Source organism: Ureibacillus chungkukjangi (assembly GCF_044795995.1).
GTDB lineage: Bacteria > Bacillota > Bacilli > Bacillales_A > Planococcaceae > Ureibacillus > Ureibacillus chungkukjangi.
Genome location: NZ_CP085009.1, coordinates 2,552,198 through 2,667,540, shown reverse-complemented (window position 1 = coordinate 2,667,540; position 115,343 = coordinate 2,552,198). Strand labels below are relative to the sequence as shown.

The 115,343-nt window shown below is 35.5% G+C and carries 108 protein-coding genes, 1 tRNA gene and 1 riboswitch (2 of these 110 running past the window's edge); of the genes, 83 read left to right on the top strand and 26 right to left on the bottom strand.

Annotated features, from left to right (window positions below; genetic code table 11):
• Positions 1-593 carry the 3' portion of a phenylalanine--tRNA ligase subunit alpha gene (gene pheS / locus LG296_RS13210; RefSeq protein WP_107934171.1) on the top strand. It extends 445 nt beyond the left edge of the window, so the window shows 593 of its 1,038 coding nt (coding positions 446-1,038); its start codon lies beyond the left edge, outside the window; the stop codon is at positions 591-593.
• A 12-nt stretch (positions 594-605) separates the two neighbouring features.
• Positions 606-3,011 carry a phenylalanine--tRNA ligase subunit beta gene (gene pheT / locus LG296_RS13205; protein WP_107934169.1) on the top strand — a complete coding sequence of 802 codons (2,406 nt, stop codon included), beginning with the start codon at positions 606-608 and terminating at the stop codon, positions 3,009-3,011.
• Between the two features lie 38 nt (positions 3,012-3,049).
• Here the strand turns inward: pheT and LG296_RS13200 are convergent, their stop codons facing one another.
• Positions 3,050-3,535 (bottom strand): nucleoside-diphosphate sugar epimerase, encoded by a 486-nt coding sequence (locus LG296_RS13200; protein WP_146223184.1) that lies wholly within the window; start codon positions 3,533-3,535, stop codon positions 3,050-3,052.
• Between the two features lie 93 nt (positions 3,536-3,628).
• Here LG296_RS13200 and LG296_RS13195 point away from each other — a divergent pair, with 93 nt between their 5' ends.
• Together LG296_RS13195 and LG296_RS13190 are read left to right on the top strand one after the other, a co-directional pair.
• Complete coding sequence (locus tag LG296_RS13195; RefSeq protein ID WP_235867538.1) at positions 3,629-4,207, top strand: hydrolase; 579 nt, start codon at positions 3,629-3,631, stop codon at positions 4,205-4,207.
• A gap of 130 nt (positions 4,208-4,337) precedes the next feature.
• Positions 4,338-5,771 (top strand): sodium:solute symporter, encoded by a 1,434-nt coding sequence (locus tag LG296_RS13190; protein WP_404427049.1) that lies wholly within the window; start codon positions 4,338-4,340, stop codon positions 5,769-5,771.
• A 55-nt stretch (positions 5,772-5,826) separates the two neighbouring features.
• Here the strand turns inward: LG296_RS13190 and rnhC are convergent, their stop codons facing one another.
• Positions 5,827-6,783: a ribonuclease HIII gene (gene rnhC / locus LG296_RS13185; RefSeq protein ID WP_404427048.1), complete on the bottom strand. Its 957-nt coding sequence runs from the start codon at positions 6,781-6,783 to the stop codon at positions 5,827-5,829.
• Positions 6,784-7,228: 445 nt separating this feature from the next.
• On the opposite strand from rnhC, the gene zapA reads away from it, so the two are divergent.
• The 13 genes from zapA to LG296_RS13120 all read left to right on the top strand — a co-directional run bounded on the left by zapA (position 7,229) and on the right by LG296_RS13120 (position 22,775).
• Positions 7,229-7,489, top strand: coding sequence for a cell division protein ZapA (gene zapA / locus LG296_RS13180; RefSeq protein WP_036198739.1), 261 nt, complete (start codon positions 7,229-7,231; stop codon positions 7,487-7,489).
• 5 nt (positions 7,490-7,494) lie between these two features.
• On the top strand, positions 7,495-8,037 hold the full coding sequence (locus LG296_RS13175; protein WP_107934159.1) for a CvpA family protein: 543 nt from the start codon (positions 7,495-7,497) through the stop codon (positions 8,035-8,037).
• Between the two features lie 158 nt (positions 8,038-8,195).
• Entirely contained in the window at positions 8,196-9,905 is a 1,710-nt protein-coding gene (polX, locus tag LG296_RS13170) for a DNA polymerase/3'-5' exonuclease PolX (RefSeq protein ID WP_107934157.1), read from the top strand.
• Between the two features lie 40 nt (positions 9,906-9,945).
• Positions 9,946-12,312 (top strand): endonuclease MutS2, encoded by a 2,367-nt coding sequence (locus LG296_RS13165; protein ID WP_107934155.1) that lies wholly within the window; start codon positions 9,946-9,948, stop codon positions 12,310-12,312.
• A gap of 110 nt (positions 12,313-12,422) precedes the next feature.
• Entirely contained in the window at positions 12,423-12,836 is a 414-nt protein-coding gene (locus tag LG296_RS13160; protein ID WP_107934153.1) for a DUF350 domain-containing protein, read from the top strand.
• A gap of 579 nt (positions 12,837-13,415) precedes the next feature.
• Positions 13,416-15,110, top strand: coding sequence for a long-chain-fatty-acid--CoA ligase (locus LG296_RS13155; protein WP_107934151.1), 1,695 nt, complete (start codon positions 13,416-13,418; stop codon positions 15,108-15,110).
• Between the two features lie 177 nt (positions 15,111-15,287).
• A complete protein-coding gene (locus tag LG296_RS13150) occupies positions 15,288-15,869 on the top strand; it encodes a TetR/AcrR family transcriptional regulator (protein ID WP_107934149.1) in 582 nt (193 codons plus the stop codon).
• 173 nt (positions 15,870-16,042) lie between these two features.
• Entirely contained in the window at positions 16,043-16,816 is a 774-nt protein-coding gene (locus LG296_RS13145; RefSeq protein WP_107934147.1) for an enoyl-CoA hydratase, read from the top strand.
• 78 nt (positions 16,817-16,894) lie between these two features.
• On the top strand, positions 16,895-17,668 hold the full coding sequence (locus LG296_RS13140; RefSeq protein WP_107934145.1) for an electron transfer flavoprotein subunit beta/FixA family protein: 774 nt from the start codon (positions 16,895-16,897) through the stop codon (positions 17,666-17,668).
• Between the two features lie 30 nt (positions 17,669-17,698).
• Positions 17,699-18,676: an electron transfer flavoprotein subunit alpha/FixB family protein gene (locus LG296_RS13135; protein ID WP_107934143.1), complete on the top strand. Its 978-nt coding sequence runs from the start codon at positions 17,699-17,701 to the stop codon at positions 18,674-18,676.
• 197 nt (positions 18,677-18,873) lie between these two features.
• Entirely contained in the window at positions 18,874-19,227 is a 354-nt protein-coding gene (gene trxA / locus LG296_RS13130; protein ID WP_268968839.1) for a thioredoxin, read from the top strand.
• Positions 19,228-19,390: 163 nt separating this feature from the next.
• Positions 19,391-21,181: an excinuclease ABC subunit UvrC gene (gene uvrC, locus LG296_RS13125; protein ID WP_107934141.1), complete on the top strand. Its 1,791-nt coding sequence runs from the start codon at positions 19,391-19,393 to the stop codon at positions 21,179-21,181.
• A 28-nt stretch (positions 21,182-21,209) separates the two neighbouring features.
• Positions 21,210-21,395, top strand: a riboswitch (Lysine riboswitch).
• Between the two features lie 156 nt (positions 21,396-21,551).
• Entirely contained in the window at positions 21,552-22,775 is a 1,224-nt protein-coding gene (locus LG296_RS13120; RefSeq protein ID WP_404427047.1) for an aspartate kinase, read from the top strand.
• 119 nt (positions 22,776-22,894) lie between these two features.
• On the opposite strand, the gene LG296_RS13115 is transcribed toward LG296_RS13120, so the two are convergent.
• A complete protein-coding gene (locus tag LG296_RS13115; RefSeq protein WP_107934137.1) occupies positions 22,895-23,311 on the bottom strand; it encodes a YslB family protein in 417 nt (138 codons plus the stop codon).
• A gap of 272 nt (positions 23,312-23,583) precedes the next feature.
• On the opposite strand from LG296_RS13115, the gene LG296_RS13110 reads away from it, so the two are divergent.
• The 16 genes from LG296_RS13110 (at position 23,584) to ltrA (ending at position 41,020) form a co-directional block, all read left to right on the top strand.
• Positions 23,584-24,198: a succinate dehydrogenase cytochrome b558 subunit gene (locus tag LG296_RS13110; protein ID WP_107934135.1), complete on the top strand. Its 615-nt coding sequence runs from the start codon at positions 23,584-23,586 to the stop codon at positions 24,196-24,198.
• Between the two features lie 58 nt (positions 24,199-24,256).
• On the top strand, positions 24,257-26,002 hold the full coding sequence (gene sdhA, locus LG296_RS13105) for a succinate dehydrogenase flavoprotein subunit (RefSeq protein ID WP_107934133.1): 1,746 nt from the start codon (positions 24,257-24,259) through the stop codon (positions 26,000-26,002).
• Between the two features lie 21 nt (positions 26,003-26,023).
• Positions 26,024-26,803 (top strand): succinate dehydrogenase iron-sulfur subunit, encoded by a 780-nt coding sequence (sdhB, locus tag LG296_RS13100; RefSeq protein ID WP_107934131.1) that lies wholly within the window; start codon positions 26,024-26,026, stop codon positions 26,801-26,803.
• A gap of 406 nt (positions 26,804-27,209) precedes the next feature.
• Positions 27,210-27,653: a thioesterase family protein gene (locus tag LG296_RS13095; protein ID WP_107934129.1), complete on the top strand. Its 444-nt coding sequence runs from the start codon at positions 27,210-27,212 to the stop codon at positions 27,651-27,653.
• 72 nt (positions 27,654-27,725) lie between these two features.
• Positions 27,726-27,947, top strand: coding sequence for a LuxR C-terminal-related transcriptional regulator (locus tag LG296_RS13090; RefSeq protein ID WP_036198757.1), 222 nt, complete (start codon positions 27,726-27,728; stop codon positions 27,945-27,947).
• A gap of 145 nt (positions 27,948-28,092) precedes the next feature.
• The gene (locus tag LG296_RS13085) at positions 28,093-28,536 is read left to right on the top strand and encodes a MarR family transcriptional regulator (RefSeq protein WP_107934127.1); all 444 of its coding nucleotides are present in this window, start codon (positions 28,093-28,095) and stop codon (positions 28,534-28,536) included.
• A gap of 16 nt (positions 28,537-28,552) precedes the next feature.
• The gene (gene racE / locus LG296_RS13080) at positions 28,553-29,347 is read left to right on the top strand and encodes a glutamate racemase (RefSeq protein ID WP_107934125.1); all 795 of its coding nucleotides are present in this window, start codon (positions 28,553-28,555) and stop codon (positions 29,345-29,347) included.
• 227 nt (positions 29,348-29,574) lie between these two features.
• A complete protein-coding gene (gene rph, locus LG296_RS13075) occupies positions 29,575-30,333 on the top strand; it encodes a ribonuclease PH (RefSeq protein ID WP_404427046.1) in 759 nt (252 codons plus the stop codon).
• Positions 30,333-30,926 carry an XTP/dITP diphosphatase gene (locus tag LG296_RS13070; protein WP_404427045.1) on the top strand — a complete coding sequence of 198 codons (594 nt, stop codon included), beginning with the start codon at positions 30,333-30,335 and terminating at the stop codon, positions 30,924-30,926. The genes rph and LG296_RS13070 overlap by 1 nt, the downstream gene beginning before the upstream one ends.
• 289 nt (positions 30,927-31,215) lie before the next feature.
• Entirely contained in the window at positions 31,216-31,722 is a 507-nt protein-coding gene (locus LG296_RS13065; protein ID WP_404427044.1) for a metallophosphoesterase, read from the top strand.
• A gap of 123 nt (positions 31,723-31,845) precedes the next feature.
• Positions 31,846-31,919 (top strand) — tRNA-Arg (locus LG296_RS13060).
• A 178-nt stretch (positions 31,920-32,097) separates the two neighbouring features.
• Positions 32,098-33,066, top strand: a complete 969-nt coding sequence (locus LG296_RS13055) for a tyrosine-type recombinase/integrase (RefSeq protein WP_404427043.1) — start codon at positions 32,098-32,100, stop codon at positions 33,064-33,066.
• Positions 33,067-33,400: 334 nt separating this feature from the next.
• On the top strand, positions 33,401-36,415 hold the full coding sequence (locus tag LG296_RS13050; protein ID WP_404427042.1) for a hypothetical protein: 3,015 nt from the start codon (positions 33,401-33,403) through the stop codon (positions 36,413-36,415).
• A gap of 181 nt (positions 36,416-36,596) precedes the next feature.
• Positions 36,597-37,955, top strand: a complete 1,359-nt coding sequence (locus LG296_RS13045; protein WP_251397857.1) for an IS1182 family transposase — start codon at positions 36,597-36,599, stop codon at positions 37,953-37,955.
• An 881-nt stretch (positions 37,956-38,836) separates the two neighbouring features.
• Positions 38,837-39,271, top strand: a complete 435-nt coding sequence (locus tag LG296_RS13040) for a hypothetical protein (RefSeq protein ID WP_404427041.1) — start codon at positions 38,837-38,839, stop codon at positions 39,269-39,271.
• A gap of 657 nt (positions 39,272-39,928) precedes the next feature.
• The gene (gene ltrA / locus LG296_RS13035) at positions 39,929-41,020 is read left to right on the top strand and encodes a group II intron reverse transcriptase/maturase (protein WP_404427040.1); all 1,092 of its coding nucleotides are present in this window, start codon (positions 39,929-39,931) and stop codon (positions 41,018-41,020) included.
• Here the strand turns inward: ltrA and LG296_RS13030 are convergent.
• Positions 40,981-42,104, bottom strand: a protein-coding gene (locus tag LG296_RS13030) for an IS3 family transposase (protein WP_404426987.1) whose coding sequence is annotated in 2 segments (ribosomal slippage) — positions 40,981-41,858 and positions 41,858-42,104 — 1,125 coding nt in all. Because the reading frame shifts where the segments join, the coding sequence is not laid out codon by codon here. The genes ltrA and LG296_RS13030 overlap by 40 nt on opposite strands.
• Before the next feature lie 24 nt (positions 42,105-42,128).
• On the opposite strand from LG296_RS13030, the gene LG296_RS13025 reads away from it, so the two are divergent.
• Entirely contained in the window at positions 42,129-42,437 is a 309-nt protein-coding gene (locus tag LG296_RS13025) for a hypothetical protein (RefSeq protein WP_404427039.1), read from the top strand.
• Positions 42,438-42,741: 304 nt separating this feature from the next.
• Here LG296_RS13025 and LG296_RS13020 read toward each other — a convergent pair whose 3' ends face one another.
• Complete coding sequence (locus LG296_RS13020) at positions 42,742-43,374, bottom strand: recombinase family protein (RefSeq protein WP_404427038.1); 633 nt, start codon at positions 43,372-43,374, stop codon at positions 42,742-42,744.
• 301 nt (positions 43,375-43,675) lie between these two features.
• Between LG296_RS13020 and LG296_RS13015 the strand changes: the two genes are divergently transcribed.
• A complete protein-coding gene (locus LG296_RS13015) occupies positions 43,676-44,038 on the top strand; it encodes a hypothetical protein (RefSeq protein ID WP_404427037.1) in 363 nt (120 codons plus the stop codon).
• A gap of 261 nt (positions 44,039-44,299) precedes the next feature.
• Positions 44,300-46,453 carry an ATP-dependent helicase gene (locus LG296_RS13010; protein WP_404427036.1) on the top strand — a complete coding sequence of 718 codons (2,154 nt, stop codon included), beginning with the start codon at positions 44,300-44,302 and terminating at the stop codon, positions 46,451-46,453.
• A gap of 215 nt (positions 46,454-46,668) precedes the next feature.
• Here the strand turns inward: LG296_RS13010 and LG296_RS13005 are convergent, their stop codons facing one another.
• Complete coding sequence (locus tag LG296_RS13005) at positions 46,669-48,369, bottom strand: DUF262 domain-containing protein (protein WP_404427035.1); 1,701 nt, start codon at positions 48,367-48,369, stop codon at positions 46,669-46,671.
• 172 nt (positions 48,370-48,541) lie between these two features.
• Positions 48,542-49,528 carry a restriction endonuclease gene (locus LG296_RS13000; RefSeq protein WP_404427034.1) on the bottom strand — a complete coding sequence of 329 codons (987 nt, stop codon included), beginning with the start codon at positions 49,526-49,528 and terminating at the stop codon, positions 48,542-48,544.
• A 420-nt stretch (positions 49,529-49,948) separates the two neighbouring features.
• Between LG296_RS13000 and LG296_RS12995 the strand changes: the two genes are divergently transcribed.
• Positions 49,949-51,808, top strand: a complete 1,860-nt coding sequence (locus LG296_RS12995; RefSeq protein ID WP_404427033.1) for an AIPR family protein — start codon at positions 49,949-49,951, stop codon at positions 51,806-51,808.
• Between the two features lie 687 nt (positions 51,809-52,495).
• On the top strand, positions 52,496-52,921 hold the full coding sequence (locus LG296_RS12990; RefSeq protein WP_404427032.1) for a hypothetical protein: 426 nt from the start codon (positions 52,496-52,498) through the stop codon (positions 52,919-52,921).
• 84 nt (positions 52,922-53,005) lie between these two features.
• On the opposite strand, the gene LG296_RS12985 is transcribed toward LG296_RS12990, so the two are convergent.
• From LG296_RS12985 to LG296_RS12970, 4 genes are all read right to left on the bottom strand, one after another.
• Positions 53,006-53,398, bottom strand: a complete 393-nt coding sequence (locus tag LG296_RS12985; protein WP_404427031.1) for a hypothetical protein — start codon at positions 53,396-53,398, stop codon at positions 53,006-53,008.
• 184 nt (positions 53,399-53,582) lie between these two features.
• A complete protein-coding gene (locus LG296_RS12980) occupies positions 53,583-53,981 on the bottom strand; it encodes a cobalamin biosynthesis protein CobN (protein ID WP_404427030.1) in 399 nt (132 codons plus the stop codon).
• A gap of 303 nt (positions 53,982-54,284) precedes the next feature.
• On the bottom strand, positions 54,285-54,773 hold the full coding sequence (locus LG296_RS12975; RefSeq protein WP_107934116.1) for a pyridoxamine 5'-phosphate oxidase family protein: 489 nt from the start codon (positions 54,771-54,773) through the stop codon (positions 54,285-54,287).
• 458 nt (positions 54,774-55,231) lie between these two features.
• Positions 55,232-55,969, bottom strand: a complete 738-nt coding sequence (locus LG296_RS12970) for a sulfite exporter TauE/SafE family protein (RefSeq protein ID WP_404427029.1) — start codon at positions 55,967-55,969, stop codon at positions 55,232-55,234.
• A gap of 294 nt (positions 55,970-56,263) precedes the next feature.
• Between LG296_RS12970 and LG296_RS12965 the strand changes: the two genes are divergently transcribed.
• Positions 56,264-56,443 carry a hypothetical protein gene (locus LG296_RS12965; protein ID WP_404427028.1) on the top strand — a complete coding sequence of 60 codons (180 nt, stop codon included), beginning with the start codon at positions 56,264-56,266 and terminating at the stop codon, positions 56,441-56,443.
• Positions 56,444-57,224: 781 nt separating this feature from the next.
• On the opposite strand, the gene LG296_RS12960 is transcribed toward LG296_RS12965, so the two are convergent.
• Positions 57,225-57,365, bottom strand: coding sequence for a YrzI family small protein (locus LG296_RS12960; RefSeq protein WP_107934112.1), 141 nt, complete (start codon positions 57,363-57,365; stop codon positions 57,225-57,227).
• 836 nt (positions 57,366-58,201) lie between these two features.
• Here LG296_RS12960 and LG296_RS12955 point away from each other — a divergent pair.
• Together LG296_RS12955 and glsA are read left to right on the top strand one after the other, a co-directional pair.
• Positions 58,202-59,047 (top strand): GyrI-like domain-containing protein, encoded by an 846-nt coding sequence (locus LG296_RS12955; protein WP_404427027.1) that lies wholly within the window; start codon positions 58,202-58,204, stop codon positions 59,045-59,047.
• A 762-nt stretch (positions 59,048-59,809) separates the two neighbouring features.
• Positions 59,810-60,739, top strand: coding sequence for a glutaminase A (gene glsA / locus LG296_RS12950; RefSeq protein ID WP_235867536.1), 930 nt, complete (start codon positions 59,810-59,812; stop codon positions 60,737-60,739).
• A gap of 205 nt (positions 60,740-60,944) precedes the next feature.
• Here glsA and LG296_RS12945 read toward each other — a convergent pair whose 3' ends face one another.
• Positions 60,945-61,472, bottom strand: a complete 528-nt coding sequence (locus tag LG296_RS12945; protein WP_107934109.1) for a DUF6241 domain-containing protein — start codon at positions 61,470-61,472, stop codon at positions 60,945-60,947.
• Positions 61,473-61,636: 164 nt separating this feature from the next.
• On the bottom strand, positions 61,637-62,149 hold the full coding sequence (locus LG296_RS12940; protein ID WP_107934107.1) for a DUF2179 domain-containing protein: 513 nt from the start codon (positions 62,147-62,149) through the stop codon (positions 61,637-61,639).
• Positions 62,150-62,911: 762 nt separating this feature from the next.
• Here LG296_RS12940 and LG296_RS12935 point away from each other — a divergent pair.
• The 5 genes from LG296_RS12935 (at position 62,912) to LG296_RS12915 (ending at position 68,303) form a co-directional block, all read left to right on the top strand.
• Positions 62,912-64,498: a hypothetical protein gene (locus tag LG296_RS12935; protein ID WP_404427026.1), complete on the top strand. Its 1,587-nt coding sequence runs from the start codon at positions 62,912-62,914 to the stop codon at positions 64,496-64,498.
• Positions 64,499-64,762: 264 nt separating this feature from the next.
• Entirely contained in the window at positions 64,763-65,026 is a 264-nt protein-coding gene (locus LG296_RS12930) for a hypothetical protein (protein ID WP_404427025.1), read from the top strand.
• Positions 65,027-65,470: 444 nt separating this feature from the next.
• Positions 65,471-66,289 (top strand): carbonic anhydrase, encoded by an 819-nt coding sequence (locus LG296_RS12925; RefSeq protein WP_404427024.1) that lies wholly within the window; start codon positions 65,471-65,473, stop codon positions 66,287-66,289.
• Between the two features lie 65 nt (positions 66,290-66,354).
• Entirely contained in the window at positions 66,355-66,801 is a 447-nt protein-coding gene (locus LG296_RS12920) for an NUDIX hydrolase (protein WP_251401664.1), read from the top strand.
• 536 nt (positions 66,802-67,337) lie between these two features.
• Positions 67,338-68,303 (top strand): zinc-binding alcohol dehydrogenase family protein, encoded by a 966-nt coding sequence (locus tag LG296_RS12915; RefSeq protein WP_404427023.1) that lies wholly within the window; start codon positions 67,338-67,340, stop codon positions 68,301-68,303.
• Between the two features lie 131 nt (positions 68,304-68,434).
• On the opposite strand, the gene LG296_RS12910 is transcribed toward LG296_RS12915, so the two are convergent.
• Together LG296_RS12910 and LG296_RS12905 are read right to left on the bottom strand one after the other, a co-directional pair.
• Positions 68,435-69,964, bottom strand: coding sequence for a Na+/H+ antiporter NhaC family protein (locus tag LG296_RS12910; protein WP_404427022.1), 1,530 nt, complete (start codon positions 69,962-69,964; stop codon positions 68,435-68,437).
• Positions 69,965-70,165: 201 nt separating this feature from the next.
• A complete protein-coding gene (locus tag LG296_RS12905) occupies positions 70,166-71,026 on the bottom strand; it encodes a fumarylacetoacetate hydrolase family protein (RefSeq protein ID WP_251401668.1) in 861 nt (286 codons plus the stop codon).
• 269 nt (positions 71,027-71,295) lie between these two features.
• Between LG296_RS12905 and LG296_RS12900 the strand changes: the two genes are divergently transcribed.
• The 6 genes from LG296_RS12900 (at position 71,296) to LG296_RS12875 (ending at position 76,808) form a co-directional block, all read left to right on the top strand.
• On the top strand, positions 71,296-71,973 hold the full coding sequence (locus tag LG296_RS12900; protein ID WP_107934091.1) for an RraA family protein: 678 nt from the start codon (positions 71,296-71,298) through the stop codon (positions 71,971-71,973).
• 127 nt (positions 71,974-72,100) lie between these two features.
• Positions 72,101-72,613 (top strand): GNAT family N-acetyltransferase, encoded by a 513-nt coding sequence (locus LG296_RS12895; protein WP_251401671.1) that lies wholly within the window; start codon positions 72,101-72,103, stop codon positions 72,611-72,613.
• Positions 72,614-72,906: 293 nt separating this feature from the next.
• Positions 72,907-73,473, top strand: coding sequence for a glycerol-3-phosphate acyltransferase (locus LG296_RS12890; RefSeq protein WP_251401674.1), 567 nt, complete (start codon positions 72,907-72,909; stop codon positions 73,471-73,473).
• A gap of 54 nt (positions 73,474-73,527) precedes the next feature.
• Positions 73,528-75,087 carry an aminotransferase class V-fold PLP-dependent enzyme gene (locus LG296_RS12885; RefSeq protein WP_404427021.1) on the top strand — a complete coding sequence of 520 codons (1,560 nt, stop codon included), beginning with the start codon at positions 73,528-73,530 and terminating at the stop codon, positions 75,085-75,087.
• 168 nt (positions 75,088-75,255) lie between these two features.
• Entirely contained in the window at positions 75,256-76,017 is a 762-nt protein-coding gene (locus LG296_RS12880) for a GNAT family N-acetyltransferase (RefSeq protein WP_251401687.1), read from the top strand.
• A gap of 11 nt (positions 76,018-76,028) precedes the next feature.
• Positions 76,029-76,808: a class I SAM-dependent methyltransferase gene (locus tag LG296_RS12875; protein ID WP_404427020.1), complete on the top strand. Its 780-nt coding sequence runs from the start codon at positions 76,029-76,031 to the stop codon at positions 76,806-76,808.
• A 33-nt stretch (positions 76,809-76,841) separates the two neighbouring features.
• On the opposite strand, the gene LG296_RS12870 is transcribed toward LG296_RS12875, so the two are convergent.
• Positions 76,842-77,285, bottom strand: a complete 444-nt coding sequence (locus tag LG296_RS12870; protein ID WP_404427019.1) for a hypothetical protein — start codon at positions 77,283-77,285, stop codon at positions 76,842-76,844.
• Positions 77,286-77,419: 134 nt separating this feature from the next.
• On the opposite strand from LG296_RS12870, the gene LG296_RS12865 reads away from it, so the two are divergent.
• From LG296_RS12865 to LG296_RS12845, 5 genes are all read left to right on the top strand, one after another.
• Complete coding sequence (locus LG296_RS12865) at positions 77,420-77,797, top strand: VOC family protein (RefSeq protein WP_251401696.1); 378 nt, start codon at positions 77,420-77,422, stop codon at positions 77,795-77,797.
• 194 nt (positions 77,798-77,991) lie between these two features.
• The gene (locus LG296_RS12860) at positions 77,992-78,483 is read left to right on the top strand and encodes a DUF2975 domain-containing protein (protein WP_107934079.1); all 492 of its coding nucleotides are present in this window, start codon (positions 77,992-77,994) and stop codon (positions 78,481-78,483) included.
• Between the two features lie 10 nt (positions 78,484-78,493).
• Positions 78,494-78,715: a helix-turn-helix transcriptional regulator gene (locus tag LG296_RS12855; RefSeq protein WP_107934077.1), complete on the top strand. Its 222-nt coding sequence runs from the start codon at positions 78,494-78,496 to the stop codon at positions 78,713-78,715.
• Positions 78,716-78,721: 6 nt separating this feature from the next.
• Entirely contained in the window at positions 78,722-79,336 is a 615-nt protein-coding gene (locus LG296_RS12850) for a hypothetical protein (RefSeq protein WP_235867534.1), read from the top strand.
• A 102-nt stretch (positions 79,337-79,438) separates the two neighbouring features.
• Entirely contained in the window at positions 79,439-80,335 is an 897-nt protein-coding gene (locus tag LG296_RS12845; RefSeq protein WP_404427018.1) for an NAD(P)/FAD-dependent oxidoreductase, read from the top strand.
• 90 nt (positions 80,336-80,425) lie between these two features.
• Here the strand turns inward: LG296_RS12845 and LG296_RS12840 are convergent, their stop codons facing one another.
• Positions 80,426-80,758 (bottom strand): hypothetical protein, encoded by a 333-nt coding sequence (locus LG296_RS12840; RefSeq protein WP_404427017.1) that lies wholly within the window; start codon positions 80,756-80,758, stop codon positions 80,426-80,428.
• A 174-nt stretch (positions 80,759-80,932) separates the two neighbouring features.
• On the opposite strand from LG296_RS12840, the gene LG296_RS12835 reads away from it, so the two are divergent.
• The 9 genes from LG296_RS12835 (at position 80,933) to LG296_RS12795 (ending at position 92,000) form a co-directional block, all read left to right on the top strand.
• Positions 80,933-82,990, top strand: a complete 2,058-nt coding sequence (locus LG296_RS12835) for a hypothetical protein (protein WP_404427016.1) — start codon at positions 80,933-80,935, stop codon at positions 82,988-82,990.
• 214 nt (positions 82,991-83,204) lie between these two features.
• Complete coding sequence (locus LG296_RS12830) at positions 83,205-84,167, top strand: alpha/beta hydrolase (RefSeq protein ID WP_404427015.1); 963 nt, start codon at positions 83,205-83,207, stop codon at positions 84,165-84,167.
• Between the two features lie 19 nt (positions 84,168-84,186).
• Entirely contained in the window at positions 84,187-84,741 is a 555-nt protein-coding gene (locus tag LG296_RS12825) for a dihydrofolate reductase family protein (RefSeq protein WP_404427014.1), read from the top strand.
• 446 nt (positions 84,742-85,187) lie between these two features.
• Complete coding sequence (locus tag LG296_RS12820; protein ID WP_251401299.1) at positions 85,188-86,372, top strand: NupC/NupG family nucleoside CNT transporter; 1,185 nt, start codon at positions 85,188-85,190, stop codon at positions 86,370-86,372.
• Positions 86,373-86,610: 238 nt separating this feature from the next.
• On the top strand, positions 86,611-87,393 hold the full coding sequence (locus LG296_RS12815) for an ABC transporter ATP-binding protein (RefSeq protein WP_404427013.1): 783 nt from the start codon (positions 86,611-86,613) through the stop codon (positions 87,391-87,393).
• A gap of 4 nt (positions 87,394-87,397) precedes the next feature.
• Positions 87,398-88,201, top strand: coding sequence for an ABC transporter permease (locus tag LG296_RS12810; RefSeq protein WP_251401306.1), 804 nt, complete (start codon positions 87,398-87,400; stop codon positions 88,199-88,201).
• Entirely contained in the window at positions 88,202-89,080 is an 879-nt protein-coding gene (locus tag LG296_RS12805; protein ID WP_251401320.1) for an ABC transporter permease, read from the top strand.
• Between the two features lie 84 nt (positions 89,081-89,164).
• On the top strand, positions 89,165-90,208 hold the full coding sequence (locus LG296_RS12800; protein WP_251401321.1) for an ABC transporter substrate-binding protein: 1,044 nt from the start codon (positions 89,165-89,167) through the stop codon (positions 90,206-90,208).
• 337 nt (positions 90,209-90,545) lie between these two features.
• Entirely contained in the window at positions 90,546-92,000 is a 1,455-nt protein-coding gene (locus tag LG296_RS12795) for a sensor domain-containing diguanylate cyclase (RefSeq protein ID WP_404427012.1), read from the top strand.
• 82 nt (positions 92,001-92,082) lie between these two features.
• Here the strand turns inward: LG296_RS12795 and LG296_RS12790 are convergent, their stop codons facing one another.
• The 5 genes from LG296_RS12790 to LG296_RS12770 form a co-directional block, all read right to left on the bottom strand.
• The gene (locus LG296_RS12790; RefSeq protein WP_251401324.1) at positions 92,083-93,105 is read right to left on the bottom strand and encodes a low specificity L-threonine aldolase; all 1,023 of its coding nucleotides are present in this window, start codon (positions 93,103-93,105) and stop codon (positions 92,083-92,085) included.
• A 174-nt stretch (positions 93,106-93,279) separates the two neighbouring features.
• A complete protein-coding gene (locus LG296_RS12785; RefSeq protein ID WP_251401325.1) occupies positions 93,280-93,552 on the bottom strand; it encodes a Parvovirus coat protein VP1-like protein in 273 nt (90 codons plus the stop codon).
• Positions 93,553-93,726: 174 nt separating this feature from the next.
• A complete protein-coding gene (locus tag LG296_RS12780; protein ID WP_251401326.1) occupies positions 93,727-93,999 on the bottom strand; it encodes a hypothetical protein in 273 nt (90 codons plus the stop codon).
• Positions 94,000-94,049: 50 nt separating this feature from the next.
• The gene (locus tag LG296_RS12775) at positions 94,050-95,405 is read right to left on the bottom strand and encodes a hypothetical protein (RefSeq protein ID WP_404427011.1); all 1,356 of its coding nucleotides are present in this window, start codon (positions 95,403-95,405) and stop codon (positions 94,050-94,052) included.
• A 393-nt stretch (positions 95,406-95,798) separates the two neighbouring features.
• Complete coding sequence (locus LG296_RS12770; RefSeq protein ID WP_107934653.1) at positions 95,799-95,972, bottom strand: asparagine synthase; 174 nt, start codon at positions 95,970-95,972, stop codon at positions 95,799-95,801.
• A 265-nt stretch (positions 95,973-96,237) separates the two neighbouring features.
• Between LG296_RS12770 and LG296_RS12765 the strand changes: the two genes are divergently transcribed.
• From LG296_RS12765 to LG296_RS12695, 15 genes are all read left to right on the top strand, one after another.
• A complete protein-coding gene (locus LG296_RS12765) occupies positions 96,238-97,293 on the top strand; it encodes a P1 family peptidase (protein ID WP_251401331.1) in 1,056 nt (351 codons plus the stop codon).
• Between the two features lie 280 nt (positions 97,294-97,573).
• The gene (locus tag LG296_RS12760) at positions 97,574-98,317 is read left to right on the top strand and encodes a M15 family metallopeptidase (RefSeq protein ID WP_404427010.1); all 744 of its coding nucleotides are present in this window, start codon (positions 97,574-97,576) and stop codon (positions 98,315-98,317) included.
• Positions 98,314-99,108 (top strand): M55 family metallopeptidase, encoded by a 795-nt coding sequence (locus tag LG296_RS12755; protein WP_404427009.1) that lies wholly within the window; start codon positions 98,314-98,316, stop codon positions 99,106-99,108. The genes LG296_RS12760 and LG296_RS12755 overlap by 4 nt, the downstream gene beginning before the upstream one ends.
• A 278-nt stretch (positions 99,109-99,386) precedes the next feature.
• Positions 99,387-101,222, top strand: coding sequence for a peptide ABC transporter substrate-binding protein (locus tag LG296_RS12750; RefSeq protein ID WP_107934650.1), 1,836 nt, complete (start codon positions 99,387-99,389; stop codon positions 101,220-101,222).
• Positions 101,223-101,312: 90 nt separating this feature from the next.
• Entirely contained in the window at positions 101,313-102,257 is a 945-nt protein-coding gene (locus tag LG296_RS12745) for an ABC transporter permease (protein ID WP_107934649.1), read from the top strand.
• On the top strand, positions 102,257-103,231 hold the full coding sequence (locus LG296_RS12740; RefSeq protein WP_107934648.1) for an ABC transporter permease: 975 nt from the start codon (positions 102,257-102,259) through the stop codon (positions 103,229-103,231). Before LG296_RS12745 ends, LG296_RS12740 begins: the two co-directional genes overlap by 1 nt.
• A gap of 13 nt (positions 103,232-103,244) precedes the next feature.
• Entirely contained in the window at positions 103,245-104,303 is a 1,059-nt protein-coding gene (locus LG296_RS12735) for an ABC transporter ATP-binding protein (protein ID WP_404427008.1), read from the top strand.
• Positions 104,296-105,237: an oligopeptide/dipeptide ABC transporter ATP-binding protein gene (locus tag LG296_RS12730; RefSeq protein ID WP_404427007.1), complete on the top strand. Its 942-nt coding sequence runs from the start codon at positions 104,296-104,298 to the stop codon at positions 105,235-105,237. Before LG296_RS12735 ends, LG296_RS12730 begins: the two co-directional genes overlap by 8 nt.
• A gap of 4 nt (positions 105,238-105,241) precedes the next feature.
• Positions 105,242-106,174, top strand: coding sequence for an LD-carboxypeptidase (locus tag LG296_RS12725; protein ID WP_404427006.1), 933 nt, complete (start codon positions 105,242-105,244; stop codon positions 106,172-106,174).
• A gap of 7 nt (positions 106,175-106,181) precedes the next feature.
• Positions 106,182-106,958 carry a serine hydrolase gene (locus LG296_RS12720; protein ID WP_404427005.1) on the top strand — a complete coding sequence of 259 codons (777 nt, stop codon included), beginning with the start codon at positions 106,182-106,184 and terminating at the stop codon, positions 106,956-106,958.
• A gap of 7 nt (positions 106,959-106,965) precedes the next feature.
• The gene (locus tag LG296_RS12715; protein WP_404427004.1) at positions 106,966-107,787 is read left to right on the top strand and encodes a C40 family peptidase; all 822 of its coding nucleotides are present in this window, start codon (positions 106,966-106,968) and stop codon (positions 107,785-107,787) included.
• A 92-nt stretch (positions 107,788-107,879) separates the two neighbouring features.
• Positions 107,880-108,737 (top strand): hypothetical protein, encoded by an 858-nt coding sequence (locus LG296_RS12710; protein WP_107934643.1) that lies wholly within the window; start codon positions 107,880-107,882, stop codon positions 108,735-108,737.
• A gap of 96 nt (positions 108,738-108,833) precedes the next feature.
• Positions 108,834-109,256, top strand: a complete 423-nt coding sequence (locus tag LG296_RS12705; RefSeq protein WP_235867531.1) for a universal stress protein — start codon at positions 108,834-108,836, stop codon at positions 109,254-109,256.
• A 644-nt stretch (positions 109,257-109,900) separates the two neighbouring features.
• Positions 109,901-111,187: an OFA family MFS transporter gene (locus LG296_RS12700; protein ID WP_251401351.1), complete on the top strand. Its 1,287-nt coding sequence runs from the start codon at positions 109,901-109,903 to the stop codon at positions 111,185-111,187.
• A gap of 309 nt (positions 111,188-111,496) precedes the next feature.
• Positions 111,497-112,138: a hemolysin III family protein gene (locus tag LG296_RS12695; protein ID WP_107934641.1), complete on the top strand. Its 642-nt coding sequence runs from the start codon at positions 111,497-111,499 to the stop codon at positions 112,136-112,138.
• A gap of 40 nt (positions 112,139-112,178) precedes the next feature.
• Here LG296_RS12695 and LG296_RS12690 read toward each other — a convergent pair whose 3' ends face one another.
• From LG296_RS12690 to LG296_RS12680, 3 genes are all read right to left on the bottom strand, one after another.
• Positions 112,179-112,667 (bottom strand): hypothetical protein, encoded by a 489-nt coding sequence (locus LG296_RS12690; protein ID WP_107934640.1) that lies wholly within the window; start codon positions 112,665-112,667, stop codon positions 112,179-112,181.
• 128 nt (positions 112,668-112,795) lie between these two features.
• Complete coding sequence (locus LG296_RS12685; protein ID WP_251401357.1) at positions 112,796-113,542, bottom strand: glucose 1-dehydrogenase; 747 nt, start codon at positions 113,540-113,542, stop codon at positions 112,796-112,798.
• 117 nt (positions 113,543-113,659) lie between these two features.
• Positions 113,660-114,172, bottom strand: a complete 513-nt coding sequence (locus LG296_RS12680; protein WP_107934638.1) for a DUF3231 family protein — start codon at positions 114,170-114,172, stop codon at positions 113,660-113,662.
• Positions 114,173-114,391: 219 nt separating this feature from the next.
• Here LG296_RS12680 and LG296_RS12675 point away from each other — a divergent pair, with 219 nt between their 5' ends.
• On the top strand, positions 114,392-114,709 hold the full coding sequence (locus LG296_RS12675) for a PadR family transcriptional regulator (RefSeq protein ID WP_107934637.1): 318 nt from the start codon (positions 114,392-114,394) through the stop codon (positions 114,707-114,709).
• Positions 114,710-115,343: the 5' portion of a DUF4097 family beta strand repeat-containing protein gene (locus LG296_RS12670; protein WP_404427003.1), read on the top strand. It continues 416 nt past the right edge of the window; 634 of the gene's 1,050 nt are visible here — the first part of the coding sequence; its start codon is at positions 114,710-114,712; the stop codon falls past the right edge of the window.

Genomic DNA, 115,343 nt, shown 5'->3' with positions numbered 1-115,343 from the left:
GTCACCCTGCTCGTGATATGCAGGATACATTCTATATCACAGAAGAAACACTTTTACGTACACACACTTCTCCAGTTCAGGCTCGTACAATGGAGAAGAAAAAAGGTGAGCCGATTCGCATTATTTGCCCTGGTAAAGTATTCCGCCGTGATAATGACGATGCAACTCATTCACACCAATTCATGCAAATTGAAGGTCTAGTAATTGGCGAAAATATTCGCATGAGTGATTTAAAAGGAACACTGGATGCTTTAGCTAAGAAAATGTTTGGTGATGATCGTGAAATACGTTTACGTCCAAGTTTCTTCCCATTCACAGAGCCTTCTGTAGAGATGGATATTTCTTGCTTTAAGTGTGGAGGGAAAGGCTGTAACGTATGTAAGCATACTGGCTGGATTGAGATTTTAGGTGCAGGTATGGTACATCCAAATGTATTAGAAATGGCTGGCTATGACTCGAAAAAGGTTTCAGGCTTTGCATTTGGTATTGGTGCAGAACGTATCGCAATGTTGAAGTACGGAGTAGATGATATTCGTCATTTCTATACAAATGATAGTCGTTTCTTATCACAATTCCATAGAACAGAAGGGTAAGGGGGTACAACTATGTTAGTTTCGTTAAATTGGTTAAAACAATATGTTGATATAGATGGTATTGCAGCAGAAGAATTAGCTGAAAAAATTACGCGCTCAGGTATTGAAGTGGACGCCGTAATCGATCGTGCTAAAGGCATGACAAATGTTGTGGTAGGGTATGTCGTTTCAAAAGAAAAACATCCCGATGCAGATAAGTTAAATGTGTGCCAGGTAGAAGTTGGTGAAGGGGATATCCGCCAAATTATTTGTGGGGCTCCGAATGTCGATGCAGGTCAAAAAGTTATCGTAGCCTTACCCGGCGCACGTCTTCCAGGTGGCGTTAAGATTAAAAAAGCAAAAATGCGCGGGCAAGAATCAAACGGTATGATTTGTGCACTGCAAGAGCTAGGTGTAGAAGGCCGCGTTGTACCAAAAGCATATGCAGATGGGATTTACGTTTTACCAGAAGATGCAGTACCAGGCAGTGATGCACTAGAGTTAATCGGTCTTCGTGATACTGTATTGGAGCTTGGACTAACACCAAACCGTTCTGATGCATTATCTATGCTTGGTGTAGCTTATGAAGTAGCTGCAATTTTATCTCAAGAAGTGAAATTACCTGAAATCTCATATCATACGGTTTCGGAAAAAGCTGAAGATTACATTAAAGTTCGCGTGGAAGCGAAAGAAAATCCTTTATATGCAGCGAAGGTTGTTAAAAATGTAAAAATCGCCGAATCACCACTTTGGCTACAGCATTATTTAATGGCTGCGGGTGTTCGCCCACATAATAACGTAGTTGATATTACGAACTATATTTTAATGGAGTATGGTCAGCCTCTTCACGCTTTCGACTACGATTCATTGAAATCAAATGAAATCCTTGTTCGCTTAGCAAATGAAGGTGAAAAAATTGTCACTTTAGATGAGCAAGAACGTACTTTAAAAGCACATAACCTAGTTATTACAAATGGTGAAGTACCTGTAGCAATTGCCGGTGTGATGGGTGGAGCAAACTCTGAAGTAACGAGTGAAACAACAACAGTAGTTATTGAAGCAGCTTACTTTGAAGGCTACTCTGTTCGCCGTACTTCTAAAGAATTAGGCTTGCGTTCTGATTCTTCTGCTCGCTTTGAAAAAGGGGTAGATCCAAACCGAGTACTTTTAGCTGGAGAACGCGCTGCACAGCTTTTAGCAGAAATTGCTGGTGGAGAGGTTCTAGAAGGCACTGTTTTAGTTGATGACCTAGACAAATCACCTGCACGTGTTGTTGTTTCTCCAGACTTTATCAACAATCGTCTAGGTATGAAAATTTCTTTAGAAGATATGCTATCTATTTTAAATCGACTGCAATTTGATGTAGAAGCGGCAAATGGTTTATTGATCATCGATGCACCTACTCGTCGTCAGGATATTAAAATCGAAGAAGATATCGTGGAAGAAATTGCTCGTTTGTATGGTTATGATGAAATCCCGATGACTTTACCAGAAGGTAATGATCAAATTGGCGGTTTAACACCATACCAAGCAAAACGCAGAGTTGCACGAAATGTTATGGAGGGGGCTGGTCTATACCAGGCAGTTACTTATTCATTAACATCTGATGAGCTTGCTCAAAAATTCGCACTTAAAGCAGAAGATACAACTAGATTATTAATGCCTATGAGTGAAGAACGTTCAACATTGCGTCAAAGCTTGATCCCACATTTAGTAGATGCAGCAAGCTATAACGTAGCTCGTAAAGCAGATTCAGTTGCATTATATGAAATTGGTTCTGTGTTCCTTGGAAAAACTGCAGAAGAACTTCCATATGAAGAAGAGCATCTTGCATTAGTGGTTTCGGGGAAATGGGTTGATAATGCATGGCAAGGCGAAAAGCTAGCGGTTGATTTCTTTGTAGCAAAAGGAATCGTTGAGAGCTTATTCGAAAAACTTGGCTTAACAGAACGCCTATCTTTCGAAAAGACGGCGGTAGATGGATTACACCCTGGTCAAACAGCCGCTATCCTGCTTGATGGAGAAAAAGTAGGGATTATCGGTGGTTTACATCCTGCTGAGCGTAAAAAGTACGATTTAAAAGATACATTTGTAGCGGAAATTAACTTAAATGCGATTCTTACAGCAGAGGTTAAGGAATTAGTTTACACATCTGTTCCACGCTTCCCAGCTATGACACGTGACATTGCTTTAGAGCTCGAGCGTTCAAAGCCAGCTGGTGAAATTATCGAGATTATCCGTAATGCTGGAACAAAATTATTAAAAGAAGTAAAGGTATTTGATGTGTATGAAGGAGATAAAATGGAAGCTGGTAAAAAATCCGTTGCCTTCTCATTAACATACTTTGACCCAGAACGTACATTAACTGATGATGAAGTGGTGAGTGCACACAATAAAGTGTTAAAAGCTTTAACTGAGGCTGGAGCAGAGCTTCGATAAGCTCGTTCATAAAAAAAAAGGAAGAGTTGCGCGGGAATTTACTCCGCCAACTCTTCTTTTTTCGTGTCAGGCTTTATGAGCCCAATGATAGCAGCAATGACCCCAACAATAGCATGAATCAATGCAAAGGTATAAAAATTAAAATAAATCGTATATGTATATTCGTTTAACTTTGGAAGAGTGAGGGTGCCTCCAGTGTTAACCCCGTCCAATGTAACTAAAATATCATTTTTATAATCCATTGTTAAATATACCAGGACAGCAAGCATTAAAAATCCGACAACAATTGATAGCGCCTTCATCAGGCGATCAGCAGTGCTTCTTGTCAAAGTTAGAATGTACCTAAAGGTTATAAAGATACTAAGCAATAAAAACGGCAGTACAAAAATAATGCCAATAAAGCCTAAGCTTCCATTGCTCAAAGTCTCCTCGGGTTGGATGGTAAAGAAATGACCTATTATTAAAAAGCCAAGGAGTGAAAGGCCTAGACTTATTAGCCAGCTTAAACGAATCAAAAATATCATCCTCTCTAATCAATACTATACATGTCCTTCCATTTTGTTTCAAATTAGTTTAGGAGGGTTAGAGAATTTAATATCTAAATCGAATCATATATAATGAATAAAGTAGAAATATTGAACAAAGGGGATATGGAGATGCTTACAAAAGAAGAGACGGTTTTAGTTTTAATTGATATTCAAGGAAGATTGGCAGAAATTGTTCATGATAGCGAGTTTGTAATTTCTAATATAGCGAAGGTAACTGAAGGAGTACAAATATTAGGATGTCCTGTATTATGGCTGGAACAATATCCAAAGGGACTTGGACCAACTGTCGACAAAATTGCACAGGCGTTACCAAACCAAAAGCCGATTGAAAAAATAACGTTCAGTGCTTATGATACACCTGAATTTGTTGAACAGCTTGAAGCAACAAATCGCAAAAAAGTTTTGCTTGCGGGAATCGAGACACATATTTGTGTCTATCAAACTGCCGCCCACCTTATACAGAATGGCTATGAAGTTGAAGTGTTAGCAGATTGTATATCCTCCCGTACGGCAAAAAGCCATGAAATTGGCCTTCAAAAAATGCTGCAGCTTGGTGTGAAGGTAACAACTGTTGAAATGGCACTATTTGAAATGCTCCAAATCGCAAAAGGGGACCAATTTAAAGCAATTAGTAAGCTAGTAAAATAAAATAAAATAATATAGATTTAGTTTAGCCATACACAGCTTGTATTTCCAACGAGTGGTGTATGGTTTTTAATTTCTACATGATGGGTAGAGAGCATAGGTATGAAATAACTACGAGAAAAGGGGGAAAGAAATGCTCGCAACTTGGACCTGGATTGTGACGGTTGTTTTAAGTCTATTTTTCATCGGAATGTCTTTGAGATTTAGAAAAAAGTCAAAAGAGAGCTTTTTGCAATTTGCCATTGCTGGTGGAACACTGCCATTTTTCTTACTTCTATTTACCGATCTTGCGACAATTATGGGGGTAGGTAATTTTATCGGTCACTCCTCGAAAGGCTTTGAAACTGGGATTGCCAATATTCCATTCATTATTGGGGAGCAAGGGGCAAAAATACTCTTTGCATTATTATTTGCAGGGTTTGCTGCTAAGTTTACCTATAAAAGTATTGCGGAATTATTAAATGATTTGATATTAAGAGACAAGGTATCGAGAGCGATTGTAGGAGTATTAACCTCAGCTATTATGATTGCCTGGATTGGTGGGCAAGCAAAAGGAATGGGGCAGCTTTTCTCTGTCTTTACTGGGGCAGACCCATTGCCATTAATCTTTTTCTTTACAGCGGTTTTTATTATTTATACAACAATTGGTGGGATGCTTTCTGTTGTATGGACTGATTTTATTCAGGGAGTTTTATTGTTAGGGATAGCCATATGGTTTTATATTAAAGTTTACGCAAAGATTGATTTTAGTTATTCGAATCTGAAAATAATGCTAGCTGAAGTGAATGCTAGTCATTTAACGCAAATTGACATTTCTGGGTGGGAGATTGTAACGCTCTTTGTAACCGGTTGTTTTGGAGTATTGGCAGCTCAAATGTACTGGCAACGTTGTTTTGCAGCGGAAAATCCCAAAGCTGCTAGTCGGGCGATGTTATATAGTGGAATCGGTGCTATTATCTTTACGATTTTAGCCTCTGTTTCAGGAATGATAGTAAAAGCATTAAACCCTGATGTGGAATCTGCAAATGCTGTTTCGTGGTTAATCTTAAATGAAATGACTCAATTTACCGCACTTGTTTTCTTCATTTTAATCTTCTTAGCCGCCATTTCGAGTGCCTCTTCATTATTGCATTCTGCAGCCATCGTCATTGTGAATGATCTAGTGATTCCTTTTTCCAGGGAAATAAAAGATGCGAAGCTAATCGTCCTCTCCAAATGGGTCGTTGTTTTGGTTGGCGTATTTTCAACACTAGCGGCAAATTATTCAGAATCCATTATTAGTCTATTCTCCTTTGCCTATACACTAACAGGTGGTGGGGTAGTACCAGTATTGATTGTTGGGCTTCTATGGAAAAAGCGAAAGTTTGAAAAATTTGAAATGGGGTCACAAAATAGCCGAGTATCTGTTTGGGGTGGTCGAATCGGTTTACTTTCAGGAGCTATTGCGTCTGTGTTATTTGGAATCCTGTGGGGAGTACTAATTTCCGTACTATTAACGATTATAGTTTCATTTATTCTTCCAAATAAAACAGATTTAAATAGAACACTAGAAGTTGAAAATGCATAGTAGTATAAGAATGAAAAGAGAAACGCTACTAATTATTGAAGCGTTTCTCTTTCTTCTATTTACTTTTATTCACTAACTTCCGAGCTTTTTCAGTATTTGCAAAATGCCATTTAGAGATTGATTTCAAGGTTTCCTCGCCATGCTTTAGCCAAATACGTGCTGCCATTTCATCTACTTTACCACTGGCACCTTTTTGTAAGTTCATGCCAACAGTTTTAGATAACTTGTCCATTTCCTTTAAGAATGCATAGCGAGCTAGAATGGATGCTGCAGCAACTGCTACATGAAGCTGCTCAGCCTTTGTTGAAAATAACACATTTTCCCGAACTATCGCTTTTTCATTTTTAATATGATTGTAATAAATATTTCGCTCAGCAAATTGGTCAATCAAAATATACTCGGGTGTTTCGGGCTCTATTTTTGTTAAGACATGCTTTAATGCTTGGTTATGAAGCATTGCTTTGATTTTTCCTTGGGAATAGCCTTTAGCTTGTATTGCATTATACTTATCATTTCTTAATGTTAAAATGCTGTGAGGACAAACAGCCATAACATCAGGAGCAATTTTGAGCATAATTTGGTCAGTCAACATTTTAGAGTCCTTTACACCAAGCTCATAAATCAGCTCAATTTTTTCCTTAGGTACATAAACAGCGGCTACTGTAATCGGGCCGAAATAATCCCCTGTACCAGTCTCATCCGATCCTAGCACTGAGAGAGTAGCGAATTTTTCTGGAAGTATATCGCCCTTCGTTTTAATGATTTTATTTGAATCGGTAGCTGTTGATGAATTTGAAGAGGTTTCTTTTACTTCACCCCAACGGCTCGCTTCTCTTGTAGCACCACTACCCTGGAACATTACTTTTCCAGATTTATAGACAGTAATTGCTGTATCTGGAAGCTTAGCAGCAAAAATAACACCTGGAGCTTTTCGTTCGACAGCTGAGGAAGCATAATAGGATTTCACCTTATTTTGTTGGTCGGTTGAAAGCAATAACACAATATTTGACATTTAATTCGTTCCTTTCATCCTTAAGGTACTTATAAAAAACAATAGAATTCGATTTAAGCTATTCGAATACCATATTTAAAATTACCATATTTTATAATCCATAGTATCATTATAACGAGTTTACTTTGAAGACAATAGAATAACCCCTAAATAGGGACATATGTCTATTTATGAGTCTTAAATGAGGGTGAATAGCTGCGTTAATAAACATTTATTTACAAAGCTAAAGACTAGGTACGTGACCAAAAGTCTTGATAGTATTGGTTTTGTAACCTTAATGTAGTTGTGCTGTATAAACTAAAGATGGTATGATATGTATTATAAATTTTATTAATGTATTCTAATGAAGCAGAAATTACTCAAATCTATAAGTTTCAATTGATTTGAGAGTTGGATGGTAGTTTTTAAGGATTACACTGTTTTGCTAAGTTTTAGGAGGTATTGCATGGCTGACCAAGAAAAAAATCGAATATCAGTAGAAATTTATGGTCATTCCTATAAAATGGTTGGGACCGAGTCTACTGGACATATGAGATTAGTTGCTTCTATAGTAGATGATAAAATGCGAGAAATACGTGTACATAATCCTTCATTAGATAGTTCCAAGCTTGCCGTTTTAACAGCTGTCAATACCGTACATGAATTACTAAAATTAAAAGAACAAGTTGAAAAGCTTGAAGAAGAATTGAAAAAATTAAAGGGTTGAAGTGAATGCTAGATATTATATTACTTATTATATTTGCTGCTAGTATACTAATAGGACTTAAACGTGGCTTTATTGTTCAGGCCATTCATCTTGTCAGCTATTTTGTTGCACTTTTTGTAGCGTTTGTCTACTATAAGCCGCTTGCGGAAAAGTTTGTTTTATGGATTCCATATCCAGGAGTTACAGATGATTTATCTATGATGCTTGTTCTTGATCAGTTAAATGTTGACCAAACATTTTACCGTATTATAGCCTTTGCTGTAATTTTCTTTGCAGTAAAAATTGCTTTACAAATTCTTGGCTCCATTTTTGATTTTTTAACGTATTTACCAATTTTAAATTCAGTCAACCGACTATTAGGTGCTGTCCTCTGTTTTGTGGAATTCTATTTGATAGTATTTATTGGCATGTATGTGTTAGCATTGCTTCCAATAGGATCCCTACAAAATTTAATGGATGGTTCCATCATTGCAAAGCTCATGTTAGAGCATACTCCATTCTTTACAGACATGGTTCAAGACTGGTGGTATATCTATAAAGAGCACTAGACATATGAGCTAAGATTATCGTCAGTCGTAGATAATCGATATGAAGGAAATGTCCCAAAAGCGACTTTTTGGGGCATTTCCTTTTTCCACGAACAAAGGAAAGTGCGCCTTTGATAAATTATTTTTGAACAATCCAGATTTCTTATAGGGGGTAAATCATGAATAAAAAAATTGTCATTAAAACACTAGAGAAAATTGCCTTATTACTAGAGCTTCAAGGTGAAAATCCGTTTAAAGTCTCGGCTTTTCGTAAAGCAGCCAATGCCCTTGAATTAGACGAACGTAGTTTAAATGAAATAGAAGATATTACAAAGCTTAAAGGGATTGGAAAAGGAACGGCAACCGTTATTCATGAGCTGATTGAAACGGGTAGCTCTACTCAACTAAAAGAGCTAGAGGAAGCCGTACCAAAGGGGTTAATTCCATTATTAAAGCTGCCTGGTTTAGGCGGTAAGAAATTAGCAAAGCTTTATAGTGAGCTAGGTGTAGATAGTGCAGAAAGCTTAAAGGAAGCCTGTGAATCCCAAAAAATTCAAAAGCTAGCAGGTTTCGGACCAAAATCAGAAGAGAAAATTTTAAAAGAGCTTGAGCATTTCGGAGAACGTAGCGAGAAGTTACCTATTTGGTACCTGCAAGAAATTGTAGCAGAAATTAATGAATTATTGAATTCGATAGAAGAAATTCAAAAGTTTTCTGTGGCAGGAAGCTTCCGCCGAGTTAGTGAAATGAGTAAGGATGTAGATTTTATTGTGGCAACAGAACAGCCTGAGCTTGTTAAGGATCGATTACTTAAGGACCTTACCGTGAAGGAAGTTGTTGCAGCAGGAGATACAAAGGTGTCAGTTATTTTGGAGGCAGAAGATCCTGTAAGTGTAGATTTCCGTTTAGTTACGCTAAAAGAATACGCAACAGCTCTTCATCACTTTACTGGCTCAAAGGATCATAATGTTCGTATGCGACAATTGGCGAAGGAGCAGGGGAAGAAAATAAGTGAATATGGGGTCGAACAACCAGATGGTTCCATCATGACCTTTGACTCTGAAGAAGCATTCTTTGCCCATTTTGATCTACCATTTATTCCACCGACTGTACGTGAGTCAGGGAAGGAATTAGAGCGTTTAGACGAAATAAATGGTCTTGTTACCTTAGAGCAAATTGTTTCGGATTTGCATATGCATACGACTTGGTCTGATGGAGCTCATACAGTAAGAGAAATGGGAGAAGCGTTAATCAAGCGCGGCTATACACATGGAGTAATTACGGACCATTCACAATATTTAAAAGTGGCAAATGGACTTACACCTGAAAGATTAGCTAAACAACGTCTTGAAATATATGATTTTAATGAAGCGCATCCAGAGTTTCGACTGTTTGCTGGAACAGAGATGGATATTTTGCCCGATGGTTCGTTAGACTTTGAGGACGAGGTTTTAAAAGGTCTAGATTTTGTTATTGCATCGATTCACTCAAGCTTTTCACAATCGCAAGAGATAATTATGGAAAGACTTAAAACAGCCATGCAAAATCCATATGTGCACATGATAGCACATCCAACCGGTCGAATTATTGGACAGCGTGAAGGTTATAATCCAGATATACCACAATTGATTCAATGGGCAGCAGAATCAGGAAAAATCCTCGAACTGAATGCTAGCCCGTACCGACTAGATCTTCGTATCGAGCATTTAGTGATGGCGATGGAGCTTAATGTTCCGATTGCCATTAATACAGATGCCCATGCTATCGAGCAGCTAGATGTAATGGAAATCGGCACAAAATATGCTCAAAAAGCATGGCTGAAAAAAGATTTAATCGTTAATACATGGTCATTAGAGCAATTTGAAGCCTTTATCATGAAAAATAAATAATTGAATTGTACGAATTATAAGAGCTAGGAGGTGTTCGGGAGTGATTGCTGAACGCGCATTAAGGACATTAGAATACGACAAAGTACGAGAACAGGTTGCAAAATACTGTACCTCTTCATTAGGACAAAGTGCAATCGGGCAACTAATTCCTGAAACTGATTTTAAAACAGTGGTGGAGCTGTTAGAAGAAATGGATGAGGGTCTTTCCATTTTGCGTGTAAAAGGAAATGTACCAATGGGTGGTATTTTCGATGTACGCCCTCAATCGAAGCGTGCACAGATTGGTGGCATGTTGAGCTCGATGGAGTTAATGGAGATTGCCAGTACCATTCGTGCAAGTAGAATCCTTCGAAATTTCATCGAGGATATTGAACAGGAAGACACAATTACAATTCCTCATTTTGTTGAAAGAAAAGAGCAAATGCCTATTTTAACGGCATTACAGCATGAAATCAATGATTGTATTGATGATAATGGAGCAGTATTAGACTCTGCAAGTACCACATTGCGTTCAATACGACAATCTCTTCGTGCAGAGGAGGCGAAGGTAAGGCAAAAATTAGAAAGCTTTACTCGTGGTTCTAATGCCACAAAAATGCTTTCTGATGCAATCGTAACTATTCGTAATGAACGATTTGTTATTCCTGTTAAGCAAGAATACCGAGGTCATTACGGTGGGATTGTCCATGACCAATCCTCATCAGGACAAACATTATTCATAGAGCCAGAATCAGTTGTACAAGCAAATAATGAAATACAGCGTTTAAAGGTGAAGGAAAAAGCTGAAATCGAACGAATCTTATTGGAGTTATCGGTGAGAGTGCAGGAGGTTGCCCACGATTTATTTGTCCTTGTTCAAATTTTAGGTGACATCGATGTCATCCTGGCAAAAGGTAAATATGGTCAAGCTAACAAATGCACAAAGCCAAAAATGAATGAAGAAGGCTATATCCGTTTAGTTCGAGCGAGACATCCACTAATTTCAATTGAAGAAGCAGTTCCAAACACAATAGAATTAGGGCAAGATGTCACAGCAATCGTAATTACTGGTCCAAATACTGGTGGTAAAACTGTAACCTTAAAAACGGTGGGTCTATGTACGTTAATGGCACAAGCAGGGTTACCAGTACCAGCGTTAGACGGTTCTGAGCTAGCAGTGTTTAATCAATTATTTGCAGATATCGGGGACGAGCAATCTATCGAGCAATCGTTATCGACCTTCTCTTCTCATATGGTCAATATTGTTGATATATTAGGTAAATTTGATGCTCGTTCGCTTGTTTTATTTGATGAATTAGGAGCAGGTACAGATCCTCAAGAGGGAGCAGCACTAGCAATCTCTATTCTAGATGAAGTAGTTGGGCGTGGGGCACGAGTAATGGCAACTACTCACTATCCCGAACTAAAAGCATATGGCTATAATCGTCCAGGAGTGGTCAATGCAAGTGTGGAATTTGATATCGAGACATTGAGCCCAACCTATCGTTTACTAATTGGTGTGCCAGGTCGCTCAAATGCCTTTGAAATTTCAAAACGTCTTGGCTTAAAGGAATCAATAATTCAGCAAGCACGTAGCTTCACAGGCTCTGACCGCCATGAAGTCGAATCTATGATAGCCTCATTAGAGGAAAGTCGACGTCGTTCTGAACGTGAAGCAGACGAAGCTCATGCATTATTAGAAGAAGCTCAGCAATTACATGAGCAGCTAGAGGAACGATTAAGAACCTATGACGAGAAAAAGGAAGCTTTAGAGAAAAAAGCAAAAGAAAAAGCGCGTAAAATTGTGGATGAAGCGAAGGAAGAATCTGAAAAGGTAATAGCGGAGCTCCGTGAAATGCGAGCAAATGCAAGCAAGGTTGTAAAAGAGCATGAGTTAATTGAAGCAAAGAAAAAATTAGATGCCGCAGCGCCGCAGGAAAATCAGGTACTTAAAAAACAAGCGCAAATTCGAGAACGAGCTCAAAACTTAAAGCTTGGGGACGAGGTAAAAGCCCTGAGCTACGGTCAAAAAGGAACGCTAGTAGAAAAAGTATCAGATACTGAATGGGTCGTTCAAATCGGTATTCTGAAAATGAAGCTTGAAGAATCAGATTTACAGTATTTAAAGCCTGAAAAAGAAAAGCAGACAGTTGTCATGACAAATGTGAAAAATCGCGGTGGTCATGTTAAACTAGAATTAGATTTACGCGGTGAACGATATGAAGAAGCGATATTAAGAACCGAAAAATATATCGATGATGCACTTTTAGCAAACTATCCCCGTGTTTCAATCATTCATGGTAAAGGAACGGGTGCACTAAGACAAGGGATCCAAAGCTTTTTAAAGGGTCATAAGCGTGTGAAGTCATTCCGATACGGTGAGGCTGGAGAAGGTGGGTTTGGTGTAACTGTAGTGGAGTTAAAATAAAACAGTACAGATGAATCCTGAGAAAATGAATTTTACCCGAGTATACTCGGGTAAAATCTCAAAAGAAATTTGCTATTCACATTAGATAGGTGAAAAAGGAGTTGACTTTATTGCTAGATTCGAAGTTTTGGCAACATCCTTTAGTCGAAACAGCCGGTTACTTTAGTGTAGTGGTGCTTTGTTTAATCGTTTCGATGGTAATATTCGAGCTTGTAACAAAGTATAAAAACTGGGAAGAGATAAAGAAGGGGAATGTTGCTGTAGCCCTTGCAACAGGCGGTAAAATTCTAGGTATATGTAATATTTTCAGATACTCTATTGAACGACACTCTACTTTGCTAGAAATGATTGGGTGGGGCTTATTTGGATTTACTTTGTTAATCTTTGCTTACCTATTATTTGAATTTTTAACACCTCGTTTTAAAGTAGACGAAGAAATTGAAAACGAAAATCGTTCAGTCGGTTTTATTTCCTTCACAATTTCACTCGGACTCTCCTTTGTAATCGGTGCAAGTATATTGTAGGAGCATAGATATGGAAAAATTAGCGAAAGTATTAATCGTAGTTTGTATATTATTTGTACTCGTAGGAATCTATTATTTAACAACTCTATAAGATTTTTTTGAAAGGCAAGTAGATGCTCGAGGTCTACTTGTCTTTTTTATTAGTTTGGCTGTGAGTGGATAAAGCAAGGGAAGTGGGATACTGGTATTTGTCAATGAGCATTGGGGTTCGCGATAAAAGGGGGGCTATTGTAGTGAAAATAAGCGGAGATTTTTCGGTTATTTGAAAAAATAGAGCTCGTTTTGAGGAGAATAAGTGAAATAAGACATAACCTAGTCGAACACTATCCTAATTAGCCCCTTAAAAGGAAAACTATGACATCACCTTCTACCTCAACCGTAAATCTGTTCCCCCTCCTACTTAAGAATCAACAAATTATATGGGAAATATGAATCTATTAAATATTGCACATAAATAGAATAAAATAGAATTTTCTAGCTAAAAATCGAAAGTTTTATAAAAATAGTTTGAAAGACCTTTCCTTTTGCATTATAATAATTGTAAGAATATTTAAAACATTGAACGAAGGGGAGTTGTTAATGACTGACAAGGTTTGGCTTTCCCAGTACCCTCAAGAAATACCACACAGCATGACTTACGAGAATGTTCCAGTCCAAAGCTTTTTAACTAGGGCGTATGAGAATTATCCTAGTAAGGTTGCGATACATTTCATGGGGAAAGATGTAACGTACAAGGAACTCTATGAATCTTCATTAAAATTTGCGAACTATTTGAGGCGTTTAGGTGTTGAAAAGGGCGATCGAGTGGCTATTATGCTGCCGAACTGTCCGCAATCTGTTATTGCCTACTATGGTACCTTATATGCTGGTGGTATCGTCGTTCAAACAAATCCACTTTATACTGAACGTGAGCTTCAATATCAAATGACCGATGCAGGCGTAAAAGTTATTTTAGCTATGGATATTCTATATCCACGCATTACAAAAGTATTAAAGGACACAAAAATTGAAAACGTTATCATTACAGGAATAAAGGATTATTTACCCTTCCCTAAAAACCTTGTGTATCCATTTATCCAGAAAAAACAATATGGATTTAGTGTAAAGGTAGAGCATAAGGGACTAACGCATTTATTTACTGAAATTTTGCGTACTAGCGAGCAAACACCTATTCAGCTAGAGGAGTTCGATATCGCAGAGGAAATCGCACTTTTACAATATACAGGAGGCACAACTGGATCTCCAAAGGGTGTAATGCTGACGCATAAAAATTTAATTGCTAATACCAAAATGTGTGATGCATGGATGTACCAATGTAAAGATGGAGAGGAAATCCTTTTAGGTGTATTGCCATTTTTCCATGTATATGGAATGACAACGGTACTGCTTTTATCAGTTATGCAAGGGTTTAAAATGGTTTTACTGCCTAAATTTGATGTAGTGCAGGTTCTGAAAACGATTGAAAAACAGAAGCCTACACTTTTCCCAGGGGCACCGACAATGTACATTGGGTTGTTAAATCATCCTGATATAGGGAACTATGATTTGTCATCTATTAAAGCGTGTTTAAGTGGTTCCTCGCCTTTACCAGTGGATGTACAGCAAAAATTCGAAGCAGTTACAGGTGGGAAATTAGTTGAGGGATATGGGCTAACAGAGACATCTCCAGTAACACATGCTAATTTTATTTGGGAAAATCGTATTACTGGTTCAATCGGTGTACCTTGGCCAGATACGGAGGCTGCTATTATCAAATCGTCAGAGGGAGAGCTTTTACCGCCAGGTGAGGTAGGAGAAATTGCTGTGAAGGGTCCACAAGTTATGAAAGGCTACTGGAATCGTCCAGAGGAGACGGCTATGACATTTGTGGATGGTTGGTTTTTAACAGGTGATTTAGGCTATATGGACGATAAAGGCTATTTTTATGTAGTTGATCGCAAGAAGGATATGATTATTGCTGGAGGCTTTAATATTTACCCAAGGGAAGTCGAGGAAGTGCTTTATGAGCATGAAGCAATTTTGGAATGTGTAGTTGCAGGTATACCTGATCCGTATCGCGGAGAAACTGTTAAGGCTTATGTTGTGGTACGTGAAGGAAAAACAGTGACAGAAGAAGAATTAAACAAATACTGTCGTGAAAACCTGGCATCCTACAAAGTGCCACGTCATTACGAGTTCCGCAAAGAATTGCCGAAGACCGCAGTAGGGAAAATTTTAAGGCGTACATTAATTGAAGAAGAAAAACAAAAAAATGCTGAGTTACAAGCAAAATAATTTAGTACAATGATTGACAGAATCTTTATTAAATTATAATATGAAAATATGAATGAATCATCATTCATATTTTCGTATTTTTTTTAGGCAAAATTATTTTGTCTAGTCGAAAATACAGGTGAAGGCTTATTGAGACTCGAAAAACAATAAGCCAAGTTTTTAACGGTGGTGAACAGCATGAAACGAGATAAACCCAAATATAAACAAATAATCGATGCTGCTGTAATTGCAATTGCAGAAAACGGCTATCATCAAGCGCAAATTTCTAAAATTGCAAAGCAAGCAGGTGTTGCAGACGGAACAATCTACTTATATTTCAAAAATAAAGAAGATATTTTGATTTCTGTCTTTCAAGAAAAAATGGGTGTCTTCGTAGAATCTCTACAAGAAATCATTAAAAACGGTGAGTCATCTACTGACAAATTATCACAAATGATTGATAACCATTTTAATGTTTTAGCAAATGATCGCCACCTTGCAACAGTGACGCAATTAGAGTTAAGGCAGTCAAATAAAGATCTCAGGTTGAAGATTAACTCCATTTTAAAAGAGTATTTGAAGCTGCTTGACGAGATTCTAATCGAGGGTATGTTTAAAGGAGAGTTTAATTCTACTATGGATGTAAGAATTGCTCGACAAATGGTATTTGGAACAATTGATGAAACGATCACAAGCTGGGTCATGAATGAGTTCAGATACGATTTAATAGAGACGGCGCCGAAAGTAAGGCATATGCTGTTAAATGGTTTAAAAGGTTAACAAAGCTTCAAACTTCATATATTTAGGCTGAAGCTTTGTCGAAGCCTTGCGCTTCTTGAATAGATTCTATGAGGCAATATCCTTTCAGGTACGAGAATTTAAAATTCTCATATCTGAATAAGACTTATCACTAGGGGTTAACGATAAGTAAGTTTTTTAAAGGGAGTGGGAGAATGGAATTTCTAAGTTGGAAAGTTGAAGAAGGGGTAGCAATTGTAACAATTCAACGACCTCCTGCAAACGCATTATCACGTGGCTTAATCTTAGAAGTAGATGAGATGTTAAGTACAGTCGAAAATGATGATGCAATTCGTGTGATAGTTCTTCACGGCGAAGGGCGCTTCTTCTCTGCTGGTGCTGATATTAAAGAATTTACCGAGGTTTCATCAGGTGAAGAATTCTCTAAATTAGCGTCTAGTGGTCAAAAAGTTTTTGAACGATTAGAAACGTTCTCTAAACCAGTGATTGCTGCGATTCATGGAGCTGCTTTAGGTGGTGGCTTAGAGCTTGCGATGGCCTGTCATATTCGTTATGTTTCAGAGGATGCGAAGTTAGGCTTACCTGAGCTTCAGCTAGGACTGATTCCTGGTTTTGCAGGAACACAAAGATTACCTCGTTATGTAGGGGTAGCAAAAGCAGCAGAAATGCTCTTTACAAGCGAACCAATTTCAGGAGCAGAAGCAGTTCAAGCAGGTCTTGCAACTCGTGCATTCCCGGCTGAGGAGCTTCTAGCAAAATCCTTGGAGATTGCTAAAAAGATAGCTTTAAAGAGTCCAGTTACTTTAAAAGCAACTATTGATATGCTGCAGTTCGGTAAGCATCCAGCCTATTATGACGGAGTTAAGGCAGAAGCAGATAGCTTTGGTACTGTTTTTGAATCTCAGGATGCAAAAGAGGGTATTCAAGCATTCCTTGAAAAACGTATGCCTACCTTTACAGGGAAGTAATTTGTTAGTTTCATAGCAAAGCAAAATAAATCATAGATTGTACAAGCAATCTGATAATCGCATTGGGAGGTTAGTAATATGAACATTTTTGTATTAGTTAAACGTACATTTGACACTGAGGAAAAAATTGTTATTGCAAATGGCAAGATTCAAGAAGATGGTGCTGAATTTATCATTAATCCTTATGATGAGTATGCAATTGAAGAAGCGATTCAAGTGCGTGATGCCAAAGGCGGTAAAGTAACAGTAGTAACAATCGGTGGGGAAGATGCTGAGAAGCAGCTAAGAACAGCTCTAGCAATGGGTGCTGACGAAGCAGTACTTATCAATACAGAAGATGATTTAGATGAATTAGATCAATATTCTGCAGCTATTATTCTAGCAGAATATTTAAAAGATAAAGAGGTAGATTTAATTTTAGCTGGTAATGTTGCAATTGATGGCGGTACTGGTCAAGTTGGTCCACGTGTTGCAGACTTACTAGGTATTAACTATGTAACAACAATTACTGATTTAGAGATTGATGGTACAAATGTGAAGATTGTTCGTGATATCGAAGGGGATTCTGAGGTTATCGAAACTTCTTTACCGTTATTAGTGACAGCTCAACAAGGGTTAAACGAACCACGCTATCCATCTCTTCCAGGGATTATGAAAGCGAAGAAGAAACCGCTTGCAGAGCTTGAACTAGATGATTTAGATCTTGATGAGGACGATGTAGAAGTGAAAATCGAGATTGTGGATATTTTCTTACCACCTCAAAAAGCAGCTGGTCGTGTATTAGAAGGAGAGCTTTCACAACAAGTGAAGGAACTAGTTAACTTACTTCATTCAGAGGCAAAAGTAGTCTAAAGAAAAAAGACGGTAACGGAGGGATTTCAAATGGCAAACAAAGTATTAGTATTAGGCGAAGTTCGTGATGGTGTTTTACGTAATGTTTCATTTGAAGCAGTAGCTGCAGCAAAGCAAATTGCTGATGGTGGCGAGGTTGTAGGTGTATTACTTGGTGATAGTGTCACGCAGCTAGCAAACGAGTTAATTACTTATGGTGCAGATCGAGTGGTAACTGTAGAGCATCCACATTTAAAAGCATATACATCAGATGGCTATAGCCAAGCATTCTTAGCGGTTTATGAGCAAGAAAAACCAGAGGGTGTTGTATTTGGTCATACATCTTTAGGGAAAGACTTATCTCCTAAATTAGCTTCAAAATTAAAATCTGGTCTAATTTCAGATGTTACAGAAATTGAAGGCTCAGGAGAAGATGCAGTTTTCGTTCGTCCGATTTATTCTGGTAAAGCATTTGAAAAAGTAAAAATTAAAGACGGTGTAATATTTGTGACGATTCGTCCGAACAACATTAAGCCTTTAGATAAAAATGCAAGCCTAACTGGTGATGTGGCTTCTATCTCAGTGGATGTACAAAATTTACGTACAATCATTAAAGATGTAGTTCGTAAAGCAACTACTGGTGTAGATTTATCGGAAGCGAAAGTTGTTGTAGCTGGTGGGCGTGGTGTGAAATCTTCTGAAGGATTCGAGCCTTTAAAAGAACTTGCCAACCTACTTGGTGGTGCTGTAGGTGCTTCACGTGGAGCATGTGATGCTGATTACTGTGATTATTCACTACAAATCGGACAAACAGGTAAAGTTGTAACACCTGACCTATATATTGCAGCAGGAATTTCTGGAGCAATCCAGCATTTAGCTGGTATGTCGAATTCTAAAGTAATCGTTGCGATTAACAAGGATCCAGAAGCAAATATCTTCAAAGTAGCTGACTATGGAATTGTTGGCGATTTATTTGAAGTAATTCCAATGCTTATTGAAGAGTTTAAAGCGTTAAAAGTAAATTCTTAATGGATAGATACCTTGAAACCTTGCCAAAATATTGGTGAGGTTTTTTGGTATTCAAATATATCCGACCTTGCAAGAACTGAATTTCCCCATAATAATTTCAAACTCCTTCTATTTTTTTCGTTAAGATTATAAAAGAATTGTAAATTTTATGGGTCATTTTCAGTTCACTTTACTATCTCAAAAATTTCTATCGTGATATACTACATTCAGATGTTAGATTTAAGGAGGCTATTAAAATGGCAATTGTACATGTAACAGATCAAAACTTTTCGGAAGAAATCGCTTCAGGCGTTGTATTAGTAGATTTTTGGGCTACTTGGTGCGGACCATGTAAAATGATCGCTCCAGTATTAGAAGAAATCGATTCTGAAATTGGTGACCAAGTTAAAATCGCGAAATTAGATGTAGACAACAACCAAGCAACTGCTGCTGAATATCAAGTAATGTCAATTCCAACATTATTATTATTCAAAGACGGCGAACTTAAAGCAAAAACAGTTGGTTTCCAGCCGAAAGAAGCTTTAATCGAATTCATTAACGAAAACCAATAATAGAGTATCCCAAAAGCTTACATGCTTTTGGGATGTTTTTTGTTTAGGAGCCTGTTAAATGTGGATAATGCAAAATCAAAATCGTCACATTGGACAGTAAACAATCGCGTAAACCTCTTTAAATCCGATATAATAGAGAAAATAGCTCGTAAGGGTGAGATAGATGAATGATACAATTCAAAATAAATTAGCCATATTACCAGATGAACCGGGCTGTTACTTAATGAAAGATCGTCAGGGCACGATTATTTATGTAGGTAAGGCAAAGGTGCTTAAAAACCGAGTACGCTCTTACTTCAATGGAACACATGATGGCAAAACACAACGATTAGTAAGTGAAATTGAAGACTTTGAATATATAGTTACATCAAGTGACCTAGAGGCGTTAATTTTAGAGCTGAATTTAATCAAGCTGCATGACCCGAAATACAACATTATGCTGACGGATGATAAGACCTACCCATATATCAAAATTACGAATGAAAAATATCCGCGCATATTAACAACACGAAAAGTGAAAAAAGATAAGGCGAAGTATTTCGGTCCTTATCCTAATGCTGGTGCAGCAAATGAAACACGCAAGCTCCTGGATCGGTTATATCCATTAAGAAAGTGTGCACGGCTTCCAGATCGTGTTTGCTTATACTACCATCTCGGTCAGTGTTTAGCTCCCTGTGTAAAAGACATTGAGCCAAAGATTTACGATGAAATGATTGAGGAAATCTCCAGGTTTTTAAATGGCGGATTCGAGGATGTAAAAGTAGATATTGAAAAGAAGATGCTTGAAGCAGCAGAGAATTTAGAATTTGAGCGGGCAAAAGAGTTTAGAGATCAAATTACCCATATTGAGACAGTGATGCAAAAACAGAAAATGGTAACAGGAGATCTATCGAACCGTGATGTGTTTGGTTACGCTGTTGAAAAAGGTTGGATGTGTGTTCAGGTATTCTTTGTCAGACAAGGAAAGTTAATCGAACGTGATGTATCGATTTTCCCGATTTATAGAGATTCTGAAGAGGAGTTTCTTACATTTGTCGGACGATTTTATGATATTCCAGAGCACATCAAGCCTAAGGAAATTTTCATTCCTTCTCAGATTGACAAAGCCCTTCTGGAAAAGTATCTCGACGTAAAGGTAATAATTCCTAAACGTGGCTCAAAAAAGGAACTTGTCGACTTGGCCATGAAAAATGCTCAAATTGGTATCCGCGAAAAATTCCAGCTGATTGAACGTCAAGAGGAACGTACCGTTGGAGCATGTGAAGCTCTGGGAGATGCTATGGAAATCAGCCCACCCCTTCGTATTGAAGCATTCGATAACAGTCATATGCATGGGACAGATGCTGTTTCAGCCATGGTCGTTTTTGTAGATGGGAAGCCTGCGAAGAAAGAATATCGAAAATATAAATTGCGTGAAACGGCGAAGCATGATGATTATGGCGCCATGCAAGAGGTTATTAGACGCAGATATACACGAGTTCTTAAAGAAGACTTGCCATTACCTGATCTAATCATTATCGATGGTGGGAAAGGTCAGATGGAGGTCGCACGAGAGGTTATTGAGGATGAATTAGGTTTATTCATACCTATAGCAGGACTTGCAAAGGACAATAAGCATAATACGTCCCAGCTATTATATGGTGACCCTCCAGTGCCAATCGAGATGAAAAGAACAAGCGATGGCTTTTATTTACTGCAAAGAATTCAAGATGAGGTCCATCGTTTCGCTATTACATTTTTACGTCAGCAGCATCAAACCCATGCGATTCAGTCTGTATTAGACGAAATTGAAGGAGTAGGACCAAAACGGAAGCAACAGCTTCTAAAGCATTTTGGCTCTATTAAGAAAATTAAAGAGTCATCTGTAGAAGAGCTGATGAAGGCACAAATTCCAAGTGCAACAGCAACAGCCATCTATAATCACTTCCACAAAGATTCGTTGTCAACAGAATAATTGTATGATAATGTTAATTTAATAGTTATAACAAGATAGAGGTGCAAGCTGCATTAGTAGACTTTCTGGAGGATGGGCAAATCCGTTGATAGAAGTTGAAAGGGTCCCTTGCCGAAGTGATAAATCCATTGCCTAGATTTATTTGCTGGTTTTGCATTGAAGAAATGCAAGATTGTCAGAATCAAATACAGGGTTCTGGAGGGCTATCTCTGAACGTTCCGTAACGATAGGTTTGTGCTGAGACAGTTTTTCACGCTTTGTGGAAGACTGTCTTTTTTGTATTCTAAAGCGGGTAATAGTGAAATGAATTATCTGAATAGAAAAACTATTGACCTTGAAGAAAAATGCCTTTGAAAAGGAGAGTGGTTTTATGCCAAGCATTGTAGTGAAAATTGATAGTACTTCTCTTGCAACACCAGAGAAAATTGAACAAATTGCAGATAGTTTAATAGAACAAAAAAACGCTGGCAACCAAATCGTTGCAGTTGTTCCAGCACTAGAAACTTTAGAGGATAGACTGCTACCATATTCCCAAATCTTATCGGACAATCCTTCTGATAGAGAGCTCCATGCACTCAATGCTTTAAATAGCCAGGTGGCAATTAGTTTACTAGCAATTTCCTTAGAAAAGAAGGGTGCAAAAGCGAAATCTCTAAATGGATGGCAAGCCGGGATTGAAGTAACTGAGTCCAATCAAAACGTTTTGATAGATGGTATCCAACATGAGTATATACTAGAACACTTAAACAACGATGAAATTGTAGTTGTTGCGGGTTCGCAAGGAATTAATCGAAATCGTGATATTCTATCGATGGGTGAGGGAGGAACAGAAACAACAGCTGTCGCTATCGGAGCAGCAATTGATGCAGAACAAGTCGAAATCTTAACGGTTCAAGATGGAATTTACACTGCTGATTCTGCAGTGGTTAACCAAGCAAGAAAGCTAAAGCAAATCACTTATGATGAGTTGCTAGAGCTTGCAAATCTTGGCTCCTATTCAATTCACCCCCGTGCAGTGGAGCTTGCGAAAATAGTTGAAATGCCATTACTTGTACGCTCAAGTACAGGAAACCAAGAAGGTACATTGATAAAGGGAGAGATTGACATGGAGAAAAATTTAATTGTTCGTGGGGTAGCATATGAAGCAGATATAATTCGCTTAACAGTCGGTTATGATTCATATGAACAATCGTCTCTTTCTGATATCTTTACTACACTTGCAGAACATAAAATTGATGTGGATATCATTGTGCAGGCTGTAATTGATGGGGTGAAGCCAACTGTTTCTTTTTCAATTGCAAAAGAAGACTTTGCAGAGGCTTTAAAAGTATTGGAAAAGAACAAGCCTGTGCTAGGATTTAGCTTTGCCGACTTTGAGGTAGGATTAGCCAAGGTTTCAATCGTTGGTGCGGGAATGGTTTCGAATCCGGGTGTAGCTGCTCGAATGTTTGACCGATTATGTAAAGAGAAAATCCTAGTTAAAATGGTTAGTACTTCGGAAATTAAAGTTTCTGTTGTCGTACCACAGGATGAAATGGTAAGAGCTGCAAATGTATTACACGATGAGTTTAATCTAGAAGAAGCGCTAGTATAGTGACGATGTAAAAAGCCAATTCTTGTGAGAACTCATTTTACAAGAATTGGCTTTTATATTTATATAGAAGAAGTATTTATTAATAATGGGTAGAAGTTGAAAAATTAGCAATTTTTCCCTTACTGTATTTTCTCTTTTGGGTCCCATTTTACCGTAAAGGTGATTTGGTGTTGTTTTTCATCTTTTTCGTCATAGCACTCAGTTAAGTAGCCATTTATGGATTGGATTTGTTGGGCGATAAATCCCGCTTCAATCCTAAAAGAGCGTTCTGTAATTTTTAATAAATCGACATCATTTGAAAGTTGAAAAATATAGCCATCCTTTTCTTCCTCTGTTAAAGTTAAAATGCCCCAGCCTGCATCTTGGAAAAACGAGATGATGAGCTGGATATCCATACAGGGGAATTTTCTTGCTAAGTCCTTACCAGCCCAGTAAAGTACATCTTTTTCATGTTTTCCTAAGATTGTTGGGAGTAAGTAGTCCCGCAAAATATCATATCCAAATACTGGGATAGTTTTGTTCTCCATTGATGTCATTTTAAAAATACCTCTTTCTTATTTTTCTTGTTTAAGCTTAAATTAACAAAAAATTTTAGATAACTAGAAAGTTTCCACCTAAATTAGAATAATTATTCTTTAAAAGGAAGTATAAAAAATCGGAAGCTACCTTGACGCTTGTACTACTTGAGAGTACAATGGACATGTCATAATATTGTACCATTATGAAATACACAGTCAATGAAGGATCCTTTACAAAATGGTGACGATATTGTCATGCGTATTTAAAAGTACTGAGGGGGGTAATAGTCTTGTCAAAAAATCATGAGTTTTACTGGAGACGCTTACATTCACTGCTAGGTGTAATTCCTGTAGGTCTGTTCTTAGTGTTCCACTTATCACTGAACTTTACTGCTACTGGTGGTGAAGACACTTACAATAATTCAGTTGGAATGATGGATTTAGTTCCACATTGGCTATTGTTAATTGTTGAATGGATTGTAATTTACATACCGATTTTATTCCACGGATTATATGGTCTGTATATTGCATTCACTGCTACACCAAACGTAAAACGCTTTGGTACATTCCGTAACTGGATGTTCGTATTACAACGTTTTACAGGAGTATTCCTTGTAATTTTCATTGCTTGGCACATTTTCCAAACACGTATTCAAAAAGCACTTGGTGCAGAAGTTGAATTCGATATGATGGCAGAAATTGTTAGCAATCCAGCAATGTTAGCATTCTATATTGTAGGTATCTTATCTGCAACATTCCACTTAGCAAACGGTTTATGGTCATTCCTAGTGAGCTGGGGTATTACACAATCAGCAAGCGCACAAAAAGTTGCAACTTACGTAACAATGATCTTCTTCGTTCTATTAAGTATCGTTGGTATTGCTGCAATCCTAGCATTCGTATAATTACATTACTAGTATATCCAAACAGGTTATAGCAAATTAAGAGGAGTGAAGAGTAATCATGGCGAAAAGCAAAATCATCGTCGTAGGTGGCGGTTTAGCCGGTTTAATGGCTACGATGAAAGCTGCCGAAGAAGGCGCTGAAGTTGAATTATTCTCATTAGTTCCCGTAAAACGTTCACACTCTGTATGTGCACAGGGCGGAATTAATGGAGCTGTAAATACAAAAGGTGAAGGGGATTCTCCATGGATCCACTTTGATGATACTGTTTATGGTGGAGATTTCTTAGCAAACCAACCACCTGTAAAAGCAATGTGTGATGCTGCCCCTGGTATCATCCACTTATTCGACCGTATGGGTGTTATGTTCAACCGTACACCAGAAGGTCTTATTGACTTCCGTCGTTTCGGCGGTACATTAATGCACCGTACTGCATTCTCTGGTGCAACTACTGGTCAACAATTACTTTATGCATTGGACGAGCAGGTTCGTCGTTATGAAGTAGATGGCTTAGTTACGAAATACGAGCACTGGGAATTCCTTGGAGCTGTTCTTGATGATGAAGGACATTGCCGCGGTATCGTAGCTCAAGATATGAAAACTGAAGAAATCCAATCATTCCGCTCTGACGCTGTAATTATGGCAACAGGTGGTCCTGGTATCATCTTTGGTAAATCTACAAACTCAATTATTAACACTGGTTCTGCAGCATCAATTGTTTACCAACAAGGTGCAACTTATGCAAACGGTGAAATGATCCAAATTCACCCAACAGCGATTCCTGGAGACGACAAAAACCGTCTAATGTCAGAATCTGCACGTGGTGAAGGTGGTCGTATTTGGACTTACAAAGACGGTAAGCCTTGGTACTTCTTAGAAGAAAAATACCCAGCTTACGGTAACTTAGTACCTCGTGATATCGCGACACGTGAAATCTTCGACGTATGTGTAAACCAAAAATTAGGTGTTAACGGAGAAAACGTTGTATACCTAGATCTTTCTCACAAAGATCCACATGAGTTAGATGTAAAACTTGGTGGTATCATCGAAATCTACGAAAAATTCGTAGGGGATGACCCACGTAAATTACCAATGAAAATCTTCCCAGCAGTTCACTACTCAATGGGTGGTTTATGGGTAGATTACGATCAAATGACTGAAATTCCAGGCCTATTTGCTGCTGGTGAATGTGATTATTCACAACATGGTGCAAACCGTCTTGGAGCAAACTCATTACTTTCAGCGATTTATGGTGGTAGCGTAGCTGGACCAAACGCTGTGAAATATGTTAAAGGCTTAAAGAAACGTGCGGAAGATCTTCCACAATCTATCTTCGATGCTCGCATCCAGGAAGAACAAGAAAAATGGGATGCAATCATTAACTTGAACGGAACTGAAAACGCATACTTAATTCACAAAGAACTGGGTGAATTAATGACTGATAACGTAACAGTAGTACGTTACAATGATCGTCTTGAAGCAACTTACAACAAACTTACAGAATTACTACAACGTTGGGAAAACATCAACATCAACGACACGCAAAAATGGAGTAACCAAGGTGCCCACTTTACTCGTCAGTTGAAAAACATGTTATACCTTGCTCGTGTAATTACTAAAGGCGCACTTTTACGTAACGAATCTCGTGGAGCGCACTACAAGCCAGACTTCCCAGAACGTGATGATGAGAACTTCTTAAAAACAACAATGGCGAAGTTCAATCCACAAACTGGTGAACCTGAAATTTCTTATGCAGAAGTAGATGTTTCCCTAATTCCGCCACGTAAACGTGACTATTCTTCATAAACTTAAGGGAGGTCATTAATCATGACAACACCAGTAGAAACTGGAAGAACTGTTAAAATGGAAATCCTTCGTCAAGATACTGAAGGTGGCGCAACTCGTTGGGAAAAATTCGAAGTGCCTTATCGTCCTGGTATGAACGTGATCTCTGCCTTAATGGCAATTCAACAAAACCCTGTTACTTCTGACGGGAAAAATACGTCACCAGTAACTTGGGATATGAACTGTCTTGAAGAGGTATGTGGAGCTTGTTCTATGGTTATTAATGGTCGTCCACGTCAATCGTGTTCTACTCTAATTGACCAATTAGAGCAACCTATTCGTTTAGAGCCTATGAAAACTTTCCCTGTAGTACGTGACTTACAAGTTGACCGTAGCCGTATGTTCAACGCACTTAAAAAAGTTAAAGCTTGGGTGCCAATCGACGGAAGCTATGATTTAGGTGAAGGTCCTCGTATGCCGGAACGTAAACGTCAATGGGCTTACGAATTATCAAAATGTATGACTTGTGGTGTTTGTATGGAAGCATGTCCAAACGTATCTGAAGGTGCGTCATTTATCGGACCAGCTCCATTATCACAAGTACGTTTATTTAATACTCACCCAACAGGTGCTATGAATAAAGATGAACGTCTTGCAGAAATTATGGGAGATGGTGGCCTTGCAAACTGCGGTAACTCACAAAACTGTGTAGCTGCATGTCCAAAAGGTATTCCATTAACAACATCAATTGCAGCACTTAACCGTGAAACAACTGTACAAATGTTCCGTAACTTCTTCGGTTCAGACCATATGGTTGACTAATATATTATTAGTTTAATTAACAAGTATTAGTTTCTTCCTATATAAGAAAAGGGTATCTAAGTCATATTTGTGACTTTTAGATACCCTTTTTACGTTGTGCTGCATATGATAGGGCGATATAAAAATCTTCAGACCCTTAAAACACTTCTTCTAAAATGATTCCTATTCGCAAGATAAAGCATAAATGGATAGCTTAACGATTTTGTTTGTGAACCCTATACCAATTTTTGAGGATATCATTTCCATTACAGACTAAATTAGTAAGACAATCTCCTTTATCCAACCTTGTTATATTTGCTATAATTAAATGAACCACTATTCATTTTCGTTGTTTTGTTAGTGAACAATACTGCGAAGTCACTTTGAATAAGGGGAATAGGGAGAAAAAGGGGAAGGGGTTTTTAGTATGAAGGCAAGTTATATTACTGATCTGCAAAAATGGCAGGAGGAGTTTAAGTTTTTCGTAGAGGTTACAGTCCGATTTTCAGAAACCGATATGTATGGTCATTTGAACAATACGATACCTTTTGCATACTTTGAATATGCACGTATTGAATATTTAAAACAGCTTGGTTTCATGGATTGGTCCTCAACAGAGATGACGAAAATTCCAGTTGTAGCAGATTTGCAGTGTGATTATTTAAAACAAGTTTATTTTGATGAAACTCTACGAATCTATGTAAAGGCAGCACGAATTGGTAACTCTTCCATCGACATTCATTATCTAGCGAGAAACGAAAAAGACGAACCTTGTTTTATCGGCAGAGGCACGATTGTTCAAATCGACAAGTCTTCAGGTAAAGCCATTCCATGGGATGAAAAAGAAAAATTAATATTACAGGAGAAATAGTGAAAATGCCCTCACAGCCTTTCAACTCTTGACATACTTTACATAGAAGAGGAGATAGGAGGGTGTTGCCTTATGAATAGCCCGCAGCATCGTTCACTTTTGACGAAACGAGAACGGGAAATTTTCCAGTTACTTATCTTAGATTATTCAACTAAGGACATTTCGCAGAAGTTGGGCATTAGCGAGAAAACGGTGCGTAATCATATTTCAAACACGATTCAAAAGCTGGGCGTATCCAGTAGATCACAAGCATTAATAGAATTGCTGAGGCTAGAAGAATTATCATTACACTAATTGGATGCTTGCTATTTCGTCTAAAACACTTCAAAATAGAGTTAGATATTAATGTCTAGCATATAAATTTTGTTCCGAGTAGTATACACGGACTTCAAAGTCGCTATAGACTGAATTGATTCTTGAGGAGTGTGACTGCACTATTATGAGGAAGGACGAAATGCACAGCCAAGAAACTGTAGCGTTTTTAGAAAAAGAACTTCGGTTTATTTCACATTTGATTAAACAAAAGGGTAGAGAAATTTTAAGTAATTATACGATAACACCTCCCCAATTCATAGCGCTTCAATGGTTACATGAAAAAGGCGATATGACAATTGGTGAATTATCGAATAAAATGTATTTGGCTTTTAGTACGACAACTGATTTAGTTGATCGTATGGAAAAAAATGAATTAGTAGTGCGTATTCGTGACGAGCAAGACCGCCGAGTTGTACACATTCATTTACTTCAAGAGGGCGCAAGAATAATCGAAGAAGTAATCGAAAAAAGACAGAATTACTTACACGATGTGTTATTAGAATTTGATGAGGATGAAGTAAATAACCTATCAAAACTACTGCACAAACTACATCAACAAATGCAATAGGATAGAGGCGGTTTTAGTGAATGCCCCGATAGGCGTTATTGATTCTGGCGTTGGCGGCTTAACGGTTGCAAAACAAATGATGAAGTTATTACCAAATGAAACAATTTACTATATTGGTGATACAGCAAGATGTCCATATGGACCGCGTAACAGACGCGAAGTTTTACATTTTACATGGCAAATGGCTAAAGCATTAGAAAAAATGAATATCAAAATGCTCGTCGTCGCATGTAATACAGCAACAGCTGTAGCGTTAGAGAGCCTGCAGAAGCATCTGTCAATTCCGGTTGTCGGTGTTATTAATGCAGGTGCACGCGCTGCAGAGAAAAAAACAAAACGTAATGAGATTGTCGTACTTGCAACTGAAGGCACTATAAAAAGTGGAGCATATGAAAATGCTCTACTTTCTTTAAGTACGAAAGCGAAAATAATTCCTCTTGCGTGTCCAACATTTGTACCACTTGTAGAAAGTGGCGAATATGAGGGACAGTTTGCATTCGACTTAGTAGCAAAAGGGTTAAAGCCGCTAGCCGACAAAAAGTTTGATACAGTTATATTAGGATGTACCCACTATCCAATCATCCAGCACTATATCGAAAAAGTTGTAGGACCACATGTAGCAGTCCTTTCATCAGCAGAGGAAACGGCTAAAGAAGTAAAAGACCTACTAGAATATAACCAGAAGCTTTCAACTTCAAAAGATAAGCCGCACCATGTATTCTATACAACAGGCTCAGTACCAATTTTTCAATTAATTGCTAACAATTGGTTGGAATCCGAAAAACTAGATATCCGACGAATAAAATTGTAACCTCATTCATTGGTAATATCTCTTTTACAATTCAAATTTGATATGCAAACTAAACATAACTCGAAAGCAGGATCCCCTGCTTTCGAGTTTTTTTGTGAATTGTGTGAGAATTGTTTGTGTACCTGGTCCCTAGAATATTCAGAATTGTTCGAGGACCAGGTACACGACTCGAAAAGAGTGATAAATTATGGTAAGATGGGTAGCGCGAAACAACTAGGAGGATATATATGACAAGACATGATGGACGAGCGGTCGAACAACTAAGACCAGTAAAAATAGAAACGAATTATTTAATGCATCCAGAAGGCTCTGTACTGATTCAAGTGGGAGATACGAAGGTCATTTGTACAGCTACAGTAGATGATCGCGTACCGGGCTTCTTACGCGGCCAAGGTAAAGGGTGGATTACCGCTGAATATTCTATGCTGCCAAGAGCAACAGCAGAACGTACACAACGCGATGCCTCTCGTGGAAAAATTAACGGTCGTACAATGGAAATTCAACGCCTAATCGGTCGTGCATTACGTGCAATTGTCGATTTAGAAGCACTAGGCGAAAAAACAATTTGGATTGATTGTGATGTCATCCAGGCTGATGGGGGCACACGTACTGCTTCAATCACAGGAGCATTCGTTGCATTAACTCAAGCACTAGCGAAAATTCACGAGAATAAACCATTTGCAAAATTCCCTATTGTCGATTACTTAGCTGCAACAAGTGTAGGCTTTGTCAATGAAATCGGTGCTGTATTAGACTTGAATTACATTGAAGATTCTGCAGCTGCAGTTGACATGAATCTTGTAATGACGGGAAGTGGCCGTTTCGTTGAAATCCAAGGAACGGGTGAAGAAGCAACTTTTTCACGCAGTGAACTAAACGAATTATTGGACTTAGGCGAAAATGGAATCCGTGAATTAATCGAGATTCAAAAAACTGCACTTGGTGAAGCAGCCGCTTTAGTAAGGGATGCAAAGGAGGAAGCGTAATGAAACAAGTCGTTATCGCTACGAAAAATAAAGGTAAAGCAAAGGATTTCGAGGCACTATTTTCTCCACTAGGCTACGAAGTCATAACTATGTTCGATGTGGCACCTGACATGGAAATTGAGGAGACAGGCAAGACCTTTGAAGAGAATGCCATTCTAAAGGCTGAAACCCTTTCTCGTGCCCTTAACAAACTTGTCATAGCAGATGATAGTGGACTAGCTGTAGACGCCCTAGGAGGCGAACCAGGCGTGTATTCTGCTCGATATGCTGGCGACCATGATGATGAAGCAAACATCGTAAAAGTTTTAGAGAAATTGGATGGTGTACCTGAAGCAGAACGAACTGCACGCTTTTGCTGCGCTTTAGCCATCGCTGGCCCAGAAATCGAGACTCATACGGTGTTCGGTACATGTGAAGGAGTGATTCTAGAGGGAAAACGCGGCACAAATGGATTTGGCTATGATCCAATCTTCTATGTTCCACAGCTAAACCGTGCAATGGCCGAGCTAACACCAGAAGAAAAAGGCGCAATCTCGCACCGTGGTAACGCAATTCGCAAGCTTGGCGAAGAGCTGACTAATTTGATGAAGTAGGTTTGTTGTTGGTGTACTAGTGGGATGTTGGGGAAGCGGTTTTATCGAAATGTCCGGTAAAGCTGGGATTGTGTCCGGTTACTTTAGAAAAGTGTCTGGTAAATTTGAGAAAGTGTCCGGTAAATCGTGAACTGTCCAATAAATCTAGAAAAGTGCCCAATAAACCACGTAAAGTGTCCAATAAAATCAAATTTGTGTCCAATAAAATTTATTTTAATCAGTCCAGAAGCTTTGGAAAATCTAATTTTCCGAAGTAACTGGACTCCTTTAAAATTTGGAGGTGCAGTGAATGAAGCTATTAGTGATGAGTGATACCCATGGAGATGCAGAGGTAATAAAACGTGTTCGTGAATCGATTGAATATCTTGACGCCATTATCCATTGTGGTGACAGTGAGCTTGCCTTTGACCATCCTTATTTAGATGGTGTGTGCAAAGTACGCGGAAATTGTGACGTTGATGATCGATTTCCGGAAGAAGAGTTATTTGAAGTGGAAGGAAAGAAAATATTTGTTGCACATGGCCATTTGCTAAATGTAAAATCGACAATCATGAATTTACTTTATCGCTCAAAAGAATTACAGGCGAATGTCAGCTTTTTCGGCCATTCACATGTATTGGGAGCAGAGCTAGTGGACAACATACTATTTGTGAATCCAGGCAGTCTCCTGAAACCCCGTGTACTTGCTGAAAAAAGCTATGCATTAGTGGAATGGGTCAATCATAAATGGATTGTTACAGCATATACTGATAAAGGTGAAGTAATTTTTACAAATGCTTATGAATTAACCGAGTAATTCTATAAACGGAAAAATTTATAAGGAAATCAAATATTTTTTATAAATACCGTTGACTTTTAAATTTTTAATGGCTATAATAATAATTGTCTTTCAGGTTATTAACTAACTTGATTGTCAAATGTCTCAGTAGCTCAGCCGGATAGAGCATACGCCTTCTAAGCGTACGGTCGGGGGTTCGAATCCCTCCTGGGACGTCATATTAATGCTTAGAGAACTCTTGTGTATCAAGGGTTCTCTTTTGTTTTATCAAGAGGTAAGCGACGGTCGGGGATTCGGTCTAGGGTAAAAATCACCTATTTTTCTCCCTTGTTTTAAATTACAACTAATTCTGTATCTTGTCTTCCATTATTTAAGCTATTGGAGGATTTTTCTATGACGAAAAAATTAGGATTATTTGATATTGAAATTGATACGAAATTTTTAAAAAAAACGCAAGTAGGTGATACTGTTCCTACTTCCCGCGCAATTACAGATGCTTTAGAAATCATTTCAAAACAGATGCATTCAAGTGGTTACAGAGAACGAACGATAAACGACTACAATAAGATTGTGAATGATTTTCAAAAGACTATGGATGTTGTTTATTTACAAGAACTAAACGTAGATACTATTTACAATTGGTTACAACAAATGAATGTTTCAAATCAAACGAAATTAACCCGCCTAAAAGCATTAAAATCCTTTTTAGGAAAATGTTTTAACAATGGATGGTACGATAAGAAATTTTGGATGACAGTTCAAATAAAAGTAGATAAGTACGTAAAAAAGGGAGCAAAAGAAAGTGATATTGAATTATTACTTTCATTACTCGATTTAAAAACATTTATCGGCTTACGAGATGCAACCGCAATTTTAACAATGTATAAAACTGGCATACGTATTAATACATTGGGAAAATTACAAGAAAAACATATTGATTTCCATGAAAAGTCATTAAAGCTAGATGGATCAATAATGAAAAATCATAAATTTTTAAAATTACCGATTGATGACCAGTTGTTACAATTATTAAGAGTGTTGATTCATTACAATAATAAAATACGTGAACATTATAAGGAACAAAATGATAATGTATTTATTTCATTTAAAGGAACAACATTAAATACAAAATCACCTAACAATGCAATCTCAAAGCAACTAACCAAGTATAGTAAAAATTACGGTTTACAAAATATAAGCCCACATGCTATTAGAAGAGCGTATGCAAAGAATTTATTGAAGAAGGGAGCGAGTGTAGCACTAATATCAAAAGCACTAGGACATAGCGATTTAGCAGTTACAACGCAGTACCTCGATTTGGATGTTGAAGAAGTGGCAAAAGATTTAAGGGATTACTTATAAAAAAATAAATCAAAACATTATTTAGCTATTACTAAGAAAAAAAGAAGTATATAAAAATGAAAATGGATGGCTTTTTGAAGCGAGATAATCTCGCTTTTTTTTTGTATAAAAATCAAAAGAGAAAAATCTATAAGCAATATTTAGTTATTAGTAAACTTCTTATTTTGACCTTCCATGTTGAACTTTATTCATTTACCATGCATAAAGAAATAAAAAAATGACAATCTAACTGAGTAGTAAGTAAGAAACATAATTTTTGAAAAAAAGTACATAGGTGTCAATTAAGTTTTTATAGTAAACCATGTACTTTTTATCATAGCGTGGAGGTCAAAACATGGTTAAATCGATAAAGCAATATGAAAACAATTCAACATGGATAAACAATATAATCAAATTTATTAGAAGCATTCATGATGATAAAACCTGTGAAATTAGGTTTATTGATTTGTATGGTAATGGTTCATACAGCATTATTTTAAGTGGAGAAAACATATATTTTGACTCTAGAATTAATGGCAAAAAGTCATTCAAAGCTAAATTGACACCCGAAAACTTAAATGAAGAACTAAATTTTGGCTTCTGTTGGGCAAATGGTGGTACTGTTGCATTTACTGTGAATTCACCTAATTTTGATGAAATGCTTAATTGTTCTAGCAGTGATAAGAATGTAATAGACGGGGGTAATATAAATGCGCAGTTTATTGATATAGACGCACCTAAAGAAGTGAGAAAAAATGAGCTTGAATTAAAAAGATGGAAAAAAGGTGTGAAAGAAAAAATATTAAATTTTGCACATAGACCATCAATTGTAGTTGATACGAAAAATGGATACCATGTGTATTGGCTTTTAAATGAAGGAAAACATTCTTTGTTTAGACAGATTCAATTGCAACTAATTCAATATTTCAATGGTGATGAAAATTGCATAAATGAATCACGAGTAATGAGAATGCCATTTTTTATGCATATGAAAAATCCTAAAAAACCTTATCCAGTAACAACAAAGATTTTCCAGCCACAATACAAATATTCTCAAGAAGAATTGATGAATGTATTACCGAAGCTTGAGGAAAAAGTAGTTAAAAGGGTTTTGCAAAAAACAGAAAAACTAGCAACCGAATCAATATCTCCAGAAAGATTAAATTCTGTTTTGCAATTGATATTAGATAAGGTTGATTATGTAAAGGTATACGATGAGAAGGTAACTTTGCATTGTTGTTTACCAGACCATCTCGATAAGAATCCTAGTGCTTGGATTGATACTGAATACATGTGGTTTCATTGTTCCGGTTGTGGGAATCACTTACCAGTTCGTAACCTTGCTCTTGAATTAGGTTGGAAAGATGTTGTGGAATCTCTAGATAAATATGATATAGATATTGAATCAGAAATAAATAGTATCAAGGATCATTGTGTTAATGTAAAAGACATTGAACATCTTACATTAAATACAGATGAAAAAATAATGATGAATAATATTGTAAAAATCATTATTGAAAAATTTCACTCTTTTGATCAACAGATAAATGAGAAACATAAACAGTATGTCTATGATATTGTTCAATTAATGTATAAAGCTAACAACGAAAAGCCATATTTGATTCCTTTGGATATGGGCGGTGGAAAATCACTTATTATCAAAGTTTTCCTAATTGAAATGTTGAAAATTAAGCCATATGGTGCAGTAGTTACTTTGGAAAGAAGCAAGGACGTAAAACAATTGGTTGAAGAAATAAATGAAGGTGTATGTAGACAAGTAGCATATCCGATGTATGGATTTCATGAAAAGGAGTGCTTACAAAATGTATTAGATGGAACAAAACATGAAACATGCCCTGCTCGTAAAACATTCAAATGCCCGTATTTAAGTAATTGTAGGTATTGGATACAATCAGAAAAGCAAATTGAATATCCTGTTCTTGTTATTACTTCTCAAAGATTATTGCAGGAAGCACCTAAATTTGATGAGTATAATTTTTTCAGTGAACAAGGGGAGAAAAGAAGTAGAGAACTATTGATAATAGATGAGAAGCCGAAGCTGGTATATGTAAAAGAAGTAGAATTTAATACTTTCAAAAGACAGAAGAATGCAATATTGAATGCGCTCTATTGGAAAGCTGCTTCTGATGGTAGCATGGCTCCAATTAATGAATTTAGAAAAGTTGTGAAGCAAATTGCACCATTATTTAATGTCAGTAGCATAGGGAGAAAAATAATAAAGCCAATTCAAAATGATTTTGGTTTTTCGAAAGAGTTTTGGAATAAATTCTTTAGAACTTATGATTATAAACAAAAAGCATTTGAATTCCCTAAATTTATTGAAAGTCTAATGAGAAATGGAGGTAATAGGGAAGAACTTAACAATGGCAAAGTTACAATTACTACAAGTAATTATAACCTTTACTCCTGTTTTAATAACTATAAAACAATAATATTTGATGGTACTGCTGATGTTGACCTAGAATACCAACATGAGAATTTTCATTTTTTGTCGTTTGAATCATTGAGAACATATGAGAATCTTACATTTTATCAATGTAATCTTGTAAGCAGTTCAAAAACAAGCATGAAAAGTGAAAGTAAACTAGAGGCATTTTGTGAAGAGGTAATTAAAATTGCTGATGAAAACCCATCGGACAAAATTTATTTACCTGTATTTAAGGAGAATAAACCGTTCGTTGAAGATTATCTCGAAAAATATATTTATAGCGGAAAAATTATGATAGCTCATTATGGCTCAACAAAGGGAAGCAATAGTTATAAGAATTGCAGTATCGTAATTTTGGGCGGTATTCTTCATAAAGGAGAAACCTATTATATTGGAAAAGCACAAGTGTTAATGGAATTAAAGGGAGATTCATTAGCTGAAACAACATGCTCTAATTTTGAAAATGTAAGAAGGTTTAATGACACTAGATTAGAAATAATTAAACTAATGGATATGCTGGTTGACTATTCACAAGAAATCAAACGTAGCAGTCAACGTGATAATACGAAAAATGTTGAAGGGAAAATATATATTTTCCATAGGGATAAAATATTAATGGAATTGTTAAAGAGAAAATTTCCGAGTAGTAAAGTTGTTGAGTGGCTTCCAGCAAATCTTATTAATAATTCGGTTTTTGGTAAGGGCAATAATAAAAATGTTAAAGCTATTTGCAAATATATTGAAAATAGTAATAAGGATGAAATATATTTTGAAGAAATTTTAAAAGCAACGAGAATGACAAAACAGCAATTTTCAAACACATTGAAAAATAAAAATGTAAAAGCATTTTTAAAAGCTAACAACTACGAAATAAGAAGAGAAGGAAGAAAGAAGAAGATAGTAAGATCTGCTGGCTCTTAACATTTTTTAAGGCATGGGTAAAAATAGAATATATCAGTACATAGTATCTTATTAATAATTTTATAAGAAACTATGTACTGTTCAGACTGTAGACAAACTCGAAATTTCGAGTTTGCCTACAGTCTTTTTTCTTTTAAAATAGTATTAAAAGCTTTTGAAATATAGGTTGAGGTGAATGGATATGATGTCGAAAAATCAAATAAATGAACGTGATCAAATTGAGATGATTACAATTGAACAACTTGTACCACGGGATCATCTTGTCAGAAAGCTTGAATCAGCCATTGATTTTTCTTTCATCTATCCACTAGTAGAACCACTTTATTCAACACTAGGTCGTCCTAGTGTTGACCCAGTAGTATTAATTAAAATGACATTTGTGCAATATGTATTTGGGATTCGTTCAATGCGTCAAACAATAAAAGAAATTGAAACGAATATGGCATATCGATGGTTTTTAGGGTTTGGTTTTCATTCTGAAGTACCTCACTTTTCTACCTTCGGTAAAAACTATGAACGTCGTTTCAAAGATACCGATATCTTTGAACAGATTTTCTATCGTATTCTTAAAGAAATCGCAGATAAGGGATTACTTAGTGCTGATCATGTTTTCATCGATTCAACTCATGTTAAAGCGAGTGCAAATAAACGTAAATTCGAAAAGAAGATTGTCCGTAAAGAGACTCGTGCATATGAAGCTAAACTTCAAGAAGAATTGAATCAAGATCGTATCGATCACGGGAAGAAGCCATTTCCACCTGATAAATTTGAAAAAGAAGAAGTGAAGAAAATTAAGCAAAGTACGACAGATCCTGAAAGTGGATACTATGTAAAAGATGAAAGAACGAAACAGTTTGCTTATTCATTTCATGCTGCAGCTGATCGGTATGGATTTATACTTGGATCGATTGTGACACCTGGGAATGTTCATGATAGTCATATGCTTCAGCCGCTTGTTGAAAAGATTATGGAAAAAGTGAAGAAGCCACTTGCTGTTGCTGCCGATGCTGCTTATAAAACTCCTGCGATAACTAAATTCTTATTTGACCAAGAGATTCAACCTGCACTCCCTTATACACGTCCGAAAACGAAGGATGGATTTTTACGGAAACACGATTATGTATATGACGAGTACTATGATTGCTACCTTTGTCCGGAAGGGCAAGTTCTTAAATATTCGACTACCACTAAAGAAGGTAAACGCCAATACAAATCGAACCCTTCTCAATGTGCAACCTGTCCTTTGCTTACTCAATGTACGAATAGTAAAGATCACCGAAAAATCATCGAGCGTCATATTTGGGCAGAACATGTAGAGGAAGCGGATCATCTTCGTCATCATAACGAGATCAAACAAATATATTCGAGACGTAAAGAGACGATTGAACGTGTCTTTGCGGATGCGAAAGAAAAGCATGGTATGCGCTGGACAACCCTACGAGGGATTAAAAAATTGTCCATGCAGGCGATGCTTACTTTTGCTGCCATGAACCTAAAGAAGCTTGCCAATTGGACATGGCAAGCTCCAGAAATGGTCTAAATTATAATACTCGAAGAGTACTTTTGACTAAAATCAGACTATAAAATACCCGAAAGAATCACAAAAAGACAAAAGGCCTTCAGAATGTGACCATTCTGAAGGCCTTTTGTCGACAATCTGATCAGTACATAGTATCTTATTAATAATTTTATAAGAAACTATGTACTGTTTTTATTTAAGATAAAATAAATAGTGTTCTAAAAAGATAGTAAAAGTATTGAAATTGAAAATAAAAGTCAAATAACCTTACAACAAGTTCTTCCGAAGATTTTGATTGGAGTTCAAAAGAAAGTTCAGGCTTTTGTAAGTTTTTGGGATTTTGACAATAATAAAATAATAATCAAATGGTACGTAATACTTACATTGTAATAATTACCATAGTTTTACTAGTAAGGGTTATTCAGTTATTTAATTGTTACCACTACTGGAAACGTATTCTTGATAATTAAATAATGACGAAATATTAAATTTGGTCGTTTATCATATTATTAACAGTATTTATCATTAAAATATGTTAATTTAATTTTCAAAGGAGGGTTTCAATTGCTTGAACAATATACTTTGTACGCAATAATGAAAAATGGTAGTCGATACATATTAAGATTTGATGATTATTAGTTAAAGGTTTTGTTAGGCTTTACTAATAGTAATATTGATCAAGAAATTATAAAAATAATGGATATACTAACATATTTAAAGTAACAAATGGAGAGTGTGATTATTTATTAATAAAATCAAAAATATTTAGACGTATAGAAACAAAGATATTTTCTAAATTGTAATAGTTTTGCAATACTGTTACAATTTCCCTAAGAAAATTAAAAATACATATTTAATATACAACTTTGCTAAGAGAGTATTTTATTTGGGGGAGAAACAATATGAATGGTAAATCCACACCTTCTAAAGTAGATGTAGTAAAAGTAGACTCAAAAGACATTAAGGTATTAGGAACTAAGGGCAGTTCAAATTCAGTAGGGCAAGAAAGTGCAGTTAACATGGTTGTCGAAGGTGTTAAAGCTTTTACACCAATTGTAACAGAGGGATTTAAGAAAAAAATAGAACTAGACCAAGAAACCCAAAGACTAATAAGAGATGATAAAAGAAAAATTTTGAATGATAGAGCTGAATTGTTAATAAAAAGAATAGAAAAAGAGGAAGAAAAACCTGATTATAATAAAGAGAGAATTAATGGATGGCGTGAAGAACTTGAAGAAATAATGAGAAAACAAGATATTATGGGTGAAAAAAGTGAAGGTTTTTTAAAAGGAACGGTGTCTCCTATTTTGAAATTTATTAATTCTAAGCTTAAATAAAAGAAAAAAATGAGTAAGATAATGGAAAAAGTGGAATAGAAATCAAAAAGCAAAATCCTTAAAAATAGTACTGATGTGAAGATGTGAAACCTAATACTTAAACAAATGGAGACTTTAGTTGAAGGTTTGAACCATCGTTTGATGGTTCTTTTTTCGTGTGTGCCAGGCATGGCAACTATCTAGGTGGTGAAAGTCCACTGTGGGGGTACACATCGACCAACCACTAAGGAAGCGCAAGGTACTTATCGTGAGGTAAGGGCTGGAGGAAGCGTGGAATAAAATCTTGGCTCGACGAACAGAAATCTGATACTAAGGCTCTATAAAGGGATAAGGCTCCACGACAAGTCAAAGTCCAAAAGATGTGCGTAGCTTTGTAGGGTAAATCAGGCGAGTAAAAGAGGAAAGATAGTTGTCTTACCCTGGGAGGTCTTGCGGATGTACCAAAAGTACAGTCGAAAAAGGTTAGTCGCAAGAAGTCAGCAGATGCCATAGTAATGACCTTTGGTCATGAAGGGCAGAACAATTTATAGTGTTTCAACACCACAAATGCGTAAGTGACGGACTCCGAATGTGTTAATGGTGAAAGTATGAGCGTATCTCAAATGATAACCAAAATGGAGATATTACTTACTACGTGAGAGGAAAGGAGAAACGAGTGTGCAACTATTAGAAAAGATTCTAAGCAATCGAAATATGAATGAAGCCTATCTACGTGTCTTTAGAAATAAAGGTGCAAGTGGTGTCGATGGAATAACGGTCGATGAACTTAAACAATATCTGAAAGAGAACAAGGATGAGCTATGTCAGCGCATCAGAACTAGAAAATACCAACCACAAGCTGCCTTAAGAGTGGAGATTCCAAAAGAAAATGGTAAGATGCGCAAACTGGGAATACCAACAGTAGTGGATAGGGTCGTTCAACAGGCAATTCATCAAGTACTCAGTCCGATATTCGAAAAAGAGTTTAGTGAATTCAGTTACGGTTTCAGACCAAATAGAAGTTGTGAGATGGCAATTATAAAAAGCCTCGAATTTCTGAATGATGGATACAATTGGATAGTGGACATTGACCTTGAAAGATTTTTCGACACAGTCAACCATGATAAACTAATGCGAATTATATCCAATACAATCGATGATGGAGATGTCATTTCTTTAATAAGAAAATACTTGGTCAGTGGGGTTATGGTAAAGGGTAAATATGAAGAAACACCGGTTGGAACTCCGCAAGGAGGAAACCTCAGCCCACTGTTAAGTAACATAATGTTGAATGAACTGGATAAGGAACTAGAAAGTAGAGGTCTTCAATTCGTAAGATATGCGGATGACGCTCTTATCTTCGTGAAGAGCGAGAAATCTGCAAATAGAGTTATGGAATCAGTCGTGAAGTTTATAGAAAAGAAATTAGGATTGATAGTCAATGCAGAAAAGAGTAAAATCGCTCGTCCAAAAGATTTGAAATTCTTGGGGTTTGGTTATTACTACGATTCAAAAGACAAGAAGTATCAAGTTCGACCACATCCAATGTCAGTACAGAAATTTAAAAGGAAACTTCGGCAATTAACAAAGCGAAACTGGAGCATACCGTTAGACTACAGAATAATGAAACTAAAACAAGTAATATTCGGTTGGGTAAATTACTTTAGAACTGCAAAAATGAAAACGGCTATGCGAGAAATTTGGAATGTCAACACTAAACTGGACAATCTTTATAAGGACCTGTTCTTGAATTCCACTGGCGATAAATAACCTAGTGTTCCGTGAATTCGAATGTTATTGAACCAATGAACATAATCATTAAGTTCAAGAGCGAGCTGTTCAAGAGAAGCGAAGTGTGCTCCGTTTGCGAATTCGGTTTTAAATACTTTGAACATCGCTTCGGCCACGGCGTTATCATAGGGACAACCCTTCATACTTAATGATCTTTGAATCCCAAATGTTTCTAGTGCCTCTGAAATTAGTTTGTTATCAAACTCTTTTCCACGGTCTGTATGGAACATCTTGATGTTATGTAAATTCCCTTTAATGCTGGCTAATGCTTGATACACAAGGGCTGCTGTCTTATTAGGACCGGCACTGTGACCAATAATTTCACGGTTGAAAAGGTCGACAAATAAGCATACATAGTGCCATTTTTTCTCAACACGGACGTATGTTAAATCACTTACAACTACAGCTAATTGCTCTTCTTGTTTAAACTGACGATGTAACTCATTTTTGATGGGTGCTTCATTACAGGTTTGTTTATACGGCTTGTATTGTGCCACGGTATACTTTGATACCAGTCCTAATTGTTTCATGATTCGACCGATTCGACGTCTAGAAACTACCATCTTCTGCTTCTTTAATTCTACTTTTAGTTTACGAGTACCATAGTTACTACGGCTTTCTTTAAAGAGTCGTTCAATCTCGTTGGAAAGTTCTACTTCCTCTGTGTTATGTGCTTCTTTTTCACTCAAATTGGCATGATAATAGTATGTGCTTTTGGCGATGTTGAGGACGTTACACATTGCTGATATTGAATATTTGTGAGCGTTATTTCGAATCACATCTATTTTCGTCCCATGATCAGCGCTGCTTGCTTTAAAATGTCATTCTCCATCATTAAACGTTGATTTTCTTTACGTAATTTTATTAACTCATTTTCTTCATCAGTACGGTTCTCTTTCGCAGTGAAGGCCCCAGTTTCTTGATGGTTTTTAATCCAGCGATCTAATGCAGATGGCGTGATTTCATATTCTCTACAGATATCTGCACGAGACTTTCCATTTTCATAAAGCTTGACTAATTGAAGTTTAAATTCTGGTGTAAAAGTTCGACGTTGACGTGACATAGTAGCACGCTCCCTTAGGTTAGTATGTTAAGTCTACTAGCCCTTATAGTATCTGTCCAACTTAGTGTAGCCGATTCAATTGATATGAAACTACGCTCAAGAATAAGGGTAATTATTTGGAAGCAATGGAAGTTACCGAGAAAGCAGATTAGGTCTCTAATCCAATTAGGGATACCCGAAGAAGAAGCCAAAGGCTTAACATACTGTAGGAAAGGTTATCGATTTATCGGATTATCGAAAGTTGTTCATAGAGCTATCTCTAATAAAAGACTAGAACAGAGGGGAATACCCTCTGCTCTTGAACATTACTTAAAAGTACACACTGTAATATAAATTGAAACGCCGTATACGAGATCCGTACGTACGGTGTTGTGAGAGGGGCGAGAACTTATTCTCCCTCTACTCGATTTCGCTATTTATTAAGTTGCTTATATATACATATGTATTGTAATTGTTATAAAAGAAAATTACTAATAGGTTTCTGTTAAATACCCCCCAAACCTTCCTTGATAAGTATCATGAAGCATTAAAATAAATCTGTATAAACCTATCACTCGACCCTCACTCGATCCTCACTCGATCATTACGAGCCACTCTATGTTTTCAAACGTGAAAAAAAGCACCTGTTTCCAAATGCTTAAAATGTTTCCTCATATTCTTTTACAATCTTATAAAATGTATTTCGTTTTAATTCCATCATGTTCATTAGTGATGTCGCTGTTATCTCTTTAGCTTTCCATTTCTCATAATTATCATCAAGTAGTTGTAACTGATCTTTGCTTAATGATTTTAAATTAAATTTTGGTCTACCTAAATGTTTCCCTTGTTCTTTTGCTACTGCAATACCTTCTGCTTGTCGGATTTTAATATTATCTCTTTCACGTTCAGCCACGAATGATAATACTTGTAACACTAAATCACTTACAAATGTTCCTAACTGATCTTTATATTGTGTTGTGTCTAATAAAGGCATGTCCAATACTTTAATATCAACTTTCATTTCTTGTGTAAGTTCTTGCCATTCTTTTTTTATCTCTTTACTATTCCGACCAAATCTATCTATTGAATGGATATGTAGTATGTCACCTTCACGCAGTATCCGTTTTAATAATTGGTATTCGGGTCTGTTAAAGTCTTTACCACTTTGTTTATCAATAAAGATATTTCTATCTTCAATTCCTAATTCCTTCATTTCAACAAGTTGTCTATCAATATTTTGGTCTTTACTTGATACACGTATATATCCAAATAGTTTTGCTGTTTCTATCATGATGTTGCCCTCTTTTCTATTTATATTATAACACAACTGTTTGTAAAGGTGGTTAAATAATTAAAAATGTTTATAAAATATAATTCGAGGTTTATAAACGTAAAAAACAACCTTTCCGCGCTCGGAAAAGTTGTTTATAATGGTATACCTTTATACACGCAAAAATTTTATATATCTCTAATAAAAAATCAAATAACTAAATATTGTTTACATATTAAGTGGAAATTATTACAACAAATTATTTCCAAAAAGTGAAACATAATATTAATGTAATACAGTTAATCCACTGGAGGTAATAAATATGAGTAAGAATAAACATGAAATTTATGAAGAATATTTTGTTGATGTTTTAGAATCATTATCAGAATGGATCAATGAAATTTTGAAAGACACAAAATATGATGAAAGACTTAAAGAAATTGGTGTTTCCTTCATTCATGAAGCTCTTCATGAAGAAACAAAACGAGAAATAGTTCATGATGTTATCAATCACTTTAACATGAATATGGTTTTTGATAGTATTCTTGAACTATATGAACTGTTTGCAGAAGGGGTCTGGCATGAAAATAAAGAAATAGGTGAATCGTTACGTACACCGGAATTTAGTGTATTTAGTAATTTAAGTTTATCACCTTATGTGGAACGGTTAAGAAAATTAGGTTAGGTAGTTGATTTTTTTGAATAAATAACAACTCTTCATTCTATTTGACATATAATCAAGAGTAGTTGTTCGCTACTCTTGTTTACTCTTTTTTCAAGTCGTTTCACGTAAAGGAATGCGCTAATTTGAAATAACTAATATCCAACCCTTTTATATCCTATCTATAAAAGGGAAATATTGTTATATTTAATCGTGAGTGGAAACTGATTTTTATTATGAAATTAAAAATCAAAATGGAAAAGGGTGATTTACGTGTGTTCTCAATTGATAGAAGGTTTAAATCCTCAACAGCAAGAAGCAGTGATTACAACTGAAGGATATGTACGTGTAATTGCAGGTGCAGGTTCTGGAAAAACCAAAACATTAGTCAATCGGTATGCTTATTTAATCGATGCATTAGGAATATCACAAAATAATATTTTATGTGTGACGTTTACGAATAAGGCTGCGAATGAAATGAGAAAGCGTGTTAAACAATTAATATCTTCTACTACGAATGATGGGTATATTTGTACATATCACAGTTTCTGTGTACGTGTTTTACGAGAAGATATTCATCATTTACATTATCCAAAGAATTTTATGGTATTGGATGTAGAAGATCAAAAAGAAATCTTAAAAGAAATTTATGAAGAATTAAATTTAACAATAAAATTTTTGAAATTTGAAGAAGTGTTAAAAGTAATCATTGATTATAAGGCGAAAAACATAAAAGAATATGTAGAATATTTAACAGAACCTACAAAAGAAATTGTGATTGACGATGAAATGGATAATGTAAAACAAGTGCTTTTCCATTACTTGAAAAAACAACGAAAATATTTTGCTTTAGATTTTCAAGATTTAATTTATTTTACATTGTATTTATATTGGAACCATTCAACTGTAAAAGAAAAATGGCAAGATAGAATGCATTATATACAAGTAGACGAATTTCAAGATAGTAACGGTAGTCAATTAGAATTAATCAATATTTTAAGTGGAAAAAATCGAAATCTATTTGTAGTTGGTGACCCTGACCAAGCAATTTACACATGGAGAGGTGCAAATCCAGAGTTTTTAGTTGATTTTGATAAAACACATAAACCTTGCCATACAATACTTTTAACAGAGAATTATCGCTCTACGCCAGAAATTTTAGATGTGGGCAATATCTTAATTAAGAAAAATATTATGCGTATTGATAAAGATTTGTTTACAAATAATTCCAGTGGACCAAAAGCAATATATTATCATGGAAAGAATGAATTCGAAGAAGTGGACTATATCGTCGATAAAATCAAGTCTTATGTCAATCAAAGTAAAGCAAATTACAGTGATTTTGCCATTATTTATCGTTCCAATTTTAATTCTAGATTTATAGAACAAGGATTTATGAAAAACAACATTCCATACACATTATGGAGTGGATTTAAATTTTTTGAGCGTGCAGAAATCAAAGATACATTGGCTTATTTACGGATGATTATATATGCTGATGATATTTCCTTTCTTCGCACAATCAATAATCCAAAACGAAGTTTCGGAAAAGTTAAATTGAATTTTATTAAATCCAAAGCTAATCAAGAGAACTTATCTTATTATGAAGCATTATTGAAATATCAAGATCATCCTGAAATGTTAAAAACTAATATACGTCAATATATTAATGTTATAGAAAAATATCGAGATAATTATCAAGATTATTTAGTTTCGGATTTAGTAAGATTAGTTTTAGATGAATCTGGGTATGATTCAGCATTACGGTTAGAAGGTGACCAAGACCGTATTGACAATATTAGTGAATTATTAAATTCGATTGTCTCGATGGAAAGAGAATATGGGGAACAGCTATATTTAGATAGCTATTTACAACAAATTAGCCTATATACGGATAATGATAGAGAGGATAATCGTGAAACAGTTAAACTCATGACGATTCATACAGCGAAAGGATTAGAATTTCCATATGTCTTTTTAGTATCTGTAAATGATGGGATATTGCCATCAAAGTGGTCATTGCAAGAAGGAAATAAATCAAAGTTAGAAGAAGAAAGACGTTTAATTTATGTTGGTACAACAAGAGCGATGAAAGAATTATATATAACGGAATCAGAGGGGTGGGCTTTTCGTGGAGATAGAAAAATTCCATCACGTTTCTTGTTTGATATTCCCCTTGAGCTGGTTGAACAAAAAGGGAAGCTAGATGAAGAATTGATGAAGTTTGCAAAAGAATTATTTGAAAACAATAATCAAACACTTGAAATAATCGATTCTGTACTAAGAGAACAAGATAAAGTAGAACATTTAGTATTTGGTGAAGGTGTGATTCAAAAAGTGGATAACAAAGCTCAAAAATATATAATTTACTTTGAAAAATTAAAAGCAAATAAACCGATAAACATCTCATTTAAAGGTTTGAAAAAAGTTATTTATTAACTATAAGAAGGTTTGCTGGTTTTTCTTAGATGTGTTAATTGCATATTTATTTAAGAGAAGAGTTTCTCATAATATTTAAAAAGGCAAATTCCCATAATTATCACATGGGATTGCCTTTTTTTAATGGAATTAGAATTTTATATATACAAGTATATTTACAATTTAAAGTATTAGGATTACCTACCACTATAAAATCACATTTTAACTTATTAATATTATTTAGACCAAACTTGTTTAAAAACATTATATAAATCTATAGTTCTTTGATCAATATTGGACTTTTTCCATTCAGTTTTATTTCCTAATGCTTGATTTTCAGGAATTTCACTTTGCAAATATGAAGTTTTTTTAACTGTAAAATCCCCATTTTTTATTCTCGAATTTAACCGATTTAATAATACTGTCATATTACCAATTTTGCGAGTTAAAGTAAAACGTTCTTCTTGATTAGGAAAATCTGTTAACCATTGGCTATTTTCAGCTGGAGAAATAGGAAGAATATGTTCTAAGTTAACATCCCTTGAATTAGCGTTTATTATTATCTCCCTATTTTCATAATTATATGTCTCTTTTAAAATAAAGCGAATTATAGCCTCATCTTTACGTGTTTCAATTACTTTATTATTAAAATTTTCGTATAGTTGACTATCACTTATCATTTCATCAGAAATATTAGAAAGAATTTCGGTTGTTGTAGTAATCTCCCTATTGTAAATTCTTTTTGCTAATGAGGGATAAAACTGTTCTAAAGTATTAGCCTTCAAGTCTGCAATAAAGATGTTTCTGAGTTGAAGTGCGATAATTTTTTCTAAAACAAGATTAATTTCAGTGATATTATAATTTTTTAAACCCATAGCTAGGATTACTGGTTTATACTGATTTGCACTTAATAATGCTAAATTGTTAATACATTGTAGATATTTATTATTTTGTTCTTGTGACCCATCAATTCTTTGAGAAGGATTGTCAATTTTCATGTATATTTCTGCTGTTTGTTTTAGTTCTTCTAGGAAATCGGTAGCTATATCAGGATTATCTAAATTTCTTAATGAAGAAATCCTGTTATACAAATCGTTTGAAGGTGTTTTACCATTAATAGCATTTACATATGCATGTAAAAATTTACTTTTATTTATTCGATCAGTATTTATTTCTATGGTTGACCAGATTGGCTTTACTGTTTCTTCATCCAATGTTCGAATAAGTGCATTTTTTAAGACGTAGAAATCTTCAATTTGCAACCCGGTACTATTTAAGGTTTCAAACATTTCTTCTGCTATATTTTCATATGAAGTTTCAATTATTATTACTAAAATTCGTTCTAATATTGCATCTATAAATCCGATTAAATTTTCTCTAGTTGGGTTTGAGCCAAATCTTTCATGGATTAGATCTTTTATATAATAATAATTATGAAAAAGTGCTTTATCATAATCACTGAAAACATATTCTTGTGGTAGACTTTGACCTTTGAAGATATGTTCATGAAGCATAAAGTTAGCATTTGAATTGTCAAAAATTACTTTCAAATTAGTTTCAGAAGCATCCTTCCAATGTGATGTAAATAAATACAAACTTGTAAGTTGATTTGCGGAATTTGCTGCACTGTAATCAATAGTCTTAAGTTCGTTTATTAAGGCAGACAATATAAGTAGAGAAGTAATAGTTCGTTGTTGACCGTCGTAGATATATTTTTTCTTCTCATCATCTTCATCAACCCGAATAGTTATGAAATTTAGAATATGTGTACTAGTTGTATCAGTGTTTGTATAAATCGAATAATAATCATTAAAAAGTCTAAGTACTTGTTCCTCTTTCCATTCGTATGGACGTTGACTATATGGAATATGTAAAGTGCCATATGACAAATTTAATAGGTACTCTAATGTTTTTGTATCAGCCTCTAGTAACTTCATAATATAAACTCCTTTATGTTTAAGATTAAAATATACAATTTTATTATATATTATTTATTTTAGTTTTCTAAAATTATGCAAGAAGTTCCGAATTGTTTTCTTTAGCAACTAAGTTTTCGCGTTGTAATATATCCTTTAAACTAAAATCGAGAGTCGATAACAAGCGACGATATCATTGAATATTACTATTTTCAATCATATCAAATAATCCATCTCGATTAATCAATTTTACTTTATGTTTATTTGCTAGAGATATAGCATTTACAGTAAAGTATGAATTTGTAATTACATATGCCTCATGGCAATTGTAATAATGCATTCCAGAAAAAACTTCCTGTATAGCACTATTGGTAATTTTGCTACTGTATCTTTTACATTGAACAGCTATTTTCTTTCCGTTTTTATATGTAATTATATCTACACCTTCATCACCAGAAGCCTTTGTAATTCGCGAGTTTTCATAACCATTCTTTTGCAGTAAATTTTTGACAAAATGCTCAAATTCTATTCCTAACATTTTATCTATTTCTAACATTGAGTAATTAATTTTTTCTTTTTTTATTCGAGCTTGTTCCTGTTTTATTTTAGATTGTTTATTTCTCCAATTTAAAACAACTGTAGCTTCATTTGATATTATTGTACTAACATCAGAAATAGGTTGTAGATGACTTGTATATTTCGAAAAGTAGGTGTCGTAATCTTTTTGTAAATTCCCACTTTTTATGTGACTTAGGATCCCTAAAAAAAGCAAAAAGCCACTCGGCATGAAAGCTACTAACCAACCCAAGAAATAGACGAAAAGGAAATAACCAAAGAATGCTAAATATAAAGCAGTAGAACCTATGTATTGGAATACTTTAGCTTCTTTTCCGTATAATTCTTTGGCTTTCTTTTCAAATATGGAATATTCCTTTTGGTTTTTTTCTTGCTCAATTTTAATTTTCGCTTCTAAACATTGATAACATTTCAATTCCACTTTGTTTTTTTCTTTGTTAAACGCTTCATATATTAGATCTTGATTGAATTCAGTATAATCTACAAGTTCACCGTGAAAAAAACAATATAATGTCAACTTGCGATTAATTGGAGTATATGTTTTTCTCTTTTTACGGTGTTTGCCATAATATCGCGCCAATTCTATAACCCCTTTTATTGACAATTCGAAAGCCCTATACATAGACGGTAAAATTAATTAAATCTGAAACTAATCGAATCTATACCTTTGTCATAATTCTTTAAGTAATTTAATTTTTCTAACATATCCTTATCCTTAGTAAAAAATAGATATTAAAGGTACTTGTTAACTAGTGATATTTTACCATAAATCAACATAGCTAAATATATTTTAAGAATATAGCCACCGAAAGAAATTAAGTATCTTTTTATCTCTAAATTTATGATTACCAGCCATTTGGATTAATTGTCATACATTTTATAAAGGTACATCTTTCTCTTATATGATAAGTTAGTTAGAATAAATAAATTTTAACTTAATTTGAATATATATTATAATGAATTATAGGAAATATTTTCCGTAAATAATAACTATTTTTTGTTTATGGCAAGATGGAGGGAAATTATGAGTGTTTTGACGATGATTGATAAGAGAGTTGAAAAAAAGGTAGCCAAAATTTCTGAGTATGATGACAGACCAAAAAATATTCAAGAGGGTATTGGTTTTATGCAATATTGCTTAGAAAATGTTTTTAAGAATAAAGATTATGATTCAATAGAAGAAGGAATAGTTGATAGTAGCTATAGAAATGAGATAAATGATTATGGAATTGATGCTATTTACGTTACTGGTGATAATGATTTTATAGAGGCACCAGAAAGTTTGGAAGATTATAATAAAGATGCTAAATTTGTTTTCCACATTTTTCAATTTAAAAAAGGTACAGGGATAGATGTCAGTACTTTGTTAAAACTGAAGGATGGAGTGGAAAAAGGTTTTATCAATAATTTTATTTCTGAAGATCAAAATTCATATTTTTATAACAGGTTAATAAATTTATTTGAACTAAGAGATGAGATTTATGAAAGGTTTTACACAAGTCAAATAACAATTAAACTTTATATTTGTTTTTCAGGTATGAAGAGCAATGTAATAAATAATCCTGTAACTTCTGAACATATAGGGAGCATTAAGTCAACTTTAAATTATAACGGATATAATAATGTAGAAATAGAAATCTTAGGTGCTCAAGAACTAATAGATTTCGAAAGAAATCAAGAAGATATTAAAGATATAATTGGCTATGAAAAATCTTTTAAGTACATAACTGAAAAAAATGAAAAAGATGAACAAGTAAACGGTTATATCGCTATTGTTAATGCTTTGGAAATAGCGAAGCTAGTAAAGAAATGGGGAGCATCATTATTCGAGGCAAATATAAGAGATTACTATAAAAAAAATAGTAATAACGAAAAAATACTTGAAACAAGTGCAAGTGAAGAAGAAGGAAGATTTTTCTGGAGTTTTAATAATGGTTTAACTATTACCTGTAAAGATGTGGAGGATTTACCAAATAATAAGTATAGACTACATGGTTTGCAAATTGTAAATGGTTGTCAAACATCCAATACACTTTATTTAGCTTTATACAATTATGAAAGATATGAATACTTAACACAGAAAGAAACCTTGTCTAAACAAGAACAAAGTGAACTAGATTCTATAAAATTCAAAGGATTAAATGAAAATGCTTCTGTTTTAGTAAAAATCATTGAAACCCAAAGTGAAGAGTTGATTTACAGAATAACAGAGACCACAAACTCTCAAACCTCTATTCAAGCCTTTAGTCTTAAAGCCAATGAGGATATTCATAAAAACATAGAACACTACTTTAAAGACTTTAATATTTATTATGAAAGAAGAGTAAACTATTATAGGAACAGAGGTATTTCTCCAAAGGAGATTGTTGATATAAAAAAATTATCACAGTTATACCTTTCAATGATTCAAATTAAACCTTCACAATCTCGAACTAATCCAAAGCAAATGTTTATTAGTAACTATGATAGTGTTTTTCCTAGTAATGATGTTAAGCAAGTTAATTACATACTATATCTTGTTCCTGTTCTAGTTAATATGAAAGTGGAAAGAACCATACGCGTTATTCAAAGAAATAAAAAAGAAAATGATCCATATAAAAAAGCTCTAATGAGCAATGGAAAGCTTCATCTGGGATGTTTATTTTTAACCTCACTATTAGGAAAAGATTATACTGAAAAAGGTATTGTAAACAAATTTCCATTAATTCAAGAAACTCTTAACGATGATGAAAAATTTAATCTACATTTTAATAATGCACTGGAGGAGCTAAAAAAATTAGTCCAGAGCTTTGCGGGTATGAAGAAAGAAGTTGTTGGAGCTGCATTAAGAAAAGCTGAACTAGATAATCGAATGATAAGAGTAATAAGAAAAAAAGGTAAATAACTTCTAAGTCTAGTAAAATTACTTTTAGCCATATATTAAGAGTGGATTATCTATGTTATAATTTATCTGTAGATAAGATAAGGTCTAAGTTCGTAATTTGAACGTCACCCTTCTTCAATAATAGAGTTCACAAAGCTTTATATATCAACGTTTTCAGCCGGATAGAGCATACGCCTTCTAAGCGTACGGTCGGGGGTTCGAATCCCTCCTGGGACGTATCAAGGCTCCGATAGAATGAGAACCTATAGAAAAGCGCTTTAAATCCTTTCGTATAAAGGATTTGTGGCGCTTTTTCTTTTTCTGAGAATACGTTAGAAAAGGATAGAAAAAGAAAAGTTTATACACATTTTTCACACAAGAATGGTTTATAAAAAACGGTATTTAGTATTGTTTTTAAAGTTAAAATATTTTAATTAATGATTCTTTTAGCATTAACTACAATTAGTACAAATAATTTGTGTTTGCTACTGCATCAGCATGACGGAAAGTGAAGTTTTTATATTTATTTATTATTTTTTTAATGACTATTTTGTAGTGGAATTATTTGTTCAACAATCAACCAGATTGTTGAAGAATATATTGTAGTTCTGATACAGTTTTTAAATAACTAAAGAACATGAGTGAATGTTGAATAAGAAATGCCGTGTATAGAATTATAATTAAAATAAATAAAGGATCTTTATTAAAATGACGAAACTCAGTTATCTTGGATGTAATTTTAAGTTACCCGTAAGTGAAATTGATAGTGATGATAAAGTCTTGATTACTCAGGACTTCCCTGATGAAGAAGATATAGAGAATGTAAAAAAGCATTTTTCAACTAAATATGTATATGAGGTTTTTGAGAATGATGGTTCCGGGATCTGGTTTAATCAAGACTATAAAAGGGAGTATTCAATAAGAAATTTAAGGTCGCAGGAAATTTTCTTAAGACTTTGCGAGCTTTTAAAACCTTATCTTAAAGAAGGGGATTATTGTGAATTATACATTTGTTGGTCTGGCGAGGAAGGTGAAAATAGAAATGAAAAATTAGACCAGACCTTTATTCTCGATAATACGGACATCAATGACATAGAAATCTATGAGAAAACACTATTGATAATAAGAAAATAGTTATTCCATAATCGGGCGCGATTCCTCAATAAGAGGATCGCTTTTTTCCGTTTTATGGCCATTTAATTGAACAAGTCCATTCTTTTATTCCATTGATAAATTGATTATTTCATTTGTAACTTGTTCTTCACCTATCGCCTGAATATATAAATGGTCGTGTAGTGATGACTTATCAATATTCCAAGTTAAATAGAAGTTATGATCAGTTTGATTTTTTTGAATGTCATATCCAATGAGTTTTCTTTCTACCCCTGTTTGAGTCCCGGTCGGAATTAACCAAAATAGTACGGTTTCTGTATTTTCGGCTTCAACATGAAATGTTATTTTTTTCGTCCCCTTTGGTATTGATATCCAAATACCGTCTTTAGTGTAGTTTGAATTAATACTTTTAATCTCAGGTCTGGGCGATTGGTATGTAGTATCGTGTACTTGCAATACAGTTAAGATATTTAAAGCGAGAAATATTTTTAATAACATTTTTTCCACCTCAATAGGTAGTATTTACTTTATGAGGTTTAATATGTGTTATTCAGCAATCGGGCGCTTTTCTTTAAAAAGTCAGTTATTTTGATTATCAATCTCAAAATTCATTAAAATTTTAAGCTAAAGCATCACACTATATTTGAATAAATAGTAGTCAGTTAAATCCCTGCTAATTCTATTATTTATTTTCGATTTCTAAAGATTCAATACTTTTAGTAACTGGTAAATAGTGAATTTTACAATGATAAGTTCCATCTGGTAAACGCTTGAATGTATCGCCCTTTATTTGATAAATTGTTTCATCTATTTCAACTGTAGTTTTTGCAATACTTTTGCCGTTATCATTAAACCCAATAAAGCATTCGCCCTGTGCTATTTGTACTTCACCAGTTTGCAATTTATAAAAGTCGAATCCATATATGCCTGAAATAATACCGGATAAGAGTAACAGAGAGGTTAAAGCTAGGACATTGCCGCCAGTTGCCCTTTTTTGTTTTATGAGGTGGAGGAAATAACCAATTGTGAAAATAAATAAGATGAAGAAGATAATGAGTGTACTATAAAAAGCTATTAACATCTTTATCACTCCGTCTGATTAATAGTTACTATACATACGTTTTGGAATCATGAGAGTTTCATAAATACGCCAAATACCGCTTTAATTGCATTTTAACTATTCAACAGAAACAGCTAATAGTTGTCATGATTTTTTCAATAAAAAATATAAAACCTACATGATATATTAAAAAGGGTATGGCAAATAAGCCTTCCTTTATAGGATTTCTTTGTATTGGTCCGTTAGATTGTTTTTTAACTATTTTCGAGCTACCTCAACATGGAAAAATGGATTGTCCTATTACCGGACAATCCATTTTTGTAGTTAATTATCTAATTCAAGCGTTTCATTAATGTCTGTCGTTTGAGAGCTTTGCCCCGTCATGCGTTTATAATAAAAGACAATCTTCTTTATGAGATTTCCGCTTTCCCAATATTCGGCTGCTTCAGCTTTCACCTTTATCAGGATAAGGTTAGGATCATCATAAGAAGTTTGCATAATTTTCTCATATACTTTACTCCACAATTCCTTTTTCTTGTCTAAATCTTCAATGATTTCTGCTCTTCCACGCACGGAAACATAGGATTTACCAACATATGCTACATTAACATCTTGATTTTGTAATATTTCATCATATTTATTTGTATCTTTTTTAGTGAAAAACCATAAGTCACCATCAAACTCTACTTCTTGCGTTTTCATGGGGCGTGAAACAAGACCTTCTTCGGTAGCTGTAGTCAACATAGCCATGTCGATATCTTTTATTAACTCTCTTAATGTTTCAATTTCTTCTTGTTTTATCATGTTAGACATTACTATCACCTCTTTTATTATTACATATTACCCTCCATAACAATTTTTAATCAGCGATAGAGTATTACAAAACCAAATCTAACAAAATGAAACCAAATCACCGCAATGTATTTGGCATCTAATTAGATTTATTCTTCTTAATAGTGCTAAAATAATCAGCGGTTAATCAATTGAAGGGTTAATTTTTGAAGAAGAGTGTATTTTTTAGCAATCGTTCCAGATTGTGAATTAACCCTATAATATAAATATTCAATAATTAATGTTAAAGAGTTTGTGAAGCAATATAATTAAACTAACGGGGCAGGATAGTTGAAGAACAAGTTGAATAGAATTCTAATTTTTTTTTATTAGAACCTCGATAAATATTATCCTTAAATCAAGGAGGAGGCGCCGATTCAAAAGTGTGATGGACGCTGGTTAGAATTGTAGTTTAATTAGTATCTTCAAATAAGATACCTTTAAAAATTAAAGTAATCTACAATCATTTGTAGGATTAAAATAACTGTTACTAATCTAAGTAGTAGTTTTACATGTTCCGTTTTTAATTTACGAGCTAATCTTACACCGAACTGTGCACCAATAATGGATCCAAGCATTAATGCTATGGTAAGTGGCCAGAAAATTTTCCCCGTTGATATGTAAGTGATGGCAGAACCAAAGCAACTTGCAAAAACGCCAACTCTTGCTAAGCCAACTGCTCGGATATAGGCAATTTTTTGGCTTGCATATAAATACATCGCAAGTGTACTGCTTCCTGGCCCAAACATTCCGTCATACATTCCTATACCAATCAGTGCAGTTCCTGATTTTTTATTTGCATGAAACTGTTCAGTTCCATCAAAATTACCTGTATTCATGAAGGAAGTTACAAATGCAAAGCTTAATAAAATGATTGCAATAATCGTTAGGGTACTTCCGCTTAAAAATGAAGCAATGAGTCCACCTAAAATACCTCCTCCAAGACAAAACATTAGGACTAATAATGCTTCTTTCGTGGAAACTTCTTTTCTCTTTAAGATGACAAGAAAGCTTGAGAGTGAACTGACGGTATTGGAAACCTTGTTTGCACCGATTGCTGAATGCACGGGTAACCCCATAAGTAACATAGTGGGTAAGCTAATCAGTCCCCCTCCTCCGACCAATGTACCGACTACATTACCTATAATTCCAATCAGAAAAAAGATGACAAATTCCATTGAACAAACCTACTTTCAAAATTACACCATAGATTCAGTTTACCACGTACAATCTTTGGTCTGAACTCTAAAAGAAACAATTTTAAAAATTCGATGAATGGAACGTTGAGGTAGAAGAATTTGAATTAATGTAAGTAAATGATATGTAACATAATTTTCGATATGTTTTGTTGAATAACAATCTTTTAAGGATGTTACTAAACGCCTTTTTGGGGAAAGTCTTATCAATTATAATTACCATCATCTTCGTAATGGTATAATAATCCATATCAAAGTTATGGAGCGTGTGGACATATGAACAATAAATCTATTGCTAATCTATCGTTTATTATCTGTGCTGTTATCTTATTAAATAACTTTACGGCCATTTTAGTAAAAGCGGAAATTTCCAAAACGGCATTTAATATGTCTATAATATTAATTATTATATTATTAATAAATGGTATTGTGCATAAAAGAAGGGCAACCAAATAAAAGATTAGGTAACACAATAGTCCAAGAAATGCTGTTATGCTTTAAAACTGGCTTTTTTATCGTTCATACTTCAATTACACACCTAAATTGAAGAACAATCATCCACACTCGGGCGCTTTTCTTTAATGAGAAATACGTCGTTATTTATGAAAAGGACCGATTAATGGAGCAATAATATAAGTTTGAGAAAGAGTTTTTAAAATCTGTTTCACGAGAGTTAACCTCATTTAACTAAGTGAAAAAATAGAAATTATGATATATAGAATACAAACTAGCTAATAGAAGCTAATCGTTATTCCACAATCGGGAGCTATTGTTGAATAAGAGTTACTTATTCATTAGCAAAATTAAGAGTAGGTATTGATCCGAGAAGGATTAATGCCTTTTTTATTGAACTTATTGTGCTAACGGGGCAGATTAACGGAGTAATTAAATTAAGCAATTAAAAATTGCCAAGTTTAATTTCAATATCAAAGTAGCTTTTTAGGATTAGAAATTCCCTAACAATGTAATTCCGCATTTTCCACAACTACATCAAGTTGTAAGTTATAATATCGCTTAAAAATGCAAGATACCTCCTAAAAGCAACCCGTCCTAGGTTAGAACGGGTTAGCTTTACTGAGATTTTAAATTTAGATAGCGATATTGTTACTTTATCTTACTTCATGCTTCATTCTATGAGCTAGGTTGAGTCTTTCTCCAGCCATAAAACTGCATGACGTCTTTTGTTCATAAAAATCATTTCAATTCCCACCTTTCATATTATTTAATTAAAACAAAATTAATATTGACGAAAATAATTTTCTGCTTTTCTTCGGTTCTCTTCAAAGATTTTTTTCACATTTTCATTATGAAGTGCTTTCTCATGAGAGATTACACGTTTTGTAACAGTTATCGTAAGAGAAAAAATGTTTAATGTCATTTATTATCACCTCCTTAAATTACCCTAAAAAATGAAAAAAACCGTAGAGAGACTCCCCTACGGTAAAAAAGGCACAAAAATACCGCAGGGGCACACTTCTCCCTGCGGTATGGGTATACTTAATTACAAAAAAAACTTAAGCGATCCATTCCGAACTGGTCGAATGTGTGATATTCTTTTTTGCTGAAGTTGTAACTACCAGTGACATCAATTTAACGATTACCATCATTTCATTCGACCTCCTTAAGAATTTTTTTTGTTTACTTTGTAAGTATATCTATCTATAAGTTGTTTGTAAACATTTTTTACAAACTTTACCTAATTATGCTAACGAGTAGAAATACTCTTTGCTGCTTTACCTTGTTGGTTATCTGATTTTTCGTTGTAGCAAATATAAGATTGAGAAGACTTAAAGCAAAGAACCATAATTATTTTAGATATGTACAATCATTGTGGAAAGGCTTTTATTAATAATAACATCTTAAATCCAAGTGATTATTACGATGATATAATAAAAAATCAATCTTGAAATAATAGGGGTTTAGCTTTAAAAGTATAGGAATGATCACTATCTTAATATTCAACAATCTTGCGCTTTCCTTGAATAAGGAGAGGGTCTTTCACCATGGATAGGGGGAGAATGTTAATTAAGTTTTAGCAAAATAAAAGGGTATTTATGTTAAAATAAATGAAAATTGTGAATTTAAAGGGACTATAATATTTGAAATGCAGTATGACCCTGTTTTAATAGAGCACGGATTAACAGGAATGACAAAACCGTTGTTGATAGACTGATTATTGAAAGGAGGGAGTTTCACCTGGAAGCTCTTCAAAGAATGCTAAATAGCATCGAGTATATAGAACGGAATTTAGACAATGATCTTTTTATTGAAGATATTGCTGCAATCGCCTACATGTCTAAATTTCACTTCCAACGGATGTTCAATATGCTAACTGGATATACCGTGAGTGAATATATCCGAAATCGCCGTATTACATTAGCCGCGCAGGAACTGGTGAATTCCAGGTCTAAAGTAATTGACGTTGCAATGAAGTATGGATATGAAAGTCCAGAATCTTTTACAAAAGCTTTTCGGAAAATTCATGGCATCAGTCCATCAGAAGCAAAGAAAAATAGTCAATCCTTGAAGGCTTATCCAAAACTCTCTTTTCAAATTCAGTTAAAGGGTGATGTGGAAATGGATTACAAGATCGTGGAAAAAGACGGATTTACTGTTGTAGGGAAAAGTATTCGTACAACAACAATAGGCGGGGAGAACAACCGAAAGATAGCTGCTTTCTGGGAAGAATCAAACCAGAGTGGATTCACAGGAGAGCTTGCTAGAAACTGTGGCTCCCTTGGATTAATCGGAATTTGCACGGATTTTGACAAACAACAAGAAAATCTAACCTACTTAATTGGTGCAGAAAAGAATATTGAACAAATCCCATTTGACTGGGAAGAAAGACAGATTCCTTCTGCAACCTGGGCAGTTTTTCCGGTCTACGGAGCAATGCCCGACGCAATGCCAAGGATATGGGAGAGGATCTTCTCTGAATGGTTTCCAGCAACTGGATATGAGCATGCTGGTGGACCAGAAATGGAGGTATACATTAGTGATGCTGACCCTTCTTCAGAGGATTATTATAGTGAGATATGGATACCGATTAAAAAGAAATAAAAAAGAATATGGACAGTCTTTGTTTATGTAATTTTATAAATTGCTAGTTAAACTAGCTAATAGAATCTACACCATTATTCCATTATAGGGCGCGATTCTTGAGTGGGAGTGTGCTTTTTTCTTCCAATAGGACAGCGTGGTAATAATTGGATGTATTCTAAAACTCGTAAGAAATTCAATCGTAAATTAATTACTAAATACTCTAGGGTAGTGTCGAATGTGAAAATAGTAGCGTTAATAGGTTGATTGCTTGTAGTTTATGGTGTAATAATTTGGTCTTATACAAGCCGAAAGAAAGTTTGTTATTGAAAACGGCGGTTATACAAAAATGAACCTGAATACCAGTATAATTGTTGTTTATAGTTTCAGTTAATAAAAATTTAATATCCTTTATACAATAATCGTGGGAGATTGTTGTATAAGTCAATTAGCCAGGTATTAATTACCTGGTTTTTTCTTATTTCTAAAAAGGGAATTTTTGTTCTTTATTCATCAAAAGGGAACGTTAGTTGGTTGTTGATTTCACTTTTCTATTTGTATGCGCAAGTTGCTGTCATTAAAAAAGAAATATCAAATTGCTTTTATGAATGTAGGTAGTATATTGTAGGGAATGATATCATTAGTAAGGTTTGAACAATAAAGGTAGCCAGACTTATTGAAGAGCTGTCTTTTAATAAAGTCAAAAATGCAATATGCATGAATCCTAAAATTTAGAGCACGCATATTCAATTACAAAGGAAAGTCAATACAGAGGTGAATACAGTGATACAATCTATTTTTGAAGAAGTAATGAGTGCACCAGAAAAGGGACATTTAGCAGATTATATTCCGGCATTAGCAAACCAGCCGAAAGACTTATTTGCAGTGTACATAATTGATGAAAAAGGGGAAGTATTAACTTTTGGAGATTTCAATGTTGTATTGACCTTGCAAAGTATATCTAAGGTAATGAGTTTTATAGTAGCAGCGGATAATTTAGGAATTGATCAAGTACTTGAAAAAGTTGATGTTGAGCCTACAGGCGATCCGTTTAACTCCATTGTACGTCTGGAAGTAGCTGAAAAAGGAAAACCCTTTAACCCGATGATTAATGCTGGAGCGATAACTGTCGCTTCATTGTTACCTGGGGAAAATGTTGAAGCAAGAGTGAAGTCGGTGACTGATTTTATTAGCCAAGTAACAGCAAGGGAGCATTCGGTGAATCAAGAAGTGTTCCAATCAGAGATGGAAACGGCATATCGGAACCGAGCAATTGCTAACTATTTAAAAGCAAACGATTATCTGCGGGGTACGGTAGAGGAAGCGTTAGAGACGTATCTGCAACTTTGCTCGATTGAATTAACGACAGAAGACTTGGCGAAACTCGGCTTATTTATCTGCTCTGACGGTTTACTGCTAACGGAAAATAAAAGTCTCATCACCCGAAAAACAGCCCGCTATACAAAAGCACTTATGATGACATGCGGCCTATATAATGCATCCGGGAAATATGCGGCAACAATCGGAATGCCGATGAAAAGCGGGGTATCCGGAGGCGTATTATGTACCGTCCAAAATGGTCAAATCGAACACTTACAGGGACGAATGGGAATCGGTGTGTTCAGTCCAATGATTGATGAGATCGGAAATAGCGTCAAAGGAATGGACTTTTTACAGAAAATCTCTGAGCATTACAATTTAAGTGTCTTTTAAAAGAACGTGATAGATGAAGAATTGCTTGAAAAAGTTAAGCAAATTAAAAAGGATACTACTCGAAAGAAAGTTAAACCAATTGAAAAAGAGATCTCTTGTTTATCAAGGGGTCTCTTATGTTTTATTTATATGTAAGCAACGGTAGGGGATTCGTTTTAGTGTAAAAAAATCACAATTCTCTACTTGTTTTCACTACATTAGAAGATTACTTTTTAAAGTGAGATTCAATGTATGCTTTTTCCTCAACCGGTGTTAGTAATCTTGTTGCTTCGCCTACGTTTCCACCTTGTAAACTCCAGATATAGTTGTGGTCAAGAACAGCATTTGAAAAATCGCCTTGTACCCATTTTTCTAAAATGCTCACATAAGCATCTCCACTAATGTATTTTTCTTTGTTTAATATAGCAACTTCAAGTAAACGCTCAACACGTTCTTGTGTGATTTGGTATTCGCCCCATTTTTGTTCAGCCGCTACTTTTTGGTGACTCATGCCATGAATAATATCCTGTATGTTACTTTCAGCTAAATCATCTGGGAACCTTATTTTCAGATCAAGTTTATCATCTTCAGGCATATCAACTTCGGCAGTTTTGAACTCTTCTTCAATTTGTTCTTGAGCGTCAAGAATTTCTTCTTCAGATGGTTCGTTTAAATATTTACTTAAATAGTAAACCCCTACACCAATTGCTAAAACGCCTACAATGATAAAAAATATGATTAATGTCTTTTTCATAATAACCTCGCTTCCAATTTTAGTACTTATAGTAACAATTCTACCTAGTGCCTTAGCAATCTAGCAAGAGCTGACTCTTAAGGTTTATTTTCGTTTTGAAATATTTGTAAAATATAAAAAGAGACGCTAACTCTAGCATCTCTCTACGTAATTCATTTAACTCATCACTTCCGAATCAAACCATACCCGCCATGTATTGCTTTGACATCAGATGCTGTGATCAGTGCTTTTTCAACCTTTTTCTCTATGTCATCAATCACTTTATCTTTGATTTTACGTTTTAAGTGAAGGATGAGGATGCTGCGGTTTGTATCTCTGCCTTCTCCATGCATAACTGTTACGGCTACGTTATGGCTGCTTCGCAAGTAGCCTGCCAATTCTTGTCCGACACTTTCATCCACTATGACTTGAATGGTAATGAGTCCTATGGCTAATTTGGATTCAAGCCATATACCAATATAGTTCCCGATTGCAAAGCCGATTGCATAGGCGACCATGCTTGCTGGATTTTCACTAAGTCCGATTAATACAACACTGACTACCTTTAACCAGATCAGAACTTCGATGAAGGCAATTATAGAAGAATAGCCTTTCATACCTTTTGCAATAAAAACAGTTCGCACCGTACTTAATGAAACCTCGATGATTTTCGCAAATAAGATGATGAAAAATTCCATATCGTTTTCCTCCGTATTTTTGAAAATTATTAATTTGAATGGATAGCGGTAAAATTTTCGCAGTAAATATTGCTCGAAACTATACTTTCTAAATATCCCTGATTGTCCTTTGTAAAACGTGGTTAGCCCTAACCACTAGCTTTGCTTCCCATCCTTTTTATATAAATCTCCTATCTGCCAAATGAGCTGTCATAAAGTTTTTATGTATAATTTTGAGCCGGAAAAAGCTTCAACTCCTTAATTATTAAGGGATTGAAGCTTTCTTTATGGAGAAATTTATTATGCCCCAGTAAATAAGTTGAGTAATATTTTGTAATAAAAATTCAGAGAGAAGATTGAATATAAATAATTATTAAATAATCTTTATACTGTTTTAATAATTTTTAATGTCGTTGTTCAATTTGTAACGACTAATTTCGACATTTCCCCCTCGATTGAAGCGAGATAGATAGATAGCAAAAACAGCGAAACGAATAAGGATGAGGACGTGTTTATTATTTTAAAATCAGCATTTTTATCCTCAGATTAAAAATTTCGATTGTTGCGAAAATCTATAAATCGAAAAGGTTTCGACATTATATTTAAACTGAGTAACATAAAACGGTAACATTACTTGTGTATATTTTAGACAGGCAGAAGATGGTACTGCCGGAAAAATTGAGTAGTGTTTTTACTCAAACTAGAAGGAGGTAAGAAAAGAGGAGCTTTATGAAAAATCCATCCTATCAGTAGAAAAAAATACACCTTAGGAGAGATGAAGTAATGAATAAAAAAGAGATGGAATCTAAGAAAGTTAATAAACAAATTTCGAAAAAAGTAGCACCATTAGTGATGTCAACATCTGTGATAGCTGCAACCTTTTTAGTAGCTGGTGCACCTATTTCAGCAGCAGAGCTTGATTCGAAGGGTGTTAATCCGAAAGTAATTGAACATGTAAAACATCATCATCATGGTAAGGAGGTAAGTGAATTATCGAAAAGTATTCCAGGGTCTCCTCAAAAAGGGAAACTAGTTCGTGATTTAGCTTCACACAAACACAAACTAATACCAATTCATAATCCAATCCATGATGAGGTTAATGATATAGATGAAACAAATGATGATGGGTCTCAAGAAGGCGATAAAAATGATAATCCATCAAAAGATGAAGAAACACCAGTAACAGAGGAACCTGTTGTAGATGAAGAAGTAGTAGAGGAACCAGAAGCACCAACAACAGAAGAGACGCCAGCAACAGAAGAAACAGAAGTACCTGAAGAAGAGGTAGAAGAAGTAGAAGCACCAACGACAGAAGAGGTACCGGCAACAGAAGAAACAGAAGTAGCTGAAGAAGAAGTAGAAGAAGTAGAAGCACCGGCAACAGAAGAGGTGCCAGCACCGGAAGAAACAGAAGTACCTGAAGAAGAGGTAGTAGAAGAAGTAGAAGCACCAACGACAGAAGAGGTACCGGCACCGGAGGAAACAGAAGTACCTGAAGAAGAAGTAGAAGTACCAGCGACTGAAGAGACGCCAGCAACAGAAGAAACAGAAGTACCTGAAGAAGAGGTAGTAGAAGAAGTAGAAGCACCAGCGACTGAAGAGACGCCAGCAACGGAAGAAACTGAAGTAGCTGAAGAAGAGGTAGAAGAAGTAGAAACACCAACAACAGAAGAAACACCAGCAGCTGAAGATACAAATCTATCTGATGAAGAGCAAACTCTTGAAGAAGATACATGGGTAGATGAAAGCTATCAATTTATCAGCGCAGGTTATCAAAGTCTTACAGGGTTTTATCAGACTTTAATTGAACAATACCTAACTGAATCAGATTACGATTTACCAGGTGAAGAATCTGTAAATATGGATTCAATCGATGAGGTTTCTGCTGAATCTACTGATGGTGCTGAATCTGACCAAGCAACAGCGGAAACAACAGCCCTAGAAACACCTGAAACAACAGCATTAGAAATAACAGAAACATCGGCTCCTGTAACACCGGAGACAACTGCTTTAGATGAGGCTTCATCTCAAGATAGTTCTGTAGATAATTCAGATACAGAATTGCCAACTGAAGTTGATTCTGTAACGCCAGTTGTTGAAACGACTGAAAATGAACCTTCAGATGTAGAAGTACCAGAGGAAGATCTAGAAACAGTGGAAAATACTGTGTTAGAACCTGTGGAGTCAGAAGAATCAGTAGAACCTGTGGCATCAGAAACTGAAAACGAAGGTTTAGATACTGAAGCAGAACAAGCTGATCAAAATGAAGCTGAAACAGAAGAAGAAGCTACAACTTTAAAGAACAAAATAATTGAATACTATAAAGAACTAGTAACTGCATTCTCTAGCTTTTTAAGCTTATTAAAATAATAGAGACTAACTAGCATAGGCGATTATTGGAAAATGAATATGAAGTCAATGGGACAAGCCTTCCTCCTATAGAGAGTACTTATTTCCAAGGTGGAAGCCCGTTAAGATTGTATCTCTATAAAAGGAAGCTTGTACTTTTGACTTGGTTTACAAGAAGTATGTCATGTCGACAAATTTCTATGAATATAATAAACCAATTGTATTTCCCATTGCTTCCAGCTTTTTCGTGTGAATAGTTCATAAAGGATACGAGGGAGTGTAAACTTGACGATTTTAAATCCTCAATATTCATTTTTGGAGGCCGATTATAATAACGCTAGTTTAAGTCATATAAAGCTAGAAAATGAAAGTACTTCAGGAATGATTCAAGGAAGTATTGAAGCTAAAAAAGAGGTAAGCAAAAGTTTAAAAAGCACAATCATATGGCTATTGCTAAAAGTAAATCCAGTGGCTCCAATCTTAGTGCGGGTGCCAGCAGATATTTATTGTATTGTATTTTTGATGACTGGGGAGTGGTTAACGTTTTAGTAATGGGTCCACCCAAATGTACTTTACTCGAGAATATATCTCTTTTGTAGCTTTATACGATTATGTAAGCAAAGAGTTAGAAAGTGAATTTAGAACCAAGTCAAAATGCCTCAAACCATGTTATATGAGTTTGGGGCATTTTTTTGTGGTACGAAAGGAAAGGAAGTAATCCAAATCTAAAACTAACCTTTTTCTTACTAAATGCTTTTATAGAGAACAGTAAACGTCCAAAAGATAACTATTTCTATCCTAATGCTTGAAGGTAAAAAACATACTCTAATAGAATTAGATAGTTTAGTACAGAAGGATTTAGTTAAAAGCCAATCAGTGGGAGATAATAACGAAATTACAGGATGAGCCGAATTTATGGTAGCTATTAATTTGATAACTTTTCATTTTTTAGTAATCTATTGTCTACTAAATGGAAAGGAGAATAAATTTACTATGAAACTAAAGCTTCAGTTATTATCCGCTGTGCTTTTTACTACAGCATTGGTTGCCTGTTCTCCAGAAGCAACAAAAACTGTTGAACCTGTGATTGAAATTGAAAATCAGGAAGAGGGGCATGATCTGCAAGCTACTAAGTGGTCTTATACGGGAGATACAGGTCCTGAATCCTGGGGAGAGCTGGATCAAACATATGCTTCTTGTGTAAATGGGAGCGAGCAATCACCTATCAATATAGAATTTTCCAATGTCGCAACAAAAGACATGAATGCAACCCTTGATATTCAATATGAACAAACGAGCTTTTCGGTAGTTAATAATGGTCATACGATACAAGTGGACAATTCATCTGAAACGAATAAGATTACTCTGGAAGGAACAGATTATCGACTTGTACAGTTCCACTTTCATACGCCGAGCGAACACCAATTTAATGGTCAACAATTTCCACTAGAGTTACATCTTGTCCACCAAAACGACAAAGAAGAGCTAGTTGTTCTAGGGGTGATGATTCAAGAAGGTGTTGAAAATGAAAGCTTAAGCTCATTGTGGGATGGATTACCAAAAGAAAAGACAACTGATTCTAGTTTGATGAACGAAAATGTTAATTTACAGGATTTACTTCCGAAAGAACCAGCATTATATTATTACGAGGGCTCATTAACTACCCCTCCATGTACTGAAAAGGTAAGGTGGGTACTATTGGAGCAACCGATTGAAATGTCAAAAAAGCAAATAGAAGCTTTTCAAGAAATCATTCCACACAATAGTCGGCCAGTTCAACCGTTAAATGAACGTGAAATTAATAAAAACTAGAAAACTACTATTAACCCGAGAAGCTAGTATGTTTCTCGGGCAATTATTATCTAGGAGGTAGTGGTTTGCATAGACTAAAAAATAATGGCTTTGAGTTTCTAGAGTTCATACATATAGCAGAAAAAGAGATTTTTAACTATCATCCAATTGCTGGTTCATTTGCAATTGTAGAGCACAACGGGAGGTACCTGATGGGCTATAACATTTGGCGGAAACAGTGGGAATTACCTGCTGGAAGCCGTGAAGAACAAGAAACGCCAAAGGAATGTGCAATCCGTGAGCTGTACGAGGAAACTGGACAAGCAATACCGGATATGGAGTTTAAGGGTTTGTTAAAATCGAGAAATACAGTGAGTGGGGAAGTGAAATATAATCCTGTGTATTTTAGAAAAGTTAATGAAATCCAACCATTTAAACATAACGAAGAAATCTCTGAAATTAGACTTTGGGATTTGAAAGAAGATATTGGGATAATTGATTCGGTAGATATTAAAATTTTAAATTTCGTCTAGTAAATTTTGGGAATTAACTGTCATGGATGATGAGTGCTACTCCAGAGTGAGCTATTTGAAAAAGACTTTTATTTAAATTGGATATACATGCATTCAGGCGTAATTGGGTGGGGATTATTACATTTACTGTTTCTTAATTCTTTTTTATCGTGATTAAAATAAACATATTATCTTGATATGTATCTATTTTCCTGGAAGAAAAAATCATTCGTCTTGATTCTATTTCTATTATGGAGTGTGTAAAAATTGTTTTCGTGTTTCATTAAATTCAACTTCTGGTAACTTATCTTTATCATAAACGCTCCAATTGTTCTCAGGTGTTGCGAATATTTCCATTTTTTCACCTCTAATATGTATTTTACTGTTTTTTCTTTATAAATAAATCAGACAATTGATTGAAGTTAAATGAAAATAATAGATATGCATATAACCAAAAGTATTAGAAAATCTTATGTTCTTACATAAATTTATAAAAGGTTTAATTATGATTCCTTTAAATGGTAAAATTTAGATAATGGTGAAGGGGGAATTTTAAAATGAAGGCAATCGTTCAGTACGAATTTGGTGATACAAGCGTACTTAGATATACAGATGTTGAAGTACCTAAAATCAAAGAGGGAGAATGTTTGATTAAAGTTGCCTATACAAGTGTGAACTATGCGGATATTAAAGCTCGCATTGGAAATAAAAATGAAGGAAATTTTCCTTTAATGCTTGGCTTAGATGCTGCAGGTACTATTGAAGAAGCTAGTGCCAATTCTCCTTTCTCTAAGGGGGATCGTGTGATTGCCTTTCCTAAAGCTGGTTCTTATGCAGAATCTGTTGTGGCAAATGAAAGTTTAATTTTTAAAATTCCTGACAGTCTATCATTCGAACAAGCTGCAGCTATGCCAGTTGTTTCAATCTTATCTTATATGCTTTTACATGAGCTAGGACAAGTAAAAACAACAGACACTATTGTAATCCATAGTGCTGCTGGTGGGGTGGGATCAATGCTTATACAATTAGCTAAATTATTTGGCGTTGAAAAAATAATAGGCACTGTTGGCAGTTTAGAAAAAATAGATTATGTGAAGAAATTAGGAGCGGATTCTGTATATTCATATGATACATTTGCAGAGGAAGTTTTAAGAGAAACAGAAAACAAAGGTGCAAACCTGATTTTTGATTCAGTTGCAGGGGATGTAACTACAAAAAGTCTAGATTGCTTAGCATTTTATGGAACACTGTTACAATTCGGAAATAGTAGTGGTAAAGCTGGAACTTTTACAACAAATGATGTCCATAGTAGCTGTAGAAATATTAAAGGATTTAGTCTAGGTACAACAAGAAAACAGGATCCGGAGCGATTAGCGCCAGTAGCAGAGAAAGTCATTCCACTTTTTGATACTAAGCAGATCACCCTGCCAATTGCACAAGTATTTAATTTAAGCGAAGCAGCAGATGCACACAGATTAATAGAAAGTCGTAATTACGAAGGGAAAGTATTGCTAAAAGTATAAAAAATAGAGATAAAATAAAAACCGCAGTACTGCAAAAAATACAGAGTACTACGGTTTTTTTTAATCTATTTTGTAAGATGAAGTATTAAACTTGGCAACACGTACTTCTAATGCTTTACAATGAACCCGATTCAGGTAGATTTTAATTTCGCTTGCCTACTTTTCAAGAAGAAAATTCCGATAACGACTGCGACCAATGAAACTCCAAGCCCTATTAAAATGCTATTAGTAAATCCAAGAACTAGGAAGCCAATAATCGAGGCTATACTAGAAAGAACAGCGTATGGTAATTGTGTCATCATATGATCAATTGGGTGTACCGAACTACCAATAGATGCAAGAATGGTTGTATCTGATAATGGAGAACTGTGCTCTCCAAACACTGTTCCAGCTAAAACTGCTCCAATTATCGCGATTAAAAAGGTGATATCAATCGTAGCAACAATTTCAGCCCCAATTGGTATCATAATTCCTGCTGTTCCTAGGGTACTTCCAATGGAGTAAGAGATAAATGCAGCAAATACAAAGAAAATAACAGGCAACCAAGCGATCGACATATTCCCTTGAATCAAAGAAGCTAAATATTGGCCAACTCCTAATGAGGAGATAATTTGTGCGGTAACAAGTGCTAAGAATAGAATCGTTACACTCGGTAAAGTCGTTTTAATTCCAGAAAAGATTGTGGATGAAAGGTGTCCTGCAGACGTCTTCTTTATAATTAGTCTTACTAAGATAATAATATTTGCACAGATTCCTCCATATAAAAGGGAAGTAATAATATCGGTATTTTTAAGTAGCTCGATCGGTGAATTTGAACCTTCACCAGCACTGCCAATTGTTACAGCAGTAATAATAGTTACTAATATTAAAGCTAATACTGGTAAAAGAAGGTCCATCATTTTTCCATCGTTTCTTGAAGGAAGCTTTGATTCGTTAGCTCCAGGTATTTTTCCATGCTTTGTATCAAATAATATATTTTTTTCAATAGCACGCTTCTCATCACGCTGCATTTGCCCTAGATTTATGCCTGTATAAGCAACGATGATTACTAAAACAATCGTCGTGATTGTATAAAAGTTTGAAGGAATAGCAAGTAAAAACGCCTCAAGAGCTTGATATTCTGCGATGTTATTAGATTTTAATACACCATCAATAATCGATATAATGAATGCGGAGAGAGCTGAAACAGGTATTAGAAGGGCTACTGGAGCAGATGAAGAGTGAATTAAATAAGATAATTTTGAATGCGAAACGTTGTATTTATCAGTGACTGAGCGCATAACAGTTCCACGGAATAGACAGCTAAACGCATCATCAAACCATGTAAAAAATCCAAGGAATATAGTTGCCATTTGAGATTGGGCCCTTGTCTTTGCTACTTTTGTTCCCCATTGCGAGAATGCATTTATCCCACCTGAAAGATATAATAGAGAAGAAAGGATTCCTATTAGAAGAACAAAAATTAAAATCTTGCCATCACCGACTAATACTTCTACACCAATGTTAAAAATATTTGAAACACTGTCAAATACATGCCATTGATTATAAAGAAGTGCACCTAATACAATTCCTACACCTAAAGATAAAAATAACCGTTTCGTGATAATAATAAGGGCAATGGTAACAATTGGGGGAATTAGGGAGAAAATAGTACCTTCCATTTTAGACCTCCTCAATAAATTTCCAAGCTTAAAATGCAAAACAAATTATTTTTGTAAGCGTTTACGTTTTGTTGAGAAAAGAAGATCATTCGTGAATGAAGGTACTGATAAAGTGAAGTGGTGTGGATACAAGTTAACACGAATGATCTTTGATTAAGTTCTTCATAGTGAAATTTGTGTATCTAATGGTAGACTAAAACATTATGCGAGGCGATTAACTAAACTTCCTATTCCTTCAACCTCACAAACGATTTCATCACCTGCTTTCAACCAAATTTTTTCTTCTCGACCTAAGATGACACCCTCAGGAGTACCGGTAAAGAGAACATCACCAGGTTCTAATGTCATAATCTTCGATAAATCACTAATCATCTCTGCGATTGGGAAAATCATATGCTGCGTGTTTGAACTTTGTCGCAACTCTCCATTAACCCAGCATTTTAAATCAAGGTCTTGAGGATCTGCAATCTCATCGGCAGTTAAAAGATATGGTCCAATGGGTGCGAATTTATCAATTGCTTTACCAAACATCCACTGAGGACCGCGGAATTGTAGCTCTCGAGCTGATAAATCATTTCCAACCGTATAGCCAAAAACATAATCAAGTGCATCTTCTTGAGAAATATTTTTTGCTTGCTTCCCAATGACAGCGACCAATTCCACTTCGTAATCAACCTGTTCTGTTATAGAAGGGGGAACAATGTCTTCGTTGTGAGCAGCTAAACTGCTTTGATACTTAGGAAAATATATAGGAAACTCAGGAATATTCAAATTTGCTTCAGCAACATGCGCACGATAATTTGCTCCAGAACATATAATTTTTCCAGGGCAATGTATAGCAGGAGCGTATGTAATCGTCGCTTCCTCTATAACATCTTCTGCTAAGGAGAGCACTTGCTGAAGTTGATATAATCCATCATCACCTGCTGCAATAACTTCCTCTATTGTAATAGGTGCATTAATGCTGTTTTTTTCAGCAACTGTTCGTACATCAACAATCCCATTTTCTGTTACAATACCTAATCTAATACCATCTACCGATTGAAAAGAAACAAATTTCATACAAGCACCATCCTTATTAAAATTAATTATTAAGACAAATAAAAGTGTACTAAATGGAAGAGAATTATTATGGTAATAAAATATACATAGAGTCCTTTGTCGTGTTGTAATGCATTATATATTTGTAAATTGTTATTTAGAACATAGTAATAGGAATTTTTAAAAAGCTTTGAGATAAGCTTCTTTTTAGTTGAGTAAAGTGCTAAAAAGTAAACAGATCAACATACACATTCAATGAGACTAAAGCTTAATGCAGAAGGGATGACTATTTGAACAATATTGGTTTTAGAATTATACAAAATGAGAATACGTTAAACGAAGAGCTAATTGAAAGGTTTAGACCACTTGCAACTTCATTACTTAGTGATTCTATGAATCGATTGCATGCTATAGGGCACAACTTACGCCCTTACCATAAAGAGGGGAAGCTTATCGGATGTGCATTTACAGTTAAAACGCGAGTAGGTGATAATTTAATGGTACATAAGGCGATAGATATAGCTAAACCAGGAGATGTAATTGTAGTTGAGGCTAGTGGAGATTTAACGAATGCAATTATAGGTGAAATCATGGTAAGCATTGCCAGAAAAAATGGTATTGCTGGCTTTGTAATCGATGGGGCTATAAGAGACTCTGGTACCGTTAGCAAAGGAACGTTTCCAGTTTATGCAAGAGGTGTAACTCATCTTGGCCCGTATAAAGATGGACCAGGAGAAATTAACGTTCCTGTTTCAATTGACGGGATGGTCATTAATCCGGGAGATATCATAGTTGGGGATGAAGATGGGCTAGTAGCTATACCGTCACAAAATGCCGAACAAATTATTAAATTAGCACAACAGCAACAAGAGCAAGAAAAGATAGTTTTACAATCCATAGAGGACGGTTCAATTGATAGACGGTGGATTGATGAAACATTAAGGCAAAAAGGCTGTGATGGTCTATAATGAATGGTAGAAAAAATAAGTTAAAGAATATATGTGTAACAGGGCACGGGGAGTATTAATCTAATAAAGGATTAATGCTCTTTTTTGTCGAATGAATTATTAAAATAATAATTGAGGTGACTTTCATATGAAGAAAATCGTTGTAATTGAACAAATAAACTCTGTCGAAAATCATATAGATGAGCTATCAGAGCTTCTCGTTCAGGTAGTGGAGGACGGGGCATCTGTTGGCTTTTTACCGCCAATGCAAGCTTCGGATGCAAGAGCTTACTGGGAAAATCTTTTAAGCTCGGAGGTACTATTATTTATCGCTAAAATCAATAATCAAATTGTTGGTACTATCCAATTACATTTATGTACAAAGCAAAATGGTAGTCATCGAGCCGAAATTGCAAAATTAATGACCCATCCTGAGTTTCGACGTAATGGCATAGGTCGTGCCCTGATGGAAAAAGCAGAAGAATTCGCAAGAAAGCAAGGCATGACTTTAATAGTTCTTGATACGAGAGAAGGAGATCCATCTAATCTTCTTTATTCTTCAATGGACTATATTGAGGCTGGGAGAATTCCTCTTTACGCAAAGTCTTCTGATGGACAACTACATTCAACTGTTTTCTATTATAAAATCATGTCTGTATAAAATGGAACTTTTACCCAAAAATACCGTCCCTTATTAAAATTGAATCCAACGTATCAACCCTTGCATTGGTTAATTATGGTAAAATGGTGAATGGGGGGATTTGATTGATATTAAATTTGATTACAGCGTGTTTTATAGTTCTAATATTGTATCTTCTAATAGAAAAGAAGTTTAAGGGAAAGGAAAGGTTTTTAGGATATTTTATAATTGCCACATTACTTTTTGTCCTTATTCAGCATTAAAACTATCATAACGAATCCAAACCATTGCTCTATCAATTGGAGGTAAGTAGCTTGGGTGAATCGTCTATTATTTATTGGCTAGTGTGCTATTTAGCAGGAAATTTTATGACGGCATATATGATTGGAAAATGGAATAAAGTGGACTTGCGAAAGCAGCATAGTAAAAATCTAGGGGCAACAAATGCGGGGCGTGTCCTTGGACGATCGGCATTTGTATTTACCTTTTTAGGGGATGCCCTTAAAGGCGCACTTATAATTCTGTTTGGTCAATTGTTGAATTATGACGAGTGGATTTTAGCTGTCGGGATGCTTTTTGTCATTTTGGGTCACTTATATCCATTTTGGCTAAAGTTTCATGGTGGTAAAGGTGTGGCTACATTTATTGGTGCTGGTATTGCCTTAGAGCCTTTGTTATTTATTTGGATGATTCTAGGAACGTTAGTACTTTACTTATTCGAACGAAGCTTAACGGTAGCGATGCTTGGGGGATTTAGTCTTTATATAGCCTCTATCGGTTGGTCAGGAAATTTCGGTAAATATAGCGTAGTTATACTAGTCATATTTCTTATAATTTGGAAACACCGAAGTAATTTTTCTCGCAAACATAGGCCCGAATAACGGTAGAGGCTATACCGTATGGTTTAACTTTAAATAGAGGAATGGGGGTTTAATATGTATTGGTGTAAAATAGCGACAACTGAAAAGGAATTTGATGACATTGCTGCACTAAATTATGAAACCTTTATAGAAGAAATTCCACAATATAAACCAAATGATACGAGAAGGAAAGTAGACCGTTTTCATAGTGAAAATCAATACATAGTCGTATACAAAGAAACAGAAATCGTAGGAATGCTGGCTTTTCGAGATAATCGACCATTTTCTTTAGATGAGAAAATTGGAAAAGTAGAGCAATATTTGGATGAATCCGATTGTGGGAAGTTAGCTGAAATACGACTTCTAGCAGTAAGAAAGACAAATCGTACAGGACGAGTATTATTTCGTTTAATACAAGCAGTTTATGCATTTGCGTACCATCAGGGATATTCCGCTGCTGTCATATCAGGAACCACTCGTGAACAAAAATTATATAAGCAAATGGGCTTTGAAGCCTTTGCACCAGCAGTCGGATCCGAAGAGGCGAAATTTGTGCCGATGATTTTAACTAGAAGCAAATTTGAACAGGAGCTAGAAAAAAGAATTTCGAAGGGGAACCAATATACATTCTATCCTGGTCCAGTTAAACAAAACAGCACTTTATCTCATACAAATTTATCGCATCGCTCTGATGAATTTAATAATTTATTTTCGAGCATGAAAAAACAGCTTTTAGAGCTTTCTGGAGCAAATTATATAGCAACCGTTGTTGGAAGTGGAACCTTAGCGAATGACGTGATGCTGGTCCAGTTAAAAGTAAGTAGCAAGAAAAAAGGCCTAATCCTGGTCAATGGTGAGTTTGGGGAAAGATTAGCAGATCAAGCCAATAATTGGGGGCTCAATTTTGAAATGCTAGCTTCAGATTGGGGGATGGCTCATAATCTCTCAGACTTAAATCTACATTTAAAATCGGAGGCGTATGAATGGGTATTAATGGTCCATGGCGAGACGTCAACTGGAACATTAAATTCAATTGAGCCAATTCTAGAAATAACAAAACGTTATAATGTTAAGCTCTGTGTTGATTGCATCAGTTCCTTTGGCGCTCTACCCTTTTCAATGAGCGAGTTGCATTTAGCTACATCTGTTAGTGGGAAGGCAATTGGTGCAGTGAGCGGTCTTGCTTTTATCTTCTCAGAGCAGCTTGTTGAAGAAGGAAAAATGCCGTCCTATTTGAACTTAGCAAAATATCAAAAGTCGAAGCCACCATTTACTATTCCTGCTATGCTAGTGGCTAATGTATTGGAAGCGTTAAAGAATTATCCAGATCGCTATCGATTACTCGAACAAAGGTTTATGAAAATACGAGACTTAAAAATTGTCGAGAAATATGGGGTTAACACAAATCATTACCCGATGATTATAACCCTGCAACTATCAGATGAATTAATAGGTATTATAGAAGATTTGAAATTAAACGGAATTCATCTGCATGGGGATAGTGCTTATTTACGCAATCGAAATTTCGTGCAGCTCTCAACAATTCAACCCGATTTTGAGGAGGCGTTCACACAGCTTAAATGGATTGAAGGTTATTATATATCCGTTATTGAAAAAGCGAAGTTAATTTTATAGCCTGCTATGTAAGCTTCTAGGAGTTCCAGTCAGGTGTATGTAATATTAAACAATTCCTAAAAACATTAATCTTTCAGAGGATTGATGTTTTTTAGATTTCAAAACTACGGAGGAGAATTTACAGGATAACTAGAAAAAGTTATTTAGTCTAAAAATGGAGGGATACTTTTGACAGATTTGCAGGTTGTTGAGCTTGATTCGGAGCTACTTGAAGGGATTGGTAGCTATTGTCTTAGAAGTAAGAAAAAGTCGCTCGGATACATAAATAAAAGTAAATGGTTGAACGAAAGATTTGAGGATGGCTTAAGGTATGTTCAACTGATAGAAAATAAAAAGCAGGTTGGATTTATAGAATTTACGGATGCTGAAAATTCTTCTAGAGTTGTTCATGCAGATAATTATTTGGTAATCCACTGTCTTTGGGTAGGGGATACCGGTAAGGGCTATGGAGCGAAACTTATTGATCATTGTATTGGGCATGCAAAAAGTAATGGGAAGCATGGAGTTGTTGTGGTGACGAACCCTGACACTGCCTGGACTCCGAGTAAAGAAATCTTTTTAAAAAATAATTTTCAGATGATTGACACAGCACCTTTTAACTTTGAGTTACTTGTGTATCAGTTTGAAAAATGCGACGTTTTGCCGAGCTTTCCAACGAATTGGGACGAGAGAGTTGCACGCTTTGATGACTTAACAATAATTCGTTCCTTTCAGTGCCCATATGTAGAGGTAGCTACAGAAAATATACTAGCAGGGGCAACTAAATTAGGGATTGAGGCTAATATCATTGACATAGAAAATAGAGATGCGTTAATGGAGCTATCACCTACACCCTATGGAATATTTTCAGTTGTTTATAAAGGTAGCCTAATAACATTCCATCGATTAACGATTCATTCGGTGATGAAGCGTTTAAAAGAGCTTATGTAAGGAGAGCGGTTATGAAATTAATTGACCCAACGACTTTAGCGGGATGGCTTATGCCGCATACATTGGAGTGGTATAAGCAGCTAAGTGTCCTAGAAGGGAAATACGTATATCCTTGGAATTCCACACATACAGAGCCTAATGGCGAGTCGATTTTTGATAGAGAAGTAACAAATATGATTCTAGGTAAGAAAGTATTAGATGTGGGGTGTGGCCACGGAGAATTTACACTACAGTGTAGTGAAATAGCTAATGAAATCGTGGGCTTTGATGTAACTGATCGTTTTGTACAAGAAGGATCATCGAGTAAAAAATCTAATGTTACCTTTGTAAGGGGTAATAGTAAAGAGAGGCTACCTTTTAAGGAAGATGAAATTGATTGTGCCTATATAAGAAAGGGACAAACCTCTGCTTATCCAGATTTAAAAAGAGTTGTAAAAGAGAGTGGAGTTATTCTGGGACTGCATCCTGGTGACGAGTCGTCTTTGGAGCTGCCATTTCTATTTCCTAATCTTTTTCAAGTCACAAAAGATACGCCGATTTTGGATACTATTCATGAAAGAATGGTAAATAGTGAGTTTGCTTATAAGAGTTTAGAAAAAATAAATAGCATTGAATATATCAATTCACCGATAGACATTTTAAAATTGTGCTGCTTTGGTCAGCATCCCTCAATTTTAGAAATAATAAAAGAAAAAAATCTACCAGAGGTAACTAGGATTTTTGAGAAGAATGCTTCTGAAAAAGGTTTAGCCATCACATTTTCACGTTATTTGATTCGTGTGAAAGTATAATGGCCATTTGACTCATGGAGCTGCATATCAAGTTTATGGTTTTTCGGCTCTAATGATAAAGCTTGTATATGGTTCTTCGTTAATCGAGACAGAAATCTTCCATAAGCCTTCATCTTCAAAACCAAATTTAGCTGAGGCAATGCTAGAAGTAATAAGATTATAGAGTTCTATTGTTTTACCGGTATTTTGATGTGTGGCAGTAATTACAGCTTGCTCACCATAGAATTCTTTTGAAGCATCGAAAAAGTGAATGTTGTAAAGTCTGCCTTGGGTTGCAGGGAAGTCTGGTTCATTTTCTTCACCATTAAGTCGCTCTAATCCAATTTCACCTTTAACACCGTACATTTTTTTATCATCGATATAAAAAGTTGGTGACTCCTTCCAAGAATCTTCATCAGTGTCATCTGCTTTACAGCCGACTAAAAATAATACACAAACAATACACATTATCCCAATGAACCGTATCTGAATGATCATGTGTAAACTCCTTTCGTTCTTGTTATTTATATTTGATTTAAATTGGAGAAATTCCTTTAATTAGATATTCGTCAGAAGGAAGGGATATTAGGAGAAATATATCATTCTGTACTATAAAAGAAGGAGAGGATAAAATGTCAAAATCACTTTTAAAGGGGATAGAAGGCGTTTTTATTCCAGTGAAGAACCCTGAAATTTCTGCTAAATGGTATGAAGAAATACTTGGCTTCAGGTTGATTTATATTGAAGAAGAGGCTGCTGTTATGAAAATCCATGTACAAGCTCAAACGGTTGTATGTCTAGTTCGAACAAAAGATCACCAGCCGATGGAGTTTCCTAATAATGATTTCGGTGTAGGGAAGTATTATAATTTTATCTCAGATGATATCGAAGAAACATACAGATCACTAATCGAAAAGAATGTAAGGGTTAACCAAATTGGAGGGGAAGGTACCAGCAGATTTTTCACCTTTTATGATCCTGACAATAATCCACTTGGTGTTTGTCAGTAGAGTATATCCTTTAAATATAACACGATAAAAATAAAACATTTATTAAGTATTTCTTTTTGGGAGAGATGCTTATTTCTTTGCCAGAAGAAAATATTAACAATAAATTAACATCTAAAATTAATAAAATTTTATTGCGAAACGATAAAAAAGATGTTAAATTCAATAAGACAATAAATAAGTGAGGTGCTTTTTAAATGAAAAAAGGGTCAACGCTCTTTTTAAAAATCGCTGTTATTTTCATCGGACTCCCTGTACTTGCTATGGCATTGTTTTTATTGCCTCAAATAGCGGGAGAAGCAAATGAAGCAGCACAAAGAGGTTCAGATGTAGCTTATGTAGTTTATGGAATTTTACTGGTAATGTATATATCGGTAGTTCCGTTTTACTTTGCCTTATACCAATCATTTAACCTTTTAAGCTATATTGACAAGAACCAAGCTTTCTCGGATTTTTCAGTACAGGCATTAAAAAAAATAAAAATCTGTGCAATTATTATTAGTGGTCTGTATGTTCTAGCAGTACCATTAGTCTTTATTCTAGCGGAGATAGATGATGCTCCAGGACTTGGAATTATAGCATTGCTCTTTGTTTTTGCTCCACTAGTAATTGCAGTCTTTGCTGCTGTTCTCCAAAGACTTCTGCAGGAAGCTATTAATATAAAATCAGAAAATGATTTAACGGTCTGAGGTGAAAACAATGGCAATTATTATCAATATTGATGTGATGCTGGCAAAAAGGAAGATGAGTGTAACGGAATTATCTGAAAAAGTAGGAATTACAATGGCGAACCTTTCGATTCTAAAAAATGGAAAGGCTAAAGCTATTCGATTATCAACATTAGAGGCGATTTGTAAAGCATTGGAATGTCAGCCTGGTGATATTTTAGAATATAAAAGTGATGAAGCTAGTCAGGAATAAGCACTCATGACAGAAGAGAAAAAAACAGTTTATATTTTATTAACTGATACCGGTACAGTTTTAACGAAAATTATCAAATGGTATACGAATGCGCCTTATAATCATGTTTCAATTGGCTTTGACGATAAGCTTAACGAAATATATAGCTTTGGTCGAAAAAATCCAAAGAATCCACTAATTGCAGGTTTTGTGAAGGAAGACGTCTATTTTGGTACCTATCGTTATTTTGATGATACATGCTGTGTTTTGTTGAAAATTGAAGTTTCAGCAACTGAGTATTGTTCTATTCGAAAGGTAATTCAGAGCTTTAATAACCATAAGGAACGTTATTCGTATAATTTGCTGGGTCTTGTAGGTGTGGCTGTCCGCTATCCGATTAATCAAAAGAATAAATACTTTTGCTCTCAGTTTGTTGCCGAGGTCCTTGAAAATAGTGGATTGAATTTATGGGATCTTCCTGCTGCTTTAATTTCACCAAATGATTTTTTAATGCATCCACGCTTTGAATTAGTTTACGAGGGAAGCTTGTACGAGTATCCACTGCTGGATCATGGCTTATTAGCTGAATTAGTGCCTAGCTTTGACTACTATGTACTGCCAAAAAAGAAATTAACTATATAATTTTGAAGGCTGATCTCAATTTTAGAGGTCAGCTTTTTGATTTATTATAGCTGTTCGTGTCTACCCTAAGGAAAGGATTAAATATAGGGGAGGGTAAAATGAATGTTTGATTGTGTCATTATCGGAGGAGGTCCTTCAGGCTTAAATGCAGCACTCATTCTTGCAAGGGGAAGGAAAAATATCATGCTTTTTGATGATGATAACCCCAGAAATGCTGTTACGCATGAATCCCATGGGTTTATAACTAGAGATGGCGTTAAGCCTTCAGAATTTAAAAGGCAAGCGAAGGCTGATCTTATGAAATATCCAAATCTCACAATGTATAATGAGCGTGTCGTCGATTTGAAAAAAGAGACACAATGCTTTGTTATTTATACAGAAAGTAACAAAATATATGAATCGAGAAAAGTAATTTTAGCAACGGGTTTAAAGGATGTGCTCCCACCAATTGATGGAATACATAATTTCTATGGTACAAGCTTGTTTAGCTGTCCATTTTGTGATGGCTGGGAATTGAAGGATCAACCACTTGTACTAATAACTGAAAATCCAAGTGCATTCCATAAGGCAAAATTAATTTTTAATTGGAGTAGGGATCTGGTCGTTTGTACAAACGGTAAGGAAATTTTTTCAAAAGAGCAACAGGAATTATTATTGAAAAACAAAATTGAAGTATTGGAAGGGACAATATTATCTTTGGAGGGGATGAATGGAAATTTAAGTGCCATTCGATTCAAAAATGAACGTCAGCTTGAAAGAAAGGCAGGCTTTGTCACTACAAATTTAGTACAAGCATCACCATTAGCTAAGTCATTGGGCTGCATACTATCTAAAAATGGCGGGATTGAAACAGATAATTTCGGACGCACCAATATTGAAGGAGTTTATGCATGTGGGGACATATCTAAATCAACCCCTATGCAAGTAATTGTTGCAGCTGGTGAAGGAACGAAGGCGGCCATGGGAGTCATTAATGATTTGGTGAATGAAGAATTTTAAAATAGTAGGTTTTCATAGAATGTACCTTTTTCAAGGTAACGAAAAAGAGCATGGTTATTCCATGCTCTTTATAGTTTAACTATCCCAAGTTTAAGCAGGTGGGATAACCCCTTGAATAAGTAAGATAAAGAGTACAAGGCCGATAATTAATAGAAGGATGGAAGCCATAAAAATCGGACCTCTTTTAAAAATAAAGGGCTCGTTTTTTTGCATGATTCCTGTTCGAGCACTTATTTCAGCTGAGCTCATATTTGAGATGATACCGCCGCTACTAGTAAAGAAAAATATAATAACAGATAGAACAACACCTATGAAAAACATTATTTCAATCATTCTGACTGAAAATAATAGGGCAACTAGGTATGTAATGAATAATTCTATGATAAAGGCAGCTGTCATAATTAGAAAATATCTTTTTCTCAAAAAATCCCCTCCTTTTAGTTTTACTTACTATATTTACGGAATTGGATGATTATAGTTTCGAATTTTTTGAAAATACAAGACCCATACTTTAGGTCGTTTAACTAACCCCCTCATACACATTTCCTGGGCTTGTTGCATATTGTAATAAAAGTCTAGGGTGAGGGGAAGAAATACATGAATCCAGATTTGTTTCCTGCTCTTTTAGCTGGTCCAATGATACGGCGGCTCGAGTCATCGCAAGTATGTATTTGGGTGGCGACAAGTAAAGAGTACGCGATAACCGCCGAGGTGTGTGAAATTACTTCAATCGCTGAAACTGATAATTATGCCAAAATAGCTTCAGCTACTGACACAAATACAATTCAATTTGGAGAAAACCTTTTTATTCACCTAATCAAAATAACCCCCGATTCAAACAAATTTCCTACTAATCAATTAATAGGCTATAATCTTCACTTCAAAAATAAGAAAGAATACTTTGATCTAGAAAAGCTCGGTCTATTGACCAGCAACAATCCCCAAAGTATTGTCTATGATTCTTTAAAATATCCTACCTTCTTTATCCCTAAAAAAAGCTCGGAGTTATCTGCTAAATTTTTATTTGGCTCATGTCGAAAGCTACATGGTGAAGGGGAGGATATGTTAGCAAAAGGTGATCAGCTTTTAGTAGACAACAGTCGTGATATAAGCAATCGTCCAGATGCACTCTTTTTGATGGGGGATCAGATTTATGCAGATGATGTAGCAGACCCGATATTTTACCTCATTAGCCAGTTTGGTAAGGCATTAATGGGAGTAAAAGAGGATTTGGTTACAGTTGATAAACGTCTGGCGAATTATCAATCAGCCCTGCATAAAATTAATGCGAGAAAAGATATTATCAAGGACATGGCAAGCTTATCAACAAGAAAAGGATCTAATCATCTTATCGAGTTTGGAGAGTTTGCCGCAATGTATTTATTGGCTTGGAGTCCGATATTATGGGAAATAGCTAGAGAAGAAAATCTCCACGAATCCTTTGATAATGCGTTTGAGAAGGGCCATTTTCATTTGAAGCTAACAAGAGCGACCGATAAGCTTAAGAAGCTGGAAAAAACACAATTACAAAATCGATTTACCGAACAGGAAAAGCTCATTAATGGTTGCCCCACAGATACCTATAAAATTAGAAGGCTATTGGCCAATATTCCAACGTATATAATTTTTGACGACCATGATATAACAGACGATTTGAATATAAATGCCGATTGGAAAGATAAAGTGACACAATCACCATTAGGTAAACATATTGTTGCTAATGGATTATCGGCATATTTTGCATTTCAAGGATGGGGGAATGAGCCACAGATTTTCAAGGATGCTTTCATTTCAGGGGTTAAAAGGTATTTTAAAGATTTACGTGGCAGGAATACGGAGGCAAGCTATAAGGAATGGATAGCTTTGATATTGGAGCACCAGCCATGGCACTTTGTAGCACCAACCAACCCTAAAGCGGTATTTCTTGATACAAGAACATTGAGAGAATATGATGATAAGCCAAATACAACAATTATCGAACAGTTAGTTATAGAAAGGGCTTATCCACCTCAGCTAGTGAATGAAAAAGAATACAAGTTAATTACCAAGCAGCTACAGTTAAGTGGATGGGTGGAGAAAGATCCATTAATCATCATCTCACCAACGCCAGTGATAGGATTTGATTTAATCGAAAAGGCCATTCTTCAATTTCTCCCAACTATTGAAATATTAGGAGCCCATGTCCAGACAATTTTTGATGTAGAAGCATGGAGATACAATGGTAAAGGACTCACTAATTTCCTGAATCAGTTGTCAGAGTGGAATCCAAGTAACACGGTTGTGCTTTCGGGTGATGTACACTACAGTTTTTCGGCTACCGCAAATTTCACCTTTTCAGACGAGAAAGAAATAAGTGTTAAACAAATAACGGCAAGTCCTTTGAAAAATATGAGCTTTAAAAACTTTGGTACCCTCATGAAAATTACGACAGCTCTTAGGCAAGTACTCCAACAAAAAGAAATTATTTATCGTTATTGTGATTTATCATACTTGATTCAGGATGCTGATAAAAAATCCGTCCGAATGGAAGATTTTCTATGGAAAGAGCAATTACATTATGACCAAATTGAAGGCAAATCTATTATTGAAACAGACAATACGCTAGGGTTTATAACATTCTTTGAAGATACTGTTGAGAATCGGTTTATTAAATAGATTAGGAGACAGGTCAGAGGTAAAATATTGCTAGACGCTAGAGTTTAAGAATTATCTATACTGGAGATTTGGTCTTTTACGGGATCGAATCTCCAGTTTTTTTACATAGTCGCATAAAGATAGTAATATATTAATTTCACTTGTCTTATTCTAGCCATAAACATAGAGGAAACGAGAGAGAGAAGATTGAATTAATAACCATGGGGGATGAGTTATGAAAAAGAGAATAATCATTATATTAGGTGCTTTATTAGTAGTGTTGGGTGTTACATATTTTGGGGTTGGGAACTATTTTTATAATTTTGCTTTAAAGGCAAATGATGAAAAAGAGTTTATGGAGGACAATCCAAACCTTGAAGAGAGCATTGCCGTAATGGCAGCAGTATCTGAAGCAGCCGAGTTAGCAGATAATCAATTTAAAAACGAAACAGATGCTTTAACTATGTCGATTGTATCAAAGGACAGTCTGCAGCTAAACCTGAAAGCTAATTTTTATGAAAACGGAAAAAATAATCATAAATACGCAATAGCTGTTCACGGTTACACATCAAGTGCAGATGGAATGACAAGATATATTCGTAACTTTTACGAAAAAGGCTTTCATGTATTAGCTCCGGATTTAAGAGGGCATGGAGAAAGTGATGGGGAATACATTGGAATGGGCTGGCATGATCGCTTAGACATTTTGCAATGGATTGAAGAAGTGATTGAGTTAGACCCGTACGCGGAAATTGTATTGTTCGGAGTATCAATGGGTGGTGCAACGGTAATGATGACTTCTGGAGAGGACCTACCTCCTAATGTAAAAGTAATTGTAGAAGACTGTGGCTACTCATCTGTCAGTGATGTGTTTGTTTATCAGCTAGATGATTTATTTGGATTACCAGAATTCCCAGTAATGAATGCAGCCAATACGATAACGAATATTCGTGCAGGGTTTGACCTATATGAGGCTTCAGCAGTAGAACAGGTTGCAAAAAGTGTGAAACCGATTTTATTTATCCATGGAGATCAGGATACTTTTGTACCCTATGAAATGCTAGAAGAAGTTTATGCTGCGGCAGCAGTTGAAAAAGAGAAGTTAATTATCAAAGGTGCTGGTCATGGTGAAGCAGAAAAGGTAGACCCTGAAACTTATTGGCGTACAGTATGGGAGTTTGTTGGGAGATTTATTTAGTAAAGAAAAAAATCGCAGTATGGAACAGGAGAAAATAATGGACACAAATCGAAAATTAGTAGTATTCATTGCTTCAACCTTAGATGGCTATATTGCCACAAAAGAGGATTCCCTTGAATGGTTATTTAATGTAGAAGGTGAAGGGGATAACGGATACTCAGAGTTCTATGAAACTGTAGATACAGTAGTTATGGGAAAAAGAACTTACGATTGGCTGATAGACCAAAAGCTGGAGGAGTTCCCATATAAAAATAAAGAATGCTATGTATTCACAAGAACAAGCCATGAAGACACAGAAGATGTGAAATTTGTAAATGAGGATATACGCCAATTTGTTGAAAAGTTACAAAAGAAAGAAGGCAAAAGTATTTGGATAGTTGGGGGAGGAGAACTGTTATTTTACTTCATCAAGGAAAAGCTTGTAGATGAATTTATAATTACACTTGCCCCTACTATCTTGGGAGAAGGAATTCCACTATTCAAAAATGGTGATTATCAGTTAGACCTTAACTTTACAGGTATGAGAAGCTTCAACCAATTTGTTGAGCTGCGTTATGAAGTCAAAGATAAATAGCTGTCAAAAATAGAACAAGCTTTGTATTAAGGCTGCTCTTTAAAGTCAAACTCTTAGGCTTTAGAGGGTAGTCTTTTTTGTAATGAAGAACTTTTTAAAAAGTGCGAATAGAATAATATCAAATAAATATTAAAATCTATATTTTCTGAATTTTTATTTATTATAGCGATTTCTATGTAAACGCTTAATAATACTAATAATTTATACAAGACAAAACTTTATCTATTTTTAGAATATTAGTTCTTCGGTCTATTATTCTAATAACTATTTGACTATAGGTAACTAGTGGTATAAAATTTTCCGATATACATTAATTATTTTTCATTTATTACAGGAAGTTTAAAAAGATTTCTAAACAGCAGTAATTGGAAATTAATAGATGAATAGTGATTAAACTACGTAGTGTATTGAGGCACTGAATCTAAAACAATCGAGGTAGAGTAATAATGTCAATTATAATCGGGATTTTAGGATTAGTTGTAGTTCTTGGGTTAGCATACATAATGAGTAATGACAAGAAGGCTATCGACTATAAAGCAGTTGGAATTATGTTAGTTATGCAAGTTGTACTAACATTAATTATGTTCAAAACATCAATTGGGTTAACAGTAATTGAGGCAATAGGCAATGGCTTTTCTAAAGTAATTGAAATTGGCCGTGAAGGTGTTACCTTTGTAATTGGGGGCTGGGTGCCAGAAGGTAATTCAGTATTCTTTGTAAATGTTTTACTTATTATTATTTTCACTTCTATGTTGCTTTCGGTTTTAACTTACTTACGAATTTTACCTCTTATTATTAAATATTTAGGTGGATTCCTTTCTAAGATAACTGGCTTATCAAGTGTTACAACTTTCCACGCAGTTAATAATATTTTCTTTGGTCAATCAGAAGGACTTTTAGCGATTAAAACTCATATTCATAATATGAGCAACAATAAATTATTCGTTATTTCAGTTTCTTCAATGGCATCAGTTTCTGCTTCAATTATGGCTTCGTACATAACGATGTTACCTGCAAAGTATGTATTAGGTGCGATGACATTAAATGCTTTATCGGCATTAATCATAGGGATTATTATGGCACCAGAACGAAATGCTGCTAAAAATGAATCGATCGATACTGAAAACGCTTCACCAGCAAAATCTATATTTGAATCAATTTCAGTAGGTGCTTTAGATGGCGGGAAGGTAGCGTTAATTGTTGCAGCAATGTTAATCGCTTACGTTGGCTTAATGGCTGTAATCGATGCAGGCTTTAATGCAATAATTGGGTTATCATTTACTGAAATTCTAGGATATGTTTTTGCACCAATTGCATGGTTGATGGGTATCCCTGCTAGTGACATTTTAGTAGCGGGTCAAACGATGGGAACAAAATTAGCAACGAATGAGTTTGTTGCAATGCTACAATTTATCGAGCATATTCCAGATCTATCAGAAAAAACGGTTGGGATTGTTTCAGTATTCTTAATCAGCTTTGCCAACTTTAGCTCAATCGGTATTATTAGTGGGTCTATGCAAGCAATTAATGGAGAAAAAGCTGCAATAATTTCTAAGTTCGGTCTTAAAATGTTATTAGCAGCTACGATGGTATCAATGCTTACGGCAACTTTAGTTGGTATTTTTATTTAATAGTGAATCTATGGCTACAAATCTTTTTATTATTAAAGAGATTTGTAGCTTTTTTTGAAAAATCCAATCTTCCATATTTCAAAGTATCAAATTTTTCCTTCAAATTTTTTACACTTTGTCTAATGTATAGCTAATTTTGCTAGATATATAATTATGTAAGTAATCTTTACATGAAGAGTGATAAAAGTTGACTTAAATTATCTAAAAATTCAAATTTTACTTTGATTGGGGAGATTTTATGACATTAACTAAAATTGATACACCAGAAATTACGATAGACCATGTCAGTATGTCTTATCAAACTGATGCTACACAGGTTTTAGCTTTAAAGGATATTACTTTTGATATTCAAAAGGGAGAGTTCATTTCATTGCTGGGACCATCTGGATGCGGAAAAACTACGTTGCTTCGTATTATGGCAGACTTAATACAGCCAACTAGTGGTAGTGTTACAGTTTCAGGTGGAACTACAAAGGAAGCCAGATTAGCAAGGAAGTATGGCATCGTATTCCAAAGCCCTGTTTTGTACGATTGGCGAAAAGTGAAAAAGAATATCACGCTTCCTTTAGAGATGATGGGGCTAAGTAAGGAGGAACAGGAAGAACGAGCCAATACTTTGTTGGATTTAGTTGGGTTATCGAAATTTATAGAAAAATACCCATGGCAGTTGAGTGGGGGTATGCAACAACGTGTAGCTATTGCAAGAGCATTGGCAATTGAGCCAGAAATCTTATTGATGGACGAGCCGTTTTCAGCATTAGATGAATTTTCTCGAGAACGTTTAAACGAAGAACTTTTATCCATTTGGAATAAGGTAGGAAATACAGTTGTTTTTGTTACGCACAGCATTCCAGAGGCGATATTTTTATCTGATCGAGTGTTTGTTTTATCTCCACACCCTGGTCGACTCTCAAAAATAGTTGAAATTAACCTTCCAAGACCAAGAAGAGAAGAAATGAGAAATAGCCCAGAATTTTATCAATTAATCTCTGATATTCGAAATAGCTTTGAAGGAGTGTAGCCATATGAAATGGCAAATTTCATTTGGTCGTTTTACTCCAACCGTTGTTGTTGTCCTAGCATTATTGCTCATTTGGCAAATCCTTTCTTGGTTCTTGGTCATATTAGAGGTTCCGCTTGCGCAATCAAAAATTCCGTATCTGCATGAATTAGCTTTTACCTTTTCTAGCTATTCTGGCACCCTTTTTTCAGAAGGCTCGGTTACTTTAACAAATGCGGTAATGGGTTTTGCTTTAGGTGCTCTTGGTGGGGTTTTTCTAGCAGTATTAATGAGTATTTCTAAATGGGTAGAACAGCTCGCATTTCCCTATGCGGTTGCTTCTCAGATGATTCCTATTCTTGGATTGGCACCAATCGTATATGGTATTTTTCGAGATGAACAAATTTCCAGAGTTTTAATAGCAGCTTATATGACATTTTTCCCTGTTGCTTTAAATTGTTTGAGAGGCTTACGCAGTGCAGATCCACATGCTCTTGAACTTATGTATTCTTATGCAGCAAAGCCCTGGTCGATTTATTGGAGGCTACGGTTTCCCCAAAGTCTGCCGAGTCTCTTTAGTGGGTTGAAAATAGCGGCTCCGTTAGCTGTAACAGGTGCTATTTTAGTAGAGCTAATGGGTGCGACACGAGGACTTGGTGTAATCATGCTACGAAACCTGTACTATGGCCCTTCTCACAATTATATGTTTTGGCTGACGGTTATTTTTGGTGCAGCACTTGGGATTTTAAGTTATCTAATTGTAAGTTTAATAGAAAGATTGGTAACGCCCTGGCAACCTGAATTTCGTAAGTCTGGAGGCGATGAGTAATTGGAGGAAAAAACAGCTGAACACAAAAGCGCCTGGGTTGCACCGTCGAAGAATCTAGAGAATGCCAACCAACCATTACAGCTTGAAGGCGCTAAAGTGAAAAAGAATAAAAACCTTCATAGTCCAAGTAAGGTAATAATTCCTTTAACAGCAGGAGTAGTCTTCCTTCTATTATGGGAATTCCAAATCTTTCATGCAATTTTTCAATTGAAAACTTATCAATTACCTATTCCTTCGGCAATAATAGCAGCGTTTATAGAGAACTTTAGCACTCTTTTTTCATATACAGGCTATACCTTCACTGAAGCGGTATTAGGAATGCTATTAGGTTCTGCTATAGGCTTTATTCTGGCATTAGTTGCATCAGCCTTCCCAAAATGGGGGAGAAGTGGGCTGATGATAGTTGTAGCGTTAAACGCTGTCCCGATTGTTGCCTTAGCTCCTATTATGAATTTATGGTTTGGGAATGGTATGGGTTCAAGAATTGCAATCGTAACTATCACGACAATGGCCGCTATGGCTATCAATGCTCACAAAGGACTATCTAATGTAAATCCACTTGCCTTGGATCTTATGCATAGCTATGCTGCAAAGAAATTAGAGGTTTTTAAGTATTTAAAAATCGCAAATAGCCTGCCATACGTGTTCACTGCTTTAAAAATAAATACAACGGCTAGTATGATTGGGGCGATAGTTGGGGAGTTCTTCTATTCCTCCAAGGGATTAGGCTATTTGCTTTCAAACTCTATTAAAATTGCACAAATGCCACTAGGCTGGTCCTGTATTATTATAGCTTCTATTGCCGGGGTGATATTCTATTTAGCTGTTGAGGGTTTGGAAAAAATGTTTATAGGCTGGCATGAATCTGAAAGAAAATAACAGTGAAATTCGTTTTAATGCAACTTAAGCAGAAAATATCAAGAAGAAAATATTACCAATCAAGTAATTTGAAGGGGGAATTTTATGAGAGTAAAAGTATGTAATGTGAATTATATCTTTTTAATTGTTATTTTAGCCTTATTCACGGTATTAGCAGCATGTAGCTCTAATGAAGAGAAAGTGGCGACATCTTCTAGTGGAGATTTAACGCCTGTGACTTTACAGCTGAAATGGGTACCACAAGCCCAGTTTGCAGGATATTATGTAGCGCTTGAAAAGGGCTATTATAAAGAAGAAGGATTAGATGTGACAATTGCTCCTGGTGGTCCTGATATTGTTCCAGAGCAACAGGTAGCTAATGGTGCAGCCCAAATCGGAGTAGACTGGGTTGCAAGCTTACTACCTCATATTGAACAAGGGATGCCGTTAATTCAAATTGCTCAAATTTATCAAGAAAGTGGATTATTGCTAATTTCGAAAAAGGATTCAGGAATTACCTCACCTAAGGATTTAGCTGGTAAGAATGTCGGGAACTGGATGGGAGGAAACGAATTCGAGGCTTTAGCGTTATTTGATAAATATGGTCTTGACCCAAATAGTGATCTTTCCTTTGTGAAACAAGCCTTTACGATGGATCAGTTTATAGCGGGTGATTTAGATGCTGCTTCTGCAATGACATATAACGAATACCATGTCGTGTTAGAATCAGGCGTTCCAGCAAGTGACCTAAATGTTATCGATATGAACGATGAGGGCGTTGCTATGCTTGAAGATAATCTATTTGCCAACAAAGAATGGCTAGAAGAAAACAAAGAAACAGCGGCAAAATTCCTTCGTGCCTCTATTAAAGGATGGAAAGCTGCAATTGAAGATCCAGAAGGGGCAGTCGATATCATAATGGCAGAATCAGAAGAGGGAAGCAGTACAAGAGAGCATCAGCTAACGATGATGGAAGAAGTAGCAAAGTTAGTTCTACCTGAAGACTTTAATGTCGAGGAACTAGGGAAAACTGATCCGAAGATGTTCCAGCAGACAGCAGATATTGCGCATCAGTTTGGAGTTATTAAAGAAGAAGCCAATCTGGATGAAGCATTTACAAATGAAATTTTCGAAATGGCTACAGAATAATAATCTCTTGTTATTTGAGCTTCAAAAGGCTAAATCCCTTTTGAAGCTCTTTTTTTACTAAAAATGAAAAGAATGGTACTTACAAAAGATAGGTTAAACTAATGAGGGAAAGACTTTCAATAATGGAAACGTCAGAGTATAATGAAGATTCGTAACTATCGAATAATAAAATGCATTGAAGTCTTTTTACAGGGGAACAAAGAATGTATAAATTAAGTGAAAAAATTAAATTAAAATATTTAATCATCGGGTTAATAACATTAGCCTTTTTTTATCAGTAGCAAGTAGTCTTTTTAGTATTTATCAAAGAAGTATTTATTTGCTAGAAGAACAATCCTTGGATAAAAATCGGGTTTATGCTCAAAAGCTATCTCAAATTGTTGACTTGTATTTAGATGAAACTATACAAGTGCTTGGCTATAGCGCTTCTAAAATTGCGGACAAGATGGAAGATGAGGAATTGTTGAATGAAGAAGTAATCCGTCTACAAAAACAGCAGGGTTCATTTAATTCTGTAATTATAGCAGATCCTAATGGACTAATGTTAGAAGGAGCCCCTGAAAAATATGCTCTTAAAGGGAAGAGAATTACTTCAAAAGAAGGTCTTTTACAGCTGGAAAATCAAAAGATTTCAATTTCCGATCCTTTTAGAGCATCTACTGGAAAGTTACTTATTACTGTTTCATATCCGATTTTTTCGAGTGATGGACAATATAAGGGAGCTATTAATGGTAGTGTATACATCCATGAATCGAACTTTTTTGAAAAGGTTTTAGGTGAGCATCAATATCAGGACGGTACCTATGTATATGTGGTCGATTCAAAAGGAAGAGTTATTTATCATTATGACAAATCCCGTTTAGGTTTGGATGTTTCAGAAAATAAGGTAGTACAAAGAATTGAGAAGGGTGAGAGTGGGGCACAGTTTGTTATAAATACATTTGACGAGAAAATGCTTGCCGGCTTCAGCCCATTAGAGAAAACAAAATGGGGAGTAATTGTTCAAACTCCTCGAAAAGCTGCAATCAATTCGGTTGGAAAACAAGTATTAACCACTTTTTATTTTGAATTGCCTTTACTTTTAATCTCCATAATCGTCGTATTAGCATTAGCTGCAAAGATTACAAAGCCTTTACAGCAGATTGCTGTTATTACTGAAAATAGTGTTAATGAAAGCGAAATGGGGAATTTAAACAGCTTAAACGCATGGTATTATGAAGCCTCTAAAATCAAGAAGGCCTTAATACAAAGTCTTTCTTTTTTACATGGTCAAGTTAGTACATTAAAGGATGAAAATTCAATTGATTCACTTACAAACTTAACTAATCGCCGTGCAATGGATGCAGTTTTACAAGCATGGACAGTTCAGGGCAAAATGTACTCTGTAATTATGTTGGATATCGATCGTTTTAAATCGATCAATGATAATTATGGTCATGCAGCGGGTGATGAAGTGTTAAGATTTCTAGCCCGCCAAATGCGAAATGCTGTGAGGGAGCAAGACCTATGTTGTCGATATGGTGGAGAAGAATTTATCATATTATTGCCTGAGACAGGTGTAGGTGAAGCGTATGACATAGCGGAAGAATTACGTCTTAATGTCGAAGGCACAATTAGTCCGATAGGGAAATCGGTGACATTCTCTGCAGGAATTGCAGTATTCCCTAAACAAGCTTCCAATCCAAATAAATTAATTGAACTTGCAGATTCAGCGCTTTATGAAGCGAAGAATTTAGGGCGCAATCGTGTAGTTATTGCAAAAGAAGAGCTTCAGAAATCAGAGGATGAATAATGAAAGATTTCATGAGGTATTGATAATAAAAATGCAATTTGCGAGGCTGCAAATTGCATTTTTATTTTGACGGTTTTTAGATTTATGAGATAACAACTTTTATGTCTTCAATAAGCTCTTCACAAACTTCTTTTGTTGTAGCCCATGAAGTAACAAAACGTATTGCAATTTTGTCTTCAACTGGCTCCCAAATTTCAAAGGCATAATTTTTTTGTAATTCGTCTACTTGTTCCTTTGTGAAGATAGGGAAGATTTGATTCGTTGGTGATTCACTTAATAGAGGAATCCCTAACTCCTTTAACTCATTGCTCAGAAAGTGTGCTAATTCATTCTCATGCTGCCCCATTTCAAAGTAAAGATTATCGTTAAAAGCGGCTTCAAATTGAATGCCTAATACATAGCCTTTGGCAAGCATTGCACCTTTATTTTTAATATGATATCTAAAATAAGATTTTAACTGATCGTTAAAGATTACAATTGCTTCACCACTTAGCATACCGATTTTTGTACCACCGATATACATTACATCACAAAGCTCCTTCAATTGATTGAATTCCACATCACTTGCTGCAAGACCACTTGAAAGGCGTGCACCATCTATGTACAGGTATAGTTGTTTCTCTTTGCACAATTCATATAATGCTTTTAGTTCAGCAAAGCTATAAACTGTACCAATCTCTGTGGATTGTGAAATGTAAACCATTCCAATCTTCACCATATGTTCATCTTGATGATATGCTAATGCAGCTTCAATATCTGCTGTAGTTAGCTTTCCATCAATACCTTCAGCAGTGTAAACCTTATGTCCTGTTGCTTCGATTGCACCAGTTTCATGTACATTAATATGCCCAGAGCTACAAGCTAAAACCGCTTCGTATGGTCGCAAAATATGGGAAATTACTGAAGCATTAGCTTGGGTTCCTCCAGTTACGAAGTGGATATCACAATTATCGCTTTCTAGCTTATCTTTTATTAAGTACTTTGCATTTTCTGTATGCTTATCCAAGCCATAGCCGGTATTTTGTTCAGTGCTTGCTTTTAGTAGCGCCTCTAAAAGTGCAGGATGGCAAAGCTCACTATAATCATTTTTAAAACTGTATTTCATATTCTACTAACCTTCTTTACTATTTTTTTAATAGTATAACATTAATTGTATATTCAAGAAGTTTAGAATATTTGATTAAGGAAGAAGGGTGAAAAGTGAGAGAAGAAAACGGATTATTTAAGTAAGTTAGGCATGAATACGCAAAGGTAAGTGAGTGTTCATGCCTCAAATAATTTAGAAGAAAAAATTCTTCATATTAATAGCATTTGAAAATAACCTAGCATCTTTTCCTAGATTATTGTTCATGTAAGTATACTGATTTAAGCATTGCTGAAATAAATTGTCGCAATAGCCTCTTCTACTACCTCTATCTCTATTGTACATATAGCACTCATCATGGAATTTGCAGCAGGCGTCTACAGGATTTGTAGGGGCACCAGGACCTGAACAGCCAGGACCGCAATATCGATATCCGGGATAGCAGAAGCCAAATCTCCCATTTCTCATAGATAGAACCTCTCCTCTAATTCTAGTTGTTCTAGCATATGTGTTTACAACTCTTTTAGTAAGGGCTATCCAACTAGTTTCAAGGGGATGTATTTTGAATATAAAAAACACCTAAAATTCCAATAGTTAAGGAGTTTTAGGTGCTAACGTGAAAAGTGGGGGCGGCTGGACAGCTTAATCACCGCCGCCTCCACCACCTCCATCGCTACCGCAGTCTGATCCTCCGCTTCCTCCAGAGTCAAATGTCCACCATCCATTTGCCCCGTTTGAGCCGGAGTATCTTTGTCGTATTCGTTTTTCATAGGCCCGTTCTGCAGGTGTCCACTTACGCCATTTGAAGAAATAATTGATACTTGAAATAATTTTATAAATGACAAACAGTACAAAGTAAACGGCGAAACACATCACAGCTATTAAAACCAAAATACCAAAAATATCACCTAGCATATTCTCACCAGCCTTCTATCAGATTGGTCAATACCTTCATTGCTAACTTGCTACTGCTTCAAGAAAGCTTCTAATTCAGCTACCGTCAAGTTGTTATAGCTTTGATAAAGAAGCTGATATTGACCAGCTGTTTCTTTTAAAATTTGATAGGACGGTATATTCTTTTGTAAATAGTTATGTGTAGGTTCTGGCCATTCGTTAAACGGAACATCAATATACTCTGTATAATCAAAATAATCTCCTGTATCCATACTGTATTGGAGAGCTTTAAATTCAGTGCTTTGGATTTTTATGAAATACAAATCATCAGATAGCTTCACTATTTTTTCAGTCGTCGGCAGGTTAATATCCATATAATATTCAGATGCTACTAAATAAAATACACCATCCTTATACTCCAACCAATGAAAATCTGTTGAATCGGGATTTCTTGCTTCAAGGTCATCGGGCTTAAAATCAACCGAATAATATTTTTTCATAGCATCCTTGATTAATTGTTCTGAAAAGCCAGCACCATAATTCTCGATTGGGTCTTGATCGCTTTCTATTTTTTGATTAAAGATTAAAGCCTCAATCATACTCTCGTACATAGTAGAATCCAAGGAGTTGATATCTCCAAAGTTAATAAATTGTCTAATAGCTGTGTCTATTTCAGGTGTTAAAGCTTCTGTTTCAGCATCGAAAGCAGTGTTCATATATTTGGATAACTCATTCATGACTATTTGTATAGATGAAATTGGTTCGCTTAAATCTATGGCAAATTGTTTTTGGCCATTTTCTTTATTTATGATTGGTGTCTCCTCGCCGTTTAACTCACTATCTGAAACTGTAAATTGTTGGTTTTGCATAGTGGAAAATTGTATTTTTTGAGAATCATAGCGCTTAATAGCAGTCGATCCATCAGTTAACGCTACAAATGACATATCGGGAGCGTCCTCGTAATAGGAATAGAAATTATTAGCAATCAATTTAGCTTCTTGATCTGTGATGCCCCAAATTTCCTCAACATATCCGGCTTCGTTGCGATGCTCTAATTCTTCGTTCATATACTGACTGCTTTTCATAAGAATGTATAGTTCCTCTTGACCATCATTGTCAAAATCGATTAATTGACTATAGACAATTCCAACGTAAAGGTCTCCAAGTTTTTCTTCATATTTATGGTTCGGATGGATTACTCCATACTTTCGATATAAATTAGTTAGTGTTTCAGATAGTTTTTTGTTTGCTTGTTGCTGTTCTTTATTAGCAGGAACCGGTTCTGTCTGTTCGTCATCTCGACCAACTTGCTCCACTTCCTCAATGTTGTCTTGCTGTTGTTCTGTTTTTTCTTCATTTTCTAATTTATCTGTACAGCCTACTAATATTAACAGCATAAAGGATGATGCAAATAGTAACTTTTTCATTAAAATCCCCCTAACAAGTCTCCTTATTATTACTATACATGAGAGAAAGTGTTCAAAATAGGGGGTTCTTGTAAAATATGGTAAAAAGGTCTTTTCTGCCTAAGTATATAGGGCTAGAGGGAAAAAATAAAAGGAAAATTCCGCCTAATTAGATAAATACCTATATTTTCTTAATAATAAAGGAAGTTTTTCCTGTTATAGTGGGAAAATCTTTGAATTTTGTCTAATTTAATGCAATTAAAGGGAAATCTTTCGCTTATATTTGCTTCTTAAGTTACCTATATCTACATTAGCGGGAATTTCTCCTGTTATGAGATTGCAATACCTATACGAAAGTTTTGCAATTTCCATAATAATGAAAAAAGAGCACGTTATGTGCTCCTTTAAATCTTACTAACGACGATGCTCGACTAGGTCAATTGCACCTAAGACAATGTGCGCCAATCCGAACCCGAAAAGGGTGTTCGCCAACATTTGGTTAGAACCTTTTTGTTTCATGGCATACCCTGCAGCGGTTACAGCTGACCCAAGTACAGTTGGAATTAAGCCTTCACGAATATTGTTCATAAAAGTTCCCTCCACATCGATTGTTAGTAGGTGTAAACTCACCATCCCTATTATGACTTACAAATACAGTTGATATTCGGTAAATTGACTATAAACTTTGATTAGCGATAAATCTTAGGACACATAATAAGGGAAAATACTTTGTTCGATTTTTAAAGAAGGAATTTTGCAGGTTTTCTTGAAGTTTAAAAATATTAAAGAAAAGCGTAGTTTTATGAGCGTTTAGAAACTTTACATAATAATAGCTTGAAAAAGGAGTGTACATATGAGGAAAAAAGCTCGTGATTTAGGTATTAAAATAGGCAAGCTTCCAACAGGAAAGAAAAACTGTATTACTGATGTAAAGGGTGTCAAGGTAGGGCATGTCACATTAGACTATGAGCTAGGAAAGGAAGGGGATTATGCGTGTACAGGGGTAACTGCCATTTTGCCTCACGACGGTAATCTATTTCAAAATAAGGTGACAGCAGCAAGCTATGTCATAAATGGTTTTGGTAAATCTGCGGGGCTAATTCAGGTAAATGAACTAGGTGTGATTGAATCACCTATTATGCTGACAAATACGTTTAGTGTGCCTCAAGTGACACAAGGTACCCTTGAATATATGTTGGAAACCAATGAAGATATCGGAATCAAGACCGGAACCATTAATATCGTCGTTGGTGAATGTAATGATAGTCACTTAAATTCAATCAGAGCATGTCCTGTAAAACCCGAGCATGCTAAAAAAGCCATTGAAGAAGCTTCAAACGAGGTTGCAAAAGAAGGAGCAGTTGGTGCTGGCAAAGGCATGATTTGCTTTGGATACAAAGGTGGAATAGGTTCATCCTCTCGTATAGTGAAAGTAGAAAATACAGATATGTCATTTACTATTGGGTGTATGGTATTAACTAATTTCGGGAAAAGCTCAGAGTTTTTAAAAGAAAATTATATAATCTCAAATGCACAGCCCAAGTCGACTATTTCACCAACAGACGGTTCAATTATGATAGTACTTGCTACAGATGCACCGCTAAGTAGCAGACAATTAACCCGTGTTATTAAACGCTGTAGCGTAGGATTAGGCAGAACAGGAAGCTACTTTGCACATGGAAGTGGTGATGTTGTAATTGGCTTCACAACAGCACACGATATTCCGCATTCAACCAATAAGGTAATAGAAAGTCATACACAGCTACGTGAGGATCATCCTGTTATGAATGAATTGTTTGCAGCCACAGCAGAGGCAACCGAGGAAGCCATTATTAACTCGCTTTCTCAAGCAGAGACGACTTCTGGACGGGATGGGAATGTAGTTCAAGCGTACGAATTCATAAAATAAATTTGAAATAAGTTAAGTTATTTAAGGAATCAAAAATCCTTAGATAACTTTTTTTAAATAGAAATAGAAATTTAAGTAATGTAGTAAATCGTTTAGATAGAGGAGTTTAAGGTAATTAAATAGTGAGGATATGTTATTACATAATAATGTTAAATAGATAATTAATTTCCATTAATATTATTTACTGCCTAGTAAAAAAATGTAAAGTATGATAGATTTGTTTTTAAATACGAAATAATCAAAATATTCATATACTTTAAATAATTATACATGGTGTGAGGTGATTTCTATACAAGTGGATATTTATAAACCAATTTCAAAGCTTGAGTTTTCCTCTATCAAGAACAAACCTAAAGTGAACGAAAATCGTGAACCACTAGTAAAAGTTAATGCACATCCCAAAATTTTTATAAAACCTATGTATTTTGAGCAAGGAATCCCCAATAGTTTACAAACAATCTATTTACGTAAAAGCACCTGTGAAAAATTGATAGAAGCTTTGACTCTATTACCTATGCATTATAGCTTCATTTTATATGATGGCTACCGTCCTCTTCAGGTACAAGAGCATTTATTTCAGCTGTTTTCTCAAGAGGTTAAAAACAAAAATCCAGATTATTCGGATGCAGCAGTTTTAGAGGAAACACTAAAATTTGTAGCATTTCCCAGTGTAGAGCCAAATAAAACGTCGCCGCATATAACAGGAGGGGCCATTGATTTAACCTTAGGAGATTTAGCAGGCAACCCCCTAAATCTTGGGGGTGCATTTGATGAGATGAGCGAAAAGTCAGCAACCCGTTATTATGAGCAGCATCTTGAGGAAAATGATGAAGCATTAAAAAATAGGCGTCTTTTGTATAATGCGATGACAGCTGTCGGATTCACAAACTATTCAGAGGAATGGTGGCATTATGACTACGGGAATGTGACATGGGCAAGGCGAGTCAATGCACAAAAGGCAATGTATAGAGCTGTAGAAGCAATAATAGAGACACATCAAATAAAGGAGTTTCGATATTTATGAAGGTATATATTAGTGCAGATATTGAAGGCATTACTGGTACAACAGCTTGGATTGAAACGGAGCTTAATACACAGGATATTCAACCCTTTTTAAAGCAAATGACGAAGGAAGTAGAGGCAGCGATTGAGGGCGCTATAGCAGGTGGAGCTACAGAAATATTGCTTAAGGATGCGCATGATTCGGCTCGTAACATTGATATCTCGAACTTGCCAGTAAATTGTAAAGTTATTCGCGGCTGGACGGGAGATCCAATGTGTATGGTAACTGGGCTTGACGAAAGCTTTGACCGAGCAATTTTCATAGGCTATCACAGTAAAGGGGGAAGTCACCGCAACCCGTTAGCGCACACTTTAGTAGTCAATGCTGATGTGAAAATTAATGGAGAATATGCTAGTGAATTTTTAATAAATACCTATGCTGCTAGATTGCATGGTGTCCCGGTTGCCTTTGTTAGTGGTGATGAAGGTCTTATAGAAGAAATTCATGAATTGAATGAAAATATTCTTACCTTTGCTACGAAGGAAGGTATCGGAAGTGCAACGGTAAGTGTTAGTCCGAACTTAACGCTTAAAGAAACTAGAATATTAGTTGAAGAAGCAATGAGTTTAGATAGAGAGAGTTTGCAGGTAGATTTACCAGAAAAGTTCACGGTAGAAATAGTTTACCGAGACCATGCTCGTGCATTTCGTAATTCATTTTATCCAGGTGCAACATTTAAACCACATAATACGGTTGAATATGTTACGGAGGATTATTATGAAGTATTACGTATTTTACAATTTTTAACGTAGATAGAAGCTGGATTAAAAATATTAAATCTTTTAGTAGGCGTAGTTGAAGTACCCCTGTTTACACCATTAAAACTACGCTGCTATTTACGTAGAATATTCGAAATATTGCTATTTGTCTATGGGCGATTCAGATTTGCCTTTGCTATGAATGGATATGAATGGATGATCCTATATCAGGTAAACCGACATTTAATACACAATTCATGACAATGTCAGCCAAGCCTGAACTAGGATTTTCATTATAAAAAAAGAGATAGTAAAGAAACAGGAGGGGTTTTATGAGAAAGTTGTGGTTATTGCTTTTAGCTACAGTGTCTGTGCTAGTTCTAGCAGCATGTAGCGACAAGGGAGACGAGTCTTCTGAAAAAGAAGTATCAGAATACCGTACAGTATATTCAGGGGAGATTAAAACACTTAATTACTTAAAAACTTCTGAAACAAATGAATTTGCCGTTGCGGCGAATTTAGTAGATGGCTTGATCGAGTATGATCAGTATGGAATTGTACAACCTGGCCTAGCTGAAGAATGGTCGTCAAATGATGATGCAACCGTATGGACTTTCAAGCTTCGCGAAGGTGTAAAATGGGTTACTCATGATGGTGAAGAATATGCAGATGTTGTTGCACAGGACTTTGTAGATGGCTTGAATTACGTGCTAGATGCAAAAAATGAATCCTCGACAGCTTGGATTGCAACTGTGGTGAAAAACGGTGATGCCTTCTATAACGGGGAGGTTACTGATTTTACAGAGGTTGGTGTGAAGGCGCTAGATGACCATACAGTGGAATACACATTAGAGAATCCAACACCATATTTCCTTTCGATGCTCAACTATGTATGCTTCTTCCCTGTAAACGGCGAGTTCTTAGCTGAAAAGGGCGAAAGTTTTGGAACAACTAACGAAAATTTCCTTTACAATGGATCTTACATTTTAGACAAATTTGAACCTCAAAATGAGCGTGTACTTGTAAAAAATGACACATATTGGGATAAAGAAAATGTGTTAATTGACCGTATCCGCTATAAATACAATAAAGAAGCTGGAACTGTTGCACCAGAGCTATTCTTGCGTGGTGAAGTCGATGCCGCTTCAATTCCGACATCCGTAATTGACGAATGGTTCAATGACGAAGAGAAAAAATCACAAGTACGTCAAAGTCAAAATAACTTCTATACGTATTTCTATGCTTTAAACTTTGACCCACAATTCGATGCAGAGTATGAGCCAGAGAATTGGAAGGTGGTTGTGAACAACAAAAACTTCCGTAAATCGCTTTACCATGGACTTGACCGAGTATCTGCGATGTTAACAACAGAGCCATACAATCCAAATGATATGCTGAGTAATACAATTACACCGAAGAACTTTGTCGATGTGGAAGGTGTGGACTATACACAATTAGCACCTCTGGCTGATGTTACAAATACTGATTCCTTTAATAGCGATTTAGCGAAGGAATTTAAAGAAACTGCAATGGCTGAACTTGATGGAAAAGCAACATTCCCAGTTAAAGTATTAATGCCGTATAACTCAGGTTCTCCTGATTGGGCTAACCGTGCGCAAGTTGTAGAACAACAGCTTGAAGGACTACTAGGTACAGACTATATTGATGTGATCGTGGAAGCTGGACCTTCTACTGGATTCTTAGGTGAAGTTCGTCGTCCAGGTAAATTTGCATTATTAGAAGTGAACTGGGGACCTGACTATGCAGATCCTGCATCCTACACAGATCCATTTACTGAAGGTGGTTCGTATAACAAGCCTGAATTTGCTGAAGGCTACAAAGATTCAAACGGTAAATCAACATATCAAAACATGGTGGACGCTGCAAAATCAGAAATGGATTTAGCTAAACGCTATGAACTATTTGCAAAAGCAGAGAGCTTCCTAATCGAAGAAGCATTTGTTATTCCTTATGCAGTAGGTGGAACTGGCTATATTGCTTCAAAATTAAATCCGTTTGAAGCACAATACTCACCATTTGGTGTGACGGCTGAGAAGTTTAAAGGCCAAAATCTTTTAGACAAACCAATGAGTAACGATGAATTTAAAGAAGCTCAAGCAGCATGGGAACAAGAGCGTGCCGAAGCGTTAGCGAATGCAGAAAAATAAATTTTAACTAATAAGAAGAAGGAGATGACCAAGCCAGTTTTGGTGTCTCCTTCCTTCATTATTTGGCGTAAATTGTTGGGGGGTTAGAATATGCTGTGGTATATAGGAAAACGATTACTGCAATCCGTATTAACGCTTTTTATCATTATTACTATTGTTTTCTCGTTACTGCGACTGATGCCTGAAGAAGGCTACTTAGGAGCAGCAGCTGAAAAAATGTCGCCTGAACAGCAGGAAGTATATTTAACAAATTTAGGACTTCGTGACCCACTGATTGTACAGTTAGGGAATTTCTATTCAGACTTATTAATGGGTGATTTAGGAACTTCTGTTACATATCGTACGGATGTCGCAGTAACGACAATCATATCTGAAAAGATTATATATTCGTTACTATTTGGGCTTGGTGCTGTTGCACTGTCTCTTATTGTTGGGGTACCTTTAGGAATTTTGATGGCCCATATGAAAGGAAGATGGCTTGATCGATTAGGAACAGGTTATATTGTATTCGTTGTTGCTGTTCCAGCAGCGGTCTATTATATATTCATTCAAATGTATGTAACGGATATTTTAAATTTACCAATGCTGTTTGATGAATATAATTCAGCAAGCTGGATTCTGCCGCTAACGTCCATGGCTTTAGCTCCAACAGCCTCTTATGCAATGTGGATGCGTCGTTACATGGTGGATGAGCTCAATAAAGATTATATAAAACTAGCTCGGGCTAAGGGAGTTAAAGAGAAAACGTTAATGTTTAAGCATGTGATGCGAAATGCTTTTATCCCTATGGCACAGTATTTACCTGCTACAATTTTATTTACAATTACAGGCTCGATATACATTGAATCCTTATATTCGATTCCTGGGATGGGCGGTTTACTAGTTGATGTCATCCAACGTCAGGATAATTCTGTCGTGCAAGGATTAGTATTAATCTTCTCGTCTCTAGGAATTATTGGGCTGTTTTTAGGAGATTTAGCGATGGCAATTGTCGATCCTCGAATCAAGCTCGGTAAAGGGGGGAGTGTTCGATAATGGGAATCTTTTCTGAGGAAATTTCGAATATTTCAAAAAAGTCAAACGAAAATTTATTTGACTTCGCTGTTGTAGATGACCAAAAGGCGGAGCAAACAGGTTATTCAAATTATTCATATTGGCGCTCTACCTGGCAATCCTTTCTAAAAAATCGAATAGCTGTTTTTCTATTAGTAGTGGTAGGACTAATAATTGCTTTTGTTATTGTTCAACCATATCTACCTTATCAAAAATCTCCAACAGAAATTTATATCGATGAACAAACTGGTTCTCAGGCACGAAACATTACGCCAGGAGAAGATTTCTGGTTTGGAACAAATTCAATTGGACAGGATTTATGGTCGAGGATTTGGGCAGGAACAAGGACCTCGCTGTTTATAGGATTTGTCGTTGCATTCGCAGAGGTTTTGGTAGGAATTTCAGTAGGGGCACTTTGGGGCTTTTCAAGAAAGCTTGAAGCACCGATTACTCAGGTGTATAACATTTTTGAAAATATACCGACTACGATTGTTCTAATTTTAATGTCCTATATTTTACGACCGAGTATTTCTACGATCATCATTGCGATGTGTATAACGGGCTGGGTGGAGATGGCAAGGTTTATAAGAAATCAGATTGTGATTTTAAGAGATAGAGAGTATAACCTGGCATCAAAATGCTTGGGGACTCCAAGCTATCGAATTATATTAAAAAATTTATTACCTTATTTAATTTCCGTTATTATGCTACGAATGAGCTTAGCAATTCCGTTTGCGATTGGGGCAGAGGTATTTTTAACGTATATTGGCTTAGGCTTGCCAATTAGTGAACCCTCATTAGGAAATTTAATCAATGAAGGGCGTGTACTAATGATGTCGCCAGATCTTCGCTATCAATTAATCTTCCCAAGTGTTGTTTTAAGTATTATTACAATTGCTTTTTATATTATTGGAAACGCATTTGCAGATGCTGCAGATCCAAAGAATCATGTATAGAGGGGGGATGACGATGGTAGACAGCAACGGAAAGTCTCGCATTTTATCGATTCAAAATATAATCATTAAGTTTAAACTACGTGGCCAAGTACTTACAGCAATTCGTGATATTTCTCTTGATCTTTATAAAGGTGAAAGTCTGGCAATAGTAGGTGAGTCGGGCTCGGGTAAGTCTGTCCTCGTGAAATCTATAATGGGTTTACTAGATAAGAATGGCTTTATAGATCAAGGGGAAATCCTTTATAAAGATTATGACTTAGCGAAATTTAGTACTGAGAAGGATTGGCTGAAAATTCGAGGTAAGGAAATTGCGATGGTTACACAAGACCCAATGACTTCTCTTAATCCTTTAAAAACAGTTGGAAAACAGATTGAAGAGTGTGTTGTCCTACATCAAGGGTTAAAGGGTAAGTCTGCATATGACCAAACCTTAAAGCTACTTACAGATGTAGGGATTCATGATGTGGAAAAACGCTATAAGCAATATCCCCATGAGTTCTCTGGCGGGATGAGACAAAGGATTGTTATTGCCATAGCCATAGCGTGTAATCCCAAAATACTTATCTGTGATGAGCCTACAACTGCCTTGGATGTAACGATTCAAGCACAAATTTTGCAGCTATTAAAAAATCTACAAGAAAAGTATGGACTAACAACTATCTATATTACCCATGATTTAGGGGTTGTTGCAAAGGTAGCTGATCGTATTGCTGTAATGTATGCAGGAGAGATTATCGAAGTTGGCAAAACCCATGAAGTATTCTTCGATGGAAAACACCCTTATACATGGGCTCTCCTATCATCCTTGCCGCAATTAGGGGCTAAGGGGGAAGAATTATATTCGATTAAAGGAACACCGCCTAATCTTTTTAAGGAAATCAAGGGAGATGCCTTTGCACCTCGTAATCCATTTGCATTAAACATCGATTTTGTTGAACGTCCGCCTTTCTTTAAGGTCACAGATACGCACTTTGCTAAAACGTGGCTCTTACATTCAGATGCACCAAAGGTAGAGCCTCCGCTAAGTCTGCAGGAATTCTTTGAAGAGGGGAGACGATACGCTCATGATTAATAGAGAAGTATTGCTAGAAGTAAAGAATTTAAATGTTACCTTTGGAAAAGGGAAAAATAGATATCAGGCGATAAGTGATGTAAGCTTCAATATTTATAAGGGTGAAACATTTGGTCTTGTGGGAGAGTCGGGTTCTGGTAAAACAACAATCGGTCGTGCCATAATGCGTATCAATGAAGTAACAGGCGGAGAAATTCTATTTAAGGGCAAGCCAATTAGCGGGAAGATTTCGAAGGATTGGGATAGAGAAATTACGCAAAAAATCCAAATGATTTTTCAGGATCCAATGGCCTCCTTAAATGAACGGGCAAAGGTTGACTATATTATTTCAGAAGGCTTAGTAAATACGAAAAAATACAAAAATGAGGCGGATCGTTTGGAAAAGGTTCGAAATGCCTTGTTAGAGGTAGGGTTACTTCCGGAGTTTGCAAGTCGTTTTCCTCATGAATTCTCAGGTGGTCAACGGCAAAGAATTGGTATTGCCCGCGCTTTAGTCTTGGAGCCGGAATTTGTTATTGCGGATGAGCCGATTTCAGCCCTGGATGTATCGATTCGGGCACAGGTGCTGAATCTATTATCGAATTTACAAAAACAAAATGATTTAACGTATTTATTTATCGCACATGATTTATCGATAGTTCGTTTCATTACAGATCGCACAGCGGTTATTTATAAGGGAGAAATTGTTGAACTGGCTGATACAGAAAAGATATTTTCAAATCCTATCCATCCTTATACAAGAGCGCTTATTTCTGCTGTGCCTGAGCCAAATCCTTATAAAGAACGTGCCAAAACGATTGAAGTTTACGACCCCAAGCTTCATGACTATATGAAGAATCCTCCATCTTTTGTAGAAATCGAGGAGGGGCATTTTGTACTTGCCAATGAAGAAGAAATTGCGGTGTACCGTAAGCGAACTACAATAGGAGTGTGACAGAATGAAAATTCCAAAAGCGTTAAAAAAGGGAGATACTATCGGTCTGATTGGCGCTTCTAGTGCCACTCCGCGGGAAAGTTTGCCTCAGGCTATTGAAGCTGTAGAAAAGCTTGGATTTAATGTGGTTGTAGGAGATTCATGTTACAAAAGGCATGGTTATTTAGCGGGGACTGACGAGCTTCGAGCAAATGACGTGAATCGAATGTTCCGTGATGCTTCTATTGATGGAATCTTTAGCATTCGAGGAGGCTATGGAGCTACAAAAATCTTACCTTTACTAGATTATGAGATGATTAGAGATAATCCCAAGGTATTCGCTGGATATAGTGATGTGACTGCACTGCATATTGCCTTTAATCAGTTATGTGATTTAGTAACCTACCATACACCAATGCCATCTACAGAATTCATTAAACCAGAAATGGATGAATACACATGGTCCTCCTTTCTGGAAAGTATTACTCTGACAAAAGAATCTAATTATTATTTAGCCAATCCAACAAATAAAGAGATGTCTTCACTTGTACCTGGAAAAGCAACAGGTCAGCTTATAGGTGGAAACCTAACTTTAGTAACAGCTTCCCTTGGAACACCATACGAGATTGATACAAAGGGGAAAATTCTATTCTTAGAGGATATTGATGAGTATGAACGTAGCATAGACCGTATGCTTACTCAGCTTAAGTTATCAGGTAAGTTAGATGATGTGGCGGGCATTTTACTTGGTGCATGGACAAATTGCGGTCCACAAAATCCAAAACGTCCAGAGCATAGCTTGAGACTACAAACGATTTTTGAAGAGATTTTGGTCCCATTAAATAAGCCGATTTTAATGGATGTTGCCTGTGGACATTGCTTACCAACGATGTCACTGCCTCTAGGTAGAACAATTGCCTTTGATACTGAAACAAAAACAATTGAAGTTATTGAATAGTCATATAATGGAAAAGAATCTTCAGGATTTAATCGAACAGGTACCCTACAAGGTTAAGCTGGTTGTGAAGGATTGTGCGGAACCTAATCAATTTCTATTTACAAAGGATATTGATGATGTATTCTCCAGCGCAAGCTTGATAAAGGTTCCTATTCTAGTAGCGGTGCTGGAATTCCTTGAAAATAAAAATGAATCAATACATCAAATTGTTAAAATTGCTGAAGAAAATCGAGTTGATTTTAGCGTACTATCAGAACTGGAAGTAAGCGAAGCGTCCTTGTATGAATTATTAGTATGGATGATTATTACAAGCGACAACACGGCGACAAATGTTCTTATTGATTTTTGGGGTATGGAAAATTTAAATCATTATTTTAAAAAGATTGGATTGAAAAATACGACAATTCAACGAAAAATGATGGATTTTGAACAGCTAGAAAAGGGCTTTGATAATTTAACAACTGCTAGAGAAATGGCCTTTCTCTTTGAGGCTATTTATCGTCAGGACCTACTGTCAAAAAAATCTAGCGAGTTAGCGAGTGATATATTAAGTCGACAACGCATTCAAGATTCATTAAAAAGGTATATTGCTGACGATGTGAAAGTAGCTCACAAAACAGGCAGCCTTGAGACAGTGGAGCACGATATAGGTATCTTTTTTTCTAAGAAGAGGCCTTATATAATTGGTGTTTTTGTCACTGATCACACAAATACTGAAGAAGCGAAGAGTTTTATAGGGAAGCTTTCTAAGATTGTATATGATCATTTCAGTAAGGAGGCTTAGTTTTTTTATGAAAGCTATTATTAAATCGAAGGTTGCTAATTTACATGCAGAGCCTAACTCAAAATCGGAACTGATTGATGAAGGATTATATGGCATGGTTGTAGAAATAGTAAAGCAACGAGAAAATGATTGGGTCTATGTGAAAACACCATATCAATATGAAGGCTTTTGTAGAATAGAGGATTTATTATTTGATCCTCAAAAGGTAGATACTTGGCAGAAGGAAGCAGCAAGTATCATTTACCAAGGCTTTGCAGATATACTACTGAAGCCGAAAATACAAAGTAGTAAGCTAGCAACACTTGTACGTGGCTCAATTATCAAAGTGTTGCCAAATGAAAAAATAAATAAAGAATGGTCCATGATTCAATTAGCAACTGGTGAAGTAGGATATACACGTAGTCAATGGATTGGGGAAAAGCTTGAATTTAATGGCGTTTTGGAGGAGGATTTTCGAAACAGAGTCGTACAAACGGCTTTAAGCTATCTTACTACACCTTACCGATGGGGTGGGAAATCTCCTTTAGGCATTGATTGTTCAGGGCTCTGTTCGATGGCGTATATGCTAAATGGTGTTGTGATTTATCGAGATGCCAAAATTGTCGATCGCTTCCCAATTAAAGAAATCAACATCGAGCATATTCAAAAAGGTGATCTTCTCTACTTCCCGGGGCATATTGCTATGTATATGGGCGATGATTTATATGTCCATTCGTCTCTTGGCGGAAATGAAGTAAGTATTAATAGTTTAAATAAAAATCATATAAATTATAGGGAAGATTTAGCCACAACAATTACAGCGGTTGGAAGTTTATTTCCTGCAAAATAATGACAGCTAGAAGCACATCATCAAAGTGAAAAAAGATGGTGTGCTTTTTTATAAATTTGCTCCTCAAATCTGAAGTTATAGGAGATATTTTTGTGAGAATTTCTAAAGCGAAACTGATAACAGAAGATGATATTAAGCTGATTCCAATTGGACAAATGACAAAGAAGAAATATATTGCTGCTTTTAAGGGGAAGTTATTTTGTCCTACGGAGCATTGTTCTGCAAAATTATCTTATAGTAGTGGAAAGAAAGGGCATTATAAAACGTGGAGATATAGTAATCATTCTCCAACCTGCCCATATAATTTAGAGCGTGATGGTATACAGCAAATTGGAAGCAAGGACATAAAATTAGAGGTTAATATTAGCAAGAGGCATAAACAGAGTGCGTTAATGAGAGCCTACAAATCTATGATGATAGATGAAATCAATGGGCCAATACTTGAACGGAATTCTGAAGAGATTAAAAATAATAGTCACCGTAAAGTAAAAACGAATGCATCAGAAACAGCGCAAATGACACTTTTTGGTGGAGCGATTGATGAAGACTTTACGAAAACGAAAGGAAAAAAGTTGCTTTCAAGATTTGTTCATGAGATTAGTCCTTCCGATATCGGTAAAAACCGAATTATAAAAGGCTTTATAAAGGATATTGAATTGCTTGAATCTACCGCTGAGCTTATTGTGGGCTATCAAAACGAGGAAATCGCGATTGTCTTTATGGAGCATTTTAAAACAGATCCTTTAAATAAAAGCTATGTGAATAAATTTTGGGCGATTAAAGAATGGATGAGTCATTTGAAAGCCGTTACTTTTATTGGAGTTGGAGAAGTTCAGTTTACGAAGGATGGTAAATACGAGTTATATGTTTCGATGGGCACAGACTTTAAAGTGGATGGGGAAGATATGTACAATTTGGCTAGAAAGCTTAAAGCAGTAGCTTTAAGTTAGTATATCTATTCTGCTAGTGACTTCAATTTGTATAGTTTTCGTTTGTTTTAAAAAATTATGGGTACTATGAAGTAATGACAATATTGGAGGACAATTATGATTAAGCATTATCAAAAAATTGCCGTAGCAATTGATTTCTCAAAGCAGTCAATGAAAGCACTAGATCGAGCAATACTTGTGGCGAAGGACAATGATGCGACCGTTCAATTAATAAATGTCATTGATACGGAATCATTTGGCTCAATTGCAGCCTATGACTTAAATTACGCTGAACAGCTTAAGGAAGAGAGTATGACCAAGATGGATCAGCTTAAAAATCAGGTTGCTGCTGCGGGAATTCCTGTAGTTGAGGTAGTCATTAAAGAAGGCTCTCCAAAGGAAATTTTAACAGAGCTTCCAGGAGTTGAATTACTTATTTGCGGAGCAACAGGTAATACAAACCTAGAAAAAATGCTCATCGGCTCCGTTGCAGAAAAAATAGTCCGTTCTGCAACATGTGACATACAACTTGTACGATAATTTATACTAAATCGTTTAAGCTAATTTTAAAAAAACATCCATTTATTCTGAAAATGGATGTTTTTTTTGTTTAATCAATGAAAGAAGTACGCTATATTTTTAAATCTAAATTTAAAATTTTCTCTTTTATGTATGTAAATTCTAAATAATAACGAAATAATATTATTTTGTGAAATTTTAACATGTAAAGTTATTCTGATATAGTAAATAACTATTATGTAATAGGAGTAAAGGGTAGAGCTACTAAATTTATTTAAAGTTTCAAATTTCAACTTTGTATATAATGTTTATTCTACAAAATGTATACAATTTTCTTTTTAAAGCAATTAAATACTTTTTACTCGCTGTATCAAATGCTCTGTAAATAGCATAATACCTTAATATCTTGCTGTTTTATAACAAGAATCATGTTACAGTCATTCAATTATAGGGTAAAAGCAATTGTAAGTAATTTCTTCTACAATAAATAAGATAGAAATTTGCGTTTAACTTCAAATTTTCTACGAAATGCAGAAATAATCTCTTTTACACAAATAATTTTTTTCAAAAAACTATTGCATTTCATATTTTGTAAATGTTATCTTGAGATAAAGAGTTGTTCACAACTTTATCACATTTACAAAGAAAGGGGCTAAAAGAGAATTATGAAGAAAAATCGATGGTTAATCGCTCTTTCTGCCATTGCAATTCATTTATCAATCGGAGGAGCTTATGCTTATAGTGTTTATAAGCTTCCAATCGTAACGGAAATGGGATGGAGTGAAACAAACGTAACTGTAGCCTTTACAATAATGATGGGGCTTGCTGGTTTTGCAGCAGCACTATTTGGTAGTTTAGTAGAAAAATTAGGTCCAAGAAAATCAGCGATGGTTGCTGCCGTATTATTCGGAGCAGGACAAGCAGGTGCTGGTTTAGCGATACAAATGGACTCAGTTATACTATATTGGTTAACTTATGGAGTTTTAAGTGGTCTAGGTATGGGTATCGGGTATATTGCTCCGGTATCGACTTTAGTAAAATGGTTCCCTGATCGTCGTGGATTAGCAACAGGGATGGCTGTATTAGGATTTGGTTCTGGTGCTTTAATTACTGCTCCAGTAGCAGCAAACTTAATGGAGGGTGTAGGTATTTCATCTACATACTTTATTTTAGGAATAAGCTATTTCATCTTAATGATTTTAGGTGCTTCTTATATTGCTCCTCCAGCTAAAGGATATATGCCTGAAGGAATGAAGAAGGCAACGGAATCTGGCGAGAAGAAAATTAAGCAGGATTTAGCTCAAATGTCAGCAAAAGAAGCTGTTAAAACAAGACGGTTCTGGATGCTTTGGTCTATGCACTTAGTAAACGTAACAGCTGGTATTATGATGATTTCTGTTGCATCACCAATGGCTCAAGAGATTGTAGGGCTATCTGTAGCAGCAGCTGCAACAATGGTTGGTGTAATGGGACTATTCAATGGTGGTGGCCGATTACTATGGGCAGCACTTTCTGACTATATTGGACGTACAAATATTTTCGTTATATTCTTTACAATCCAATTAATCACTTTTGCTGTATTACCATTTACAACAAATGTTATCATCTTCCAAGTATTTATCTTCTTAGTAGTTAGCTGTTATGGAGGAGGTTTCTCAAACCTACCTGCATATGCAAGTGATTTATTTGGAACAAAGCAACTTGGTGTAATTCACGGTTACTTATTAACAACTTGGTCTCTAGGTGGGGTTTTTGGTCCGATTATCGTAAGTACTGTTAAAAATATGTACGATAGCTATATTCCAGTATTTTACCTGTTTACAGCATTAATCGCGATTTCTCTACTTATTTCACTATTCCTACGAGCAGATGTAAATAAACAGAAAAGAATTCTGGAACAAACTAAAAAAGAATCAGTTGGAGATCTTTCAACAACAACAACAACTCCATAAATTTGAAGTAAATTAAACTGCCGAATATGAGACATTCTCGCAAATGTCCTTATTCGGTATTTTTTTTATTTAAGCTTATAGTGATTTTAATGAACTGTAATATAATTTCCAATTCGCGTCAACTTGACTTGCTATATCTTTGAAATTTTTTGACTAAAAGGAGCAATTTATTGCATTATTTCTCATGTATGTTTCATTATAAAAATAACGATTCGTCACATTCTATGACAAATATCATTTGATATTTATTACAACTAACTCTCCCTAATTTGAATCATTATGGAATAATATTAGCAAGAGGTGAAGAAAATGGCACAATTAACAGCTGTTCAAAGTGGGTATAGTAAAAAGGAAGAATTTTTGAATTCCTTAAGTCATGGAATTGGAGCGCTGCTCGCAATACCGGCTACTTTACTTTTAGTTCAAAAAGCTCGGTTAGAAGGATCGACGATTGAACTTGTTAGCTACATTATTTTTGGAATTTCTATGTTCTGCCTATATGCTGCCTCAACTATTTATCACGCCTGGCCAACTCATAAAAGCTTGTTAAAAAAGCTGGATCATAGCTCGATTTTTCTTATGATTGCTGGGACATATACACCTGTTGCTTTAATCGCAATTGGCGGTAAGATAGGGTGGACAATCTTTTTCGTTGAATGGGGATTAGCGTTCTTTGGAATTCTCTTTAAAATGTACTTTGTGCATCGCTTTGAGAGATTATCATTATTTGTTTATTTAGGGATGGGCTGGTTAGCCATAATCTTTTATAAACCAATGCTTGAATTTATCACAATGGATGGATTACTGCTGCTAGTGGCAGGAGGATTAAGCTATACAATAGGAACTTACTTTTATAAAAATAAAAAAATCCCGTACAATCATGCGATTTGGCATGTGTTTGTTATGGGTGGTAGTCTATTTATGTATCTTACTATTTACTTGTATATGTAAAACAAACCTGTACAACTCTACTTGAGAACTGTACAGGTTTTTATTGTTGTATTTCAAAGCCGTTAATCTGAGTTATATCCACCACAAGAGTATGATTATCTGGTGTTAAAAAGGTTACTGAGTTTTTCCTTTCGTGGAAATCAAGAACTGCACTTACTTCAATGGGTGAGCCATTTACATAGATTTTTTTAATGTTTTTAGAGGGCACCGTTTTTCTCATGAGTTTTAGGAATTCTTCATTTTGAATGGGCTTATTCATCAGTTCAATCATTGTGTTTTGAAGCATCTTTAAATGACTGCTTAAAAGATTTGTTGAGTGTTTTGTATTTAACATAAGATTATTGATCACTTGATGGAATTTGATAAGAGATTGTTCGAGTACTGCTTGTTTTTCTAAGATTAGATTTAAATCTGAACGGATTTTTTCATCTAGATAAGAAATGTTATAGGAGTTTTGATTTCCTCTGTTATCTTGCTGTGGGTTGAGATAGATTTTTGGTTTTGAATAATTAGTTTTGGAAGGATTCATGTTCGTTAACTCCTTTCCCGTAATAAGCTATTTGTAATATATGCGCTTAAGTAATTTGTTGCTATTGAAAAATATAGAAACGAAAAAAAACGACTAACCTTGGGCATCCTAGTTAGTCGTTTTTTTACTTATTCTTCATATATCATTTTCTTTGTCATCCCACCATCAACAGTCAAATTGATTCCAGTAACAAAATCATTTTTTTCGTCAGTTAAATAAAAGCATGCTCGTGCAATATCCTCAGGTTTGCCGACACGACCTGAAAAATGCTGAAGATGGTCAACTTCTCGTAAAGAAGCGTAATCACTAGTTTCAATCCATCCAGGGGAAATGCAATTCACTCGTATTGAGTCTGGTCCAAGCGAGCTTGCCAGTGCGTGTGTAAGAGCTACGATGCCACCTTTTGTTGCTGCATAGGATTCTGAGTTGGCTTCGGACATGAAAGCACGCGTTGAAGCCATTGATACTATTGCTCCACCTTTTGCATTTAATCTCATAAACTTTGCAGCTTCTCTTGAGCACATAAATACACTTCTTAAATTTGTATTGATGATATCATCAAAGATATCCATTGAAAGATCATAAGGCGAAATTGGTTTATAGATTCCTGCATTATTAATAAGAATATCAATTGTTTTATATTGTTCGATAGTACTGGTCATTAGTTGGATGACATCTTGCTCTTTACGTACATCTGTTGGAACAAATAAAACGTTTAGACCTTCTTTAGCTAACTCGGAGGCAACGGAGTAACCTGATTGTTCGTTAATGTCTGCTAGAACGACGGATGCCCCAGCACGGGCGTATTGGGTGGCAACTTCTTTTCCGATGCCCTGAGAAGCTCCAGTTACAATGACTGTTTTGTTTTCAAACATCTAAACCCCTCCATTTTTGTTTTCTAATCGTTTACCCTATGTAATAAATAAAATAACATAAAATCATTTAACAAAGTAAAGTGGTTGACTGCATAAGGCAACCACTATTTTTGAAAGTTATCTTTCGTCATGTGGAGCAAGGTGAAGAGGTGGAGGAACTAACCATCCCTTTGCTTTATTTAATCGTAATAACCTAGCGCCAAGCTGAGCTTTAGCAATATGGAATTGACCATACATCATGGCGATATCTTCACGAGTGCATGTCCCCATCGCCTTACTGCATGCCACTAGACCTGCGGCAACGTTCCCAGAGATAATTGCGCTTATTTCAGGGTCATTATATCGTGCCCCTACTGGGATATCTTCAAGTCTTGCGTTAGGGCGCTCAGGTGGTGCTGGAGGAAGCCCGATTCCATTTAATTTTAGCGTTTCTTTTAATTGCTTGTTTTCTTCTTCCATCCCATTGATTGATTCTTCAACTATCTTGGCAAGTTCGCGGTCACCAGTATGATTATATAAAGTTTGATACATAGCGATCATGCCGTTATTAGTTAGAACGTTCGACCATATTGTGAATATTTCTCCGTAATGTAGTGGCTCTTCTTTAGGGTTTCTACTTAAAATACCCAAAAAAACACTCCCTTAATTAAATAGTAATGGTGTTACAAAAACTAGAGTAGTCAAGAAAGTGATTATTATTCAGATTCTCATAAATATTATTCGAAATTTAGTGATGAAGCTAAAGGGAGGTAGTAAATTAGTTAATTTATATTATTCAGTACCTTGCAATGAGTAATACCGTTATGATACACTACTGTACAATGAATAGTAGTGGAGGAGGTGGTTAACTTGAACGTCCAATTTAAAAAGGGTGTATTAAATTTGTGTGTCCTTGCTCTAGTCGACCAACAAGATATGTATGGCTATGAGCTCGTTCAAGCTATTTCTAATCAGATTGAGATTTCGGAAGGCTCTGTTTATCCACTATTAAGAAGGCTCACGTCGGAAGGTTATTTTACAACATACTTAAAAGAATCAACTGAAGGACCACCACGTAAATATTATCAAATCACTGCTTTAGGTAAAGAAAATTTAAAGGAACTTCGTGAAGAATGGCAGAACTTTAGTAAAGGTGTAAACGAATTAATTCAGGGGGAGGAAATTTAAATGTCTGAGGAGAAATTTCTAAAAGAACTTGAAAAGGAATTGTTTTTATTAAAGGAAGACGAACGAAAAGATATTTTGCGTGACTTTAAAGAGTATTTTGCAAATGGTAGAGCTGAAGGTAAAAAGGAAGAAGAAATAGTTGAATCGTTTGGTACTATTCATGACTTAGCGATGGAGCTGCTAGCTGCTTATTCAGAGGAAGAGTTTGTTTCTCATGTTGAAATGACTCCTGCTATTGAAACAGGCTTTGATAATGTAGACATTAAGGCTGACAAAGCGAATATTTCTATTGTTCCTTCGGAGGGTGACAAACCAATTATTAATGTAAAGGATCAGGATGGAAAAACAAAGGCTACTATGGAAGTGGTTAATAACACGCTGAAAATTCGAGTTAAACGTGAGGATAGCATCATGTCATTTTTCTTCATTCACCTAAGCATGGGGTTGAAAACAATCGATGTATCGATACAGCTGCCTCAAAAATTATATGACCAAATGAAGGTTGAGAGTGATAACGGGAAAATTGAAATAGAATCTCAACAAGCGAAGCACATGAAGTTCAAAACAGATCACGGGAAAATTCACTTAAAATCCTTATTGGCTAGCACATTAAAGGCAAAAACAGATAATGGAA

Excerpts from the sequence above, each read along its gene's own strand:
- pheT (WP_107934169.1), top strand. The coding sequence starts at position 606 with ATGTTAGTTTCGTTAAATTGGTTAAAACAATATGTTGATATAGATGGT.
- LG296_RS13200 (WP_146223184.1), bottom strand. The coding sequence starts at position 3,535 with ATGATATTTTTGATTCGTTTAAGCTGGCTAATAAGTCTAGGCCTTTCA.
- LG296_RS13195 (WP_235867538.1), top strand. The coding sequence starts at position 3,629 with ATGAATAAAGTAGAAATATTGAACAAAGGGGATATGGAGATGCTTACA.
- LG296_RS13190 (WP_404427049.1), top strand. The coding sequence starts at position 4,338 with ATGCTCGCAACTTGGACCTGGATTGTGACGGTTGTTTTAAGTCTATTT.
- rnhC (WP_404427048.1), bottom strand. The coding sequence starts at position 6,783 with ATGTCAAATATTGTGTTATTGCTTTCAACCGACCAACAAAATAAGGTG.
- zapA (WP_036198739.1), top strand. The coding sequence starts at position 7,229 with ATGGCTGACCAAGAAAAAAATCGAATATCAGTAGAAATTTATGGTCAT.
- LG296_RS13175 (WP_107934159.1), top strand. The coding sequence starts at position 7,495 with ATGCTAGATATTATATTACTTATTATATTTGCTGCTAGTATACTAATA.
- polX (WP_107934157.1), top strand. The coding sequence starts at position 8,196 with ATGAATAAAAAAATTGTCATTAAAACACTAGAGAAAATTGCCTTATTA.
- LG296_RS13155 (WP_107934151.1), top strand. The coding sequence starts at position 13,416 with ATGACTGACAAGGTTTGGCTTTCCCAGTACCCTCAAGAAATACCACAC.
- LG296_RS13150 (WP_107934149.1), top strand. The coding sequence starts at position 15,288 with ATGAAACGAGATAAACCCAAATATAAACAAATAATCGATGCTGCTGTA.
- LG296_RS13145 (WP_107934147.1), top strand. The coding sequence starts at position 16,043 with ATGGAATTTCTAAGTTGGAAAGTTGAAGAAGGGGTAGCAATTGTAACA.
- LG296_RS13140 (WP_107934145.1), top strand. The coding sequence starts at position 16,895 with ATGAACATTTTTGTATTAGTTAAACGTACATTTGACACTGAGGAAAAA.
- LG296_RS13135 (WP_107934143.1), top strand. The coding sequence starts at position 17,699 with ATGGCAAACAAAGTATTAGTATTAGGCGAAGTTCGTGATGGTGTTTTA.
- uvrC (WP_107934141.1), top strand. The coding sequence starts at position 19,391 with ATGAATGATACAATTCAAAATAAATTAGCCATATTACCAGATGAACCG.
- LG296_RS13120 (WP_404427047.1), top strand. The coding sequence starts at position 21,552 with ATGCCAAGCATTGTAGTGAAAATTGATAGTACTTCTCTTGCAACACCA.
- LG296_RS13115 (WP_107934137.1), bottom strand. The coding sequence starts at position 23,311 with ATGACATCAATGGAGAACAAAACTATCCCAGTATTTGGATATGATATT.
- sdhA (WP_107934133.1), top strand. The coding sequence starts at position 24,257 with ATGGCGAAAAGCAAAATCATCGTCGTAGGTGGCGGTTTAGCCGGTTTA.
- sdhB (WP_107934131.1), top strand. The coding sequence starts at position 26,024 with ATGACAACACCAGTAGAAACTGGAAGAACTGTTAAAATGGAAATCCTT.
- LG296_RS13095 (WP_107934129.1), top strand. The coding sequence starts at position 27,210 with ATGAAGGCAAGTTATATTACTGATCTGCAAAAATGGCAGGAGGAGTTT.
- LG296_RS13090 (WP_036198757.1), top strand. The coding sequence starts at position 27,726 with ATGAATAGCCCGCAGCATCGTTCACTTTTGACGAAACGAGAACGGGAA.
- LG296_RS13085 (WP_107934127.1), top strand. The coding sequence starts at position 28,093 with ATGAGGAAGGACGAAATGCACAGCCAAGAAACTGTAGCGTTTTTAGAA.
- rph (WP_404427046.1), top strand. The coding sequence starts at position 29,575 with ATGACAAGACATGATGGACGAGCGGTCGAACAACTAAGACCAGTAAAA.
- LG296_RS13070 (WP_404427045.1), top strand. The coding sequence starts at position 30,333 with ATGAAACAAGTCGTTATCGCTACGAAAAATAAAGGTAAAGCAAAGGAT.
- LG296_RS13065 (WP_404427044.1), top strand. The coding sequence starts at position 31,216 with ATGAAGCTATTAGTGATGAGTGATACCCATGGAGATGCAGAGGTAATA.
- LG296_RS13055 (WP_404427043.1), top strand. The coding sequence starts at position 32,098 with ATGACGAAAAAATTAGGATTATTTGATATTGAAATTGATACGAAATTT.
- LG296_RS13050 (WP_404427042.1), top strand. The coding sequence starts at position 33,401 with ATGGTTAAATCGATAAAGCAATATGAAAACAATTCAACATGGATAAAC.
- LG296_RS13045 (WP_251397857.1), top strand. The coding sequence starts at position 36,597 with ATGATGTCGAAAAATCAAATAAATGAACGTGATCAAATTGAGATGATT.
- LG296_RS13040 (WP_404427041.1), top strand. The coding sequence starts at position 38,837 with ATGAATGGTAAATCCACACCTTCTAAAGTAGATGTAGTAAAAGTAGAC.
- LG296_RS13025 (WP_404427039.1), top strand. The coding sequence starts at position 42,129 with ATGTTAAGTCTACTAGCCCTTATAGTATCTGTCCAACTTAGTGTAGCC.
- LG296_RS13020 (WP_404427038.1), bottom strand. The coding sequence starts at position 43,374 with ATGATAGAAACAGCAAAACTATTTGGATATATACGTGTATCAAGTAAA.
- LG296_RS13015 (WP_404427037.1), top strand. The coding sequence starts at position 43,676 with ATGAGTAAGAATAAACATGAAATTTATGAAGAATATTTTGTTGATGTT.
- LG296_RS13005 (WP_404427035.1), bottom strand. The coding sequence starts at position 48,369 with ATGAAGTTACTAGAGGCTGATACAAAAACATTAGAGTACCTATTAAAT.
- LG296_RS12995 (WP_404427033.1), top strand. The coding sequence starts at position 49,949 with ATGAGTGTTTTGACGATGATTGATAAGAGAGTTGAAAAAAAGGTAGCC.
- LG296_RS12990 (WP_404427032.1), top strand. The coding sequence starts at position 52,496 with ATGACGAAACTCAGTTATCTTGGATGTAATTTTAAGTTACCCGTAAGT.
- LG296_RS12985 (WP_404427031.1), bottom strand. The coding sequence starts at position 53,398 with ATGTTATTAAAAATATTTCTCGCTTTAAATATCTTAACTGTATTGCAA.
- LG296_RS12980 (WP_404427030.1), bottom strand. The coding sequence starts at position 53,981 with ATGTTAATAGCTTTTTATAGTACACTCATTATCTTCTTCATCTTATTT.
- LG296_RS12975 (WP_107934116.1), bottom strand. The coding sequence starts at position 54,773 with ATGTCTAACATGATAAAACAAGAAGAAATTGAAACATTAAGAGAGTTA.
- LG296_RS12970 (WP_404427029.1), bottom strand. The coding sequence starts at position 55,969 with ATGGAATTTGTCATCTTTTTTCTGATTGGAATTATAGGTAATGTAGTC.
- LG296_RS12965 (WP_404427028.1), top strand. The coding sequence starts at position 56,264 with ATGAACAATAAATCTATTGCTAATCTATCGTTTATTATCTGTGCTGTT.
- LG296_RS12960 (WP_107934112.1), bottom strand. The coding sequence starts at position 57,365 with ATGACATTAAACATTTTTTCTCTTACGATAACTGTTACAAAACGTGTA.
- LG296_RS12955 (WP_404427027.1), top strand. The coding sequence starts at position 58,202 with ATGCTAAATAGCATCGAGTATATAGAACGGAATTTAGACAATGATCTT.
- LG296_RS12945 (WP_107934109.1), bottom strand. The coding sequence starts at position 61,472 with ATGAAAAAGACATTAATCATATTTTTTATCATTGTAGGCGTTTTAGCA.
- LG296_RS12940 (WP_107934107.1), bottom strand. The coding sequence starts at position 62,149 with ATGGAATTTTTCATCATCTTATTTGCGAAAATCATCGAGGTTTCATTA.
- LG296_RS12935 (WP_404427026.1), top strand. The coding sequence starts at position 62,912 with ATGAATAAAAAAGAGATGGAATCTAAGAAAGTTAATAAACAAATTTCG.
- LG296_RS12925 (WP_404427024.1), top strand. The coding sequence starts at position 65,471 with ATGAAACTAAAGCTTCAGTTATTATCCGCTGTGCTTTTTACTACAGCA.
- LG296_RS12915 (WP_404427023.1), top strand. The coding sequence starts at position 67,338 with ATGAAGGCAATCGTTCAGTACGAATTTGGTGATACAAGCGTACTTAGA.
- LG296_RS12910 (WP_404427022.1), bottom strand. The coding sequence starts at position 69,964 with ATGGAAGGTACTATTTTCTCCCTAATTCCCCCAATTGTTACCATTGCC.
- LG296_RS12905 (WP_251401668.1), bottom strand. The coding sequence starts at position 71,026 with ATGAAATTTGTTTCTTTTCAATCGGTAGATGGTATTAGATTAGGTATT.
- LG296_RS12895 (WP_251401671.1), top strand. The coding sequence starts at position 72,101 with ATGAAGAAAATCGTTGTAATTGAACAAATAAACTCTGTCGAAAATCAT.
- LG296_RS12885 (WP_404427021.1), top strand. The coding sequence starts at position 73,528 with ATGTATTGGTGTAAAATAGCGACAACTGAAAAGGAATTTGATGACATT.
- LG296_RS12875 (WP_404427020.1), top strand. The coding sequence starts at position 76,029 with ATGAAATTAATTGACCCAACGACTTTAGCGGGATGGCTTATGCCGCAT.
- LG296_RS12870 (WP_404427019.1), bottom strand. The coding sequence starts at position 77,285 with ATGATCATTCAGATACGGTTCATTGGGATAATGTGTATTGTTTGTGTA.
- LG296_RS12865 (WP_251401696.1), top strand. The coding sequence starts at position 77,420 with ATGTCAAAATCACTTTTAAAGGGGATAGAAGGCGTTTTTATTCCAGTG.
- LG296_RS12860 (WP_107934079.1), top strand. The coding sequence starts at position 77,992 with ATGAAAAAAGGGTCAACGCTCTTTTTAAAAATCGCTGTTATTTTCATC.
- LG296_RS12855 (WP_107934077.1), top strand. The coding sequence starts at position 78,494 with ATGGCAATTATTATCAATATTGATGTGATGCTGGCAAAAAGGAAGATG.
- LG296_RS12850 (WP_235867534.1), top strand. The coding sequence starts at position 78,722 with ATGACAGAAGAGAAAAAAACAGTTTATATTTTATTAACTGATACCGGT.
- LG296_RS12845 (WP_404427018.1), top strand. The coding sequence starts at position 79,439 with ATGTTTGATTGTGTCATTATCGGAGGAGGTCCTTCAGGCTTAAATGCA.
- LG296_RS12835 (WP_404427016.1), top strand. The coding sequence starts at position 80,933 with ATGAATCCAGATTTGTTTCCTGCTCTTTTAGCTGGTCCAATGATACGG.
- LG296_RS12830 (WP_404427015.1), top strand. The coding sequence starts at position 83,205 with ATGAAAAAGAGAATAATCATTATATTAGGTGCTTTATTAGTAGTGTTG.
- LG296_RS12825 (WP_404427014.1), top strand. The coding sequence starts at position 84,187 with ATGGAACAGGAGAAAATAATGGACACAAATCGAAAATTAGTAGTATTC.
- LG296_RS12820 (WP_251401299.1), top strand. The coding sequence starts at position 85,188 with ATGTCAATTATAATCGGGATTTTAGGATTAGTTGTAGTTCTTGGGTTA.
- LG296_RS12815 (WP_404427013.1), top strand. The coding sequence starts at position 86,611 with ATGACATTAACTAAAATTGATACACCAGAAATTACGATAGACCATGTC.
- LG296_RS12810 (WP_251401306.1), top strand. The coding sequence starts at position 87,398 with ATGAAATGGCAAATTTCATTTGGTCGTTTTACTCCAACCGTTGTTGTT.
- LG296_RS12800 (WP_251401321.1), top strand. The coding sequence starts at position 89,165 with ATGAGAGTAAAAGTATGTAATGTGAATTATATCTTTTTAATTGTTATT.
- LG296_RS12790 (WP_251401324.1), bottom strand. The coding sequence starts at position 93,105 with ATGAAATACAGTTTTAAAAATGATTATAGTGAGCTTTGCCATCCTGCA.
- LG296_RS12785 (WP_251401325.1), bottom strand. The coding sequence starts at position 93,552 with ATGAGAAATGGGAGATTTGGCTTCTGCTATCCCGGATATCGATATTGC.
- LG296_RS12780 (WP_251401326.1), bottom strand. The coding sequence starts at position 93,999 with ATGCTAGGTGATATTTTTGGTATTTTGGTTTTAATAGCTGTGATGTGT.
- LG296_RS12775 (WP_404427011.1), bottom strand. The coding sequence starts at position 95,405 with ATGAAAAAGTTACTATTTGCATCATCCTTTATGCTGTTAATATTAGTA.
- LG296_RS12770 (WP_107934653.1), bottom strand. The coding sequence starts at position 95,972 with ATGAACAATATTCGTGAAGGCTTAATTCCAACTGTACTTGGGTCAGCT.
- LG296_RS12765 (WP_251401331.1), top strand. The coding sequence starts at position 96,238 with ATGAGGAAAAAAGCTCGTGATTTAGGTATTAAAATAGGCAAGCTTCCA.
- LG296_RS12755 (WP_404427009.1), top strand. The coding sequence starts at position 98,314 with ATGAAGGTATATATTAGTGCAGATATTGAAGGCATTACTGGTACAACA.
- LG296_RS12750 (WP_107934650.1), top strand. The coding sequence starts at position 99,387 with ATGAGAAAGTTGTGGTTATTGCTTTTAGCTACAGTGTCTGTGCTAGTT.
- LG296_RS12745 (WP_107934649.1), top strand. The coding sequence starts at position 101,313 with ATGCTGTGGTATATAGGAAAACGATTACTGCAATCCGTATTAACGCTT.
- LG296_RS12740 (WP_107934648.1), top strand. The coding sequence starts at position 102,257 with ATGGGAATCTTTTCTGAGGAAATTTCGAATATTTCAAAAAAGTCAAAC.
- LG296_RS12735 (WP_404427008.1), top strand. The coding sequence starts at position 103,245 with ATGGTAGACAGCAACGGAAAGTCTCGCATTTTATCGATTCAAAATATA.
- LG296_RS12730 (WP_404427007.1), top strand. The coding sequence starts at position 104,296 with ATGATTAATAGAGAAGTATTGCTAGAAGTAAAGAATTTAAATGTTACC.
- LG296_RS12725 (WP_404427006.1), top strand. The coding sequence starts at position 105,242 with ATGAAAATTCCAAAAGCGTTAAAAAAGGGAGATACTATCGGTCTGATT.
- LG296_RS12720 (WP_404427005.1), top strand. The coding sequence starts at position 106,182 with ATGGAAAAGAATCTTCAGGATTTAATCGAACAGGTACCCTACAAGGTT.
- LG296_RS12715 (WP_404427004.1), top strand. The coding sequence starts at position 106,966 with ATGAAAGCTATTATTAAATCGAAGGTTGCTAATTTACATGCAGAGCCT.
- LG296_RS12705 (WP_235867531.1), top strand. The coding sequence starts at position 108,834 with ATGATTAAGCATTATCAAAAAATTGCCGTAGCAATTGATTTCTCAAAG.
- LG296_RS12700 (WP_251401351.1), top strand. The coding sequence starts at position 109,901 with ATGAAGAAAAATCGATGGTTAATCGCTCTTTCTGCCATTGCAATTCAT.
- LG296_RS12695 (WP_107934641.1), top strand. The coding sequence starts at position 111,497 with ATGGCACAATTAACAGCTGTTCAAAGTGGGTATAGTAAAAAGGAAGAA.
- LG296_RS12690 (WP_107934640.1), bottom strand. The coding sequence starts at position 112,667 with ATGAATCCTTCCAAAACTAATTATTCAAAACCAAAAATCTATCTCAAC.
- LG296_RS12685 (WP_251401357.1), bottom strand. The coding sequence starts at position 113,542 with ATGTTTGAAAACAAAACAGTCATTGTAACTGGAGCTTCTCAGGGCATC.